Here is a 106435-nt window from a genome sequence, read left to right on the forward strand (position 1 = left end):
CGCCTGCTCGACGGGCGCTCGTCGCGCGAGGAGATCCTCGCCCGCACCGCGCGGGCGGGGCTGCCGGGCGCCGCCGTCACCGCCCTGCTCGACGAGCTGACCGCCCTCGGTGCGGTCCGTGATCCCGGCGTAGCCGCGCTGCAGGTCCCCCGGGTGCGGGTGCACGGGCGCGGGCCGCTGGCAGACGCGCTGGTCGCCCAACTGACGGTGTCGGGCACGCGGCTGCGCCGGTCCGCCGTCTACACCGGCGACAGCGACGTCGCCCGCTGGGACGCGCAGTGCGTGCTGCTCACCGACGCGCTGGTGCCCGACCCCGGTCTCGTCCGCGAGCTGATGCGGCACCGTGTGCCGCATCTGCCCGTACTGCTGCGCGACGGCCGCGGCATCGTCGGCCCCTTCGTCGTCCCGGGCCGCACGAGCTGCCTGCGCTGCGCCGATCTGACCCGCACGGATCTCGATCCGCACTGGCCGCAGCTGGCCGCCCAGCTGTGCGACCGCGTCGGGTGTGCGGAGCCCGCAGCGGTGCTGGCGACCGCGGCCCTCGCCCTCGGACAGCTCGACGCGATTCTCGCCGCCTCGCCGTCCACGCCGCCCGCGACGTTGGACCGGACCCTCGAGGTGGATCTGCGCAGCCATCGACTCACGTCGCGGCGCTGGTTCCGGCACCCGGACTGCGGGTGCGGAGGCACACCCGCGTGAAGCGGCGCACCGCGCCGGTCACGCAGCGGCGCACCGCGCCGGTCGCGCAGCGGCGCACCGCGCCGGTCTGACGCCGTCAGGCATGATGGTGGGCGTGGCCGAAATCCCCCGCAGAAGCAGTTCCCGCACCGCCAAGCTCGCCAGCATCCCCCTCGGGATCGCCGGTCGCGCCGCGGTGGGATTCGGCCGGCGTCTGGCCGGCGGGGACCGCGAGGAGATCGATGCCGAGCTCGCGGCGAAGGCGGCCGAGCAGCTGTTCACGGTGCTCGGCGAGCTCAAGGGCGGAGCCATGAAGGTGGGCCAGGCGCTGAGCGTGATGGAAGCCGCGGTGCCGGAGGAGTTCGCCGAGCCGTACCGGGAGGCGCTGACGAAGCTGCAGTCGGCGGCGCCGCCGCTACCGGCCAAGGCGGTCCATCGCGTCCTCGATCAGCAGCTCGGCGCCCGCTGGCGGGAGCGCTTCGCCTCGTTCGACGACATTCCCACCGCCTCGGCGAGCATCGGCCAGGTCCACCGCGCGGTGTGGGCGGACGGCCGCGAGGTCGCGGTGAAGGTTCAGTACCCGGGCGCCGACGAGGCGCTGCGCGCCGATCTGCGCACCCTGTCGCGGTTCGCGGGACTGTTCGCGACGGTAATGCCGGGCACCGACGTGCGGGCCGTGCTCGACGAGCTGACCGCGCGCACCGAGGAGGAGCTCGACTACCGGATCGAGGCCGACAACCAGCGGACGTTCGCCAGGGTGTTCGCCGACGATCCCCGGTTCGTCGTGCCGCGGGTCGTCGCCAGCTCCCCGAAGGTCTTTGTCACCGAATGGCTCACGGCGACACCGCTTTCCATGATCATCGCCGAGGGAACCCGCGAGCAGCGCAACCGGGCCGGGGCGCTGCTGGCAGAGTTCCACTTCGCGTCCCCGGCACAGGTGGGGCTGCTGCACTGCGATCCGCACCCGGGCAACTTCATGCTGCTCGACGACGGCCGGCTCGGCGTCATCGACTTCGGTGCCACGGCCGCGATGCCGAACGGGTTGCCGCCGGTGCTGGGCCGGATGGTGCGGCTGGCCCTCGAGGAGCGCTTCGACGAGCTGACCACGCTGCTCTACGAGAACCGGTTCGTCCTGCCGGGCCGGGAGGTCACCGAGCAGGAGATCGCGGACTACCTGCGCCCGTTCACGGATCCGATCCACACGGAGTCGTTCCACTTCACCCGGGCCTGGCTGCAGAAGGCGGCGGGCACCGCCACCGACTTCTCCGGATCCAACTTCCGCACTGCGCGGGCACTGAACCTGCCGCCGGAGTACGCGAACATCGTCCGCGTACTCCTCGGCTCCGTCGGTATCTGCGCGCAACTGGACGCGCACGCGCCGTACATGCGGATCCTGTCGGCGTGGCTGCCGGGATTCACCGATCCGGTGGACTGACCTCCCGGCAGCCGGTCCGGCCTAGGCGCACACCAGTTCCTTGCGAGGGCGTCCCCGCGGACGCTTGCGGGCGACGACGACACCCCGTTCGAAGATCTCGCCGCCCCACACGCCCCACGGCTCGGCACGGTCGAGTGCCGCGGCGAGGCAGTGGGCGCGGATCGGGCACCGGCCGCACAGCGCCTTGGCTCGCTCCAGTTCGGTCGGTGATTCGGCGAACCACAGGTCCGGATCGCCGTCGCGGCAAGGCAACTCGCGCACGCGCGTCGTATGGTCGACGTCGAGCGTTGCGGTCTGCACGATGGATGTCTCCTCTGTCTGGTTCGGATGCGATGCGCGAACCGGGCAGAAGACGAAGAAGGCCACGGTCCGCTGGGCGGTGTCCGTGGCCGGAAGGCGAATGAAGATTACCGGGGTGAACCTCGGTGGCTTCGGGGCACGGACGAAGGGGCGGCTGCTCGCACGCGGGCGACGCGCGGAGTGCACGCGCCGGCGGCGACGGGGGCGCCGGCGACGGGGGCGGCGACCACCACTGCAGCTGCATCGAAGCCGAGCATCGGGGCCACCTCCTTCGTCGTCCGCGCACGGGCCTTTCCCGTGACATCGACCTCCAGCCTAGGAACTCGGCCGTCGATCGCACAACCCATTTTCTACCTGCGGTTTTACCGCAGCTTTGCGAACCGCTACAGATCGAGGGTATCGGGCGCGCGTTCACCGCGCACGACGGCGAGCACGTCCGCGCCGAACTGCTCGAGTTTCTTCGCCCCGATGCCGGGGATGGCGACGAGGGCACGGTCGTCGCCCGGCCGCTGCTCAGCGATCGCGATGAGCGTGTTGTCGCTGAACACCACGTAGGCGGGGACCTTCATCTCCTTGGAACGTTCCCGGCGCCAGTCCTTCAGCGCCATCAGCAGCGATTCGTCCAGGTCCGACGGGCAGCCCTCGCAGCGCCCGAGCATGGTCGCGGACGACCCCATCAGGGGCTTTCCGCACACGCGGCACTGCGGCCGCTTACGTTTCGGCGACGCGGGGGCCGCGATCCGGGAGGCCGGCGAGTCGTCGGGGATCAGACCGTGCAGGAACCGGGACCGCCGCCGCGACCGGCGGCCGCCCTCGGTGCGCGAGAGCGCCCAGGACAGTTGCAGGTGCACGCGGGCGCGGGTGACCCCGACGTACAGCAGGCGGCGCTCCTCCTCGATGCCGGCCTCGTCGGGCGGCGTGGAGCTGTCGCCGACGACGTGCACGATGGGCAGGGTCCCGTCGGTGAGGCCGACGAGGAAGACCGCGTCCCATTCCAGGCCCTTGGCCGCGTGCAGCGACGCGAGCGTCACGCCCTGCACCGTCGGCGGGTGCCGCGCCTCGGCCCGCGCCGCCAGGTCACGCAGCAGACCGTCGAGATCGAGGTCGGGCTCGTGCCCGAGAAGCTCCTCGGTCAGCTGCACGAGCGCCCGCAGCGATTCCCACCGTTCACGGGCCTGCGCACCGGCAGGCTCGGCCTCGGTCAGGCCGAGCGGGGCGAGCACCGCCCGCACCAGCGTGACGAGGGCGGCGCCGCGATCGGCGCCCTCGGGCAGGTCGTCGCGGCCGTGGGCCTGCCGCAGCGCGCCGACCGCCTGGCGCACCTCGGCGCGGGTGAAGAAGCCCTCGCCGCCGCGGACCTGATACGGGATACCGGCCTCGGTGAACGCCTGCTCGTAGGCCTCCGACTGGGCATTGATGCGGTAGAGCACCGCGATCTCGGCGGCGGACACCCCCGATCCCAGCAGCTTCGCGATCGACTTGGCCACGGCCTGCGCCTCGGCGGGCTCGTCGTCGTACTCGGCGAACGCCGGCTCGGGTCCGGGCGGGCGCTGGCCGACGAGCTGGAGCCGGGTCCCGGCGATGCGGCCGCGTGCCGCACCGATGACCCGGTTGGCGAGGGACACCACCTGCGGCGTGGAACGGTAGTCGCGTTCGAGCCGGACCACGGTGGCGTCCGGGAATCGGCGGGAGAAGTCGAGCAGATACTGCGGGGTGGCACCGGTGAACGAGTAGATCGTCTGATTCGCGTCGCCGACGACGGTGAGGTCGTCGCGGTCGCCGAGCCACGCGTCGAGCACGCGCTGCTGCAGGGGCGTGACGTCCTGGTACTCGTCGACGACGAAGCAGCGGTAACGGTCGCGGAACTCCTCGGCGACGGCGGTGTGCTCCTCGAGCGCGGCGGCCGTGTGCAGCAGCAGGTCGTCGAAGTCGAGGAAGATACCGTCGTCGCGCACCTTGAGGGACTCGTAGCCGGCGTAGACGGCAGCCACCCGTCCGGCGTCGGCGGGGGGCTCACGCCGGGCCCGGGCCACCGCGGCCGGGTAGTCCTCCGGCGCAACGAGCGAACCCTTGGCCCACTCGATCTCCGAGAGCAGGTCGCGCACGGTGTCGGTGTCGGTGGCGAACCCGGCACGGTGCGCGGCCTGGGAGACGACGGCGAACTTGCGGTCGAGCAGCTGCCACGGCGTGTCGCCGACCACTCGCGGCCAGAAGTAGCGCAGCTGCCGCAGCGCGGCGGCGTGGAAGGTACGCGCCTGCACCTGCGGCCCCGAGCCGCCCACCCCGAGTTCGCGCAGCCGGCTGCGCATCTCCCCGGCGGCGCGGGCGGTGAACGTGACGGCGAGGACCTGGCCGGCCGCGACGTGTCCGTGGGACACCAGGTGCGCGATGCGGCGGGTGATGGTCCGGGTCTTTCCCGTCCCGGCACCGGCGAGCACACACACCGGGCCCCGCGGCGCGAGGACCGCCGCCGCCTGCTGGGGATCCAGGCCCTCCACCGATGCATCTGCTCGCATGGGCTCCATCATGGCAGGACGCGGTGACAGGCCTCCGGCCCACACCGACTGTGGTGGAGAACACATTTCACCGTCGCGCGGAACAGCGGGTGCCCCGGAGTTGTTGTGCGCACCGTGACTACGACCGATGCTCCCGCCCTGACGCTCTACACCACCGACTGGTGCGGCTACTGCCGCCGCCTCAAGAGCCAGCTCGACGAGCACGGCATCGGCTACGCCGAGATCGACATCGAGGCCGACCCGTCCGCCGCCGAGTTCGTCGGCAGCGTCAACGACGGAAACCACGTCGTTCCCACCGTGCAGTACGCCGACGGCAGCACCGCGACCAATCCCCCGCTGTCCGCGGTCAAGCAGGCGCTCGGTCTCTAGCCGACGGCACCGCATCCGCCGGGAGCACCGAGGAGCTCAGGTGGTGTATCCCGGCGGGGCCGGCACGGCGTGTTCGGCCGCCCGGCTGACCTGCTCCCATGCCGCCCAGTCCCGGATGCGCTCCTGCGCGAGTCCGACCGCGGCGTCGTAGACGACGCTGCCGAGGATCAACCGTCGCGGCGGGGCGTCGCTGTCCACGGCTGCCCGGACCGCGGCCGCGGCGAGCGCCGGCTCGCTGTCGACGCCGCCGGCGGCCGACGTCGCTGCCATCTCGGCGCGCAGCGCCGCATAGTCGTCGAGCGGCGCGGTGGCGGGCATGTCCTTGTACAGGTCCGTCCAGTATCCGCCGGGTTCGACGATCGTCACGGCGACCCCGAAGTGTGCAGCCTCGGCAACGACCGCCTCGCTCAGTCCTTCCAGTGCGAACTTGCTGGCGCTGTACAACCCGGTGGTGGGAAATGCCGCGATCCCCGCAACACTGGAGATCTGCAGCAGGCGGCCCGGGCGCCGACGCAGCGCCGGCAACACCGCCTGCGTGACCCACAGCGCTCCGAAGAAGTTGGTCTCCATCTGAGCGCGTGCCTGCTCCTCGGTGAACTCCTCGACGAAGCCCGTCCACATCGTCCCAGCGTTGTTGACGACGACATCGAGGCGCCCGAAGTGGTCGACAACCCGATCGACCGCCGCGAACACCGCCGACCGGTCGGTCACGTCGACGTCGACGGTGAGCACCCGCTCGTCGTCCCGGAACTCGGGCACGGCGGTTGCGGTGCGGGCAAGAGCGGCCACCCGGTCTCCTGCGGTGAGCGCCTCCCGGGTGAACGCTCGGCCTAGCCCTCGGCTTGCCCCCGTGACCAGCCATATCCGCTGCTCGACCATACCGGCGCCTCCTCGGATCTAGACGAGACGGATCGTCTCGCCATGCGAGTATGCGACCCTCGTTCCCTTCTGTCAAGACGGTCCGTCTCGTCTCGGTTTGGCTATGCTGGGTTCCATGCCGCCGAGAACCACCCGCCGCAGCGACGCCGCCCGGACAGCGATCCTGACCGCCGCGGTGGAGTTGGTCGGTGAAGTGGGCTACAGCAAGTCGAGCATCGAGGCGATCGCTGCCCGAGCCGGCGTCGGGAAACAGACCATCTACCGGTGGTGGTCGTCGAAGGGATCGGTGCTGCTCGACGCCTACCTCAACGCAAACGTGGGCGGCGAACCGGAGGACCCGCAGGGCCTACCGAACACGGGCGATCTCGTCGCCGACATGAGGGCGGTGCTGCGCGCCACCGTCGACGAACTGAACGATCCCCGGTTCGAACGGCCGTTGCGCGCGCTGACCGTCGCCGTACTCGAGGACGAGTCCCTGGCCGCCGAATACTCCCGTCGTCTCGACGAGCCGATGCGGCAGATGAAGAAGGAGCGGCTGCGCGCGGCGCAGCGACAGGGTCAGCTGTCCCCCGATGTGGATCTCGACGCCGTCGTCGACACCCTCTTCGCCCCCGTCGCCCAGCGCTGGCTGCTGCGCTCCGGTTCGCTGACCTACGAATACACCGATCACCTCGTCGAGACCGTGCTCACCGGTCTGCCGAGGCCAGGGTCCTGACCGGTTCAGTTCCCCCGGACCCAGCCCTCCAGCATGCCCCGGGCGATCGAGATCGATCCCGGCAGCAACAACGGGGCGTCGGCCGGGGAGGCCCAGTCGCCGAGCGCCAGCGCGGCCCGCACCTCGTCGCGGGTGAACCAACGGGCCTCGGCGATCTCCCCGTCGAGGAAGGCCAGCGGATGCTCCGGATCGGCGACGGCGGAGAACCCGATCATCACCGACCGCGGGAACGGCCACGGCTGGCTGCCGAGGTACCGCACGTCTCGCACGTCGACGCCGACCTCCTCGCGGATCTCCCGCACGACGCAGGACTCGAGCGACTCCCCCGCCTCGACGAACCCGGCGAGCACGGAGAACCGTCGCTCCGGCCACACCGGCTGTCGCGCCAGCAGGACCCGGTCCGCGCCGTCGTGCACGAGACAGATGATCGCCGGGTCGGTACGCGGGAACTCCTCGTGACCGGTGCTGGTGCTGATCCTCGACCAGCCGGACAGGGTCGGCTCGGTCGGCGCTCCGTCCAGTGAACTGAAGCCCGCGTTGTCGTGCCAGTTGAGCAGGGCCACCGCGGTCACCATCAGACCCGCGTCGGCGTCGTCGAGCCGCTCCCCGACCCGGCGCAGGTCGGCGACCGTTCCGGTCTGCGCGAGCACCCGGATCGCCCACACGTGCCGGTCGCCGCGCACACCGAGGAACACCGCGCCGGGAACCGGCTCGGGTCCCAGCTCCACCGCCGCGGCGAACACCAGGGCGTCGCCGTCCACCGGCACCTGCCCGCGACGATCGACCCGCAGCAGATGGGCCCGGGACCAACCGTCGTGCAGGGCCGCGGCGTCGCCCCGCAGCTCCTCGGCGCGGTCGACGACCGCACGGGAGAGCAGGGGGGTGTCGGACAGCTGGAAACGGCTCACGACTGCACCCTAGCGGCGGCGCGGGCTCAGCCCGACACCCGCCGGATGTAGAGCAGCTTGTCGTCCGCCTCCACGGCGTCGACCTCGGGGGACCCCACGCGCAGCAGGCGGCCGTCGCGCACGACTCCGAGCACGATGTCGGACAGGTGCCGGGGCGATCCACCCACTTCGTTCGGTTCGACGTCGCGTTCGGCGATCGCGAATCCCGCCTCGGGGGTGAGCAGGTCCTCGATCATCTCCACGACGCTCGGTGTGGTGGTGGCGATGCCGAGCAACCGGCCCGCCGTCTCGGACGAGATGACCACCGAGTCCGCGCCCGATTGACGCAGCAGGTGCGTGTTTTCCGATTCGCGGATGGCCGCGACGATCTTCGCCCTCGGGGCGATCTCGCGGGCGCTGAGCGTGACGAGCACCGCGGTGTCGTCGCGGTTGGCGGCGACGATGATCGCGGCGGCGTGCTGAACGCCCGCCAGGCGCAGCACATCCGACTTCGTCGCCGAGCCCTGTACCGTCACCAGCCCCTGCCCGGCGGCGGTCTCGAGTACCACCGGATCGGTGTCGACGACGACGATGTCCGACGGCGGAACCCCGTCGCCCAGCATCGCATCCACCGCGGTACGGCCCTTGGTGCCGTATCCGACGACGACGGTGTGATTACGCACGCGGCGCCTCCAACGCTGAATCTTGAACGCCTGGCGCGAACTCTCGGTCAGTGCCGAGAGCGTCGTACCGACCAGGACGATGAGGAAGAAAATCCGCAACGGCGTGACGACCAGGACGTTGATCAGTCTCGCCTCGGGTGTGAACGGGGTGATGTCGCCGTAGCCGGTGGTCGACAGCGAGACGGTCGCGTAGTAGATGCAGTCCAGCAGCGACAGTGCGTCGCCCTGGGCGTCGCGGTAGCCGTCCCGGTCGAGGTAGACCACCAGCACGGCGAATGTCAACGCCACCACCGCATATCCGACGCGGCGAGTGATGGCCCGGCTCGGGCTCGTCTGCAGCTGCGGCACCCGCAGGATGCCCACCAGCGCGAAGTCCGGGCGCTCGGTGAGCACGTCGGAACGGCTGAAGCGGGCACGCAACCTACCCGGCATGGCGGCGCTCCCGCGGCGTTCTCGGCTCCGGTGACGCGGTCACCGACGTTCTCGTTGCTGACATCGGCTCGCAGCCTACGCGTCGGCCGCTAGTGTGGCGCGCATGTCCACACTCCCGTCCCAGCGCGCGGCGCTGCGGCTGTCCGCGCTCCTCCTCGGAGCGGGCGCGGCGCACTTCGCCTCCCCCCGGCCGTTCGACCGGATCGTGCCGACGGCGCTGCCGGGTTCGCCACGCACCTATACCTACGTCTCCGGGGTGGCCGAGCTGACCGCCGGGACGGCGCTTGCGATTCCGCGGACCCGGCGGCTCGGCGGGACGCTGGCCGCGGCCCTGCTGATCGCGGTGTTCCCCGCCAACGTGCAGATGGCCGTGACATGGCTGCGCAGCGAGCGGCTCTCCCCGGCCGCGAAGGCGGTCGCGGTGGCCCGGCTGCCGCTGCAGGTGCCCCTGATCGCCCAGGCTCTCACGGCGCGGCGCAACGCCCCGCGCCGCTGACCGCCGCTATCGCTCGCCGGCCGACGGGCGGTCCGCGCCGGCGCTGCGCACCAACCGGTCCAGCCGCTCGGCGCCGGGCAGGTCCTCCGGCGCGATGGTCCGCCCGGTGCGCACGTAGTGGAATGCGGCCCGCACCTTGTCGAGAGGCGGCACGGCCGGTCGGCCCGTCGCGCGGAACGTGCGGGCGGCCATCAGCTGCGCCCAGGCCAGTCGGTACGCGGCCAGCTGCATCGCCACCGCCTCGAGCCGGTCCTCGTCGGGCTCGGCGCCGGTCTTCCAGTCGATGACCGTCCAGCCGCCGTCCGAGTCCTCGAACACCGCGTCGATCCGGCCACGGATCACCACCCCGGCCAGCGACGTCTCGAACGGAACCTCCACCTCCACCGGGCTGCGCTGCGCCCACCGCGAGCGCAGGAACGCCTCCTGGAGCCGGTCGAGTTCGGTCTCGTCGCCGCCGGCGTCGTCCGCGCCGGGCAGTTCGTCGAGGTCGAGCAGCCGCGTGGCGCCGTATCGCCGTTCGAGCCACGCGTGGAAGGCGGTGCCGCGGCGCGCCAGCGGATTCGGCCGGAACGGCAACGGACGGCGCAGCCGCGCCGCCAGCGCGGCCGGGTCCGCGGCCAGATCCACCAGCTGGCTGACCGACATCTGGGCGGGCAGCATCACCTCGGCACGCTGCTCGGCGCGCCGGGCCCGCTCGGCGAGCAGCGCGTCGACGTCCGCGGCCCAGTCGTCGGGGTCGTCGTCCGGGGTCGCCGGGGGCTCGGGTTCGGGCTCCTCGAGCATCGCGAGGACCAGGGCCGCGCCCTGCTCGACGAAGGGACGCCGCACCCCGAGGGGATCGCGCGGCCACACGGCGGTGTGCGGATCCGCGGTCATCGGGTTCTCGGTGCCCGGCTCCGGCGCCGGGGCCCAGGTCTCGATGCGGCCGAGCCCGGGTCGCGCCGCCACCAGCTCGTGCAGTTCGGACAGGAACGGGGACGGTCCCTTCGGGTCCGTTCCGGACTCGGCCCAGTGGTGCCCGGAGACGAACAGGGCCCGCTCCGTGCGGGTGAGCGCGACGTAGAACAGGCGCCGGTCCTCGTCCAGTTTCCGGCGCTTGAGGGCGTCCTTGTGCGTGTCGATGCAGTTCTCGAGCGATTTGCGGTCGTAGACCTCGTCGAGATCGAGGACGGGGACGCCGTCGCTGTTCTCGCCCGGCAGCGCCCGGTCGCCGCGCAGCGACGGCGGCAGTTCCCCGAGGGCGCCGAGCCATGTGCTGCCGGCCGTCGACGAGGGGAACACCCCGGCGGTCAGGTGCGGGACCGCCACCACCTCCCATTCGAGGCCCTTGGCCGAGTGCACGGTCAGCACCTGCACCCGTTCGGTGGCGACCTGCACCTCGCCCGGAGCGAGTCCGCCCTCGATCGCCTCGGCGGCGGAGAGGTAGGCGAGCAGGCCGGTCAGCGTCGCCGAACCGCGGCTCGCGTACCCGGCGACCACGTCCGCGAAGGCGTCGAGGTTCTCCCGGCCGACACCGCCGTCGCTGCCCGCGCGGGCCTGCGCCTCGATGCCGATGCCGAGAACCCGCTCCACCTCGGCGACGAGCTCCGTCAGCGGCTGGCCCAGCCGCTCCCGCAGGGACGCCAGCTCCTTGCCCAGCGCGACGATGCGCGCGTAACCGAACTCCGAATACCGATGCGGCGGACCGGGATCGGAGAGTGCGTCGGCGATCCCGGCCTGTTCGGACTGCTCGCCCGGCAGGGCGCTGTCGAGCGCCTCGGCGAGGGCGGCCGAGTCGGTGACCGTGCCGGCGACGCCGAAGCGGCCGCCGATGGCGAGTTCGCCGGCCCGGCGCCACAGCGCCTTCAGGTCGGCGGCGCCGAGCTGCCAGCGGGCACCGGTCAGCACCCGCACGGCCGCGCTGCCGGCCGTGGGGTCCGCGGCCAGCCGCAGCATCGCGATCACGTCCGCCACCTCGGGGGTGTGCAGCAGGCCGCCGAGACCGACCACCTCGACGGGCAGGCCGTGGGCTCGCAGCGCCTCCGCGATCGGCGCGGCGTCGGCGTTGCGGCGCACCAGCACCGCCGCTGTCGGCGGCGACGCCTCGGCGGCCCGGGCGGCCGCGTACTCGGCGGCGATCCGCCCGGCCACCCATTCCCGTTCGGCCTCCACGTCCGGATGCAGGGCGAGCCGGACGTCGCCGGGGGTCGGCTCCGGCTTCGCCCGCAGCGTGCTGACCTGGACACCCTTGTGCCGCAACGGTTCCGATGCCAGATTTGCCAGCTCCAGCGCCTCTGGGGGGTTGCGCCAGCTGGTGAGCAACTCGAGCCGGGGCGCGGGGCTGCCGTCCGGCAGCGGGAAGTCCGTCGAGAACCGGGGCAGGTTTGCCGCGGACGCGCCACGCCATCCGTAGATCGACTGCATCGGATCCCCCACCGCGGTCACCGCGGGCATCCGCTCCGAGGCGCCGCCGGACAGGGGACCGCCGAACAGCGACGACAGGAGGACACGCTGCGCGTGGCCGGTGTCCTGGTACTCGTCGAGCAGCACCACCCGGAAGCGGGCCCGCTCGGCGCGGCCGACCTCCGGGTGGTCGCGGGCCATCCGGGCGGCGAGCGACATCTGGCTGCCGAAATCCAGCGCGCCCTCGCGGCGCAGCGTCTGCGCCAAGCGCTCGACCAGGGGCAGCAACTCGATCCGGGCCTGCTGCGCGTCGAGGATGTTCAGCAGGGTCTTCGACGGTCCCCCACGCTGATTCGGGCCGGCGGGCAGCGTGTGCACGAGCTTGTCCAGCTCGGTGTGCGCCACGCGCAGGTCCTCCGGCTCGACGAGGTGCTCGGCGAGCTGCCCCGACAGGGCCAGCACGCACTCGGTGACCGACGCGGGATTGCGGTCGGTGTCGAGGTCGCCGTCCCAGGCGCTGACCACGCGGTACGCGAGCTGCCACAGCTCGGTCTCGGACAGCAGGGTCGCCGACGGTTCGATGGGCAGCAGCAGCCCGTGCTCACCGAGCAGGCGCCCGGCGTACGCGTGATAGGTGCCCACCTCCGGCTCGCCGGCGAGGATGCGGGCGCGAAGCCCGCCGGTCGGGTCGAGGTCGCGCACCAGCGCCGATCCGGCGAGCTTCGCCAGCCGCCGGCGGATCCGGGTGGTGAGCTGCTGGGCGGCCTTGCGGGTGAACGTCAGGCCCAGCACCTGTTCCGGGTCGACGAAGCCGTTCGCGACGAGCCAGACCACGCGCGCCGCCATCGTCTCGGTCTTGCCGGCGCCGGCGCCGGCGACGACGAGCGTGGGCTGCAGCGGCGCCTCGATCACCGCGGCCTGCTCGCCGGTCGGCGGGAACTGCCCGAGCGCGGCGGCCAGCTCGACCGCACTCACCGTCGGTGGTGCCACTATCCCGTCACCTGCCTGCCCTCGTCGTGCGCCGGGCAGCTCGACAGGACCGGGCAGTGCCGGCACCCGTCGTTGACCCGGGCCAGGAACTGCGGTCCGCGGGTGGCCGCGGCTGCTTCGTGGATCACGTCGCGCCAACGGTCGAGCGCCTCGGCGTCCAGCGGGGGCTGTACCCGCTGGGTGGCGCCCTCCTTGTTGTGCGGTTTGGCGACGAACACCAACCGTGCCCCGCCGGGTTCGCCGGCGGGCTGCCCGTCGATCGCGCCGGCCGCGGCGGCGACCTGGTAGGCGGCCAGCTGCGCGTGCTGCTGCGCCGCCTCCTTGGTGACCGGATGGCGCGCGGTCTTGACGTCGATGATCACGGGCCGCCCGTCGGGGTCGCGCTCGAGCCGGTCGATCCGGCCGCGCAGCCGCACCCGAGGCTCGTCCTCGGTCCGGGGTTCGAGGATGCCGTCGACGGCGATCTCGACCCCGACCTCGGTGAGCTCGCCACGGGTGCCGCGCAGCCACGCCGAGAACGTGTCGAGCATGGCGCGGGTGCGTTCGAGCTCGCGACGGGCGTACCACTGGGAGCCGAGATCGACCGAGTCCCATGCCCGTTCGAGCGCCCGCTCCACCTGGTCGGGCGGGATCCGCCCGGCGAGCGCCTGCACCAGCGTGTGCACCAGGCTGCCCGCGACGGCGTGGGTGTTGTCGCCGTCGGAGCCGCCGTGCCGCTCGAACATCCACCGCAGCGGGCACGTGGTGAGCTGTTCGACCGTCGACGGCGACAACGGCACCGCGTCGGCCCCGGGGTCCCACAGTTCCTGTTGCGTGCTGGGCTCGGCGGTGCCGTACCACTGGTCCGGATGCGCGCCCCGCACACGGGCCCGGGCGAGCCGCGCGAGCTGTGCGGCCGCCCGGCGCTGCCGCTGCGGATCGTCCCGGGCCACCACGGGATCGCACACCACGCTGCGCAGCTCGGCGACGAGGGTGGGTAGGGCGAGCACCCGGGTGCGGGTCTCCTCGGGCAGCACCGAGACGTCCTCACCCGCCTCGTCGACGACGTCGTCGGAGTCCGCGCCCACCAGCTCGTCGACGAACCGGGACCGCACCATGTCGGTGTCGCCGCCCACCGATTCGACGGCGGTGACGAGCAGGGTGCGCCGCGCCCGGCTGCACGCGACGAGGAACAGGCGGCGCTCGTCGGCCAGTAGCGGCGCGGTGCGTGAGAGCCGCGTCGAGCCGTCGCCGCCGCCGTCGGCCCCGGACACCGCGTCGATCAGCGTCTCGATGCCCAGCAGGGTGCCGCGGGCGCGCAGGCTCGGCCACAGGCCCTCCTGCACGCCGGCGACCGCCACGACATCCCACTCCCGGCCGGCCGCCGAGTGGGCACTGACGACGGTGACCGCCTCCGCCGGCGCGACCAGGCGGGTGCGGACGGTGCCCGGGATCTCCTGCTCGGTGAGGTAGTCGACGAATCCGGCGAGCTGGGCGCGCGGCAGCCGGTCGACGTAGTCGGCGGCGGCGTCGAACAGCGCCACGATGCCGTCGAGGTCGCGGTCGGCCTGCGCGCCGACCGGACCGCCGCGTTCGGACGCCGCGGCCCACTTGCGCTCGAGTCCGGTGGCCTGCCACGCCTCCCACAGCACGTCCTCGATGCCGCCGCCGCGGCGCGCGGCCTCCCGGGCCTTGCGCAGCACGGCCTGGGCCTTCTTCAGCGGCGCCGCCTCGACGTCGGTGAGTCCGCGCTCGAGCCGTTCGGCGTTTTCGCCCTCGTCGTCGACGAGCAGCAGTCGCAGCAGTTCGGCGGAGTCGCGGTCGCCCCCGGCGGCGAGCTCGACACGGCGCAGGCCGCGGCGCAGGCGGCGCAGGGCGACCGGTTCGGCTCCGCCGACGGGCCCGGACAGCAGGGCGAGCGCCTCCTCGCCGCCGAACGGCAGCCCGGACAGTGCCCGCAGTACGAGCAGCAGCCCGGCGACGCCGTGCTGGCGGGCCAGCGGCAGCTCGGAGGCGGCCGTGGTCACCGGCACGCCGGCCGCCAGCAGGGCGCGCCGCAGCGGGGCGAGCGAGCGCGGCACCGACCGCACCACGACGGCCATCCGGGACCACGGCACCCCGTCGACGAGGTGGGCGCGGCGCAGCGTGTCGGCGACGAGCGCGGCTTCCTTCGCCGGCGTCGGCAGCACCCGGACCCGCACGGTGCCCGGGTCGTCCGACGGGACGGCGGGTGCGCCGCGGTGCGGCGGGAGGCCGGACAGCCGGCGGGTGATACGGCCGACGAGTTCGGCCACCTCGGGGGCGGCGCGGTGGTTGGTGCCGAGCACCACGCGGCGGCTCGGGTCGTCGTCGACCAACGCGGCGAGGAAGGCCGGGTCGGCGCCACGGAAGGTGAACACCGCCTGGTCCGGATCGCCGGCGACGGTGGTGGTGCGGGTGCCGAGCCCGACGACGCGCACCAGTTGCGCCGCCTGCGGGTCGAGATGCTGGGCGTCGTCGACGAGCAGGTGCCGGATCCGGGACCGTTCCCGTGCGAGCAGGTCGGGGTCGGTGACGAACGCGGCGAGGGCCGCCCCGACGAGTTCGGCGGCGTCGAGGGCGGGCGCGGTGGCCTCGGGCGCCTCGATGCCGACCGCGCCGCGCAGCAGCATGATCTGCTCGTACCGGGCGGCGAATTCGCCGACGGCGACCCACTCCGGCCGCGACCGCCGCTGCCCGAGCTCGATCAGGTCCTCGGGACCGAGGCCGCGTTCGTTGGCGCGCAGCATCAGGTCCCGCAGCTCCACCGCGAAGCCGGTCATGCCGAGCGCGGGCCGCAGCCGCTCGGGCCACATGCCCGCGCCGTCGTCGAGATCGCCGCGCAACAGCTCGCGCAGGACGGCGTCCTGCTCGGCGCCGGTGATCAGGCGGGGGGGCGGGTTGCCGTGCGTGGACGCCTGCAGCCGCAGCACCGCGAACGCGTACGAGTGGACGGTCCGCACCAGCGGTTCCCGCGTGGCCCGGGGACCACCGGGAACCGCCCCCACGCGGAGCAACCCGGCGGTGATCGCCTCTCGCACCTCGGTCGCGGCGCGCCGGGAATGGGTGAGCACCAGCACCGACTCCGGGTCGGCGCCGGCGGCGATCCGGGACACGGCCAGGTCCACGAGCAGCGCGGTCTTACCCGTCCCGGGGCCGCCCAGCACCTGCCACGGCCGCCACTGCGGCATGGGCGGCGAATCGGCGAACACCCGCTGCACGTCCTCGGGCCACTGTCGCTGCGGCGGCGCCTCGTCCGGCCTCGGCACCAGCCGCACCTCGGCCTGCCGGGGCCGGGCGTCGGGGCGGATGTCGGCGTCGGTCATGGGGCCATTCCAGCAGACGGGACCGACACCGCCGCGGAGCGGCGAATCCCGCACCGCCGCGGAGCGGCGAATCCCGCACCGCCGCGGAGCGGCGAATCCGACAAGGCCGCGGAGCGGCGAGTCAGCCGGGCAACGGAACGTTCTGCAGCCGGACCTGACCGCGCGCCAGGGTCCTGCCGCTCTCGGTGCCGGTGACGGTGACGAGCCACAGCTGCTGGACGCGGCCCTGCTGAAGCGGTTCGGCGACGACGTCGACGCGCTCCCCCGTGCTCGAGCGCAGGAAGTCGGTGCTGTTGTGCACCCCGACCGCGAACTGGCCGCGGTCCTGGACAGCGGCGCTGGCCCCGACGCTGGCCGCGGATTCGACGGCGGTGGTGTAGACACCGCCGTGCACGACGCCCCACGGAGTGTGATGGTCCCGGCTCAGATCGATGTGTCCGGTGACCCGGGTGCCGGAGACCTCGTCGAGCACGAGGCCCGCCGCCTGCAGGAAGGCGCTGCCGGCGGGGAGATCGGTAGAGGTGGTGTCCATGGCGTCACGCTAACTTCTGAAATTACAGTTAGCAAGGGTCTAGCCTCGATGCATGCGCTGGTTGGAGACGGACACGGCGAACTGTTCCGTGCAGCGGACACTGGACGTGATCGGCGAGAAGTGGACCCTGCTCGTCCTGCGGGAGGCGTTCAACGGCGTGCGCCGGTTCGACGACATGCGGCGGCACGTCGGGATGTCCGAGCCGATCCTGGCCGACCGCCTGCGCAAACTGGTGGCCGCGGGAATCCTGCGCCCGGTGCCGTACCGGCAGGCCGGACACCGCACCCGCAACGAGTACCGGCTCACCGACAAGGGTCTGGACCTCTTCCCCGTCCTCGTCGCCCTGCTCCAGTGGGGCGACCGCTACTGCGCCGACGAGGACGGGCCCCCCGTGGTGGTTCGCGACCGGGTGAGCGGCCGGCCCGTCGCCGCGGTGGTCGTTCCCGCCGGCACGGCCGGACTGACCGCCCGCGAGACCGAATCGACCCCGGGTCCGGGAGCCCGGCCCGTCCCCGCCGACCGGCCGCACCGGTCCCGCGCGAGCGCATCGGCTGCCACCGGAACCGGCCGCGGCCCTGACACAATCGACGGGTGAACGAACTGCACACCCATCTGTTCGGCCCCGCCGACGGTCCGCAGCTGCTCGCCCTGCACGGCCTCACCGGTCACGGCCGGCGCTGGGAGCACCTCGCGTCGGAGCACCTGCCCCAGGCCCGGGTCATCGCGCCGGACCTGCGCGGGCACGGCCGCTCCCCGTGGACGCCGCCGTGGAACTTCGAGACGCACGTGCGGGACCTGCTCGCCGTCCTCGACGCCCACGCCTCGGGTCCGGTGCTGGTGGTCGGGCATTCGTTCGGCGGCGCCCTCGCCGTGCATCTGGCGGCGACCGCCCCCGAGCGGGTGCGCGGGCTGGTGCTACTGGATCCGGCGATCGGGCTGCCGCCGGAACGCATGCTCGAGATCGCGGAGCTGACCGTGCAGCACCCCGACTACACCGACGCGGCCGAGGCCCGCGCCGACAAGACGAACGGCGCGTGGGGCGAGGTCGATCCCGCGCTGCTCGACGCCGAACTCGCCGAGCACCTGATCACCCTCGACTCGGGCCGGGTCAACTGGCGCCTGTGCGTTCCCGCCCTGGTGACGTCGTGGAGCGAGCTGGCGCGTGAGTTCGTCCTGCCACCGGCGCACCTGCCCACGATCGTCGCGCGGGCCGCGAAGGTGCAGCCGCCGTACGTGACCGACGAGTTCCGGGCCGCCCTCGCCGACCGCCTCGGCACGAACCTCACGGCGCTCGACATCGACTGCGACCACATGATCGATCAGGCACGACCGGAGGAGACCGCGGCCCTCGTCCGGAAGCTGCTGTAGATGCCGGCAACGAGCGAGGCGGACGTCGAACGCGTCCGGGAGCTGGTGGCCTCCGTCCCCGAGGGCCGCGTGACCACCTACGGCGACGTCGCCGCGGCGGCCGGCCTGTCCAGCCCGCGCACCGTGGGCTGGATCATGCGGACCGACAGCGCGGACCTGCCGTGGCACCGGGTGGTCCCGGCCTCCGGAAGGCCCGCCGCGCACCTGGCCCACCGGCAACTCGCCCGGCTCGAGCTCGAAGGGGTGCCGATCCGCGACGGCCGGGTCGATCTCGCGGCGGCGCGGCACCGCTTCTGAGCCGGCTCACACCAGCGGTGGTGCCGCTCGCCGGGGCTCGAGGACGGCCGCGCCGAGCCCGGCCAGCACGTCGACCGCGGCGAGCAGTTCCGCGACCGGCCGGGTGAACGGCAGGCGCTGATGGTCGTCGAACGCGTGGCCGGTGCCGAATCGGGTGCCCGGCAGCAGGACGAGTCCCTGCCGTTCCGCCGCGGCGACGAGGCGGGTGGAACCGATGCCGTCCGGCAGCCGGCACCACAGCGACAACCCGCCCGCGGGCGGGACGAACCGCCACCCGGGCAGGCGTGCGGCGACGGCCGCGGCGAGCGCCTCCTGACGGGCGCGCAGCCCGGCGCGACGCTCGTCGAGGATCCGCTGCCACTGCGCGAACAACTCCACGGCGGCGAGCTGGTCGAGGATCGAGACGCCGAGCTGGCGCCGCAGCAGCACCTCCCGCACGCGCGCGACGGTCGCCCGGTCGCCGCGCACCCAGCCGATCCGGATGCCGCCCCAGACCACCTTGCTCAACGAACCGACGTGCACGGTGGCCGCGTCCGGGACCGCCGCCCCGAACGGCTCGATGTCGTCGCCGGCGAACGACAGCTCCGCGGCGACCTCGTCGACGACGGTCAGGACGCGGTGCCGCCACAGGGTCGCGGCGAGGGACCGCCGCGCGGCCACGCTCAGGCTCGCACCGGTCGGATTGGCGTGGTCGGGCATCAGGTACGCGACGGTCGGGGCGTGCTGCCGCGCGGCGCGATCGGCCTCGTCGACGATCACATCCGGATCGTCGACGTCGACGGGCACGGCGACGGACTGGGCTCCGGTCGCCGCGATCGTCTCGAGCGCGCCGGGATGGCTCGGATGCTGGTGCAGCACCCGTCGTCCCGCCCCGACGACGGTGTGCAGGACGGCGTCGAGTCCGTCCGCCGCGGCGGCGGTGATCAGCACCTGCTCGGGGTCGGTCGGCAGTCCGCGGGCGGTGTACCGCGCCGCGACGGCGGCACGCAGCTCGGGCAGGCCGCTCGGCGCGTACCCGTGACCGGCCAGCAGGTCGGGCAGCCGGGTCTGCGCGACCGCGTAGGCGGCGGTCAGCAGGGACGACGCCTCCGGGGCGGCGTTGCCCAGGTCCAGCACGCCGGGCACGGGGGCGCCGAGCGCGGTGCCCCACGGCTGCCGGCCGTCGGGAGCGGCAACGAACGTGCCCGCCCCGTGCCGGGTGAGCGCCCAGCCGTCGTCGCGCAGGTCGCCGTAGGCGGCGGCCACCGTGACGCGGCTGACGCCGAGCGCGTCGGCCAGCGCCCGCTCGGCGGGCAGGCGCGCGCCGACCGGGAGCCGGCCGTCGGCGATGCGGCGGCGCAGCGCGGCGGCGACGGCCCGGTACAGCGGACCGCGGTCGGCTCCGACGTCGCCGAGCAGCGCCGCGAGCCGGGCAGCGGACGGGGTGGCGGACACGTCCTTCATACAGTCCACTTTCGCACGGTGGACCGGAATCTCCGGTCCACCGGCCCGAGAGAATAGGACCATGATCTTCCTGGTCGTTCTCCTCACCGCGCTCAGCCTGGCGGCGGCCACCTGGACAGTGCTGGACACCGCGCAGGGCGGCCGGTGCGGTATCGGCGGGCCGCCGCGCAGTCACCACACGCCCGACTGACCGCCCCGGCACACCGCGCCGGCCCGCGTCGGGCAGCATGAGCTCATGAGTTCGCTGACCGACGTCGAGGCCGTCATCGTCGCGGGCGGACGCGCGACCCGCATGGGCGGCGTCGACAAGCCCGCACTCGTCGTCGGGGGCCGGCGCATGCTCGACATCGCGCTGGCCGCGGTGGCCGGGTGCCGCCGGATCACCGTCGTCGGACCACGGCGCGACGATCTCGACCCGGCGGTGGTCCAGGTCCAGGAGCAGCCCGCCGGGGCCGGGCCCGTCGCCGCCCTCGCCGCCGCGGGTCTTCACGCACCGGTGGTGCTGGCCCTCGCCGCCGACCTGCCGTTCCTCACCGCGGACACGGTCACCGCACTGGTGGAGACCCTGCGCGGCGCCCCCGGAGCCGACGCGGCGTTCGCTGTCGACGACTCGGGCCGGATCCAGTTCCTGCTCGCCGCGTGGCGTGGTCCCGCGCTCGCCGGCCGCCTCGCCGCGCTGGGGACGGATCCGGCCAATCAGCCGATGAAGGCCCTGCTGCCGGAGCGCTACGTCACGGTCCCGGTGGCGGGGACCGCGGACTGCGACACCCCGCAGGAGCTCGCGCAGGCCCGCGCCGCGCGTCCCGGGCTCGTCGCGGCCGACCCCGCCGCCGCCCGCGCGGAGATCCGGCGGTCGTTGCCGCGGTTGCCGGTCCGCACCGTGGCGCCCCAGGCGGCGGAGGGTGCCACCCTCGCCGCGCCACTCGTCGCCGCCGAGGCCCTGCCGCGGGCCGCGGTGTCGGCGATGGACGGGTACGCCGTCGCCGGCGACGGTCCGTGGCTGCTGCGCGCCGAGGTCCACCGGGCCGGCGCGACCGAGCCGTTCACCCTGCACGACGGCCAGGCCGCGCGGATCGCCACCGGTGCCTACCTGCCGCCCGGCGCAACGACGGTGGTGCGCGACGAACACGTCGAGGTGACCGACGGCACCGTGACCCGGATGCCCGGCGCCCCGGTGCGCGACGACGCGCGCCGTCGCGGGGAGGACTGGGCGCCCGGTCACGTGCTCGCCGAGGCGGGCACTGCCCTGGGCCCGGCGGTGGTCTCCGCTGCGCTGAGCGGCGAGGTGACCGCGGTGCCGGTCCGCGGGCCCGTCCGGGTCCACGTGGTCGTCACCGGCGACGAGATCCGCCGCGACGGGCCGCTGCGCGACGGCCAGACCCGCGATTCTCTCGGCCCCGTCCTGCCGCGGTTCGTGCAGTGGTGCGGCGCCGCCGTCGCCGGCGAGGCGCACCTGCGCGACACCGTCGACGGGTTCGACCGGCTGCTCCGCGAAGCCACCGACGTCGACACGATCGTCGTCACCGGGGCGACCGGCGGCGGGGCCGCCGACCAGCTGCGGGCGGCGCTGGCCCGCGCCGGCGCGGCGATCGTCGTCGATCGGGTCCGGTGCAAGCCGGGCGGTTCCCAGGTGACAGCGGTGCTGCCGGACGGTCGTGTGGTGCTCGGCCTGCCCGGCAACCCGGTCGCGGCCGTCGCGACGCTGCTGGTGATGCTGCCCGCCGTCGTCGACGGGCTGACCGGACGACGGCCGGAGCCACCGTGGACCGCGCCGCTCGCCAACGCCTCGCAGGTGAGCGGCGACGTCACCCGGCTGCTGCCGGCGACACAGACCGACGACGGGCTGTGGGTGTGCGACAACGCGATCCGCACCGCACACCTGGCGGGGCTGATCGGGCGACGGGCGATCGCGCTCGTGCCGCGCGGCGCGGCGGACGGCGATCCGGTGGAACTGGTGCCGCTGCCACACTGACCGGCGCGCCGGTCAGGCCGGGTGCGCGAGGACCCGGTATCCGGTCTCGTGGAGCCGCCGGTGCTCCGGCCACCGGTCGCGGGTCCAGCCGGGTTCGGTGTGGGCCGCGACGATCGCGGCGGTCGTCGCGGCGTGCAGGTCGAACTCGAGGTCGCGGCGCAGTTCCGGCAGGACGGTCCGCTCCCCCGCCGTGCGCGCCTGCACGATGGTGGCGACCGTCTCCGCGACCCGCGCGTCGGCGCAGCGCAGCACGCGACGATGCGCGAACGGCAGCACGACCCACAGCACCGCGACGGCGACGAGCACGCCGATCACCGTCTCGAGCAGGCGGTCGCGGGCCACCACGGCGAAGTCGTGCGGCACCCCGGCGCCGCCGAGCAGCAGCGCGAGCGGAGTGATGAACACCATCGCCACGCCGTAGTTCCGGACCAGGTACTCCTCGGTTCCGGCGAGCAACACCGCGACCACCACGACGAGCGCGACGGCCGTCGGGGCGGCCCACACGACCGCGGCCAGCACGCCCAGACCCACGACGGTGCCGGCGAACCGGTGCAGGCCCCGGTAGCTGCCCAGCACCCGGTCGGGTCCCTGATGCAGCACCATCGCCGCCGTGATCACCGCCCAGTCCGGCCGCCCGACACCGCACGCGAGCGCCAGTGCGCCCGCGACGGGACCGGCCACGACGAGGCGAAGGACGATGGTCCAGGATCGACTGCCGGGCCGGGCGGCCCGCGCCAGCCGGTATCGCGCCGACGGGCGCGGCAGCGGTGGTTGCGGCCGCAGATCGTCGGTCTCGGAGGCGGCACCCTCGTCGGTTCCTGCGACGACCGTCGCGAGCCGCAGGTGCGCCGCTCGGAGCGTCCGGGTCAGCGGATGCGCGCCCCCGCCCAGCCGCCCGTCGTGCAGGCACATCCACGCGACGTGCAGCGCCCGGACCGCCTCGTGCCGCGGCCCGGTCTCCGCCGGGGCGCGCAGGCAGGCGTCGACGGCCTCCACGGCCGCCGCCACCGCGGCACGCTCGGGTGCGCGGGGCCGAGCCAGCGCGCCCGACATCGACACCACCACTGCCGTGCCCGCGCCGGCCGCGGTCCACGACACGACCGCACCGACCGGCACGCCGGCGCTCGGCAGTGCCGCCGCGATCTCCAGGGTGAGCAGCGGCAGGAACGCACCGGGTGCACCGAAGCGCAGCGCGTCGACCAGGAAGGCGCCCACGGCGACGACCGCCGTCATCACCGCCACGAGCAGGAGCCACGTCCATTCCGAGCCCGAATGCACGAGCGTGCCGACACCGGCGCCCAGACCGGCCAGCGCGACGAGCACCGCCGCGACGACCATCACCACCTGCCACCGCGCCCGGTAGGCGCGGCCCTCGCCGTAGACGACGGCGAACGCCCCGAGGGCGGCCGTCGCGGCGACGGGCCCGTGACCGAGCGCGAGGCCTGCCAGGCCGGGCAGCGCCACCGCGGCGGCCGCGCGCAGGGCACCGGGCCAGCGCCGGCCCCGCCGGGGCACTCCGAGCAGGAGCGTCCGCGCAGGCCCCGGCGCCGGGATCGGCGGGCTCGCCGCGTCACTCCGGGACCCGGCTCCCGGATCTGTCACCGCTTCGGACACGAGGATCGACGATACGGCGCGCACCCGCGGTCGGCGGCGCCGTGTCGGCAAGGTCACCCGCGCAGCGGGCCTCCGGCGAGCAGCGCCGTCGCCGCCGACCGGTACCGCTCGGCCACCAGGCGCACGATCGAGTCGTGCACCCCGAGCGGGGCCGCCACCCCGTCGGCGCCCGCATCGGCGAGACGCGCGTGGAACAGCCCGTCGGCGAGCAGGTACGAGGCGACGAACACCCGGCGCGCACCCGCGGCGCGCAGTCCGGCGACGACGTCCGGCACGCGCGGGGCACCCGTGGCGACGTACCCGACGCGCACGGCGACGCGCGCGAGGGCCGACAACATGTCCGCGGCCCGTCGCACGTCGCCGAGGGCGCGGGGGTCGGAGGAGCCCGCCGCGGCGAGCACCACCGCGTCACCGGGTTTCCAGCCGGCCGCGGAGAGCCGGTGCAGCAGCACCCGTGCGAGCACCGGGTCGGGTCCGAGCGCGCGGGTGACCGCCACGGCGGGATGCCCACTGTCGGCGACCTCGCGTGGCACGTCGGCGTGCACGTGGTAGCCGGAGGCGAGGAAGGCGGGCACCAGCACGGTGGGCCGGCTGGAATCGCGCAGCACCTCCGCCGGCGAGGGTCCGAGGACATCGACGAACGCGACGCGGGTGGCGCCCACGTCGCGGGAGACGGCGTCGGCGAGGGACGCGATCATCTCGACGCCGCGCGGATTGCGCGTGCCGTGAGCGACGAGCAGCAGGGCCGGGTCGATCATGGTCACAACTCCTGATCCGGAACGGGGTCGGCCGGAGAGATGCCCCTAGCCGAGCGGGTATTCCTTGTCGGCGCAGCCCACCGGGTCGACCGCGAGCCGGTAGCCACGCTTGACGACGGTCTGCACGATCGTGGGGGCGCCGAGCGCGGACCGCAGCCGCGCCACGGCGGTCTCCACGGCGTGGGTGTCGCCGCCGCCGCCGGGCAGCGCGGCGAGCAGTTCCTCACGCGAGACGACCCGGCCGGGCCGGGCGGCGAGGGTGCGCATCAGCGCCATCGCGGCGGGCGCCAGGCAGCGGATCTCGCCGTCGACCACGACGCAGCGGCCGCGGACGCTGAGGACGTGCCCCCCGGCCTCGATGCGATGGGCGCGCCGCGGCAGCTCTTCGGCCAGGTGCCGGGCGAGGGATCCGAGCCGGGCCCGGGCCGGTGCCGAGACCGGCACCTCCAGCTCGACCAGCGGCGCGGCCGTCACGGGCCCCACGCACACCGCGGTGACCCCGGTGCGCAGCGCGCGCAGCATCAACTCGAGCATGCCGGTGGCCTTGGAACGCATCAGCAGCGACGCGACGGCCGGCGCGCTGGTGAAGCTCACCGCGTCGATGCTGTGGTCGGCGATCTGCTCGATGAGCCGGTCCAGCGCGGTGGGGTCGTCGGGCGGGGTCCACCGGTACACCGGGACCGCCACCACGTCGGCACCGGCGTCGCGCAGCACCTCGCACAGGTCCGCGCCGGGTTCCCACTCGGTGCGGGCGCCGTGCAGCTGCACCGCGATCCGCACCCCCTCCACACCCTCGGCCAGCAGGTGCTCGAGCACCTCCGCGGACGACTCCGACGCCGGCGACCACTCCTCCCGCAGGTCGGCGGCCCGGATCGCGCCGGTGACCTTCGGCCCGCGGGCCAGGATGCGGCTGCCGCCCAGGGCCTCGCCGAGCTGCTCGGCGAGGCCCCAGCCGTCCGCGGCCCCCATCCAGCCGCGGAAGCCGATCGCCGTGGTGGCCACGGTGATGTCCGGCGGGGTGTCGAGGATGTCGCGCGTCACGCGCTCGAGCTCGGCGTCGTCCGCGAGCGGGATGATGCGGATGGCGGGTGCGTGGACAACCTCCGCGCCGCGCCGGGTGAGCAGGGTGGCGAACTCGTCGGCGCGGCGTGCGGCGGTGATGCCGATCGTGAAGCCGTGCAGCGGCGCGTTGTCCTCGCTCACGAACGCTCGCCGTAACCGCGGTGCACGGGCACGAGGCTGTGGATCTGGACGACACCGGCCCACACCCGCACGTCGTACACGGGCAGGCGGACCGACGGATCGTCGAGGCAGCGTCCGTCGTCCAGCGAGAAGACCTGCTTGAGCAGCGGCGAGGCGACGGTGGGCTCGCCGCTGCGGTCGCCGACGATCCCACGCGACATCACCGCGGCGCGGCCGAACGGATCGAAGTTGCCCACCGCCCGCAGACTGCCGTCGTCGAGCCGGAACAGCGCGGCCTGCTCGCCGCCGCGCAACAGCACGGCGACGCCGCGGCCGGGGATGAGGTGACTGAGCGGGCACGCCGACGTCCACTCCAGACGCCCGTCGTACACGCTGGCACGCGACGCGCGCTCGGGGGTGTGCGTCTCGATGACGGTCATGAATGTCCTCCTTGGAACTACGGACGGAATTCTCCGGGGCCGGTGTTTCTCGGGCGTTAACCCGAGATTCCCTCACGGTAAGAGGGCATTCCGACCAGCACCGGCACCTTCCGCTTGCCCGAGTCGTCGAACCGCACGGTCGGGTCGGCCACCTCGGGCGCGTTGACGAACGACACGAACCGGGACAGCTTCTCGGGGTCCTCGAGCACTCCCTTCCACTCGTCCCGGTACCCGGCGACGTGCTTGGCCATCGCCGCCTCGAGCTCGTCGCCGATGCCGAGGCTGTCCTCGCACACCACCGCCCGGAGGTGCTCGAGCCCACCCTCGAGGGACTCGAGCCAGGGCGCGGTGCGCTGCAGGCGATCGGCGGTGCGCACGTAGAACATCAGGAACCGGTCGATGTACTTGACGAGCGTCTCGTCGTCGAGACCACCGGCGAGCAGCTGCGCATGCTTGGGCGACTGGCCGCCGTTGCCGCACACGTACAGGTTCCAGCCGTTCTCCGTGGCGATCACCCCGACGTCCTTGCCGCGCGCCTCGGCGCACTCGCGGGCGCAGCCGGAAACGCCGAACTTGAGCTTGTGCGGTGAGCGCAGCCCGCGGTAGCGCAGCTCGAGGTCGACCGCCATGCCGACCGAGTCCTGCACGCCGTACCGGCACCACGTCGAGCCCACGCAGCTCTTCACGGTGCGCAGGGACTTGCCGTACGCCTGGCCGGATTCCATGCCGGCGTCGACGAGCCGCTGCCAGATGAGCGGCAGCTGCTCGACCCGCGCACCGAACAGGTCGATGCGCTGGCCGCCGGTCATCTTGACGTACAAGCCGAAGTCGCGGGCGATCTCGCCGATGACGATGAGCTGCTCGGGGGTGCACTCCCCGCCGGGCATCCGCGGCACCACCGAGTAGGTGCCGTTCTTCTGGATGTTGGCCAGGAAGTGGTCGTTGGTGTCCTGCAGCGCCGCCTGCTGCCGGCCCAGGATGTGGTCCGAGTCGGTCGAGGCGAGGATCGAGGCGACGACGGGCTTGCAGATGTCGCAGCCGGTCCCCTGGCCGTACTTGGAGATCAGTGCCGAGAACGTGCGGGTGTTCGTGGCCTGCACGATCTGGAACAGCTCGGCCCGGGACTGCTCGAAGTGCTCGCACAAGGACTTCGACATGACCACACCGGACGCCGCGAGGAGCTGCTTGACGGTGGGCAGGCAGCCGCCGCACGTGGTGCCGGCGCCGGTGCAGGCCTTGACCTGGGCGATGTCGCACGCGCCGTCCGCGATGGCACCGCAGATCGTCCCCTTGGTGACTCCGTTGCAGGAGCACACCTCGGCGTCGTCGGGCAGCGACCCGGCGCCCGGCTTCTCTCCCGCCGGGGAGATCAGCGCCGCGGGGTCGCCGGGCAGCTCCCGGCCGACGAGCGGCCGCAGCGACCCGTACGCGGAGGCGTCGCCGACGAGGATGCCGCCGAGCAGTGTCTTCGCGTCGTCCGAGACGACCAGCTTGGCGTAGGTGCCCTTCGCGGCGTCCGACAGCACGACCTCGAGGGCGCCGGGAGTGGTGGCGTGCGCGTCGCCGAAGCTCGCGACGTCGACGCCGAGCAGCTTGAGCTTCGTGGACAGGTCGGCGCCCGGGAACTCGGCGGCGCCGCCGAGGAGCCGGTCGGCCACCACCTCGGCCGTGCTGTAGCCGGGGGCGACGAGGCCGTAGCAGGTGCCCTCGACGGCCGCGCACTCGCCGATCGCGTAGACCGCGTCGTCGGTCGTGCTGCGGCAGCCGAGGTCGGTGCGGACACCGCCGCGCGGGCCCAGCTCGAGCCCCGCGTCGCGGGCCAGCCCGTCCTGGGGACGGACGCCTGCGGAGAACACGAGCAGCGCGGCGTCGATCACCGACCCGTCGGACAGTTCCACCCTCAACCCGCCGGGACCCTCGGTGATGCCGGCGGTGCCGACGCCCGTGTGCACCGTCAGCCCGAGATCGGTGACGAGCCGGGCGAGGAGCGCACCACCGCCCTCGTCGACCTGCAGCGGCATGAGCCGGGGGGCGAACTCGACGACGTGCGGCGTCATGCCCAGCATCCGCAGCGCGTTGGCCGCCTCGAGGCCGAGGAGCCCGCCGCCGACGACGACGCCGACCGCTCCCGGAGCGGCCCGCTCCGCGCCGGCCCGGATGCCGTCCAGGTCGTCGAGGGTCCGGTAGACGAAGCACCCGGCCAGATCCTTGCCGGGAATCGGCGGGACGAAGGGGTACGAGCCGGTGGCCAGGACGAGCGCGTCGTACCCGATCACCTCACCGGCGTCGGTGGTGACGGTGCGCCCGGCACGGTCGATCGCCGCGGCCCGGGTGCCGATCCTCAGCTCGACCAGGTCGTCGCCCTCGTACTCGTTGCCGGCGAGGGCGAGTTCCTTCGAATCCCACGAGCCGACATAGGAGGACAGTCCCACGCGGTCGTAGGCGGGCAGCGGTTCCTCGCACAGCACCGTCACCGACCAGAGGTTCTTCTCGTCGCGGGCGCGCAGCGCCTCGACGAAGCGGTGGCCCACCATGCCGTGTCCGACGACGACAACAGACTTGTGGCTCATACCGTTTCCTTCTTCCTTGCGTACGTGATGGGGGCCGGCCGCGGTCAGACGCGGGTGGCCACCGTGTCGGCGGTGACGTCGCGCGGTGCGGGCGTCTCCGCGGGCGGGGCGGTGGGTCGGCGCAGGAACACGGCCCAGGTGACGACGATGCAGACCAGGTAGAAGGCGAGGAACACCCAGAACGCCATGGTCGCCGACTTGGCTTCGCTGCTGTAGGACGCGCGCAGCACCAGGTTGATCCCGACGCCGCCGAGTCCGCCGATGGCGCCGGCGAATCCGATCAGGGCGCCGGACATGCTGCGCGCCCATGCGGCCTTCCCGGCCCGGTCGAGCGAGTCGAGGCTCTGCGCCTTGGCCTCGAAGATGGACGGGATCATCTTGTAGACGGAGCCGTTGCCGATGCCCGAGAGCAGGAACAGGGCGATGAACCCGAGGACGAAGGTCACCATGATGCCGCCGGTGGCGGCGCCGGCGGTGGCGTCGTCGAGGGTGCCGGCGGTGACGAGCAGTCCCGCCGCGAGGGCCATTGCCGCGAACGTGTACAGCGTGATCCGGCCGCCCCCGATCCGGTCGGCCAGCTTGCCGCCGAGGGGCCGGGCGATCGAGCCGAGCAGCGGGCCGATGAACGCGATCTGCGCGGCGTGCAGGGAGGCCTCGGCGGCGGTCGCGCCCCCGGCCAGGAAGTTGATCTGCAGCACCTGCCCGAACGCGAAGCTGAAGCCGATGAAGGAGCCGAAGGTGCCGATGTAGAGGAAGCTGAGGATCCACGAGTCGCGGTACCTCAGGGATTCGCCCATCGCCCGCAGGTCGGCGCGCTGGTCACCGAGGTTGTCCATGAACAGGGCCGCGCCGAGCGCGGCGAAGGCACACAGCACCAGGTAGACGGCACACACGATCCACGGCTCGGTGTTGCCGACGGTGGCGATGACGAGCAGGCCGACGAGCTGGACCACCGGCACGCCGATGTTGCCGCCGCCCGCGTTCAGGCCCAGCGCCCAGCCCTTGAGCCGCTGCGGGTAGAAGGCGTTGATGTTGGTCATCGACGAGGCGAAGTTGCCGCCGCCGAGTCCGGCGACCGCGGCCACCACCAGGAAGGTGGTGTACGAGAAGCCGGGGTTGAGCATCAGGTACAGGGCCGCGAGGGTGGGGATCAGCAGCACCAGCGCGCTGAACACCGTCCAGTTCCGACCGCCGAACCGGGCCGTGGCGACGGTGTAGGGAATGCGCAGCAGCGAGCCCACGAGGGTGGGCACCGCGACGAGGAAGAACTTGCCGGCGGGATCGATGCCGTAGACGTCGGCCGGCATGAACAGCACCATCACGGACCAGATGGACCAGACGGAGAAGCCGACGTGCTCGGCCAGGACGGACCAGATCAGGTTCCGCTTCGCGATCTCCTTGCCGCCGGCTTCCCATGCCGCCGTGTCCTCGGCGTCCCAGTGTTCGATGCGGTGCTTGCGCGCGAACTTCGCACGCAGGCCTTCGGTCGGTGATACTCCGGTCGTTGCGGCCACCCCATGCCCCTTCCTCGGGTCGGTATCGATGGACCCAAGGTAGGAAACGGGTGTTGCCGCGGTGCTGCCCTCGGTGACTGCCGCGTCAAGAGATGCTCACCTGCGGCAGGAGGCCTCCGTGAGGTCGGCGCCGCGGGTGCTCGCGGGCTGTGGACCGGCACCGGAACCGCCCCAGGTGTCCTCGACGTACCGGGGCCGGCAGGCGACCCGGCCGGCGACGAGCACCACGAGCGCCGCACACCCGAGGAACGCGAACGGCGCCGTCCAGCCGCCGGTGGCCTCGCGCAGCACACCGACCAGCACCGGGCCGAGACACGCGACGGTGTAGCCGAGACCCTGGGTGAAGCCGGACAGGGCGGCGGACGCTGCGTGGGTGCGGGTGCGCAGATTGATCAGGGTGAGCGCCATGGGGAACGTGGTCGGCCCGACGCCGATCGCCAGCACCCACAGCGCCGTGGCCGTCAGCGGCGCGAGCAGCAGACCGGTGAACCCCACCGCGTAGCACGCCACGCACACGACGACGAGCGGGAACGGATCCCGCATGCGGGCGCACGCGGCGGGAGCGACGAACGAGGCGGTCAGGCCGACGAACGAGAACAGGGCGATCATGGCGCCGCCGAGCGCCTCGCTGCCGCCGGCGTCGAGCAGCACCGCGGGGATCCAGGTGAACATCGAGTAGGTGATCAGCGAGGTCATGCCGAACATGCCGGCCATGCCCCACGCGACGGGCGAGCGCCACACCCGGCCGGGCGTGGGCTGGGAGTGCGGCGCGTCGCCGGCAGCCGGACGCGTGCCGCGGGCCCGGTACAGGACGCCGATCCACGGGATCGCCGCGGCGAACGCCCACGCCGCCCACAGCCCGATGGACCAGCGCCACCCGGCGGCCTCGGCGACGGGGACCGCCGCGAGGGCCGGCAGCACCGTCCCGATCTGGACACCGACGATGTACACGGTGCTCACGACCGCGAGCCGGTCGGAGAAGTACCTCTTGACCAGTGGCGGGATCACCACGTTGCCGACCCCCATCCCGGCGAGCGCGAGCGCGGAGAACGCGAGCAGTGTCCACGTCTCGTGGGTCAGCGCGCGCGCTGCCATGCCGAATCCGGCGGCCAGCATCGCGACGAGGGCCGTGGCCTCGAGCCCGGCCCGGCGCGCGATGACGGGGGTGAGCAGCCCGAACACCGCGAACATCGCGGTCGGCACCATGCCGAACACGCCCACCACGGCGGGCGCGAAACCGAGCTCGGCGCGGATCTGCTCGGCGAGCGGGCTGAACGAGGTCACGGCGAGGCGCAACGTGAGCGCGGACATCACGATCGCAACGAAGACCAGGAGCCGTCCCCGCAGGAGGGACGGGGACGAGGATCCGGCACCGGTGACAGCCACGAGCGAAATCATAGGATGACCCGACGTCTATCGTCGAAGGTGTTTTCCGGATGCAGGAAGGATCCCCATGCGCACCGTGCGACGCACCAGCCTCATCGCCCAGGTCACCGAGCAGTTGCGCGACCAGATCCGCACCGGCGCCTGGGCGGTGGGCACCCGCATCCCTCCCGAACCCGCCCTGGCCGAGCTGACCGGGACGGGCCGCAACACCGTGCGCGAAGCCGTGCAGGCGCTCGTGCACTCGGGGCTGCTGGAGCGGCGGCAGGGCTCGGGCACCTACGTCGTCGCCACCTCGGAGGTGGGCAGCGCTCTCGGCACCTACTTCGCCGACGCCCACGAGCAGGACGTGCTCGAACTGCGGCAGGCGCTGGACGTCACCGCCGCAGCGCTCGCCGCCCGGCGCCGCACCGACGCGGACGCCGCGCACCTGACCGAACTGTTCGACGCGCGGATGCGCGCGTGGGCCGACCCGCGTTCGGCCGCCGCCCTCGCCGCCGACGTCGCCCTGCACCGCGCGATCGTCGAGGCCAGCCACAACGCCGTGTACCTCGAGTTCTACGACTCGCTGCTGCCCGTCATCGAGGAGACGATCCGGCGCCGCGTCGACGAGACGGGGGCGGGGTTCCACGACGAGCACCGCGAGCTGGTGCTCGCCGTCGTCGCGGGAGAGCCCGGCCGCGCCACCGCCGCCGCGCTCGCGATGTTCGGGGAGCTGCGCGGCGGCGAAGGCTAGAGGAGCAGCCGCACCAGATCCGAGGTGTGTGCCAGCCCCGGGAACGCCTCCTCCGTGGAGCGCGGATGCAGGGCGTGCACGGCGAGCCGGAACATCACCGCGCGCAACAGCATCTGCGGCCATTCCGGCAGGTCCTCCCACCGGCCGATGAGCTCGTCGTCGGCCCCGCCCCACGACAGCGCGTCGACGACGGCGACACCGGCCGCCCACGACGCGGGCCGCCAGTAGGGGGTGATGTCGGTCAGGCCCGGCGCGGCGCTGCCGGCGAAGAGCACGGTGCCGAACAGGTCACCGTGCACGAGCTGATCGGGCAGGTGGACCGGCTTGCGCAGCGTCGCGAGCTGGTTGATCAGGTCGATGCTCTTGCGTCCGTCGGGAGTGACGGTTTCCGGGGCGCCGGCGGCGCGGGCGGTGCGCAGGGGCACCGCCTCCCACGCCGCGCGGTCGGCGGCGACGAACACGTCGACGTCCTCCCACGGCGCCACGGGCGGCTGCATGAGGAAGCGCGGCCGCTCCAGCTGGGCGGTGGCCGCGTGCAGCCGCAGCGACAGGGCCACCACCTCGTCGTGCCGCGGTTCGGAGGTGCCCACGATGTAGGTGTCGGCGCGCCAACCGGAGACGACGTAGCGGCCGTCGGTGGAGCGGACGGGCCGCGCCAGTCGCACCCCGTCGACCCCGAGGGTCTCGCGCACCTTCGCCGACCACGCTGCGCGGGCATGGTCGGCGACCGGCGAGAGCACGACGTCGCCGCACCGCCAGCCACCGTCCCAGTCCGCCCCGAGCGGGACCGGTTCGACGTCGCGGAGGCCGAAGGTCGAGCGCACGTGCTGCGGGGGTTCGAGGGGACTCACGGGGCACACCGTACAGTCGGCGCCGCCCCGTTGAGGGGAAGGCACTCCGTTACCCGGGGACACCATTCCCGCATCGTTATCTTCCCCGTATTCCCTCAGTACACGGGCAGCGAAGGGTCCACCTGCTGCGCCCACGCGAGCACCCCGCCCTGCAGATGCGTGGCGTCCGCGAACCCGGCCTCCTTCAGCACCGCGAGGGCCTCGGCCGAGCGGATCCCCGTCTTGCAGTGCAGCACGATCGGCCTGTGCTGCGGCAGCTCCGCCAGCGCCTCGCCGGAGAGGATGCGGTCCTTCGGGATCAGCCGCGCCCCCTCGATGTGGACGATGTCCCACTCGACCGGCTCGCGCACGTCGATCAGCTCGATCTCCCGGTCCGACTCGAGCAGCCGGCGCAGCTCGGTCGGGGTGATGGTGGACTCGGCGAGGGCGGCTGCGCCGTCGTCCGGCACCACACCGCAGAAGGACTCGTAGTCGACCAGCTCGGTCACCGGCACCCGGCCCGGGTCGCGGCGCAACGTCACCGTCCGGTAGCTCATCGCGAGAGCGTCGTAGATCATCAGGCGTCCGAGCAGCGACTCGCCGATGCCGGTGATCAGCTTGACCGCCTCGGTGGCCATGATCGACCCGACGGACGCGCAGAGCACCCCGAGCACGCCGCCCTCGGCGCAGGACGGGACCATCCCGGGCGGCGGCGCCTCCGGGTACAGGTCCCGGTAGTTCAGCCCCCGCCCGTCCGGTGCGGCCTCCCAGAACACCGACACCTGTCCCTCGAACCGGAAGATCGACCCCCATACGTACGGCTTGCCGGCGAGGACCGCGGCGTCGTTGACGAGGTAGCGGGTGGCGAAGTTGTCGGTGCCGTCGAGGATCAGGTCGTACTGCTCGAACAGTGCGACGGCGTTGCCGGGGTCCAGGCGCACCGGGTGCAGCCGCACCTCCACGTTGTCGTTGATCCCGCGGATCGTGTCGCGGGCGCTCTCCCCCTTGGGGCGGCCCACGTCGGCGATCCCGTGGATCACCTGCCGTTGCAGGTTGGACGATTCGACATCGTCGAACTCGACGATGCCGAGGGTGCCGACACCCGCCGCGGCGAGGTAGAGCAGCACCGGCGAACCGAGGCCGCCGGCGCCGATGCACAGCACCCGCGCGTTCTTCAGCCGCCGCTGCCCCACCACCCCCACCCCGGGGATGATCAGGTGCCGGCTGTAGCGGGCCACCTCCTCGCGCGTCAGGTCCGCAGCGGGTTCCACCAGAGGTGGTAATGGGCTCACGACAGCTCCTCGGCCGGCTCGATCGGGCGGTTACCCGATTGTCCCATCCTCACGCCCGCGGATACGGCCACGGGTTGAACCTGCAGGTGAGTCCGTCGCGGGGGACGAGGCCCTCGGGATCGAGGCCGGCGATGTCGTCGTTGGCGGTGCCGAAGGACTGCTGCATCATGATCGGCGCGAGGCCCCCGTCGCTGCCGCACCCCTCGTGGGCGGCGAAGCCGATGGCGTGCCCGACCTCGTGGTTGATCTGATACTGACGGTAGGAGCCGATGTCACCCTGGAATGCGACGGCGCCACGCACCCACCGCGGCTCGTTGAGCAGGACCCGGCCCAGGCCCGGGTTGTAGCACGACACCTCCAGCTCGATGTCGTACCCGCAGCCCTGCCGGATCGTCATCTGGGACGTCAGCGACACCCGGAAGTCGGGCACGCCCTGATCGACGCGACGGAATGCGAACGCCGGGTCCTGTGTCCAGCTCTTCGGGTTGGCCAGGGTCTCGTCGACCATCCGGGCGAACGCCGCGTCGCCGCCGTAGCCGGTGGCGTCGACCCCGTCCTCGATCTCCACGGTGTAGGTGTAGACGCGGCCGGTGCCGACCTGACCGCTGGTCCCGGGCACCACCCGCCAGGTGCCGGCGCCGGCCACCGTGAACGGCCCGCCGTCCGGGAGCGCGCCGGACGGCAGATCGGCGGGGAACGTGCCGTCCGCGACCGGCGCGGGCACGCCCACCACGTCGCCGGATGCGGCCGCCGCGTCCCCGGCCGCCGTGGCCTCGGGCGTGCTGCCACCGGTGCGCAGCGCATCCACCAGGACGATCACCGTGAGGACCGCGAGGACGGGGATGGCGTAGGCCCGCCATCCGTAGGTCGCGACGAACCGGCCGAGCCGGGTCTGCCTGCGCACCCCGCGGTCCGGGCGCGGCGGGCGAGGAACCTTCTCCCCGCCCGAGACGGGATCCCACTGAGCTCGCAGAGGCTGGTGGGAAGGGGCGCGGCTGCGTCGCCGGTCGGACGTCCGGTCCTCGGGTGTCCGGTGCGGACTGCGCACCGGGCGGCGCGGTGTGTCCGTCACGCCGGCTCCTGCTCGGTCGGTCACGGTTGCCAGACTCTCATACGGCCGTCGCCGGCCGTGCCGGGTCGCCGAGCGCGGGCGCCGACCGCCGCCACGCCGATGTGGCGCCGCGCACAGTGGGCCTTCGGCTGGGATACTCGTGGGTAGGGGTGCACGGCACCTCGAGGCCCCCCGGCCTGTAACGTGCAGAGACGATTGCACGTCGTAGTGGTAGGCATCACTTCGACGAATTTTTCGGATTGGGAGCGACATGACCGAACTCGCAGCCCGGACATCGTCCGGCCGCGCCACCAGCTCGGGCAACGGCACCGGCACTCGACGCGGCGCCCGGATGCCGCGGGACGAGCGCCGGGTCCAGCTCCTCGCTGCAGCCAGCGAAGTCTTCGTCACCCGCGGATACCACGCGGCCGGCATGGACGAGATCGCCGAGTGCGCCGGGGTCAGCAAGCCGGTGCTGTACCAGCACTTTCCCGGCAAGCTCGAACTGTACTGCGCTGTGCTGCAGAGCTACGTCGACAGCCTGATCGCCGGAGTCCGCCAGGCCCTGCGGTCGACGACCGACAACAGGCAGCGCGTCCGCGCCGCGGTGCAGGCGTTCTTCGACTTCGTCGACAACGACTCGCAGGGTTTCCGTCTGGTGTTCGAATCGGACCTGATGGGCGAGCCGCAGGTGGCCCACCGCGTGGAGCAGGCCACCGAGGCATGCGTCGACGCGGTGTTCGACCTGGTGAGCCACGACTCCGGTCTGGACCCCTACCGGGCGCGCATCCTGGCGGTCGGCCTCGTCGGCACCAGCCAGTTCACCGCCCGCTACTGGCTCGAGGCCGCCCGGCCGATTCCGAAGGAGGACGCCGTCGACACCACGGTCGCTCTCGCCTGGGGTGGACTCTCGCACGTGCCGCTGCAGCCGGAGCTGCGCAGGCGGTAACCGGAAGGCGCCGACCAGACGGCGCCGACCCCAGGGCCGGGGCCGCGCCCGCGACGACAGAAGGGCCGGGGCAGCAGCCCCGGCCCTTCGTCGTGATGCCGTCGTTCTAGGTCGCCGCGAACCCGACCTTGCGAATGTCGGCGGGGCCGATCTCGACGTAGGTGACCCGCGCCGCCTGCACGATGAGCTTGCGGCCCTTCTCGTCGACGAGTGTCAGCACGCCGTCCTTCTCGCCGGCCAGGGCTTGCGCCACGAGCGACTCGACCTCGTCGGGCGTCTGCTCGCTGATCACGGTGAGCTCGCGGGGACTGTCCGCAACACCGATCTTGACCTCCACGGTCGACCTCCGAACTCTCAGGGCTCTACAGCTGTCCCCGCCCAGGCTAGTGCAGTCCCAGCACCGCCATCCGCTCGGCGTGCTCGAGCTGCATCCGGTCGAACAACGCGGCAATGTCGGTGAGATCACCGGACGCGGCGATCACCAGATCGGTGAGGTCCTCACGCTGGGCCATCACGTACTGCGCCTGGGTGATGGCCTCGCCGAGCAGCCGCCGTCCCCACAGCATCAGCCGGTCCTTGTCGGCCGCGCTGCGCCGCACCGCCTCGCGCACCTCGTGCACCACGAACTCCGAGTGCCCGGTCTCGGCGAGGACCTCCCGCACGACCTCCGCCACCTCGGGGGCGAGGGTGCCGGCGATCTCGCGGTAGAAGTCGGCGGCGATGCCGTCGCCGACATACGCCTTGACCAGCGACTCGTGCCAGTTCGAGGGGTTCGTGGAAGCGTGGTACGCGTCGAGGGCGCGCCGGTAGGGCTCCATCGCCGTGTAGATCTCCACGCCGCGCGCGGTGAGCGCGGCGTGCAGCGTCTCGAAGTGGCTCATCTCCGCGGCGGCCATGCTCGCGAACGCCACCCGCCCCTGCAGGCTCGGCGACATCCGTGCATCGTCGGCGAGGCGGTAGAAGGCCGAGATCTCACCGTAGGCGAGCACCGCGAACAACTCGGCGACGCCGGGATGATCGGCCGGGACGCGCGCCGGAGCGGCGGGTGGACGAGACTCTGCGGCGGACGGCGACGTTTCGGCTCCCATGACGACACAGCGTAGTACCCAGCCGGTGACCGCGCGGCTCACGGTACAATGGTCCTGGAAGGCCGCGCCTCGAGGCGCCGACCACCGGCCCCGCGGACTTCACCGATGATGTGCGCGCACCCGATCGCAGATCGCTGCCGCGCCTCGCAGAGCCCGTTCCGGTCGCTCTCGCTGAGGCGCAGGCCGGTCGCCTCTCCACTCGTGCGTGCGTGCCGAGACCAGGAAGGCCAGACCCCTGAGCAAGATCACTGTCGACCACGAAGACGACGCCACCGAAACCACGGTGTCGGCCCAACTCGACTCCACCCACACCCCGCCCACGTTCGGCGAGCTGGGCGTGCGGGACGAGATCGTCCGCGCTCTCGCCGAGATGGGCATCGAGCGCACCTTCGCCATCCAGGAGCTGACGCTCCCCCTCGCCCTCGCCGGCGACGACCTGATCGGACAGGCGCGCACCGGCATGGGCAAGACCTTCGGGTTCGGTGTCCCGCTGCTGCACCGCCTCACCACCACCGCGTCCGGCACCACCGCCCTCGACGGAACGCCCCGCGCCCTGGTGATCGTGCCGACGCGCGAGCTGTGCCTGCAGGTCACGCAGGACCTCGAGAACGCCGCCAAGTATCTCCGCGGCGCCGACGGACCGCTGAAGGTTCTGTCCGTCTACGGCGGGCGCCCGTACGAGACACAGGTCGACGTGCTGAAGAAGGGCGTCGACGTCGTTGTCGGGACCCCGGGCCGCCTGCTGGATCTCGCCAACCAGGGTCACCTGATCCTCGGCAAGATCGGCATCCTGGTGATGGACGAGGCGGACGAGATGCTCGACCTCGGCTTCCTCCCGGACATCGAGCGCATTCTCGGCATGGTGCCCGACCGCCGCCAGACGATGCTGTTCTCGGCGACGATGCCCGGCCCGATCATCACGCTCGCCCGCACCTTCCTCACGCGCCCGACGCACATCCGGGCCGAGGAGCCGGAGTCCTCCGCGGTGCACGAGCGCACCAACCAGCTCGTCTACCGCGCGCACGCACTGGACAAGGCGGAGCTGGTGGCGCGGGTGCTGCAGGCCGAGGGCCGGGGCGCCACGATGATCTTCACCCGCACCAAGCGCACCGCGCAGAAGGTCGCCGACGAGCTCGCCGAGCGCGGCTTCGCCGTCGGAGCCGTGCACGGCGACCTGGGGCAGATCGCCCGGGAGAAGGCCCTCGACAGGTTCCGCAAGGGCAAGATTGACGTGCTCGTCGCCACCGACGTGGCCGCCCGCGGCATCGACATCGACGACGTCACCCACGTCGTGAACTACCAGTGCCCCGAGGACGAGAAGACCTACGTCCACCGCATCGGCCGCACCGGCCGGGCGGGGCGCACCGGCATCGCCGTCACCCTGGTCGACTGGGACGACATCCCGCGCTGGCAGCTCATCGACAAGGCCCTCGACCTCGGCCTGTCCGACCCTGTCGAGACGTACTCGAGTTCGCCGCACCTGTTCGAGGAGCTGGGCATCCCCGAAGGCACGACCGGCACGGTCCGCAAGGCGCCGGCGGAGCGGCCCGCCCGCGAGGAGGCCGCCGAGGCCGCCGAGGACGCGGCACGACCCAAGCGCACCCGGGTCCGCCGGCGCACCCGCGGTGGCCGGCCCGACTCCGGAAGTGCCGAGAACACCGGACCCGAGAACACGAGCGCCGCGTCGGAGCAGGCCGAGGACTCCGGGGACGGGACGGCGGCGCCCGCACGCCGGCGCCGGCGCCGGCGCCGCGGCGGTTCCTCCGCGACGGCGAAGAGCGACACGGTCACGGCCTCGGCTGCCCAGTAGTCGGCCGCGATGCTCGCACCGGAGCGCAGAACCCGGGCGGACCTGATCGCAGCCCTCCTGCTCGCCGTCGCGGTCGTCGCGGCGGCGAGCGTCGTCTGGCTGCGGTCGGACGCACGCGGCACCGTGTCCGTCACGACCGACGCGGCACCCGAGGCGCCGGCGTCCGCGACGGCGGTGCCGTCGACGCTGACGGAGGCGTGGCGGGCCCCCAGCGGTGCGACGTCCCGTCCGATCGCGGTCGGAGGTGTCGTGGTCACCGGCGACGGCGGCACGGTCACCGGCCGCGCCCTCGACTCGGGCGCCGAGCTGTGGCGCTACGGCCGCGACATGCCGCTGTGCGGGGTCGTGGAGGACTGGCGCACCGCCGTGGCGGTGTACCGCGACCAGCGGGGATGCAGCCAGGTGACCCAGCTGGTCCCCGATTCGGGGATGCGCGGGGCGCAGCGTTCCAGCGACGCCGACGACGCAGTGACCCTCACTGCCGCCGACACCCACGTGATCTCGCGGGGCGACACCCGCCTCGAACTGTGGCGGTCGGATCTCGTGCGCACGCTCGAGTACGGGCGCGTGGACGCGCCCGTCGTGCCGGGGGCGCAACCCCGCAACGGGTGCACGCTGCGCTCGGCCGCGGCCAGCAGCACCCGGCTGGCGGTCGTCGAACGCTGCCCGGGCGAAGAGGCGGACCGGTTGACGCTGCTCGAGACGACCCCGGAGGCAGACTCCCAGCCGAAGGAGATCGCCTCGTCGGTGCTGCCGGAACTGGGGCCGGACGACATGGGTACGCGCGTCGTCGCGGTGAGCGGTGAGCGCACGGTGCTGTACCTGCCGCCCACCGCCTCCTCCGGGCCCGTTCTCGCCGGATACGACGCCGCCGGCACGCTGACCGCCCGGCACCCGCTGTCGGCCGCGGCGACGCCGGACGCGGTGTTCCCCGCCGCGGTGCAGGGTTCGTTCCTCACGTGGTGGTCGGGCACGGAGACCGTCGCCCTCGGCGGCGACGACCTGGTGCCGCGGTGGACGCTGCCCGGGACGACGGGCACCGGCGCGGCCATGGCCGGGGCCCTGCTGCTGCCGGTGCGCGACGCCCTCGCGGTGGTCGAGCCTGCCACCGGGGCGGTGCAGGGCCGGATTCCGGTCGTGCGCGACGAGGCGGGAGTGGTGAACGTGGCGGTCGCCGGGACTTCGGTGCTCGAGCAGCGCGGGCCGCAGGTCGTAGTGCTGCGATGAGCCCCCGAGGAACTCACCGCGCACCTCACGACGTGAAGGTGACCAGCTTCTTGCCGTCGCGCCAGTGGGCGAGCAGGTTCTCGGCCAGCTCGCGATAGGCCTCGGCGCCCTTGTTCTTCCGGCCGGCGAGCACCGACGCCCCCGACGCCGACGCCTCCGCGAAGCGCACGGTGCGCGGGATCGGCGGCGCGAGCACCGGCATGTCGTACCGGTCGGCGACGTCGGCGAGCACGTCGCGGCTGTGCGTCGTGCGGGCGTCGTAGAGCGTCGGCAGGGCACCGAGGAGCTCGAGGTCGGGGTTGGTGATCTGCTTGACCTCGGCGACGGTACGCAGCAGCTGCCCGACGCCGCGGTGCGCGAGGGTCTCGCACTGCAGGGGCACGAGCACGGACTGCGCGGCGGTCAGGCCGTTGAGCGTGAGCACGCCCAGCGACGGCGGGCAGTCGATCACGACGACGTCGAAACTGTCGAGCAGCGGGGCCAGCGCCCGCCGGAGGGTGAACTCCCGCCCCGGCCGCATCAGCAGCAGCGCCTCGGCCCCGGCGAGGTCGATCGTCGCGGGCAGCAACGTGAAGCCCTCGTCCGTGTCGAGCAGAACCTCCTTGGCCTCCGCCGCCCCGACCAGCACGTCGTGCACCGAGCGTTCGAGCCGGTCGGGGTTGTGCCCGAGCGAGAATGTCAGGCATCCCTGCGGGTCCAGGTCGACGACGAGCACCCGCTGCCCCAACCCGGCCAGGGCGGCCGCCAGAGACGCGACGGTGGTCGTCTTCGCGACGCCACCCTTCTGATTTGCCACCGCAAGTACCGTTGTCACGGAACGATCCTCGCCTAAAAGTCGTCCGAACGCGAGAATCGACCGCGACTTCCGCCGTCCGGCGGGTCGCCGATCCCCACGAAAGGCCCCCGATCGTGATCCGCCGCGCCCGTCCCGCCGACGTCGACGCCCTCACCGCCCTCGTCTACGAGCTGGCCGAGTACGAGAAGGCCCGCGCCGAGTGCACCGTCGTGCCCGAGCAGCTGCACACGGCGTTGTTCGGCAGGGACGCCGCCGCGTTCGCCCACGTCGCAGAGGACGCGCAGGGAACGGTGGTGGGCATGGCGCTGTGGTTCCGCAACTTCTCCACCTGGGACGGGGTGCACGGCATCTACCTCGAGGACCTGTACGTCCGGCCCGAGCACCGGGGCCACGGCCACGGCCGCGCTCTGCTCGCGGCACTGGCCCGCGAATGCGTCGACCGCGGCTACAGCCGCCTGAGCTGGTCGGTGCTGGACTGGAACACGCCGTCGATCGGGTTCTACCGCTCGCTCGGCGCCGTCCCGCAGGACGAGTGGACCACCTTCCGCCTCAGCGGGCAGGCACTCGCCGCGCTCGGCGGAGATCAGGCCACGTCGTCGGCGTCCGGGGCGTAGTCCTGCGCCAGCCAGCGCGTCGTCGGCGGGCTGAACAGCAGCACCAGCGCCGGCACCACGATCAGGGCGAGCAGGATGCCGAGCACGACCTGGTGGGAGTCCGTCAGCAGCGACCAGGCCACCGGCAGCAGCAACAGCTGGGCGACGATCGCCACGGCCCGCCCCCACCGCTTGCCCCGCAGCAGCGCGATCCCGGCCGCGAGCACGCCGCCGAACAGGATCCCCAGCCACAGTGCGAGGCCGTAGCCGTTGCCGACCGTCTGGTCGTGCCCGCCCGTGAGGGCCCGGACCACGGAGACCACAGCGAAGCCGATGGCGATCACGCCTTCGAGGACGACGAGACCACCCGCGGCTCGAACGGTCGACGGAACGGTGCTGCGTGGCGACTCGGTGGACACCCGGCCAGCGTAGTGGACCCGTGCGAGACCACTTAGGCTGATGCTCCGTGCGCGCACTGCTGATCGTGAACCCCAACGCGACGACCACCACTCCGGCCGGTCGCGACCGGCTGGCCCGTGCGCTCGCCGACCGGGTCTCCCTCACCGTCGCCCACACCACCCATCGGGGGCACGCCGCCGAACTGGCCCGCTCGGCGCACGCCGACGGGATGGACGTCGTCGTCGCGCACGGCGGCGACGGCACCGTCAACGAGATCGTCAACGGCCTGCTCGGCACCCCGTCGGAACGGGTGGCCGACCCCACTCTCCCCCTGCTCGCGGTGGTCCCCGGCGGCTCGGCCAATGTCTTCGCCCGGTCGCTGGGCGTGGACGCCGATCCGGTGACGGCGACCGAGCAGTTGCTCGACCTGCTGGCCCAGCGCACCACCCGCCGGATCGGCCTCGGCCACTGCGACGGCCGGTGGTTCGTCTTCAATGCGGGCCTCGGGCTCGACGCGCAGGTGTGCGAGGCCATCGACCTGAGCCGGCTGGGCGGGCGGAAGGTCACCACCGCGCGTTACGTCGCGCATTCGATCACGCAGTTCTTCAAGTCGAAGGGCGCCGAACCCGCGTTGACGTTGACGCTGCCCGGCCGGCCACCGATCCCGGGCGTGTACTACGCGTTCGTCTCCAATTCCAGCCCGTGGACCTACCTCGACAAGCGCCCGGTGCACACCAACCCGGGCACCTCGTTCGAGACCGGGCTCGGAGTCTTCGCGATGACGACGACGGCGGTGTTCGCGAGCCTGCGGGTGGTCCGCCAGCTGCTCGCGCGGCGCGGCGATCCGAACTCCCGTCGCCTGGTGCGCGTCGACGACGTCGCGCGGGTGCAGGCGGTGTCGTCCCGGCCGATCGGCCTGCAGGTCGACGGCGACTACCTGGGCCTTCGCACCGAAGTAGAGTTCGTGTCGGTGCCCGCCGTGCTCGACGTCGTGGCCCCGTGTCCCGCGCGCGCCGACGCCCGTACGTGATCCGGGTTACATTTTCGTTTCCCGAGGTGTACAAAGGAAGTTCGAACCCAAATACCCGGGACACCGTCGGCGTGAGCTTCCCCACGGTCGTGACGTTTTCTATTGACTTCACGCTGGTTCGTGAAAGCATTCACAAGTAACCGCGCGGAAACACTTGCCGACGCGCACATGAACTTGCCACCACGATCAGCCGGTGCGACGAGCACTATCGAAGGAGAGTAGAAGCATGGACTGGCGCCACAAGGCCATCTGCCGCGACGAGGATCCCGAGCTGTTCTTCCCCGTCGGCAACAGCGGTCCGGCCCTCGCGCAGATCGCCGACGCCAAGCTCGTGTGCAACCGCTGCCCCGTCACCGCCGAGTGCCTCTCGTGGGCCCTCGAGTCCGGCCAGGACGCGGGCGTCTGGGGCGGCATGAGCGAGGACGAGCGTCGCGCCCTCAAGCGCCGCAACGCCCGTACCCGGGCACGCACCGCGGTCTGACGCGACCTACGCCACAGAGTTCCGGGAAGGCCCGGCACCGTTTCGGTGCCGGGCCTTCCCGCGTCCGGAGGTCGATCCCCCGTCCCGGCAGGGACACGGCAACACCGTCCCGGCAGGGACACGGCGACACCGTCCCAGCAGGGACACGGCGAGACCGTCTCAGCCGAGTGTCACCCGGCCCAGCGGGACCCGCAGCCGCGCGTCGGTGCCGGTCGGCGCAGCCCGTTCGAGCCGCAACGTCCCGCCGAGTTCCGCGGCGACGAGCGTGCGCACGATCTGCAGGCCCAGGCGGTCCGAGCTGCCGAGGTCGAACCCCTCCGGCAGACCCTTGCCCTCGTCGTGGACCACCACGTCGAGCCAGCGGGCCGACCGCTCGGCGCGCAGCGTCACGGTGCCGGAGGCACCCGGGTCGAAGGCGTGTTCCACGGAGTTCTGCACGAGTTCGGTGAGCACCATCACCAGCGGTGTCGCCCGCTCGGCGGGGAAGACCCCGAGGCTGCCCTCCCGGCGCACCCGGACCTGGCTGCCCACGGCCGCGACGTCGACGACGATGGGGATCAGCCGGTCGACGACGTCGTCGAGATCGACCTCCTCGTCCACCGACATCGACAGCGCTTCGTGCACGAGCGCGATCGACGTCACCCGGCGTACCGCCTCGGCGAGGGCCTGCCGGGCCTCGGTGTTGCCGGTGCGCCGTGCCTGCAGCCGCAGCAGGGCCGCGACCGTCTGCAGGTTGTTCTTCACCCGGTGGTGGATCTCCCGGATGGTGGCGTCCTTGCTCAGCAACGCCCGGTCGCGCCGCTTGACCTCGGTGACGTCGCGGATGACCACCGCAGCGCCCTCGAGCCGGCCGCCGGGCGCGAGCACCAGCGCGCGCAGCAGCACGGTGGCGCCGCGGGCCTCGATCTCCATGGGCCGTCCCAGCTTGCCGTGCACCGCTCCGCGCAGATAGGTCTCGACGTCCTCGCTCTCGAACGGATCGGTCACCAGCGCGCGCGTCGTCTCGATCAGGTTCTGGCCGAGCAGGTCGGAGTTCAGGCCCATCCGGTGGTAGGCGGACAGGGCGTTCGGGCTCGCGTACACCACCCGGCCGGACCGGTCGAGGCGGATGAAGCCGTCCCCGGCCCGCGGACTGGACTTGGTGTCGGATCGGGATTCCGGATTCGGGAAGGTGCCTTCGCAGATCATCGTGAACAAGGCGTCGGCGCATTCGAGGTAGGCGGTCTCGAGGGCGCTCTTGGTGCGCCGCGCCACGGTCGCCGCGTCGCGGCTCAGGACCGCGATGACCTGCCCGTCCCAGCGGACCGGCACGGCCTGACGGCGCAGGGGCGCGACGTGGCTGGGCCGTGAGTCCGCGGAGACGACCACTCCGGTCTCGAGGGCCCGCAGCACGTGTGGGTGCTCCCGTTCGGAGACCACCGAACCCACCATGTCCTCGGGCAGCACGGTCGAGGCGGTGGTGGGCCGGCACTGCGCCACGCACACCACCCCACCCGGCTCCGCGCTCACCCACAACAGGACGTCCGCGAAGGACAGGTCCGCGAGCAACTGCCATTCGCCGACGACCCGCTGGAGGTGATCGACCGCACTGCCCGGCAGGTCGGTGTGCTCGGCGAGGAGGGCACTGAGGGTGGACACGGGTGGCACGTGCGGACTCAGGAGATGACCGCGATGAGATCGCCCTGCTGGACGACGTCGCCGACGACCACGTCCAGCGATGTCACGGTGCCCGACGTCTCGGCGAGCACCGGGATCTCCATCTTCATGGACTCCAGGATCACCAGTGTGTCGCCTTCGGCGACGACGTCCCCCTCCTGCACGACCACCTCGAACACGGTGGAGACCATCTCGGCGCGCACGTCCTCGGCCATCGGGCACCTCATTCCACGAAGAAGACGGTGGCCCTGCTTTCAGGGCCACCGGACCACACGTGAAACACTGTAATGAACCAGAAAGGAGATCGGACCATGGGTAAGCGAGGCCGCAAGAAGCGCAGCCGCAAGGGCAACGCCGCCAACCACGGCAAGCGTCCCAACGCCTGAGGCGCGCGCACACGAGTGAGGGGGCCGGAAGCAGCTGCTTCCGGCCCCCTCACTCGTTGGTGGCTCAATCCCGGACGTCGGTGCGGGTCGTCACGACGACGGTCCGCCGGATCTCTATCAGCAGCCGCTCCCGGAGGCCCTCCGGAGCGTGCTCGCCGCCACATTTGCGGCTCAGCAGGGACTTGAGCTGGGACTCGAGCCCGTACGCCTCGAGGCAGGACCCGCAGTCGTCGAGATGGCGCTGCAGGCGCTCACGCGACCGATCGTCGCACTCGCTGTCGAGCAGCAGGTAGACGTCCGCGATCACCGCGGAACAGTCGAGCTGATCGAAGTCGGCCGACTCGCTCACCTCGAGACCTCCTTCTTGTCCGCACCGTCTCCGACGGCCGCATCGACGGCTCCGCTCCGGTTGAATCCCCGCTCCCGCGCGACATCGGCCAGCAGGCCGCGCAGCTGCTTGCGGCCGCGGTGCAGCCGCGACATCACCGTGCCGATGGGGGTCCCCATGATCTCCGCGATCTCCTTGTACGGGAAGCCCTCGACGTCGGCGTAGTACACCGCCATCCGGAACTCCTCGGGCAGCTCCTGCAGCGCAGCCTTGACGTCGTCGTCGGGAAGCGCGTCGAGCGCCTCGACCTCGGCCGACCGCAGACCGGTGGAGCTGTGCTCGGCGGTCGCCGCGAGCTGCCAGTCGGTGATCTCCTCCGTCGGGTACTGCGCGGGCTGGCGCTGCTTCTTGCGGTAGGAGTTGATGTAGGTGTTCGTCAGGATGCGGTACAACCACGCCTTGAGGTTGGTGCCCTCCTTGAACGAGGAGAAGGCGGAGAACGCCTTGATATACGTCTCCTGAACCAGATCCTCCGCGTCCGCAGGGTTGCGGGTCATCCGCAGGGCCGCGCCGTAGAGCTGATCGAGCAGGGGCAGTGCATCCCGCTCGAACCGTTCGGCCAGTTCCGCACCAGACTCCTCGACCACACCGATCCCTTCACTTGCCGTATCCGTGAAGGCTACCGGTCGGGGCGGGCACAGCACAGGCACGCGGTACTCCCTCGCTCTCGGTCACCGGCCGCGCCCGATCGGGGCGGCCACCCGGAATCAACACGACAGGTCCGGCCCTTGTTCCCTACATTGGCGCGCATGGCCTCGACCTCCACTCCCGCGACGAAGCTGCTGCTGCGCGAGAACGTCACCCACCGCGTCCACGAGTACCCGCACGACCCGCGGGCCGGCTCCTTCGGCTCCGAGGCCGTCGAGATGCTCGGGCAGCGGCTCGGGGTGGTCCCCGCGCAGATCTTCAAGACCCTGGTGATCAAGCTCTCCGACGGCAAGCTCGCGGTGGCCGTGATCCCGGTCCCGGCGACCCTCTCGCTCAAGGCGGCGGCGGCCGTCCTCGGTGGCGGTAAGGCGGTCATGGCCGAGCGCAGCGACGCCGAGCGCGCCACCGGCTACGTCCTCGGGGGGATTTCACCGCTGGGCCAGCGCAGCCGGCTGCGCACCGCCGTCGACGCCTCCGCGCAACAGTGGGATCGGGTCCTGTGCAGCGCGGGACGCCGCGGCCTCGAGATCGAACTCGCGCCGGCGGACCTGGTGCGGCTCGCGGGCGCGGTGGTGGCGCCGATCACCACCGGGGCCTGATTCGGCGCCGGGCGTCAGAGCAGGGTGAGCTGCTCGGCGGCGGGCGAGGCCGGGGCGAGCAGTCCGAGACCGTGGTTGCGGACGCTGCCGACCACGGCCGACACACGCCGGATCGTGATCGAGGCCACCGCCTCGCGGCTCGACTTCGGATCGGACCACTGCGACCACAGCCCGGCCGTGCAGAGGCGCGAGCCGTCCCGCGGGGACATGCAGTACGGATCCGCCCGGCCCTGCCAGCCTTGCCGGCAGGGCCGGCCCTGCCGTCGGCCGACGACGGGTCGTGCTGCCACTCGTACCAGCCGTCCGTCGGCACCAGGCACCGCCGGTGCCGCACCGGCCGCGCGAAAGCGGGCTCGAGCTCGGCCGATTCGGAGCGGGCGTTGAAAAGCGTTGCGCTCCGGTCGATCTCGGCGGCGAACGACGGGACGGTCCCCCAGCGCATCCGCCGGATCCGCCGTCACCGCATGCCGGCCGCACACGGCTTCGAAGTGTGGCAGGTGTGGCCCTCGCGCGCGGATGGGCGAAGATGGACGGGTGAATCCGTGGAGTGCGCCCCGAGCCGAGTCACCCGTCGACAGTTCCGTCACGCTGCCCGGGTCCAAGTCGATCACCAACCGCGCCCTGATCCTCGCCGCCCTCGCGGACGGCCCGTCGACCGTGACCGGCGCGCTGCGCAGCCGCGACACCGACCTGATGATCGGCGCCCTGCGCGGACTCGGCGCGACGATCGACGAACGCGACGACGGCACCACCCTGCACGTCACCCCCGGCCGGCTGCACGGCGCCCGGGTGGACTGCGGCCTGGCCGGCACGGTGATGCGATTCGTGCCGCCCGTCGCGGCACTGGCCGACGGCGACGTCTTCTTCGACGGCGACGAGCAGGCGCGCACGCGGCCGATGGGCACGGTCCTCGAGGCCCTGCGCTCGCTCGGCGCCGACGTCGACGGCGACACCCTGCCCTTCACCGTGCACGGGCGCGGCCGCCTGCGCGGCGGTGTCGTCACCATCGACGCGTCCGGCTCGTCGCAGTTCGTCTCGGGGCTGCTGCTGTCCGCCGCGGCGTTCGATGAGGGCGTCACGGTCCGGCACGCCGGGGCGGCCGTGCCGTCCATGCCGCACATCGACATGACCGTCGACATGCTGCGCGAGTCCGCGGTGACGGTGGACACCACCGTGCCCGACACCTGGCGGGTCGCGCCGGGCCCGATCCGCGCGGTGGACCGCGTGGTCGAGCCGGATCTGTCCAATGCGACCCCGTTCCTGGCGGCCGCGGCCGTCACGGGCGGCACGGTGTCGGTGCCGCGGTGGCCGCAGCGCACCACCCAGGCCGGCGACGCGATCCGCGGCATCCTCCAGCAGATGGGCGCCGACGTCGCCCTGTCCGGCGGCACGCTCACCGTGCGCGGCCCGGAGCGCCTGCGCGGCCTCGACATCGACCTGCACGACGTGGGTGAGCTCGCCCCCACCGTCGCAGCGCTCGCGGCGCTGGCGACGACCCCGTCCACGCTGCGGGGCATCGCGCACCTGCGCGGGCACGAGACGGACCGCCTGGCCGCCCTGGCCACGGAGCTCGGCAAGCTCGGCGGCGCCGCGACCGAGACCGCCGACGGCCTGCACATCGTGCCCGCGCCGCTGCACGGCGGGCGCTGGCATTCGTACGCGGATCACCGGATGGCCACGGCGGGCGCGATCGTGGGCCTCGTGGTCGACGGCGTCGAGGTCGAGGACATCGGCACGACCGCCAAGACCCTGCCGAACTTCCCCGAGCTGTGGGCCGGGATGCTGACGGGAGCACGCTCCTGAGCCGGCGCACCTACGACGAGTCCGATGTCCGGATCCGTCCGGGCAAGGGCTCGCGTCCGCGCACGAAGGACCGGCCGGCTCATCTCGACGCCGCCGAGGCGATGGTGGTCTCGGTCGACCGCGGTCGGTGGGGCTGCGTGCTGGGCGGCGATCCGGCACGGCCGGTGGTGGCGATGCGGGCCCGTGAGCTCGGCCGCACCCCCGTCGTGGTCGGCGACCGGGTCGCCGTGGTCGGGGACCTGTCGGGACGGCCCGACACCCTGGCGCGGATCGTGCGGGTAGAGGAGCGCACCACGGTGCTGCGCCGCACCGCCGACGACACCGACCCGTTCGAGCGGATCGTCGTGGCCAACGCGGAGCAACTGCTGATCGTCGTCGCGCTGGCCGATCCGCCGCCGCGGACCGGGCTGGTCGAACGGTCCATGGTCGCCGCGTACGCGGGCGGTCTCGACCCGGTGCTGTGCCTGACCAAGAGCGATCTCGCCGATCCGGCCGAGTTCACCGCGCAGTTCGCCGACCTGGACGTCCGCGTGATGCTGGCCGGACAGGATCGGGACCTGACGGAACTCCGGGAGATGCTCACCGGCAAGGTGACGGCCCTGATCGGCCACTCCGGCGTCGGGAAGTCGACCCTGGTCAACAGACTCGTCCCGGATGCCGACCGGGCCATCGGGGCGGTCTCGGGCGTCGGGAAGGGCCGGCACACCTCCACGCAGTCGGTGGCGTTGCCGCTGCCGGGCGGTGGTTGGGTGATCGACACGCCCGGTATCAGGTCGTTCGGACTCGCGCACATCGGCGCCGACAACGTGATCGCCGCCTTCTCGGATCTTGCCGAGGCGGTGGAGGCCTGCCCCCGCGGCTGCACCCACCTGGGCCCGCCTGCGGATCCCGAGTGCGCGCTCGACGAACTCGAGGGCAAGTCCCGGCGCCGCGCGATGGCGGTGCGGGCTCTGTTGACCGCGATCGCCGCGAACGAGACCTGGTGACCGAGAGCCGGTGATACGGGCCCGCGACGCCGAGCGCCCGGCGTCACGGGGACGCCGGGCGCTCGATGCGGGCTCGGGATCAGCGCATGCCCAGGAGGCGGCGCACACCGCGGACCCGGCGGTTCTCGCGGATCGCGGTCGCCAGACCGCGTCGCCGGCCGGTCGCGGGGTCCACCACGGCGGTGCCGCCGAAGCCGCGTTCGGACGCGGTTTCGGGTGCGGCGTCCGGGGTGTCGGCGAGGTACTTGTTCGGCAGCGACAGCTTGGCGATGGTGCGCCACGACTTGAAGTACTGCACCGCGAGCGGGCCGGTGGTGTACGGCAGGTCGTACTTGTCGCACAGCTGCCGGACCTTCACCGCGATCTCGGCGTACCGGTTGGACGGCAGGTCCGGGAACAGGTGGTGCTCGATCTGGTAGCTCAGGTTGCCGGTCATGAAGTCCATGACGGGGCCGCCGGAGATGTTGGCGCTGCCGAGCATCTGCCGCAGGTACCACTGCGCCTGCGACTCGTTGTCGACGTCGGCCTTGGTGAACTTCTCGGCGCCGTCGGGGAAGTGCCCGCAGAAGATGACCGCGTTGGTCCACAGGTTCCGGATGACGTTCGCCGTCATGTTCGCGGTCAGCGTGGACTTCCAGGCCTTGCCCGTCAGCGCCGGGTAGACCACGTAGTCCTTGACGATCTGGCGACCGATCTTGTCCCCGACCTCGCGCAGCTTGCGCTTGGTCTCGGCGCGGTCGTCGCGGCCCTTGGCCACCTTGCCGAGCTCGAGATGCTGGACCGCGACGCCGTACTGGAACAGCAGGGCGAGCAGCGCGTTGTAGACGATGTTGCCGTAGTTGAACGGCGACCAGCGCTGGTCCCGCGTGACCCGCAGCAGGCCGTATCCCACGTCGTCGTCCATGCCGAGGATGTTGGTGTACTTGTGGTGCAGGTAGTTGTGGGTCTGCTTCCAGTGCGCGGACGGGTCGGCGTTGTCCCACTCCCAGCTGGCGGAGTGGACCTCGGGATCGTTCATCCAGTCCCACTGCCCGTGCATCACGTTGTGCCCGAGCTCCATGTTCTCGATGATCTTCGAGACGCCGAGCAGGCCCGCACCGAGCAGCCACAGCGGACGCCGGCGGCTGCCGAACAGCGCCGCGCGCCCGCCGAGTTCCAGGCCGCGCTGCAGCCGGATCGTGTTGCGGATGTAGCGGGCGTCGCGTTCGCCGCGGGAGTCCTCGATGTCTCGCCGGATGGCGTCGAGTTCTCGGCCGAGGGCCTCGACGTCCGCCTCCGTGAGGTGCGCGTACTCCTTGATGTCCGAAATGGCCATGCGCCTACCGTACCGTAGGTTACGAGTCCGTAGGTTACGGAGATGTAGCTTGTGCGGCAGATCACTTCCGCCGGGCGGCGCGTTTGGCGGCGCGCAATGTCTGCAGCGCGGTCGCCAGCCCCTCGCGACGCTCCCCCACCGACCGCACCCGCGGCAGATCGGGACGCCGGAACTTGCGCTCGGAGGAGGTCTCCGGGGCGTCGTCCGACGTCGCCCGCAACCACGCGTCCGGCAACGCCAGCTTGTGGATCGTGCGCAGCGCCAGCAGGTACTGCTTGCCGAGCGGACCGCTCGTGTACGGCAGGTCGTACTTCGCACACAGCGTGCGCACCCGCTCCGCGATCTCCGGGTAGCGGTTGCTGGGCAGGTCCGGGAACAGGTGGTGCTCGATCTGGTAGCTCAGGTTGCCGGTCATGAAGGCCATCACCGGACCGGCATCGATGTTGGCGCTACCGAGCAGCTGCCGCAGGTACCACTGGCCCTGCGTCTCGTTCTCGTACTGCGCCACGGTGAACTTCTCGGCGCCGTCGGGGAAGTGACCGCAGAAGATCACCACGTACGCCCACAGGTTCCGCACCAGGTTGGCCGTGAGGTTCGCGGTGATCGTGCTGCGCCACGCCCGGCCCGTCATGGCCGGGAACAGCACCAGGTCCTTGCCCAGCTGCCGCGCGATCTTCCGGGCAAAGTCCTTGGTGGGCTGGGAGTTCCGCTGCCCCGGCGGCACACCGCACGCCTTCTTCTCGGCTCCGAGGTCGTGCAGGGCGATGCCCCACTCGAAGGTGGCCGCCAAGATCAGGTTGGCCACGGGCTGCAGCAGGTTGATCGGCCGCCACTTCTCGTCGCGCGTCATCCGCAGGATGCCGAATCCCACGTCGTCGTCCATGCCGACGATGTTCGTATAGGTGTGGTGCGCGTAGTTGTGGGCGCGCTTCCAGTGCTGCGACGGACCCGTCTGGTCCCACTCCCACGACGTCGAGTGGATCTCCGGGTCGTTCATCCAGTCCCACTGCCCGTGCATCACGTTGTGCCCGAGCTCCATGTTCTCGATGATCTTCGACAGGGAGAGCAGGCCCGTGCCGAGCAGCCACAGCGGACGCCGGCGGCTGCCGAACAGCGCCGCCCGGCCGCCGATCTCGAGCACGCGTTGCAGCCGGATGGTGTTGCGGATGTAGCGGGCGTCGCGCAGCCCCCGGGTGTCCTCGATGTCGCGACGGATCGCGTCGAACTCGCGGCCGAGTTCCTCGATGTCCGCGTCGGTGAGGTGCGCGAACTCGGTGATGTCGGTGATTGCCACCGGGGTCCTTCCCCCTGGTCCGGGTCGGTAGTGCGTCAGGCGCCGAGCGTGCAGTCTCCGGCAGCCGCGGAGATGCAGGTCTGAACCCGCTCCCCCTCGGCGTGTTCCTTGCCGGACCGGAGATCGACGACGTGCCCCTTCTCCAGGGGCACCACACAAGTCTGACAGATTCCCATCCGGCAGCCGAACGGCATCAGGGCGCCGGCGCTCTCACCCGCCTCGAGCAGGGTCGTCGCACCGTCGACGGTGACGGTCTTGCCCGACTTGGCGAAGGTCACCGTGCCGCCGGCGCCGGAGGTGTCCGCCCGGGTGACGGCGAAGCGTTCCAGATGGAGCTGCTCCGGCAGGCCCGCGGCATCCCAGAACCGCTCCATGTCGTCGAGCATCGCCTGCGGGCCACACGCCCACACCTGGCGCTCCCGCCAGTCCGGGCACACCGTGTCCAGCTCGGCGAGGGTGAACTTGCCTTGCTCCCGCGTCAGCCGCACGTACGGGCGGTACTGCTCGTGGTCCGCACCGAAGCGGGCGATCTCGTCGGCGAACATCACCTCGGGGGCGGTGGGCGCCGAGTGCACGTGCACGACGTCGGGCAGCTCGGCATGCGCCTGCAGCGACCGGCGGTCGAGGGTGCGCAGCATCGACATGATCGGGGTGATGCCGCTGCCCGCGGTGAGGAAGAGGATCTTCGGCGGCGGGGGGTCGGACAGGACGAACTCGCCCTTGGGCGCGGCGAGCCGCACGATCGTGCCCGCGGGCACGCCGCTCACGAGGTGACTCGACAGGAAACCGTCGGTCATGGCCTTGACGGTGATCGAGATGAGCTTGCGGTCCCAGGTGGGCGACGAGGTCAGCGAGTACGAACGCCAGTGCCAGCGGCCGTCGACGTGCAGCCCGATGCCGATGTACTGGCCCGGCGCGTACCCGAAGTCGAAGCCCCAGCCGGGCTTGATGACGAGCGTCGCGGAGTCGGCGGTCTCGCGGCGGACCTCGACGATGCGGCCGCGCAGCTCGCGCGCCGACCACAGCGGGTTGGCGAGGTGCAGGTAGTCGTCGGGCAGGAGCGGTGTCGTCAACCGCGCGGCCGCGCCGCGCAGGAGATTCGACACGGATCGGTCCCTCGTCGCGACATGCGCCGCCGGCCGCTCGATCCAGTCCTTCAGACCCATCCGATCACTTCTCCTCGTCCAGGGGCTACGCCTCCGTAGGTTACCAGCTCCCTACGGAGGCGTAGGTTGCGGCGAGACAGCCGTCACACTCGGGGCCGGGAGCGGCTCAGAGCAACTCGAGCAGGAACTGCAGTTCCTGGGCGGCGTACCAGGCGAGTTCGTGGTCCTCGGCGTCGCCCAGCACGAACTCCGCCTCCTCGTCGCCGAGGTCGGCCGCGTCCACGACCGGGAGGGCACGGGCGATGTCCTGCTCCGCGGCGGCGAGGTCCACATGCACCGACGCGACCGCGGACAGCGGCACCGGTCCGGGCAGCCGGACCACCGCATCGTCGAGATCCGGGCGCAAAGTCACCCCGTCGACGTCCGCGGCCACGACCACCCGGCGCAGGCCGAACTCGGGAGCCGGGTCGTCGTCGGCCCGGCCGGCGAGCAACCGCAACGAGGCGCGGGCCGCCTCGGCCATCGCGACCTCGGCGAGTTCCTCGTCGTCGCCGGAGGTGTACGCCTCGCGCAACGCGGGGGTGACCGCGAACGCGGTGCGGCTCACCGCCTCGAACTCGCCGTCGGCGACCAACCGCTTCAACGTCTCGATCGTGGCCGGCACGTACACCCGTGTCACAACTCACCTACTGGCATCCAACAACTCCTCGAGCGACTCGTGCAGCAGCGACGTCAGCACCTCCACATCGGGCATGGCGTCGCGGTCCGCATTCAGACCGTAGTAGACGTTGCCGTCGTACGACGTCAACGCGACGCTCAGTGCCTGGTTCTTCAGCAGGGGCGAGATCGGGTACATCTCGAGCACCCGCGCCCCGGCGAGGTAGAGGGGATGCTGCGGACCCGGTGCGTTCGTGATCATCAGGTTGAACATGCGCTGGGAGAAACCACTCGCGACACGCGCCCCGACCGCGTGCATGGTCGCGGGCGCGAACCCGGACAGCCGCATCATCGACCGCGCGGGCACCCGCCGGCCCTGCCGCGAGTAGGCCTCCCCGGCGTGCGAGATGTGGGACAGGCGGACGACCGCGTTCGGTTCACCGACCGGAAGGTCCACCAGGAAGGTCGAGACCTCCCCGCGCGGCCCCGCCGCGGACACGTCCCCACCCTCGTCGGGCGCATCCGGGTCCTGCGTGTACACCGACATCGGCACCATCGCCCGCACCACCGTCGCCTCCGTCAGCGGCTCCCCGCGTGAGAGCAGCCAGTACCGCAGCGCCCCCGCGATCACCGCCAGCACGACGTCGTTGATGGTGCAGCCGTAGCGGGCCCGGATCTTCCGGTACAGCTCGAGATCGGCCTTGACCACCGCGAACCGGCGGTTGCGGGAGATCGAGGCATTCAGCGGGCTGCCGGGCGCGGACTGGGCGGCGGTGCGCGCCAACCGGCCCACCACATCCAGCGCCTCGCCGGCGGTGGCGGCCAGATCGCCGACGGCCGCCCGCAACCCCGACACGGCCTCGCCGGGGCGGGCCACCAGCTCCGCGAGCGCGCCGAACACCAGCGCCGAGTCGCTCGGCTCCGGTTCCGGCATCCACAGCTCCTCCGGATCAACCCGGGGAGTCTCGGTGGGCTCGAAGAGCACCTGCCCGATCTCGAGTGCCTCCTCGCCGTCCACCAGGGCCGAGTGGGTCTTGGTGAACAGGGCGCACCGGTCGCCGGCCAGGCCCTCGACGAGATACATCTCCCACAGCGGGCGCGAACGGTCGAGAGGACGGGAGATCAGCCGGGCCAACAGGTCGTGCAGCTGCGCTTCGGAGCCGGGCCGCGGCAATGCCGAGCGCCGCACGTGGTAGGTGATGTCGAAGTCGCGGTCGTCGACCCACACGGGCCGCGCCAGGCCGAGCGCGACCTCGCGGGCCTTCTGCCGGTACCGCGGCACCGCCGCGAGACGTCGCTCCACCAGCCGCAGCACGTCCTCGTAGTCGAGCCCACCGCGCGGCTGCTCCAGGATGGCGAGCGAGCCGATGTGCATCGGCGTATTGCTCGTCTCCAGAAAGTAGAACGACGCGTCCTGAGCCGACATCCGCTTGGTCATCGCCCGACATCCCCCTCGTCCCGCGGCGCCCCGGCCCGCGACGACTCGCCGAGGCCGAACAGCACCGTCAATTCCGCCACCACCTCGGCGGCATCGGCATGATGCACGCCGACCATCCCCGCCGCGACCGCGCCGTCCACGTTCACCCGCAGGTCGTCGACGAACACGCACGCCGACGGTTCGAGCCCGAGACGCCGGGCCACCAGCAGGTAGCTGCGCGGGTCCGGTTTGGCGGTGCCCACGTCTCCGGACAGCACCACCTCGTCCACCAGCCGGCCGCGCCCGAGATCGCGCAGCGGGCCGGCCGCGGGACCACCCGGATCGTTGCTGAGGATCGCGGTGCGCACGCCGCGCCGGCGCACCTCGGCGAGCACCCCACCGAGCGCGGCCGCGTCCGTGCCGGGGCCCGCGAGCACCCCACCGAAATCGAGCACCAGTCCACGCATCGCCTCACCCTAGTTCGCGAGCACCGGTTCGGCGATGCAACAGCCCGAACGACGCGGCGACACCGGACCCGCCATGCTCGCGCCTCCTCGGCGCGGATGTGGCACCATGACCGGCGACTCCGTCCTCTCCCGGGGTCCGCACACCGGGCGTCGGCCGTTCCGCGCCGACGTCGCCCCCCTGGATCCGGGAGAACCGATGACATCTCCGCACGGCGACGCCCACTACGTCCGGCGCATCGTTCCGTTCGAGCCGCCGGTGCAGCGCTGTTGCCCGGCCGGACCGCATCGCCGGCACGCGCGGCGCCGCCTCACCCCGCACGACGGCCGCTCGGTGCGCGCCTCGGCGCCGCCGGCCGGCCGGCCGCTGCCGGAGGTGGATCCGGCGGCGCGACGGTTCGCCGACCTCGCGGCCCGGTTGATCCTCGAGGTGGCCGACCGGCGCCGCCCGGAGACCCAACTCGCCGCGGTGCTGCATTCGTCGCTGCACGCGACCGTCGCCGCCGTGGCGAAGTCGGGCGACACGGGGACCGCGGTGCTCCTGCGGACCCGGCTGCGCGCGGTCGACGCCGACACCGCCGAGTTGTTCGGCTCCTACGGCCGCGGCCACCGCGTATTCGCGCTGGCCGGCCGGGTCTCGCGCCATCCCACGACACGCCGGACGCCGCACGGCTGGCTGATCACCACCGTGTGGCTGGGCTGACCGGACGACGCGGCCGGGCCGGCGCTCCGGCCGGGTCGTCAGCGGCGGCGCTGCGCCTTGGTCTGCTTGCGTGCCGCCTCCCGGCGCTGCCGGCGGGTGCCCGTCGTCCCGGGCGCGGACGCGGCCGGCGACGATGTCGCGGGGCTGCGCCGCACCTGGGCACTGCCGTCCTCGGCCGGCCCGGTGTAGGTGAGGTTGCGCTCCTCGTCCTCGTCGAGCCCCTTCGCGCGCAGCGCGGCCGGAGCGGGCGCGGGAGCAGGAGGTGCCGGGGCGGGAGCAGGCTTCGCCAGGGTGGGGGCGGCCTGCGCCGTGACGGCCGCGGACGCGGCGGTGACGCTGACGCCCGGGGCCGGCTGCGGCTGCGCCGCCTCGACCTGCAGGTTGAACAGGAATCCGACGGACTCCTCCTTCAGGCCCTCGAGCATGCCGATGAACATGTCGTAGCCCTCGCGCTGGTACTCGACGAGCGGGTCGCGCTGCGCCATCGCCCGCAGGCCGATGCCCTCCTTGAGGTAGTCCATCTCGTAGAGGTGCTCCCGCCACTTGCGGTCGAGCACCGACAGCAGGACGCGGCGCTCGAGCTCGCGCATGCCGCCCTCGCCGGCGACGGCGTCGATCTCCGCCTCGCGACGGGCGTACGCGGCGCGCGCGTCCTCCAGCAGGGCCTCGCGCAGTTCCTCGCGGCTGAGGTCCGCGGGCTCGCCGTTCGTGGAGACGGTGAGTTCCTTGTGGTCGATGCCCACCGGGTAGAGGGTCTTCAGCGCCGTCCACAGCTGCTCGAGGTCCCAGTCCTCGACGTAGCCCTCGGCGGTGGCGCCGTCGACGTACGCGGTGACCACATCCGCGATCATGTGCTCGACCTGGCCCTCGAGGTCCTCCCCGCGGAGGATGCGGCGGCGCTCGTCGTAGATGACGGTGCGCTGCTGGTTCATCACCTCGTCGTACTTCAGGACGTTCTTGCGGATCTCGAAGTTCTGCTGCTCGACCTGCGTCTGCGCGCTCTTGATGGCCTTCGAGACCATCTTCGCCTCGATCGGCACGTCGTCGGGCAGGTTCAGGCGGGTCATGATCGACTCGAGTGCCGCGCCGTTGAAGCGGCGCATCAGCTCGTCGCCGAGCGAGAGGTAGAAGCGCGACTCACCCGGATCGCCCTGCCGGCCGGAACGGCCGCGCAGCTGGTTGTCGATACGGCGGGACTCGTGCCGCTCGGTGCCGAGGACGTACAGGCCGCCCGCCGCCCGGACCTTGTCGGCGTCGGCCTTGACCTCGGCGTTGATCCGCTCGATCACCTCGTCCCAGGCCGCCTCGTACTCCTCGGGCGTGTGGACCGGGTCGAGACCCCGCTTGCGCAGCTCCACGTCGGCCAGGATGTCCGGGTTGCCCCCGAGCACGATGTCGGTACCGCGACCGGCCATGTTGGTGGCGACGGTCACCGCGCCGGACCGGCCGGCCTCGGCGATGATCGTCGCCTCCTGCTCGTGGAACTTGGCGTTGAGCACGTTGTGCGGGATGCCGCGCTTGGTGAACTGCTTGGACAGGTATTCGGAGCGTTCGACGCTGGTGGTGCCGATCAGGACCGGCTGGCCCTTGGCGTGGCGCTCGGCGACGTCGTCGACGACGGCCGCGAACTTCGCCTCCTCCGTCTTGTAGATCAGGTCGCCCTGGTCCGCGCGGACCATCGGCTTGTTCGTCGGGATCGGGATCACGCCGAGCTCGTAGATCTGGTGCAGCTCCGCGGCCTCGGTCTCGGCGGTGCCCGTCATGCCGGAGAGCTTGTCGTAGAGGCGGAAGTAGTTCTGCAGCGTGATCGTGGCGAGCGTCTGGTTCTCCGCCTTGATCTCGACGCCTTCCTTGGCCTCGATGGCCTGGTGCATGCCCTCGTTGTAGCGCCGTCCGACGAGGATGCGGCCGGTGAACTCGTCGACGATGATCACCTCGCCGTTGCGGACGATGTAGTCCTTGTCGCGCTGGTACAGCTCCTTGGCCTTGATGGCGTTGTTGAGGTAGCTCACCAGCGGCGAGTTCGCCGCCTCGTACAGGTTGTCGATGCCGAGCTGGTCCTCGACGAGCTCCACCCCCGCCTCGTGCACGCCGATGGTGCGCTTCTTGATGTCCACCTCGTAGTGGACGTCCTTCTTCAGCAGCGGCGCGATCCGCGCGAACTCGGCGTACCACTTGCTCGACGCGTCGGCCGGGCCCGAGATGATCAGCGGCGTGCGGGCCTCGTCGATGAGGATCGAGTCGACCTCGTCGACGATCGCGAAGTTGTGGCCGCGCTGCACGAGATCGTCGAGCGAGTGCGTCATGTTGTCGCGCAGATAGTCGAAGCCGAACTCGTTGTTGGTGCCGTAGGTGATGTCCGCGGCGTACGCGGCGCGCCGCTCGGCGGGCGGGAGGCCGGACAGGATCACCGCGGTCTCGAGCCCGAGGGACCGGTGCACCCGGCCCATCCACTCGGAGTCGCGCTTGGCGAGGTAGTCGTTGACCGTCACCACGTGCACGCCCTCGTCGGCGATGGCGTTGAGGTAGGCGGGCAGCACACAGGTCAGGGTCTTGCCCTCACCGGTCTTCATCTCGGCGATGTTGCCGAAGTGCAGCGCCGCGCCGCCCATGATCTGAACCGGGTAGTGCTTCTGGCCCAGCACCCGCCACGACGCCTCGCGGGCCGTCGCGAACGCCTCGGGCAGCAGCTCGTCGAGGGTCTCGCCGTCCTGGTAACGCCGGCGGAACTCGTCCGTCTTGGCCCGCAACTGCTCGTCGGTGAGCGTCTCGAACTCGGGTGAGAGGGAATCGACGTGGTCGGCGATGTGCTTGAGCCGCTTGACCATGCGACCTTCACCGACTCGGAGCAGCTTCGACAGCGACAGCACGGGCGTGTTCGTCCTCAATCTCGGGTACAGCACGGGCAACGAAAATCCGGCCGAGGCCTGTATCGACCCCGGCCGGATTCCATGGTAGGCGGTCTTTCAGCGAGGTGACGACGGGCGACCGCTCGGCAGGGTGGCGCGCGAGGCGCCGCCGCTCCGCGGTGCGGTCGTCACACCAGCCGGATCAATCCGTAGTCGAACGCGTGCCGGCGGTAGACGACCGAGGGACTGTCGGTCTCCTTGTCGTGGAACAGGTAGAAGTCGTGCCCCACCAGCTCCATCTCGTACAGCGCGTCGTCGACGGTCATCGGCTCGGCCGTGTGCTCCTTCGTGCGCACGATCCGGCCCGGACCTGTGGGCTCGGGCTCGTGCTGTTCCAGCGAGATCTCCGGTGAGATGCCGAGGGAGTCGTCCTTGGCGAGTTGCGCGGTGGCCTCGGCGACCGAGACGGGGGTCTTCTCCCCGTGGTGCACCTTGCGGCGGTCCTTCGTGCGACGCAACCGCGACTCCAGCTTGTCCGTCACGGACTCGAAGGCGGCGTAGAAACTGTCCGCGGACGCCTCCGCGCGCACCACCGGTCCCTTGGCCCGAGCGGTGATCTCGACTCTCTGACAACTCTTCAGCTGCCGGCGATTGCGCTCGTGCTGCAACTCCACATCGAACAGGAAGATCGTCGGGTCGAAACGTTCGAGCCGAGCGAGCTTCTCGGACACGTAGACCCGGAAGTGATCCGGGACCTCGACGTTGCGCCCCTTGACGACGATGTCGGCGCGGGGACCGTTGGACTCCGCAGTACCGGCTTCGGCCTCTGCAGCGGGAACCTTGGACTTCGAAGGGATCGTCACTCGTACCTCCCGAGTACGGCCGGCGCAGCTCGCGCGCCGGCATGATCGACGAGCGCGAAACGCGCTCCGCCCGACACGACGGTCAGGGGCGTTTTGCGCCCGCTACCTGTGTTTTCGGGTCTGAGGGCGACGGTAGTACGGAACGGCGGGGAGTGCCACCGTTCCGTCGAATTTCACGCCGTGGTCACCTCGTGGCAGGACCGATGTCCCCCTTCTCGCGGACCCACGTCCCGCGGCGCAGGGCCCTCCGGCTCGCTACGCGGCGGCGATCACCAGCACCCCGCACGGGCGATGGCCCGCGGCCCGCAGGACCCGCACCGACTCCGCCGCGGTGGCGCCGGTGGTGACGACGTCGTCGACGAGCAGCACCGCCGCCCCGGGCGGCGGACCCGCCGCCGTCCGGATCCGCACCCGGCCGGCCAGGTTGCGCTGCCGCTGGGCGGCCGACAGCCCCACCGAATCCCGGACGCCGCGCCCGGTGCCGAGGAGGCCGCAGACCTCGAGCCGCCGGTCGTGGCCGGCGGCCACGCGCGCCGCGCGCGTCACCGGGTCGCCGCCGCGTGACCGCGCCGCCCGCGCCCTCGTCGGGGCGGGCACCACGACGACGGGTCCGGCGGGCAGCTCGCCCCAGCGCCGCAACCGCGACACGGCGGTCGCCAGCGCGAGGCCGAGCGGGCCGGCCAGATCGCGCCGGCCGTGTTCCTTGGCCGCGATCACCGCGCGACGGCGGGCGCCGCGGTACGGCCCCAGCGCCCACACCGGCACGTCGGGATCGACCCGGGGCCGGACCCGTGCGGGCACGTCCGCCAGTTCCCGGGCACAGCGCCGGCACCAGCCGACGCCGGCGAGTCCGCAACCGCCGCACTCGACGGGCAGCACCAGATCCAGCAGCGAGGTCAGCACCGCGCCAGTGTGGCCGCCGGCCCCGACATCCCGCGCCGGACCGTCAGCCCGGCAGGACGGGGACCGCCTGCAGCCCGGTCAGGCCGGGTACCTCGCGCCAGTACCGGTCGCCGGCCGGATCGGCGTTGTTCAGCTGGAACACCGCCCGCGAGTCGGCCACGAACTCCGAGGTCGTCGACGCCTCGACGGCGACCACGGGCGGGGTGAGGTTCCGGCTCGGCAGGGCGTCCATGCGGGAGCCGTCCACCGCGACCTGCACGACGGGCACGTCGGAGGCGGACCGTGCCACCACCACGGTGTCCGGGGTGCTCCAGTCCAGCGACAACGCCGGGCTGCCGAGGCCGATGGCGATCTCCCGCGGCGTCGTGAGCGAGAACTCGCCGTTCGACTTCTGCACGACCACCGCGACGTACACGCGGCCGTCCACGATCATCGCCGCGCGCACGCCGTCGCGGGAAAGCCGCAGATCGCTGATCACGTTGCCCACGGCCCGCACGGAGCCGGCGTCGACGGGGAGGACGGTGACCCGGCCGGTGCCCGGCTCGCGCACCACGCGCACCACGTTCGTGCCGTTGACCACGGCCCACACGGAGTTGTCGTCGAGCGCCCACGTCGGCCGCGTGATCGATTCGCCCTGCAGGGCACGTGCCGCCGTCCCGTCGCGGTAGGGGCCGATCAGCAGCTCGGCGGTGGCTTCGGGGGCGGGACGCCCGGTGTCGGCGACGGCGGCCGCGAGCTCGCCGTCGTGCGACAGCGCGACCGAGCGCAGGTTCGTCGCGGCGCCGAAGGCCCCGGGCACCGGAGTCACCCCGGTCTCGGCGACACTGACCAGCCCGCCGCCCCGCAGGGCGTGGAGGCCGATGGTGGCGCTCGAGGTGGCCAGCGGGTTCATCGACGCCACGTCCGCGGTGGTCCAGCCGTTCGGGAACCGCTCGTCCAGCGGCTGACCGTCCGCGAGCAGCACGTAGGGCCCGGTGATCTCGGCGTTGGCGAGGGTCCAGATCACCTGTGCCGCCAGCATCTCGCGGCTCTCCTTGCCCAGGGGCTTCAACCCCAGGAAGTCGATCCGGACGCCCCCGAGACCGACACCGACCTGGGTCGTGCGGCCGTCGGCCTTGGTGATCGGCCCCCGCACGGACACCCCGGAGCCGAGTTCCGTGCGCACGGCCGGTGCCAGGGCCGCCTTCGGGCCCTCGATGAGCAGGTCGATCAGCTGTGCCGCGGTCTGGTCCTGGGTCGCGGCGATCCAGCGGGGGTCGGGCACGACCGTGCGCCCGGACGGGTCGACGAAGTACAGCGAGCGTCGCTGGTAGCCGTTGAGGAACTGCGGGCGGTCCATGACGACGCCCGGTCCCATCTCGTCGATGCGCCACTCGCCGCCCGTGAGCACGAGCGTGATCCTGGTTTCGAACGGTCCCTCGTCGGCGCGGTAGACCCCGCCCTCCTCCAGGTGCCCGACCCGGTTGGCGCGGATGACGTACGTCGCGCGCTCGGCGCTGCGCGACTCCGGCAGCACGTCGACCTTGTCCACGATCGTCGCGCTGGCGGCGTCGTCCCACCCGGCCGACATGTCGGCGGTGAGGAACTGCCGGGCCGCGAGGTGGCGGTTCGCCGGGTCGGTGCTGGCGCGCAGGAAGTCGCGCAGGAGCAGGTCCGGTTCCCGGCCCGGTGCCGGCGGGGGGACCGAGGTGGTGGTGGGCTCACGGGCGATGGTGCCGACCGCCTGCGGCGACGACGAGTCCGGCAGGCTGGCACACCCCGACACGGCGACGGTCAGGCCGAGCATCGCCGTGAGGATCGTCTTCGTGCCCCTCATGTGGCGGCTCCCTCGGGCGGGACCGGCACGTGCGCCGAATCCGCGGCCGTCCCGGCGTCGTCGCCGGTCCCGGCATCCGCCGACTCCGCCTCGGCCGGCGCGGCCGCTCCCGGCAGCGGGCGGCCCTGGACCGCACGGACCGTGCTGGGAACGAGCGGCAGCGGACTGCGGCCGACCTTGCGTCCCCGTTCCCGCGGGAGGGTCAGCCGGAAGCAGGACCCCTGGCCGGGCTCGCCCCACGCCTCGAGCTTGCCGTTGTGGAGGTTGGCGTCCTCGACGCTGATCGCCAGGCCGAGACCGGTTCCGCCGGACCGCCGGACCCGCGACGGGTCCGAGCGCCAGAACCGGTTGAAGACGAGTTTCTCCTCGCCCGGACGCAGGCCGACGCCCTGGTCCCGGACGATGAAGGCGGCGGCGTTGTCGTCGGCGCGCAGGCGCAACAGGATGGGTTTTCCCTCCCCGTGGTCGATGGCGTTGGCGAGCAGGTTCCGCAGGATGCGCTCGACGCGGCGCGGATCCACCTCGGCGGTAACGGGTTCGCCGGGCAGGTCGACGATCAGCTCGGTCCCGCTCTCGCGGGCGAGGTGCCGGACGGTGGACACCGCGGCACGGGCGCACATCCGCAGGTCGAGCTGCTCGGCCGCGAGCTCGGCGACGCCGGCGTCGTGACGGCTGATCTCGAGCAGATCACCCAGCAGGCTCTCGAACCGGTCGAGCTCGGTGACGAGCAGCTCCGAGGCCCGCTTCAGGGACGGGTCGAGTTCGTCGCTGCCGTCGTGGATCAGGTCGGCGGCCATCCGCACCGTCGTCAGCGGAGTCCGCAGCTCGTGACTGACGTCCGAGGTGAACCGCTTCTGCAGGTTGCCGAACTCCTCGAGCTGCGTGATCTGCCGCGACAGGCTTTCGGCCATCTCGTTGAAGGACATGGCCAGGCGCGCCATGTCGTCCTCACCGCGCACCGGCATGCGTTCCTTGAGCCGGCCGTCGGCGAACCGGACCGCGATGCGCGACGCCGAGCGGATCGGCAGCACGACCTGGCGCGCGACGATCATCGAGATCGCGGCGAGCAGCACGCCGGCGCCGACGAGCAGCGTGCCCCGCACCAGCGACAGCGTGTTCTCCTCGCCCGCCAGCGGGAACACCAGGTACAGCTCGAGGGTGGAGATGTCCGACGCCGTCGGGGTGCCCACGATCAGGGCCGGGCCGGAGTAACCGTCCGGATCCGACACGGTCGCGAACTGGTAGGAGATCTGGCCCTTCTGCACGAAGGCGCGCAGGTTCTCGGGGATCTGGTCGGCAGGACCGCTCGACGTCGGGGCGCGCGGTCCGTCGCCCGGCACGATCAGCACCGGGTCGAAGGTGCCCGCGACGCCGGTGTCCTGGCCGGCGTCGCTGCCGCGGTTGGTCAATGCCGCGGCGGCCCCGTCGAGCCGTACCTGCAGCGAACCGGAGTCGTCGGCGCCGGCGAGCTGGCCCTCGACGAGTGCGCGGGAGCGCTCGACCTCCTCGGTGGCGGCGTTGATCTTCACCTCGAGCAGCCGCTCGGTGATCTGGCTGGTGAGCACGACACCGAGGACGAGCATCACGATCAGCGACAGCGACAGGGTCGAGACCACGACCCGGAGCTGCAACGATCGCCGCCACGTGTGGGCGAGCCGGTTGCTCACCGCACGTGACCACCTCAGCAGCGGCAGGGTCCTCCTCGTGATCCGCCGCCGCAGTCGGTACCCACCGATCACGGCGGTCCGGCCTTGTAGCCGACGCCACGCACCGTCAGCACCACCTCGGGATTCTCGGGATCCTTCTCGACCTTCGCGCGCAACCGCTGCACATGGACGTTCACCAAGCGGGTGTCGGCCGCGTGCCGGTAGCCCCAGACCTGCTCGAGCAGCACCTCACGGGTGAACACCTGCCGCGGCTTGCGCGCGAGCGCCACCAGCAGATCGAACTCGAGCGGCGTGAGAGAGATCAGTTCGTCCCCACGGCTGACCTTGTGGGCGGGAACGTCGATGGCGATGTCGCCGATGGAGAGCACCTCGGCCGGTTCCTGCTCGGTGCGACGCAGCCGCGCCCGGACCCGGGCCACGAGTTCCTTGGGCTTGAACGGCTTGACGATGTAGTCGTCGGCGCCGGATTCGAGCCCGAGCACCACGTCCACAGTGTCCGACTTGGCGGTGAGCATCACGATGGGCACGCCCGAGTCGGCCCGCAGCACCCGGCACACGTCGATGCCGTTCATGCCCGGGAGCATGAGGTCGAGCAGGACGAGGTCGGGCCGAATCTCTCGGACCGCGTTCAGCGCCTGCGAACCGTCACCCACCACGTACGGCTCGAATCCCTCGCCCCGCAGGACGATCGTGAGCATCTCGGCGAGCGCGGTGTCGTCGTCGACAACCAGAATCCTCGGCTTCATGGCTTCTATCGTGTCACTCCTCGACCGTGGTGAAGCTGATTTGAGATCTCGGCGGCGAGTTGTCGCGGATCGGCGTCGGGTCCGGCAACCCGCCACGGCGACATCCACTGTCGGCGTGCGAGGTCGTCGTACACCTGCCCGGTCCGGGCCTGCAGACCCGAGTCCCGTTCGTACGCGTCCCGATCGCGGGCCGTGTCGGCAGCGGCGCGACTGCGGGCCCGCTGCGCAGCCAGTTCCACGGGCACCCGCAGCAGCAACTGCAGATCCGGTACGGGCAGCGCGAACCGATCGAACTCGAGCTCGCGGACCCATTCCACCGACGGCCCCGAGCCGTCCTCGTGGTGCCGCGCGGCGGTGTAGGCGGCGTTGGACGCGACATACCGGTCGAGCAGCACGATGTCGTTGTCCGCCAGGAGCTTCCGCAACTCGTCGGCGGCGTCGCGCCGATCGAGGGCCCACAGCAGGGCCATCGCCTCGATGCTCGAGGCCGCGTCACCGTGCCGGCCCCGCAGGGCCTCGGCACCGAGGTCGGCGTGCACCGACACGCCGTAGCGCGGAAACGCGAGCGTCGCGACGACGAATCCCGCAGCGCGCCAAGCCTCGACGAGGCCCGCGGACAGTGTCCGCTTGCCGGCCCCGTCGAGCCCCTCCACGACGATCAACGCGCCCATCGGCGGTGTCCTGCGATCCTCGCTACCGTGCTCAGTACCGGTAGTGCTCGGGCTTGTACGGGCCCTCCACGTCGACCCCGATGTACTCGGCCTGGTCCTTGGACAGCTTGGTGAGCTCGCCGCCGAGGGCCTCGACGTGGATGCGGGCGACCTTCTCGTCCAGGTGCTTGGGCAGGCGGTAGACCTCGTTGTCGTACTCGTCCGGCTTGGTCCACAGCTCGATCTGGGCGATCACCTGGTTGGCGAACGAATTGCTCATCACGAACGACGGATGGCCCGTGGCGTTGCCGAGGTTGAGCAACCGGCCCTCGGACAGCACGAGGATGGAATGCCCGTCGGCGAAACGGAACTCGTCGACCTGCGGCTTGATGTTGATGCGGGTGACGTCCGCCGCCCGCTCGAGGCCGGCCATGTCGATCTCGTTGTCGAAGTGGCCGATGTTGCCCAGGATCGCCTGGTGCTTCATGCGGCGCATGTGGTCGAAGGTGATGATGTCCTTGTTGCCGGTCGCGGTGATCACGATGTCGGCCTGCTCGATGAAGCCCTCGACCGTGACGACATCGAAGCCGTCCATCAGCGCCTGCAGCGCGTTGATCGGGTCGATCTCGGTGACGGACACGCGCGCACCCTGCCCGCGCAGCGCCTCCGCGCAGCCCTTGCCGACGTCCCCGTAGCCGCACACCAGGGCGGCCTTGCCGCCGATGAGCACGTCGGTACCGCGGTTGATGCCGTCGAGCAGCGAGTGCCGGGTGCCGTACTTGTTGTCGAACTTGCTCTTGGTGACCGAGTCGTTGACGTTGATCGCGGGGAACGCCAGGTCGCCGCCGGCCGAGAGCTGGTACAGCCGCAGCACACCGGTGGTGGTCTCCTCGGTGACGCCGCGCACCGACTCGGCGATCGCCGTCCACTTCTTCGCGTCCTGCGCGAGGGACTCGCGCAGCAGCGCCAGGAACACCCGGTACTCGGCGGAGTCGTGCTCCTCGTCCACCGGCGGCACCACACCCGCCTTCTCGAACTGCGCGCCCTTGAGCACCAGCATGGTGGCGTCACCGCCGTCGTCGAGGATCATGTTGGCCGGCCGCGGTGTCCCGTCGGCGGCGGCGGGCCAGGTGAGCATCTGCTCGGCAGCCCACCAGTACTCCTCGAGGGTCTCGCCCTTCCACGCGAACACCGGCACACCGCGCGGGGCCTCCACGGTGCCGTGCGGGCCGACGACGACCGCAGCGGCGGCATGGTCCTGGGTCGAGAAGATGTTGCACGAGGCCCAGCGCACCTCGGCGCCGAGCGCGACGAGCGTCTCGATCAGCACGGCCGTCTGGACGGTCATGTGCAGCGAGCCGGAGATCCGCGCGCCCTTCAGCGGCAGCACCTCCGCGTACTCGCGGCGCAGCGCCATCAGGCCGGGCATCTCGTGCTCGGCCAGCCGGATCTCCTTGCGGCCGAATTCGGCGAGGGACAGATCGGCGACCTTGAAGTCGATCCCATTCAGCTGGTCGGCCACGAGCTTGGTGTCGGACACGTGAGAATGCCTCTCCTGTTGTCAGTCGGTTCTGCCAACAGGCTATACAACTCGCTGCTCAGTCGTGCCGGGCGGAGCGATCGATGAACGGCCCGAGCAGCTCCGCCAGGTCCGCGGCGACGTCCCGGTCGGACTCGGGCGGCATGGAGATGTAGCTCATCGCGATGCGCACGATCGCGCGGCCGAGGATGCCCGCATCCGACGCGGACGCCTGGACCCAGCTGCGCTGGAAGGTTTCCGACAGCCGGGCGGAGGCCCGCTCGATGAGCGGCGCCGAATCGGTGGTGATCAACCGCAACAGGTCGGGCTTGGCCTCGCCGCGCAGCAGCGACTGGATCAGCGGGTCGGCGCTGCTCTCGACGAAGAACGACGTGAATCCCTCGACGAGGGCGTCGCGCGCCTGCCCCACATGGCTGTAGATCGCGTCGTCGACGGCGTCGACGAACTGATCGACCAGGCGCAGGGCATACGCCTGGGCCAGGCCCTGCCGCGAGGCGAACTCGTTGTAGAGCGTCTGCCGGCTCACACCGGCGCCCCGGGCGACGTCCGTCATGGTGACGGCGGACCAGTCGCGGGCGGTGAGCAGGTCCCGCATGGCATCGAGCACCGAGTTGCGCAGCAGCATCCGGCTGGCCTCGTGGAACGGTACGCGTTGCCGGTCCTCGGGTTCCCCGGCTCGCGGGGGCTCCCCGGCGGGGGACGATTCGTGCACGATCGACATGCCGCGACGTTTTCACGCGGCGCGGGTCCCGTCAACACGAATGGAGCTAGCGGCGCGGCGCCGCCGGTTCCGCCAGTACCGAGTGCCGGCGACTGTAGGTGAAGTAGACGACCACGCCGATCACCATCCACACCACGAACCGCAACCACGTCTCCACCGACAGGTTGGCCATCAGCCACACGCACGCGAGTACCGCGAGAATCGGCACGAGCGGCACCGCGGGCACCCGGAATCCGCGCTCGAGATCCGGACGGGTCCGGCGCAGCACGATCACCCCGATCGAAACCAGGACGAACGCGAAGAGCGTCCCGATGTTGACCATCTCCTCGAGGGTGCCGAGCGGAATGAGGCCGGCGAGGACGGCAACCACGACCGTCACCAGCACGGTCGTCCGCACCGGGGTACCGTGCCGGCCGGTGTGCGACAACCGTCGCGGGACGAGGCCGTCGCGTGCCATCGCGAACAGCACCCGGGTCTGGCCCAGCATCAGGACCATCACGACGGTGGTCAGGCCGGCGAGGGCACCGACCGAGATGAGGTTCTTGGCCCAGTCCATCCCGTTCAGCGCGAACGCCGTCGCGAGCGTCGACTCGTCTCCGGCCAGTTCCTTGTAGTTCACCATCCCGGTGAGGACGAGGCTCACCGCCACGTACAGCACGGTGACGATCGCGAGGGAGCCCAGGATCCCGATGGGCACGGCCCGCTGGGGATGCCGCGTCTCCTCCGCGGTGGTGGCGACCACGTCGAACCCGATGAATGCGAAGAACACCAGGCTCGCCGCGGCGAGCAGGCCGTACCACCCGAACGTGCTGCCCCCGGCCCCGGTGAGGAACGAGAACAGCGACTGCCGCAGGCCCTCACCGGTCGAGGCAGATTCCGACGGCGGGACGTACGGGGTGTAGTTGTCGGTGTCGATGTAGAAGACGCCGAGCGCGACAACGAACAGGACGACGGCGATCTTGATCGAGGTGATCACCAGCGACACGCGCGAGGAGAGCTTCGTGCCTGTGGCTACGAGTACGCCGATCACCACGACGATCAGGATCGCACCCCAGTCCACCTTCACGGGCCCGAGAGAAGCCACCGGCGACAGGCCGCCGAGCACCTCGCCGAGATACAGCGACCAGCCCTTGCCGACCACGGCGGCGGCGAGAGCGAACTCGAGGATGAGGTCCCAGCCGATGATCCATGCGACGAACTCGCCGAACGTCGCGAAGGAGAAGGTGTAGGCGCTCCCGGCGACGGGCACGGTCGACGCGAACTCGGCGTAGCACAGCGCCGCGAGCGCGCAGGCCACAGCCGCGAGCACGAACGCGAGGGACACGGACGGGCCGGCGACGTTCCCGGCCGTCCGGGCCGTGAGGGTGAAGATGCCGGCGCCGATGACGACGGCCACGCCGAACACGATCAGGTCCCACGCTGTGAGGTCCTTGCGCAGACGGGAATCCGGTTCGTCGGTGTCGAGGATGGATCGCTCCACCGACTTGGTCCGGAACAGTCCGCTGCGGGATACGCCGCCGGTCTCGGTCATCGGGCACTCCCCTTTCTCCGGAGCGGAAGTACCCGGAGTGGCGCCCTCCCAAGCCTAAGCCACAGGGGTACGGAACAGGTCGGGCTCGAGGTGGATCAGCCGAACGGCGGGGACGACGGCCCCGACCCGGGCATCGGGTCGTCGATCGCGGACAACGAGCCGAGGGAGAACAGCACCCCCTCATCGATCGGAAACGAGCGTGTTTCTGCTAGTCGACGGGAGCGCCGGTGTCCGCCAACCGCGCGCGGAACAGTTGCGCCGGCTCGCCGGCCGCCCGCACCGTGACGGCCGGGTCGGAGGCCGACAGCCACACCGCCTGGCCGGCCGACAGCTGCAGGCTCCGCCCACCGCATTCCACCCCGGCCACCCCGGCGGTGCACAACAGGATCTGCGGGCCGCACGGCGGCAGGGTGACGGCGTCCGGTGCGGCACCGGAGCCGGCGGCGACGTCGACGCGTGACAGCGCGAACTCCGGGGCCGGAGTCCGGTAGCGCACCTCGCCCGGCCCGGACGGCTCCGGTTCGAGGATCGGCACATCCACGGGACGGAAATCGAGCACCCGCAGCAACTCCGGCACGTCGACGTGTTTCGGCGTGAGGCCGCCGCGCAGCACGTTGTCCGAGTTGGCCATGATCTCCACGGCCATGCCGTGCAGGTACGCGTGCAGGTTCCCGGCGGCGAGGAACAGGCCCTGTCCCGGCTCGAGGGTGATCCGGTTGAGCAGTACCGCAGCGAGCACCCCCGCGTCGCCCGGGTAGAACTCGGCCAGCTGCAGCACGGTCCGCACCTCCTCGGCGAACGAGGCCGTGCCGTTGCCGTTGTGCGTCGCCAGGTACGTCACGCAGCCGTCGAGCACCCGCGGCAGCAACGCCGACAGCACCGACTGCGGCAGGGTGATCCAGATGGTGAACAGCGCCCGCAGGCCGTCCGAGTCGGGCTGCCCGGCGAGCAACCCGATGTACGGGTCGAGCTCGGGAACCTCGAGGGCGCCGAGCAGCTCGACGGTGCGGTGCGGATCCCGGAAACCGGCGAGCGCCTCGAAGCGGGTGAGCGCGACGACGAGTTCGGGCTTGTGGCTCGCATCGCGGTAGTTCCGCACCGGCGACTCGAGGGGCAGGCCCGCGGCCTCCTCCCGGGCGAAGCCCTCGGCGGCCTGTTCGGCGCTCGGATGGGCCTGCAACGACAGTGGCTCCTCGGCGGCGAGCAACTTGAGCAGGAACGGCAGCCGGGGTCCGAACCGGCTCAGTGTCGCCGGCCCCAGATGCCCGCCCGGATCGGCCTCGAGCACGTCGAGCAGCGATGCGCTCCCGCCCGGGCTGTCGCCGTTGGCGCTCACCACGCGCGCCGGGTCCGCGGGATGCGCACCGAGCCACAGTTCCGCCTCCGGATGTGCGGACGGCACGGTACGGCCGCACAGCGCCGCGATCGCGGTGCGCGAACCCCAGGCATACGAACGCAGCGCACCTTCGAGTCGGAGCACTAGCAACCACCGACCAACCGCAGATAGGCCGCGGCCATCTCGAATCGCACGGCCAGCACCGCCACCTGCTCCGGCACCGGCGGCACCGCCTTCGCCTCGAACTCCCCCACCACCGATACCAACTCCATGTCCGGCAGCGCTGCCGCGCGCCGCTCCGCCTGCCGCCGATCCTCCTCCACGCTCAGCACGAACACCCGCGCCGGGGGTGCGGGCACCGGCCCGTCGAGCTGTTCGTCGTGGAAGAACGGATCGTAGGGTTCCCCGCTCGCCGACGGCCTCGCGATGAGCCGGTCCCGGGCGGCGAGGACGTCCGACAACGCCGACGCCGACGCGATCACCCCGGCCACCTGCAACAGGGACTCCCCGGCGTGCCGGGCCAGCGCGGCCGTCACCGCGGAGTCGCCGGCCAGCGCCACCCGACGCGACTGGATGCGGGCCGCGAGCGCCTTCGCCGGGTTGTGGAACACCTCGCTGCCCGGCTGGTCGCGACCGGCCTCCGCGTCCGCCGAATCGGCGAGGTCGGCCAGCGGGGGAACCGCGCCCGCCGTGCGGGTGGCCTCCATCGCGACCACCACCGCGAGGAACACGGCGAGGTGCCGCAGGAGTGAGTACGCCACCGGCACCCGGATCCGCGGGGGCAGCAGCGTCGCACGGCCGGCGGTCGCCGCCCGGATCGGCCCCTCGTCCGGGGCGTCGACGACCACCTCGGCCCCGCGCCGCAGGGCCGCGGCGACCGACTCGGCGAGCTGCGGGTCGCCCGCGTCGTCGCCCGCGACGACGACGACGTCGAGCGGGCCGACCCACGGCGGCGTGACGGGGGCCGTGACCAGCGGCACAGCCGAGCGGGCCGCAAGCATCGCGACGACCAGCTCGCCCGCGCGCGCGGCGCGCGCGTCGCCGCACACGAGCACCACGCTGCGGGGGTGCAGGCCGTGCAGGCGGTCGAGGATCTGCTCGTCGACGGCCGCGGCGGTGGCCCGGATCTGGGCCCCACCGAGCGCGGCGAACCGCAGGATCCCGTCGACGTCCGCGTCGATCAGGGCGTCCGTGTCGTCCAAGTCGAGGAACGAAGAGGGAGCCGTCATGGCTGCGCCACCATCCTTCCGACTCGAACCGTCCCGGCGCCGGGCCCCGGGAACTCGATTATCCCCGCCACGGATACTTCCGTCACGCGCGCACGATTGCCAGGATTTCCCTCACCAGCGCGTCGACCTGTTCGGCGGTGCGGGCCTCGACGTTGAGCCGCAGCAGCGGCTCGGTGTTGGAGGCGCGCAGGTTGAACCAGGCGCCGTCGGCGAGGTCGACGGTGACGCCGTCGAGCCGGTCGACCGATTCGGCACGATCGCCGAATGCCTCGAGCACGGCGGCGGTGCGCTCCGCGGCGTCGGCGACGGTGGAGTTGATCTCCCCGGACGCCGCGTACCGGTCGTAGCCGGCCATCAGCTCGGACAGCGGCCGGTCCTGCCCGGCGAGCGCGGCGAGCACGTGCAGCGCGGCGAGCATGCCCGAGTCCGCGCCCCAGAAGTCGCGGAAGTAGTAGTGCGCGGAGTGCTCCCCCCCGAACACGGCCCCGGTCTCGGCCATCTGCTGCTTGATGAACGAGTGCCCGACGCGGGTGCGGACGGGCTTGCCGCCGAGTTCGGCGACCAGTTCCGGCACGGCGCGCGAGGTGATGAGGTTGTGGATGATCGTCGACCCGGGTTCCTTGGCGAGTTCCCGCGCGGCCACCAGCGCGGTGACCGCCGACGGAGTGACCGGCTCGCCGCGCTCGTCGACGACGAAGCAGCGGTCGGCGTCGCCGTCGAAGGCGAGTCCGAGGTCGGCACCGGATTCGCGCACGAGCTTCTGCAGGTCCACCAGGTTGGCGGGATCGAGCGGGTTGGCCTCGTGGTTGGGGAAGGTGCCGTCGAGTTCGAAGTACAGCGGCACGAGGTCGATCGGGAGCGCGCCGAACACCGCCGGCACCGTGTGCCCGCCCATGCCGTTGCCGGCGTCGACGGCGACCTTCAGCGGGCGCATCGCCGACAGTTCCACCCGCGAGCGGACGAACGCGGCGTAGTCGGCGAGCACGTCCCGTTCGGAGACGGTGCCGGGGGCGCCGTCGAAGTCCGGGACGCCGGCGACGAGTTCGGCGGCGATGGTGGCGAGGCCGGTCTCCTGCCCGACCGGCTTCGCCCCGGCCCGGCACAGCTTGATGCCGTTGTAGCGCGCCGGGTTGTGGCTCGCGGTGAACATGGCGCCGGGGGCCTTGAGGATGCCGGAGGCGAAGTACAGCTGGTCGGTGGAGGCGAGTCCGATGTGCACGACGTCGAGTCCCTGGGCGGTGACGCCGGCGGCGAAGGCCTGCGACAGCTGCGGGGACGATTCGCGCATGTCGTGGCCGATCACGATGCGGGTGGCGCCGCCGTCGCGCATCAGGCGAGCGAAGGAGGCTCCGACATCACGGACGAACCCCGCATCGAGCTGTTCTCCCACCACGCCACGCACGTCGTATGCCTTGACCACGGCGGACACGGACTCGGCAGATCTCGCCACTGTTGCTGCTCCTGATCGTCGACTGGCACCGCCGCCTCCGCGGCGGGGCACGGTCAGCCTAGTGGGCGACGATCAGGACGTGGGATCGGGCAACACGCGCAGGTGGCCACGGCGGCCGGTGCGGGCCGTGGGCGGCGCGGCCAGCGCCGTGGGGACACCGGAATCGGTGTCGTCGGAGTCGGTTCGGGCACGCTCGCCGAGACCGGCCTCACGCACCGCCTCGGCCAGGGCGGTCAGGTCGTCCTCGTCCGGAGTGCCGGTGGTGAAGGCACCCTCGTACCGGACCAGCTCCCACCCCTTCGGCGCGGTGATCCGCGAGCCGTGCGATTCGCACAGATCCCACGAGTGCGGCTCGGCGACCGTCGCCAGCGGACCGACGACCGCGGTGGAGTCCGAGTACACGTAGGTCAGCGTCGCAACAGCAGGGTTCTTGCACCCAGGCCGGCAGCATCGACGCAGTGATCTCACAGTCGGAGAGTAGCGCGCCGTCCGCCCGGGGACTATCCGGACACACCGGAGAACCCGGTACGGATTTTCGTGTCGTACTGTCCAGAGCATGCACCGATCGCGCCGTTCCCGCCCCGTGACGTCCCGCTCGGTCGCGCGACGCGGCCGCGGCGTGCGCGGGCCGTTGTTCCCGCACGAGTTGCCGGCGTGGCGCTCACGGGCGGAGAAGTTCGACCTGCTCGTGCTGGGGGCGTTCGCCCCGATCGACGCGCAGTGGCACGACCGGCTGACCAAGCTCGATATCGCCGTCGACGAGGTGCCCAAGATCCGCGCCCTCGACCCCGACTCGGTGAACTGGCCGTCGGAGGTGGTCGCGGACGGTCCGGTGCCGCTGTCGCGACTCGTGCCCGCGGGGATCGACCGCCGCGGCGCCGCGACGCGGGCCCGGATCGTGCTCTTCCGCCGCCCGCTCGAACTGCGGGCGAAGGATCCCGAGGATCTCACCGATCTGGTCCACGACGTGCTCGTGCACCAGGTCGCCACCTACCTCGGCGTGGAACCCGAGGTCATCGACCCCGAGCTCGGCGGCTTCGACGAGGACTGACGTCCTCAGACGATGCCGCGCTTGAGGCGCCGGCGCTCCCGCTCCGACAGACCGCCCCAGATGCCGAAGCGCTCGTCGTTGGCCAGCGCGTATTCGAGACACTCGTCCCGGACCTCGCAGCCCAAGCAGATCCGCTTCGCCTCCCGGGTCGATCCGCCCTTCTCGGGGAAGAACGCCTCGGGATCCGTCTGCGCGCACAGCGCGCGTTCCTGCCACTGTTCGTCGCCACCGTCGGACGGGTCGCCGAAACCATCGATCAGGCTGAGCACGGGTCGCGCGGGCGCGTCCCCCCCGATGCCGTCGATATCGTCCCGAACGTCCTCGCCTGCAGTGTCGATGCCTGCAGTGTCGATCCGAGAGCTCTCGAACCATTCGCGCTCGTCGGCCATCGTTCGCCTCCTCACCTGCAGCGCTGCAACTCTCGTCGAAACCGGCCCACTCCGCGCCATCCCCGGTCGAACATGCGTTCGAATGCAGTTCACCACAACCGATCTCGGCCCCGGTTCACTGGAAATGACACTTATGTGATTAGACACGTGGGGCGTGTCGCGGTCAAGCCGAGCGGCGCCGCTGCCTTACCATCCGGGGTTCTCCACCGTGCCGGTGCGCACCCGCCGCCCGGGCGCGCAGGCACCCCGGCAGCCCACCCGGCGCACCGCCTAGGCTTGCCCTGTGAACGTGACTGTATTGGTCGGCGGCGTCGGAGGTGCGCGTTTTCTCACCGGCGTGCGCCGGCTCCTCGGCATCGAACCCGGCCGCGACCTCGACCCCGACGCCGCACACCGGGTCACCGCGATCGTCAACATCGGCGACGACGTCTGGATGCACGGGCTGCGGATCTGCCCCGACCTGGACACGTGCATGTACACCCTCGGCGGCGGGATCGACACCGAACGCGGATGGGGCCGGGCCGACGAGACCTGGCACGCGAAGGAGGAGCTGGCGGCCTACGGCGCCACACCCGACTGGTTCGGTCTCGGCGACCGCGACATCGCGACCCACCTGCTGCGCACCCAGTTGCTGAGCGCCGGATACCCGCTCTCGGCCGTGACCGAGGCCCTGTGCGACCGGTGGAAGCCCGGCGTCACCCTGCTCCCGGTCTCCGACGACCGCAGCGAGACCCACGTGGTCATCACCGATCCGGCCGACGGCGAGCAGCGCGCCGTGCACTTCGAGGAATGGTGGGTCCGGCACCGCGCGCAGGTCCCCACGCACAGCTTCGCGCACATCGGCGCCGAGAAGGCCGCCCCCGCTCCCGGAGTGCTCGCGGCGATCGAATCGGCGGACGTGGTGATCCTCGCCCCGTCGAACCCGGTGGTGAGCATCGGCGCGCTCCTCGCGATCCCCGGCCTGCGCGGCGCGCTGCGCACCACGTCCGCGAAGATCGTCGGCCTCTCGCCGGTGATCGACGGAAAGCCGTTGCGCGGCATGGCCGATGCCTGCCTCGACGTGATCGGCGTCGAGTCGACCGCCCAGGGCGTCGGGCGGCACTACGGCGCCCGCAGCGGCGCGGGCCTGCTCGACGGGTGGCTGATCCATTCCACCGACACCGCCGATGTGCCCGGCGTCGAGGTGCGCAGCGTGCCGCTGCTCATGACCGATCCGGACGCGACAGCCGAGATGGCTCGCGCCGCATTAGAACTGGCAGGAGTGACCCCGTGACCATGCCCACCGACACGGCCACCGGGACCGCCGCCGGAGTGCGCGACCACTCCCCCGGGCGGCCGATCGAGATCCTCCCGGTGCCGGGCCTGCCCGAGTTCCGGCCCGGCGACGACCTCGCCGCCGCAGTGGCCACCGCCGCACCCTGGCTCGCCGACGGGGACGTCCTCGTCGTCACCAGCAAGGTCTTCTCCAAGGTCGAGGGCCGCATCGTCGACGCCCCCACCGATCCCGAGGCCCGCGACACGCTCCGGCGCCGCCTCGTCGACCAGGAGGCCGTACGCGTGCTCGCCCGCAAGGGCCGCACCCTCATCACCGAGAACCGGCTCGGGATCGTGCAGGCAGCCTCCGGGATCGACGGCTCCAACGTCGCCGCGTCCGAGCTCGCCCTGCTGCCCGAGGACCCGGACGCGAGCGCCGCGGCGCTGCGGGAGCGCCTGGGGACCCTGCTCGGCGTGACGGTCGCGGTGGTCGTCACCGACACGATGGGCCGGGCCTGGCGCGTCGGCCAGACCGACGCCGCGATCGGTGCGGCCGGGATCCCGGTCCTGCACGAATATGCCGGATCCCGGGACGCGCAGGGCAACGAGCTGTTCGTCACCTCCGTCGCCGTCGCCGACGAGATCGCCGCCGCGGGCGACCTCGTCAAGGGCAAGCTGGGCGGGGTACCGGTCGCGGTGGTCCGCGGTCTCGACCTGCCCGACAACGGTTCCACCGCACAGGAACTGATCCGCGGCGGGGAGGACGACCTGTTCTGGCTCGGCACCGCCGAGGCACTCGAGCAGGGCCGCCGTGAGGCGCTGCTGTTGCGCCGGTCGGTGCGCGAATTCTCCTCGGAACCGGTCGATCCCGAGGATCTGCGGGACGCGGTCGCCGAGGCGCTCACCGCTCCGGCGCCGCACCACACCCACCCGGTGCGGTTCGTCTGGGTCCGCACCGAGCAGGTCCGCCGGCGGCTGCTCGACCGCATGCGCGAACGCTGGGCCGCCGACCTCGCCGGCGACGGGCTCGACCCGGCGGCGATCGACCGCCGGGTCGGCCGCGGCGCCATCCTCTACGGCGCCCCCGAAATGGTGATCCCGTTCTGGGTTCCCGACGGCGCACACAGCTACCCCGACGCCCGCCGCACCGCTGCCGAGGCCACGATGTTCACCGTCGCCGCCGGCGCTGCCGTGCAGGGGTTGCTGGTCTCGCTCGCCGTGCGCGGGCTCGGCAGCTGCTGGATCGGGTCGACGATCTTCGCCCCGGACGTCGTGCGGCGTGAACTCGGCCTGCCCGGGGACTGGTCGCCGCTCGGCGCGATCGCGGTCGGGCACCCCCTCGAGCCGGCGACACCGCGCGTCGCCCCCGCGGCCGGCGACCTGCTGCTGGAGCTTTGAGGTGACCGCGTCCACGCTGCACGCCTCGGCCGTCGACCGGCTGCAGACCTGGCGGACCGACTCGGCGGACGCGGAGTCGCTGCGGCACACCATGCTCGCGTTCCTCGACGCCGCGCCCGAGGGGTGCCTCCGCAGGCACGTGCCCGGACACGTCACGGCGTCGTCGCTCGTGCTCGACGCCGACCGCCGGCACGTGCTGCTCACCCTGCATCCCCGGGTGGGGCGGTGGATCCAGCTCGGCGGGCACTGCGAGGAATCCGACGAGACGGTCGTCGGGGCGGCGCTGCGGGAGGCGACCGAGGAGTCCGGCATCGAGAACCTGGTCATCGATCCGGAACTGCTCTCGGCGCACACCCATCCGATCACCTGCTCGCTGGGCCGCCCGACCCGGCACCTGGACCTGCGGTTCCTCGTCGTCGCGCCGCCCGGGGCCGTGCCCGTCCGCAGCGCGGAATCGACCGACCTGCGCTGGTGGCCGGTCGACGCGCTGCCGCCGGAGGCCGAGCACGACACCCTCGGGCACCTGCTCGGCCTCGCCGCCGTACGCACCGGGGCGGGCCCCGCCGTACGCACCGGGGCGGGCCCCGCCGTACGCACCGGGGCGGGCCCCGCCGTACGCACCGGGGCGGGCCGTTAGACCGGTTGCAGCGTGGGGCGTTTCGGTTCGATGCCGTCGCCCGAGGAGGTGCCGCGCAGGCGCCGCCCGACCCAGGGAATCAGGAATTCGCGTGCCCACCGGCGGTCCTCGGCTTGCTTCGCCGCCGAGACCACCGGCGCGGCATCGAATTCGGCCGGGGTGAGCGTGTGCGACACACCGAGGAGATCGAGCACGCGGATCGCCATGTTCCGGTGCCCGGCCGGCGACATGTGGAGCCGGTCGAAATCCCACATCCGCAGGTCGCGGTACTCGTCGAACCGCCAGAAGTCGACGATCGCCGCACCGTGGCGGTCGGCGATCGCCCGGACCAGCTCGTTGTAGACGGCCCAGCGGCCGCGCAGCACCCCGAACACCGGCGCCCAGCTGCCGTCGTAGGCCGTCCACACGAGCACTCGCGCACCCGTGGCGGCAAGCTTGCCGATCGCGTCGTCGTACTCGGCCGCCAACGCGTCGAGGTCAAGCTTCGGGCGCATGAGGTTGTTGCCACCGGCGTAGATCGTCACCAGGTCGGGTCGCATCGCGATCGCCGCGTCGAGCTGCTCGTCGAGGATCGGGCGCAGCAGCCGTCCGCGCACGGCGAGGTTCGCATACCCGAACCCGGGGTTGTCGCGGGCGAGCTCCTCGGCGACGAGGTCCGCCCAGCCGCGCAACCCGTTGGGCCGGGCCGGATCCGGGTCCCCGACGCCTTCGGTGAACGAATCACCCAGCGCCACATACCGTTCGAACTTCATTCGTGGACCCCCCGTGCTCACACGTCGGTGCTGAAACGGATCCCCCCGTCGGGGATCTGCACACCGGGCCAGACCCGGGCGCCGCGCAGCAGCTCGCAGCGCGCCCCGATGTCGGCGCCGTCGCCGATCACCCCGTCGCGGATCAGGGCGCGGGGACCGACCCGGACCCCGAATCCGATGATGGACCGCTCGATCACCGCACCGGCCTCCACCCTCGCGCCGTCGAAGATCACCGCGCCGTCCAGGCGTGCGCCGGCGCCGATCTCGGCGCCGCGGCCGACGACGGTGCCGCCGATCAGCAGGGCACCGGGCGCGACGGAGGCACCGGGATGGACGAGGGATTCGCCGCGCTGCCCACCGAGCGCGGGCGACGGTGCGATGCCGCGCACCAGGTCTGCCGAGCCGCGCACGAAGTCCTCCGGCGTGCCCATGTCCCGCCAGTAGGCGGCGTCGACGTGCCCGTACACGCGCTTGCCCTCCGCCAGCAGGGACGGAAAGACCTCACGTTCCACGGAGACCGGACGACCCTCGGGGATCGACTCGATGATCTCGCGCTTGAAGACGTAACAGCCGGCGTTGATCTGGTCCGTCGGCGGATCCTGCGTCTTCTCCAGGAACGCGGTGACCCGGCCCTCCTCGTCGGTGGGCACGCACCCGAACGCGCGGGGGTCGCCCACGCGCACCAGGTGCAGCGTCACGTCGGCGTCGGTGCGCAGGTGCGTGTCGAGCACCGCACCGAGATCCGTGCCGCCGAGGACGTCACCGTTGAAGACCATGACGTTGTCGGCGCGCAGCCTGGGCAGCACGTTGCGGATGCCGCCGCCGGTGCCCAGCGGCTCCGCCTCGGTGACGTACTCGATCTCGAGACCCAGTTCCGAGCCGTCACCGAAGTAGTCCTCGAACACCTCCGCCTTGAAGGATGTTCCGAGCACCACGTGCTTGATGCCGGCCGCACGGATACGCGTGAGCAGGTGCGTAAGGAACGGCACGCCGGCGGTGGGCAGCATCGGCTTCGGCGCGGACAGGGTCAGCGGCCGCAGCCGGGTCCCCTGCCCGCCCACCAGGATCACCGCATCGGTGTGCGGCGCAGCATCGTTCGTCATCGTGTCCCCTGTTCCGTGGTGTTGCCCGCCTCGGCCGCCCGCGCCCGTTCGCGTGCCGCCGCGGCCACCGACATCCTCGACCGGGCGGCGAGCCCGGCCCGCAGCGCCCACCGCAGCGGCGCCTGCCACGGATGCGGGTGCCGGTCCGCCTGGAACCGGTACGCGCTGTCGTGGTGGGCCGGCAGCATGAGTTCGGGATGCCGTCCTGCGGCGTGCCCCTTCGCGTGGGTGACCTCTGCCGAGGGCACGTACACGTTGAGCCAGCCCGCCCGGCCGAACCGGTCGCCGAGATCGACGTCCTCCATGTACATGAAGTAGCGCGAGTCGAAGCCGTCGACCGCGTCGAACGCCGCCCGCCGCACCAGCAGGCACGACCCGGACAGCCAGCCCACCGGGCGTTCGGACACGGTCTCGTTCTCCTGCCGGTACCGCTGCGTCCACGGGTTCTTCGGCCACACCGTGCCGAGCAGCGCGTGCCCGGCGCCGGAGACCAGCCCGGGCACCGAGCGCGCCGACGGATAGACGGTGCCGTCGGGTTCGTAGATCAGCGGGCCGAGGGACGCCGCGTGCGGCCAGCGACGCGCCGCCTCGAGCAGCCGGTCCAGCGACCCGGGTCCCCAGCGCACATCGGGATTGGCGACGACGACGAACTCCTCCGCCGGATCGACCTCCGCGACGGCCCGGTTGACGGCCCCGCCGTAGCCGATGTTGCCGCCGGTGTGCAGCAGCCGCACGTTCGGGTGCCGGGCCGCGGCGTCTTCGGGGGCGCCGTCGGTGGACCCGTTGTCCGCCAGGATCACCTGGGTGGGCAGGTTCGTCGCGCCGGTCAGAGAGGTCAGGAAGTGCTCCAGATGCTCACCGGGCGAGTAGGTCACCGTCACCACGGTCAGCTTCGAACTCACGCCGTCACCTTAGCCGCCGGGCGCGGTCCCGCCGAATCACGCCCTGGCCCGCAGGGCGCCGATCGCGGCGTGCAGCGCGGGCCGCCACGGCCGGAGCGGCGTCAGCCCGGCCGCGGCCCACGCGCTGCCGTCGAGGACGGAGTACGCCGGGCGGGGCGCGGGCCGCACGAACTCGTCGCTGCCGCAGGGCTGCACGCGGCCCGGGTCGGCACCCGCCTCGGCGAACACCGCACGGGCGAGGTCGAACCAGCTGGCCTGCCCGGAGTTCGTCGCGTGCAGGACCCCGCCGGGCACCGCACCGGCGCGGGTGGCGAGTTCGAGGAGGCCGTCGGCGAGATCGGCGGCGTAGGTGGGGCAGCCGACCTGATCGTCGACGACGCGCACGGTGTCGCGTTCGCGTTCGAGCCGCAGCATCGTCGCGACGAAGTCGTTGCCCTCGCCGGTGTAGAGCCACGCGGTGCGCACCACGTGGGCGGTCGGCAACCGGTCGAGCACCGCGCGCTCCCCCGCGAGCTTGGTACGGCCGTAGACGGTCCGGGGCCCGGTCGGATCGCCGACCCGGTACGGGCGGTCCCCGTCGCCGGCGAACACGTAGTCGGTGGACACGTGGATCAGGTGCGCTCCGGCGGCGGCGCACGCGGCGGCCAGATGGGCCGGTCCCCACTCGTTGACCGCGGTGGCGTCCTCCACATGGGTCTCGGCCGCGTCGACGGCGGTGTAGCCGGCGCAGTTGAGCACGACGGCGCCCGGTTCGACGAGCGCGGCGACGGCATCCGGATCGGTGATGTCCGCCTCCTCCGCGCCGACGCCCCGGATCGGGAGGCCGGCCGCGGCGCCGCGGGTGAGCAGGTGACGGCCCAGCTGTCCGCGGGCTCCGGTGACGAGAACGGTCTGCACGGGCACGAGTCTGGCACGCCGGGGCGGCTGTCACCCGGTAGCCGGCGCGGCTGTCACCCGGTAGCCGTCGCGGCTGTCACCCGGTAGCCGTCGCGGCTGTCACCCGGTACGAGCCGGGCACGCCGCGGCGGGTGCCACAAGGGCCGCGGTCTCGGCAGTAGCCTGGGTGCGACCGCCGACGCCCGACGAGAGGACCGCCAGGTGCCGCCAGAGCCGCCCACACGCCGAGTGCCGGCGCGCGACGCGGGGGGAGGATCGGGGGTCTTCCGCGGCCGCCCGCTGCGGATCGCCGTCAGCGTCGCCGCGGCGCTCACCCTGGTCGTCACCGGCGTCGCATGGCGCGGCATCGATTCGCTGCGCTCGTCGCTCGCCACGGTGGGCGGGCTCACCCTGGGCGACGGCCGGGACGGCGCCCTCGACATCCTCCTGGTGGGCACCGACAGCCGCACCGACGCGCACGGCAATCCGCTGTCCCAGCGCGAACTCGACGCGCTGCGGGCCGGCGAGGAAGTGGCCAACAACACCGACACGATCATCCTGGTCCGGGTGCCGCTCGACGGCACCTCGGCCACCGCCATCTCCATCCCGCGCGACACCTACGTCGAGGTGCCCGACATCGGGATGTCGAAGATCAACGCCGCGTTCGGCGCCACCAAGGAGACCGAGCGGCTGCGGCTCGTCGAGGCCGGCGAGTCCGATGCGGCCGCCGAGAAGGCGGCCACGCAGGCGGGCCGGGAGGCACTGGTCGAGTCGGTCGTCGACCTGACCGGCGTCACCGTCGACCACTACGCCGAGGTCGGCCTGCTCGGGTTCGTGCTGCTCACCGATGCCGTCGGCGGCGTCGACGTGTGCCTGAACAACCCCGTCGACGAGCCGCTGTCCGGGGCGAACTTCCCCGCCGGCGAGCAGACCCTCGACGGCGCGGACGCCCTGAGCTTCGTCCGGCAGCGCCACGACCTGCCGCGCGGCGACCTGGACCGAATCGTGCGCCAGCAGGTGTTCATGGCCTCACTCGTACAGAAGGTGCTCAGCGCGAAGACGCTGAGCAACCCGTCCAAGCTGAACCAGCTCAGCGCGGCCGTGCAGAGGTCGGTGGTCCTGGACTCCGACTGGGACATCCTCGACCTGGCGACCCGGATGCAGGACCTCGCCGGCGGCGCCGTGCAGTTCTCCACGATCCCCGTCCAGGACCTCAACGCGATGACCGACTACGGCGAATCCGTGGTGCAGGTGGATCCGGAGGAGGTGCGCCGCTTCGTCGCCGACCTCGTCGATCCCGGCTCCGGCGACGACGGGTCGCAGCCGACGACGAGCGCGGCACCGGAGGTCGATGCCGGCACGATCACGGTGGATGTCGCCAACGCCGGTGGTGTCGGCGGCCTGGCCTCCCGCGTCGCGGCCGTGCTCGTCGGCGACGGCTTCGTCGAGGGCGGCGTCGGCAACCACACCGGCCGCGCGGTGGACGAGTCGACGGTCTTCGCCGCCGACCCCGAGTCCGACCAGGCGCGTGCCGTCGCGGAGGCGCTCGGCGGCCTGGCCACCGCCGCCGACCCGTCGCTCGACGCCGACACGGTGCGGGTGGTGCTCACCGCGGACTACGCGGGGCCGGGCACGGATGCGAACGTCACCTCCGTGGCCTCCGGATCGGATCTCGTGAGCGCCGGGGCCACCCCGACGTCCGTCCCGGCCGCCCCGCCGATCGACGCCGGCTCCGCCGGCCCCCGCTGCGTGAACTGAGGAACGAGGAAGCTGTGACCACCCTGACCGACACCCTGCTCGATCCGATCCTGGCCGCCGACCCGGCCGGCCCCCGCATCACGTGGTACGACGACGCGTCCGGCGCCCGGATCGAGCTGTCCGCGGTCACCCTGGCGAACTGGGCCGCCAAGACGGCGAACATGGTGCGCGACGAGTTCGGTCTGCTGCCCGGCGGCCGGGTGGCCGTCCTGCTCCCGGCTCACTGGCAGAGTGCCGCGGTCCTGCTCGGCGCATGGTGGGCCGGCGCCGAGGTGGTGCTCGAACCCGACGACGCGGACCTCGCGCTGGTCAGCGCGGACCGTCTCGACGATGTCGCGGACGTCGCCGAGGTCGCCGTCCTCTCGCTCGACGCGTTCGGCCGGCCCGTGCCGGACCTGCCGGTGGGGGTCACCGACTACGCGACGCACGTGCGGGTGCACGGTGACCAGTTCCGCTCCGCCGGGGACGGCGGACCGGTGCTCGACGGACGGACGGCCGGCGAGGTGATCGCGGCGGCCCGGGACGCGGCCGCGGCCGCCGGCATCACCGGCGCGGACCGGGTGCTGTCGAGCCGCGACTGGGGCACCCCGCAGGCGCTGATCGACGGCCTGCTCGCCGTCCTCGCCGTCGGCGCGTCGCTGGTGCAGGTGAGCAACCCGGATCCCGCCGCCACCGACCGACGGGTCGAGAGCGAGAAGGTCACCGCCCGGCTGAACGGCTGACGCGCGGCAGGCTCAGGCGACGTAGCCGCCGTCGGCGAGGCCGGCCTCGATCTCGAACCGGTTGCGGGCACCCGGGTGGCGCAGCTCCTCCCACACGTAGCGGACGGCGAATCCCGCCCCGTACCGCGCCCACTGATCGGCGTGGACCGCCTCGTGCCGCAGGATCCGGCGCGACGGTGGCCGGCCGGTGAGGAACACCCCGCCGATCGTCGTGCCCGAGCGGGCGTAGCCGCCGCGCATCCCGGTGCACACGTAGAGTCCGAACTCGTCGTCGAAGCCGACGCGGCCGCCCCACACCCGGGCCCACAGCAGGGCCAGGGCCGTCACCGCCCGGGCCTGCGCGTCGCCCCGCGACGCGCGCGACCGTTGCAGGTCGGCACGCGCGTCGCGGGGGCTCACGGGCCCGAGCCTATCCGGCCGACAGTGCCTCCACCGGCGACACCGCCGCCGCGCGCCGCGCCGGAAGCAGCGCCGCGACCACACCGGCCACGCCGCCGGCGACGACGATCCCCAGCAGCTGCAGCCACGGCACCGACGGCAGGACGAGCTTGTCCACGCCGAACACCGACGCGGTCCCGGCGACACCGAGGATCAGTCCGAGCGCGACGCCGAGGCCCGAGGCCACCCCTGCCACGAGCAGCGCCTCCTGCACGAGCAGCGACCGGATGCCGCCGCGGCCGAGCCCGACGGCCCGCAGCAGTCCCGTTTCCCGGCGCCGCTCGAGCACCGACAGGGCCATGGTGTTGCCGACGCCGATCAGGGCGATGAGCACGGCGACCGACAGGAGGCCGCCCACCACGAGCAGCATCGTGTCGAGCACCTGCTCGATGGTGCGGCGCATCGCGACGGCGCCGCCGACCTCGCTGCCCGGGGCGGCCTCGGCCGCGGCGCTCGTGACGGCGCGCTGCGCGGCGGCGATCGCCGCGTCGTCGTCGATGTCGGCCAGCCGCAGCCACACCGCCTCGGTGCGCGTCGCCCCGGTCAGCGCGGGCAGGTCGGCGTCGTCGACGAGGGCCGGGGCGCCCTCGGTGCCGTCGACCACGGTGAGGGTCCGACGCCCCCGCTCTCCGGCGACGTCGAGCCGGGAACCCGCGGACACGCCGCGTCCGGCACGCTCGTCGGGCGACAGGGCGATCTCCCCCGGTCCCGGCAGCGTGATGTCGGTGCGCAGGGTGCGGCCGACGTCGACCCGATCCACGCCGAGCACGCGCAGGTCCACTCCGCCGACGGCGAGGGTGACCGCCTGCAGGTCCGCGGTCTCCGCGACCCCGTCGATCGTGTGCAGGCGTTCGCCGAGGCCCGCCGGAAGGCCCTCGTCGCCGGCGGCCGTGACGGTCACGTCGACGGGGAACTGGCCGTCGATGGCCGCGGGCGCGCTCGCCTTCACCGTGGCCACGCCCACGACGATCGTCGCGGTGAGGGTGACGCCGAGGATCAGCGCGGTTGCCGTGGCGGCGGTGCGGCGCGGATTGCGGCCCGCGTTGCCGGCGGCGAGCTCGCCCACGGGCCCGCCGATCCGCGCCAGGGCACGCCCCGCACCCTGCACGACCGCCGGGACGATGCGCCGGGTCGCGGCGAGGAATCCGACGAATGCGAGCAGCCCGCCCGCACACGCGACGAGGACGTTGACTCCCAGGACGCCCGCGGTCAGCAGCACGGCCCCGGCGACGAGGCCGACCGTCGCGACGATGCGGCGCAACCAGGACGACCGTGCCGGCTCCGGCGTGCTCTCCATCGGATGGAGCGCGGCCAGCGGCGCGACGCGGGTGGCGGCCCGTCCGGGGCCGGTGGCGGCCAGGACCGTCACGACGATGCCGACGAGCAGGCCGACGAGGACGGTGAGGGGCCCGACGGCGAGCGATCCGATGGGCAGCGGTGCGTCCCACGCCCGGGCCGCCGCGACCACCGCCGCGGCGAGCCCGATTCCGGCGAGGACGCCCGCAACCGAGGCCACGGCGCCGACGAGCAGCGCCTCGAGCAGGACACTGCGCCGTACCTGTGCGGCGGTGACCCCGACGCAGCGCATGAGGGCCAGTTCCCGGGTGCGGGCGGCGAGCACGACCGCGAAGGTGTTGGCGATCACGAGCGCGGACACCACGACGGCGATCGCACCGAACGCGAGCAGCACGTTGCGCAGCAGGTCGGCGTCGCCGAAGTAGCGCGCGGCCACTGCGGCGGACCGTTCGGCGCCGGTCCGGACGGTCCATCCGGGCAGCGCCTCGGACACCCGGTCGACGAGGTCGGCGGCGGTGACGGTGCCGTCCCCCGCCAGGCGCAGTTCCCACCCCGGTGCGCCGCCGGCCCATCGGTCGACCTGCGCTCCGGTCCCGAACACCGCCGCGTCCGCGGCCTGCGGGGTTCCGGCCAGATCGACCTGCCCGACCACCGTCACGGTCGCGGGCTCGCCGCCCTCGGCATCCGTCACGGTCAGGACCGTGCCGAGCGGCACACCGGTGGTCGAACCGACCGCGATCTCGGAATCGGCGGCGGGCCATCGGCCGTCGGCCAGCCGCTGCCAGCGCAGGGCCTCGTCGCCCCCGACGGAGGTGACGTCGGCGTACGAGGGCACACCCTCGGGACCGGTGTAGCGCACCGGCGCGGTCAGGTCCACCGCGACGGCGCTCACGCCGGGCACCGCGGCCACCCGGGCCGCGAGCTCCTGCGGCCGCTCGACGGGCGCCGGCGGCGACTCGGGCGCGGTGACGACGGCGTCGGTGCCGCGGTACTGGGCCGAGAGCGAATCGGTCACCCCGGCGCGCACCGTGTCTCCGAGGACGAGAGTGGTCACGACGTAGGCGACCGCGACGAGGACGGCGAGGACCGAGGAGAGGTACCGGCCGGCGTGTGCCCGGGCCTGGGCGAGCGCCAGCCGTCGCATCAGCGCACCTCCTGGAGCGCGGCGGTGCCGAGGCGGCGCATCGTGTCGAGGACGGTGTCGGGCGTGGGCGCGGCGATCTCGCCGGCGGGCCGGCCGTCCGCGAGCAGCACGACGCGGTCGGCGTAGGACGCGGCCACCGGGTCGTGGGTGACCATGACGACGGTCTGACCGGTCTCGCGCACGCTCGCCCGCAGCAGGCCGAGCACCTCCGCCCCGGAGCGGGAGTCGAGGTTCCCGGCCGGTTCGTCGGCGAAGACCACATCGGGTTGGGGCAGCAGGGCCCGCGCGACGGCGACCCGCTGCTGCTGGCCGCCGGACAGTTCGTGCGGCAGGTGCCGCAGCCGCCCGTCGAGGCCGAGGCGGGTGACGACGTGGTCGCGCCATTCGTCGCTCGGTCGCCGCCCGGCCAGCCGCATCGGCAGCAGCATGTTCTCCTCGGCCGTGAGCACGGGCAGCAGGTTGAACGCCTGGAAGACGAATCCGATGCGGTCGCGCCGTAGTTCGGTCAGCCGCCGGTCCCCTGCCCCGCTGATCTCGTCGTCCCCCAGGAAGATCCGCCCCGAGGTCGCGGTGTCCAACCCGGCGAGACAGTGCATGAGGGTGGACTTCCCGGATCCCGACGGCCCCATGATCGCCGTGAAGGCTCCCTTCTCGAAGGCCACGCTCACCCCGTCGAGCGCACGCACCTCGGCGTCGCCCCGGCCGTACACCTTCACCAGCTCTTCCGCACGCACGGCGGCGGTTCCCACATCGTTGTCGTCCATGCCGTCGACGCTAGGAACCGCGCCGCACCGGCACATCGGAGCGCGGGCGGATCTTCCGGCCGCCGCGGGTCCTACCGTGGTATGACCGGCCGCGACCACGACGGGCGGACGGCCGGAGCCGCGCAGCCGTGCGCCCGCAGGTTCACGGTCCGTCCGCCGCGCCGAGCAGATCCTCCGGCCGGACCAGTCCCGCACGGAACGCGAACAGCACCGCCTGCACGCGGTCCCGCGACGCTGTCTTCGAAAGCACCCTCCCCACATGCGTTTTCACGGTGGCTTCCGACAGCACGAAGCGTTCGGCGAGTTCGGCGTTGGTGAGGCCGTGCGCCATCGCGACGAGCACCTCGAGCTCACGCGGGGTCAACTCCGGCGGAACCCGCACGGCCGGACGACGATCGGGCGCGCCGTCGCCCCCGAGCAGCGGACCGACGTGCCGCAGCAGACGGCGGGTGGCGCGGGGCGCGATCACCGCGTCGCCGCGGTGCACCGTGCGGACCGCGGCGAGCAGATCCTCCGGCGGCGCGTCCTTGAGCAGGAACCCGCTCGCGCCCGCGCCGAGCGCGGAGACGACGTACTCCTCGGTGTCGAAGGTGGTGAGCATCACCACCTTCGGCGCGTGCGGGCGGGTGAGCAGCCGGCGGGTGGTCTCGATCCCGTCCAGGCCGGGCATCTGCACGTCCATCAGCACCACGTCCGTCTCGGCCCGTGCGAGCGCGTCGAGGGCGGCGTGCCCGTCCGCCGCCTCGGCGACCACCGTCAGGTCCGGTTGCGAGTCGAGCACCATCCGGAAGCCGGCCCGCACGAGGTGCTGATCGTCGACGAGACCGACCCGGACGGGTCTCGGCTCCGGGCCCGAGTCCGGCACGGTCTCTCTCCTGTCAGTGGTACGGAAGCAGCGCATGGACACGGTAGCCGCCGCCCGGCGCCGGACCGGCGGACACGGCGCCGCCGTGCAGCCGGGCGCGTTCCGCCATGCCGATCAGTCCCTGCCCGCCCGGGCGGGGCTCGACGAGGGCCGCCGCGCCGCGACCGTTGTCGACGATCTCCACCTCCACGCGTTCGGGCAGCCATGCGAGGCGGACACGGACGTGGGCGCGGGGGCCGGCGTGCCGCAGCACGTTGGTCAGCGCCTCCTGCACGATGCGGTACACGGTCAGGCCCGTGCCCGCGGGCAGGTCGCGCCGCGGACCGGTGACCGTGAACTCGACGTCGAGCCCGCCGCCCCGCAGATCGGCGATCAGCTCGTCGAGGTCGTCCGGCCCGGGTGCGACGCGGAACTCGCGGGGTCCGTCCTCGCGCAGCACCGCCAGCAGCGAGCGCATGTCGCTCAACGCGCGCCGGCCGGTGTCGGCGATGGCCGTCAGCGCGGACACGGCCCCCTCGGGGTGCTGCGGGGCGGCGTACCGGCCACCGTCGGCCTGGGCGATCACGACGGTCAGCGAATGCGCGACGATGTCGTGCATCTCCCGGGCGATGCGGGTGCGCTCGCCGAGCGCGGCGAGCTCGGTCTCCTTCTCCCGTTCGAGTTCGAGAAGGCGGTTGCGCTCGCTGAGGTTCGCCATCTCCTCCAGGCGCAGATTCCGGATACGCCCGAACGCCCATGCCCCGGCGAGGAATACGACCACGAACACCGCGGACACGGCCATGCCGAGGGCGGAGCGGTCTTCGATGTTCCCGAGGTAGCGGATGCCCGCGAGGGCACCGCCGGCGACCGCCGCGGCGAGGCCGAGGGTGCTCGCCCACCGCGGGCCGTAGGCGGCGAGGGCGTAGACCGCCGCCGGGACGGCCACCGGGGCGACGGGGCTGACCGTCGGCACGGTCGCCAGGTGCACGAACGCGGCGGCGGCGACCACGGCCGTGGCCGGCACCACCCGGGTGCGCCGCCACGCCAGCGGCACGCTCAGGACGAGCACGAGGACCGCGTCCCACCAGCCGGGCTCGGAGGTGGCGACGACGAGCAACCCGAAGGCGGTCAGCAGAGCGGCCAGGACCGCGTCGATGGTGCCGGTGTGGGTGCCGCTCCACCGGTACCACCGCTCGAGGCGAGTGGGGGCGGGCACGGCGCGGCCGTCAGCCCAGCAGCTTCCGCCGCAACGCGTCGTCCTTCTCGAGCACCATCTGCTCGAGGCCCGCCTGGAACTGCTCCATCCGGCCCCGCAGCGCGGGGTCGGCCGCGCCGAGGATACGGGCGGCGAGCAGGCCGGCGTTGCGGGCGCCGCCGATGGAGACGGTCGCGACAGGCACCCCGGCAGGCATCTGCACGATCGACAGCAGCGAGTCCATGCCGTCGAGGTACTTCAGCGGGACGGGCACGCCGATCACCGGGAGCGGGGTCGCGGAGGCGACCATGCCCGGAAGGTGGGCGGCACCACCGGCGCCGGCGATGATCACCTTGATGCCGCGTCCGGCGGCGTCGCGGGCGTAGTCGAGCATGCGCTGCGGGGTGCGGTGGGCCGAGACGACCCCCACCTCGAAGCGGATGCCGAACTCGACGAGCGCCTCGGCGGCGGCCTCCATCGTCGGCCAGTCCGAGTCGCTGCCCATGATCAGGCCGACCTGTGCTCCGTCAGTCACCGTGAGAATCCCATCCGTCGGTCCACACTCCGTGCGAGAGCCAGTGCGCCGCGCGTTCCGCGCGTTCGCGCACCGCCGCCACGTACTGCGGGTCGTCGATCGACCCGGACGCGTCCCCGAGCACGTTGACGTGCCCGATCTTGCGGTCCTTGCGCTCGCCCTTGCCGTAGAGGTGCACACGCACGTCGGGCATCCGGGCGAACAGGTGGTGCAGCCGCTCGTCCATGCTCATCGCGGGCGCCTCGGGGGCGCCGAGGACGTTCGCCATCACCGTCACCGGGGCGATCGGTGACGTGTCGCCGAGCGGGTAGTCCAGCACCGCGCGCAGGTGCTGCTCGAACTGCCCGGTGCGGGCGCCGTCCATGCCCCAGTGCCCGGAGTTGTGCGGCCGCATCGCGAGCTCGTTGACGATCAGCTCGCCGGTCTCGGTCTCGAACAGTTCGACCGCCATGACTCCGACCACACCGAGCTCGGCGGCGATGCGCAGGGCCAGCTGCTCGGCGCCGGCCTCGATGTCGGCCCGCAGGTTCGGGGCGGGCGCGATGACGACGGCGCACTGCCCGTTCAACTGCACGGTCTCGACCACGGGCCAGCTCGCGCCCTGCCCGAACGGCGAGCGCGCGACCATCGCGGACAGCTCCCGCCGCCACGAGACCTTCTCCTCGGCGATGAGCGGCACCCCGGCCGCGAGCTGCTCGGCGACGATCCGCTGCGCCTCGTCCACGTCGTCGGTGATCCACACACCGCGACCGTCGTAGCCGCCGCGCGCCGACTTGATCACGACGGGCCACCCGTGCTCGTCGCCGAACGCGGTGAGGTCGTCGACCGAGGTGAGCTCGGTGAACGGCGGCACCGGGGCACCGAGCTCCGCGAGGCGCCGGCGCATCGCGAGCTTGTCCTGCGCGTAGATCAGGGCCTGCGGCGGCGGCTGCACGCTGACGCCCTCACGCTGGAGCACCTCGAGATGCTCGGTGGGCACGTGCTCGTGGTCGAAGGTCAAGGCGTGGACGCCGGTCGCGGCACTGCGCAACGCGTCGAGATCGGTGTGGCTGCCGAGCACCACGTCGGGGCTGACCCGCGCGGCCGGATCGTCCGGGCTCGCGGCCAGCACCCGCAGGGTCTGGCCGAGCGCGATCGCGGCCTGGTGGGTCATCCGGGCGAGCTGGCCGCCGCCGACCATCGCGACGACCGGCATACCGGTGGGCAGCGTGCGGGGAGGGTGCGAAGGGGCGTCGCCGGCCGCGGAGGCGGGAGTCGCGGCGGCCGAGTCCGGGGGTGTAGCGGTCACGGCTCACCATGGTGTCACAGCGGGCGGCGGGCGCGGCGCCGCGCTCCCGCGCGACACCCCGTCGTTCCTGTGGTAAAGCTGATAAACCGCCCGCGGGTTCGTGTGTTCGGATCCCGGTTTCGTAGACTCGTCCGGGTGTCTTTCGTCGATGCTGCCGTGAACCGAGTCCCCGAGCCTCTGCGGGGCCTGTTGCTGCGGCACCACGAGTTGATCAAGTTCGCGATCGTCGGCGGCACCACCTTCGTCGTCGACTCGGTCATCTTCTACACCCTCAAGCTCACGGTGCTCGAGGAGAAGCCGGTGACCGCCAAGGTCATCGCCGGGGTGATCGCCGTGATCTGCTCGTACGTCCTCAACCGGGAGTGGTCGTTCAAGAACCGGGGCGGCCGGGAGCGGCACCACGAGGCGCTGCTGTTCTTCGCCGTCAGCGGCATCGGCGTGGTCCTCAGCTTCATCCCGTTGTGGATCTCGAGCTACGTGTTCGACCTGCGGGTGCCGAACGTCAGCCTCACCATGGAGAACATCGCCGACTTCGTCAGCGCCTATCTCATCGGCAATCTGCTGCAGATGATCTTCCGGTTCTGGTGCTTCCGCCGTTTCGTGTTCCCGGAGGAGATGAACCCCGGCGGAGACGACATTCCCGAGCACGAGGAACTCGCCGAGGAAGGCCTGGGACACTCCTGAGTCCGGTCCCCGCCGCCGCGGGTCAGCCGAATCCGGTCCCCGCCGCCGCGGGTCAGCCGAATCCGGTCCCCGCCGCCGCGGGTCAGCGTGGTTCCCGGATCCCCGCGGGGGCGGACTCGTCGCGGGTCGAGCCGAGGAACAGGGCGAACAGGGCGGGCCGCCGGCGTTGCAGTTCCAGGCGCCCGCCGTCGGCCTCGGTCAGGGCACGGGCGAGCGCGAGGCCCACCCCGGTCGAGCCGGTACCCGAGAAGCCGCGGTCGAAGATGTGCGGGGCCAGCTCGTCGCTGACGCCGTCACCCTCGTCGGTCACCTCCACGCACACGGTCGATCCGCCGCCGTGGGTCGATACCCGCCGCACGGACACCGTGCACGTTCCACCGCCGTGCATGAGGGCGTTGTCGACCAGCACCGCGACGGCCTCGCGCAGCCGGGATCCGGTCACGCGGCTGCGCAGCGACGGATCCCCGCTCAGCAGCAGTTCCCGGCCCGCCTCCTTGTAGGGCCCCCGCCAGTCCGCGATCACCCCCGCCAGCTCCCCCACGACGGACACCTCGGTGCGCAGCTCGGAGCCGCTGTTACGGGACGCGCGGACCAGCTCGTCGATGGCGGTGGTGAGCCGGTCCACCTGGCGCATCGCCTCCTCCGCCTCCTCGACGACGGCCGGGTCGGCGTGGGTGGACAGCTCGTCGAGGCGCAGCCGCACCGCGGTCAGCCGGGACCGCAACTGGTGCGAGACGTCGCCGACGAGGGCGTGCTCCCGCTGCAGGCGCCCGGCGATCTCCACGGTCGCGGCGTCGAGGACGTCCGAGACGCGGTCGAGTTCCGGGATGCCGTGCCGGCGTGGATCGGGCCGGAAGTCGCCCTCGGCCAGCCGGCGGGCCCGCGCCGCGACGTCGCGCAGAGGGTCGGCCAGCCGCCGCGCGGTGACGACGGCGACGACGGCGCCGACGGCCATGGACAGCAGCACCAGCAGCGTCACCCCGACCAGGACCTGCCGCTGCAGCAGGCGCATGTCCTCGGACGGCGCCTCGAGCCGCAGGGATCCCGACGTTCCCATCGACAGGGACTCGACCAGGGGGTTCGGGACTGCGGCGGCGCCGATGTCGAGGCGGGCCGCGGCGTCCTCGGGGGTCGGGTAGACGACGAGGAGGCGGCCGCCGTCGGGAACGACGAGCCGCAGCGAACTGGTGTCGAGGCCGCCGACGACCAGGCCGTCGGCGCCCTCCTGGGCGATGATCTCCGCGGACATGCGGTCGAGCCGGTCCTGCAGGTCCCTGCGCGCGGTGTCCTCGACGAACAGCCAGGCGGTGTAGGCGAGCGGGACTCCGAGCAGCAGGGCCACGAGCAGCGAGCCCGCGAGGACCGCGAACAGGATTCGGCGGCGCACTCCGGTCCCGTCAGTCGGTGTTCAGGCGGAAGCCGACGCCGCGGACGGTGGCGATGCGCCGCTCCCCGGCCGGGCCCTCGTCACCGATCTTGCGGCGCAGCCAGGACATGTGCATGTCGAGAGTCTTGGACCCGCGCAGGTCGGCGTCGCCCCACACCTCCTGCAGGATCACGTCCCGCGAGACCACCTGGCCGGCGTGCTCGAGCAGCACCCGCAACAGTTCGTACTCCTTGTTGGCGAGGGTGACCTCGGAGCCGTCGACGAGCACGCGCCGGGCCGCCCGCTCGAGCCGGATCCCCGCGACCTCGACGATGTCCTCGGGCTCGCCGCCGCCACGGCGGCGCAGCAGCGCCCGGACCCGGGCCATGAGTTCGGCGAGCCGGAAGGGCTTGCCGACGTAGTCGTCGGCGCCGGCATCGAGGCCGACGACGAAGTCGACCTCGTCGGTACGGGCGGTGAGCATCAGGACGGCGAGGTCGGAGCGGTGGGCCCGGATCTGCCGGCACACCTCGAGGCCGTCGATGCCGGGCAGCCCGAGGTCGAGGATGAGCAGTTCGTAGTCACCGGACAGGGCCCGTTCGAGCGCGGCGGGACCGGTCTGTTCGACGGTGACGTCGTATCCCTCCCGGCCCAGCGCCCGGGACAGGGGCGCGGCGATGGCTTCGTCGTCTTCGGCGAGCAGGACTGCGGTCACGGATCCAGCGTACGGATCGGCACCGGCCGTCCGGCGCGTTACCAGGCTTTGCGACTCGGCCCGTCGGGTCGGGGTTCCCGGTCCCGCGCCGGGTCGGCGTGGAACGCCTGCTGGTACAGCAGGGCATGCACGCGCTGCACGTCGGGGATGTCGTCGAACTCGAGCGGATCGTCGGCCGCGGAGACGATGACGAGGGTGCCGGTGCGCAGGATCCGGTCCAGCAGGCCGTGCCGGAACTGCACGTTGCTGATGCGGCCCATCGGGATGTCGATGCCGGAGTGGGTGAGCACGCCCTGCCGGACGAGCACCCGCCGGTCGGTGACGATGAAGTGGGTCGACAGCCAGCTCACGAGCGGCGCCAGGCACTGCCACGCGAGGATCGCCGCCCACAGCACCGCGAGCACGATCGTCAGCGTGCTCGCGGTGGAGCCGTCGAGCCGGGCCTGGCTCAGGCCGAGCAGGAATCCCGCGAGCGCGGTGGCGACCAGGAAGATCGCCGCCGGCACGATGAGCATCTTCCAGTGCGGGTGCCGGTGCAGCAGCAGCCGTTCCTCGGGGGCGAGGGCGTCCTCCGGGTATCCCATGCCGGACACGATGGCACAGCCGCGGCGCCGGGCGCCCGCGCCGGGTCAGGACACCGGGCGCAGGTGGGTGATGTCCCCGGCCGACACCGCGATCGGCTCGCCACCGTCGTCCGGGGTGATGACGATGCGGCCCTGCTCGTCGATGTCGACCGCGACGCCGTGCAGTTCCGTGTCGCCCGGCAGGACCGCCCGCACCCGGCGGCCGAGCGTGCCGCACCGGTCGCGGTAGGCAGCGGCCAGCCCGGCGACGTCCCAGCCCGCGACGTACCACTGCTCCCACCGGCGGCCGAGTTCGCGCAGCAGGGCCTCGGCGAGTGCGGTGCGATCGAGTTCGGTCGCCCCGGCGAGCGCGAGCGACGTCGCGGTGGGAACCGGCAGCTCGTCCTCGGTGAGCGAGACGTTGAGGCCGATGCCCACCACCACGACGGGCTCGGGGTGGGTGCCGGCGACCTCGGCGAGGATGCCGGCCACCTTGCGGCCCTCGACGAGCACGTCGTTGGGCCACTTCAGTTCGGCGTCCACTCCGGTGACCGAGCGGATCGCGTCGACGGTGGCGATGCCGGCCAGCAGCGGCAGCCAGCCCAGGTCGGCGAGGTCGATGCCGGGCATGCGCAGCAGCACCGAGACGATCACCTGGGCGCGGGGAACACCGGTCCATCCACGCGAGTGCCGGCCCCGGCCGCCGTGCTGGAACTCGGCGAGCAGGACGCGGCGGTCGGCTCCGGGTTCGCGGGCGGCCGCGAGCAGGTCGGCGTTGGTCGAGGCGGTCTCGGTGACGACGTCGAGGCGCCGGTAGAACGCGTCGGGGTCGGCGCCACGCACGAGCGCGGCGCGCAGCCGGGCGGCATCCAGCTCGCGCCGCACGGGCGCGGGGTCGACGGGCGGGCGCTGCGGTTCGGGTTCGGTGGGCATCCGCACAGCCTAGGATGGGCAGCGAAACGTACTCGCCGGTAGCTTCAGTTCAATGATTCAACACAAGCGGGGCCTCGGTGCGCGATCGCTGACTGACGCTCGCTAAGCTAATGGGCCATGACCACTGTCCAGGAGCCGTCCGCGCCCGAGGCGGCGAGTACGCCCGATATCCACACGACTGCCGGCAAGCTGGCGGACCTGCGCAATCGCCAGGCTCAGGCTCAGGCCCCGAGCGGTGAGGCCGCCGTCGAGAAGGTGCACGCGAAGGGCAAGCTGACCGCCCGCGAGCGCATCGAAGCGCTGCTCGACGAGGGCTCGTTCGTCGAGCTCGACCAGCTCGCCCGGCACCGCAGCACCAACTTCGGCCTGGCCGAGAACCGCCCGGTCGGCGACGGCGTCGTGACCGGCTACGGCACCATCGACGGCCGCGACGTGTGCGTGTTCTCGCAGGACGCGACCGTCTTCGGCGGCAGCCTCGGCGAGGTCTACGGCGAGAAGATCGTCAAGGTCATGGACCTGGCGCTCAAGACCGGCCGCCCGCTGATCGGCATCAACGAGGGGGCGGGCGCGCGCATCCAGGAGGGTGTCGTCTCGCTCGGCCTCTACGGTGAGATCTTCCACCGCAACGTGCAGGCCTCCGGGGTGATCCCGCAGATCTCGCTGATCATGGGCCCGGCCGCCGGTGGACACGTCTACTCCCCCGCCCTGACCGACTTCGTGGTGATGGTCGACCAGACCAGCCAGATGTTCGTCACCGGTCCCGACGTCATCAAGACCGTCACCGGTGAGGACGTCACCATGGAGGATCTCGGCGGCGCGCACACCCACATGGTCAAGTCCGGTGTCGCGCACTACGTCGCCGACGGCGAGCAGGACGCCCTGGACTACGTCAAGGACCTGCTGTCCTACCTGCCGAGCAACAACCAGGCCGCCGCGCCGCGCACCGAGCCGACCGACCCGATCCTCGGGTCGATCGAGGAGTCGCTGACCGAGGAGGACATCGAGCTCGACACGCTGATTCCCGACTCGGCGAACCAGCCGTACGACATGCACGAGGTGATCCGTCGCCTCCTCGACGACGACGAGTTCCTCGAGGTCCAGGCCGAGCGCGCCCAGAACATCATCGTCGGCTTCGGCCGCGTCGACGGCCGGTCCGTCGGCATCGTCGCCAACCAGCCGACCCAGTTCGCCGGCTGCCTGGACATCGACGCGTCGGAGAAGGCCGCGCGCTTCGTGCGCACCTGTGACGCGTTCAACGTCCCGATCGTCACGCTCGTCGACGTGCCGGGCTTCCTGCCGGGCACCGAGCAGGAGTACAACGGCATCATCCGCCGCGGCGCCAAGCTGCTGTACGCGTACGGCGAGGCCACTGTCGGCAAGATCACCGTCATCACCCGCAAGGCCTACGGCGGCGCGTACGACGTGATGGGCTCGAAGCACATGGGCGCGGACGTCAACCTGGCCTGGCCGACCGCGCAGATCGCCGTCATGGGCGCCTCCGGTGCCGTCGGCTTCGTCTACCGCAAGCGCCTGCTCGAGGCGGCCAAGAACGGCGAGGACGTCGACGCGCTGCGCCTCGAGCTGCAGAACGAGTACGAGGACACCCTGGTGAACCCGTACGTCGCCGCCGAGCGGGGCTACGTCGACGCGGTCATCCCGCCGTCGCACACCCGCGGGCAGATCGTGGCGGCCCTGCGGCTGCTCGAGCGCAAGATGGTCACGCTTCCGCCGAAGAAGCACGGGAACATCCCCCTCTGACGGCCGCACGGCCGAGACCATCCCGGCCGGCTCGGGTCCTTCCGAGCCGGCCGGGCCACGACCCCACGAGAGGGACGACATGACTTCGAACGCGCAGCGATCCCGCTCCCGCGTCCTGCCCACCGGCTCCGGTAGCCTCCCGGGAGGTGTGTTGTGACTGCGGTAGCTGAGGAGAAGACCATCATCGACACCGAGGTGACCGAGGTCGCGGCGGCCGAGGAGGCCCCGGCGGCGGCGCCGGCGGCCGAGACCGCCGCTCCCGAGGCGGCCGCGGCGATCCGGATCGTCAAGGGCCGGCCCTCGGACGTCGAGATCGCCGCGCTGGTGGCGGTGCTCGCCGCGGCCTCCGGGTCCGCCGCCCCGGCAGCGGACGACCGCCCGCGCGAGACGTGGGGCGACCCCACCCGGATGCACCGCCGGACGGCGCCGTTCTCGCCGTACTCGTACCCGAACCTGGGCTGATCATGGCGAGGCTGGTGCTCGCGTCGGCGTCCCCGGCCCGGTTGTCAGTGCTGCGGTCGGCCGGCGTCGCGCCCATCGTGCGGGTGTCCGCGGTGGACGAGGATGCGCTCGCCGCCGCACTCGGTCCCGGGGCACCGCCCGCGGTGGTGGTCACCGAATTGGCTCGCGCGAAGGCGGCGGACGTGGTGCCCGGCCTGGTCCGGGACAGCCTCGGCGACGACACCCTCGTCGTGGGCTGCGACTCGATGCTGCTCGTCGACGGGCAGTTGCAGGGCAAACCGGGGACGGTCGAGGTGGCGCGCGAGCGCTGGCGGGCGATGGCGGGACGCAGCGCCGACCTGCTCACCGGGCACAGCGTCCTGCGCCTGCGGGACGGCGAGGTCGTCGCCCAGGCCGCCGACCACAGCAGCACCACCGTCCACTTCGGCCGCCCCACCGCGGACGACCTCGAGGCGTACCTGGCCAGCGGCGAGCCGCTGCAGGTGGCGGGGGCGTTCACGCTCGACAGCCTCGGCGGCTGGTTCGTGGAGCGCATCGAGGGCGATCCCTCCTCGGTGATCGGGATCGGCCTGCCGCTGGTGCGTCGGCTCCTGGCCGACGTGGGGGTGTCGGTGGCGCGGCTGTGGGCCGCGAACACGGCCGAAAGCCCTTCAGTTTAGGCTTGCCTTGCCTTAGCATCGGGGCATGAGCGATTCCCGTGCCCTGCCCATGTCCGAGCGCGACTCCGCACACCTGCCCGGCCACTGGCTGCTCGCCCGGCTCGGCAAGCGCGTGCTGCGCCCCGGAGGCGCGGGGATGACCACCCGCCTGCTCGTGGATGCGGACATCGAGGGCAGCGACGTCGTCGAACTCGCGCCCGGCCTCGGCCGCACCGCGCGGGAGATCCTGGACCTGGCGCCGCTGTCGTACACCGGCGTCGAACACGACGAGGCCGCGGCCGAGCTGACCCGCGCCGCGATCGGCGACCGCGGCCGCTGCGTCGTCGCGGACGCCGCTGCCACCGGCCTCCCCGACGCCGGCGCCGACGTCGTCGTCGGGGAGGCCATGCTCACCATGCAGACCGACGCGGCCAAGGCGCGCATCGTCGCCGAGGCCGTGCGGACGCTGCGCCCGGGCGGCCGGTACGCGATCCACGAACTCGCCCTCGTCCCCGACGAGCTCGGCGATGCGGTGAAGACGGAGATCCGGCAGGGCCTGGCCCGTTCCATCAAGGTCAATGCCCGGCCGCTCACCGTCGCCGAGTGGCGAACCCTGCTCACCGAGGCGGGCCTGAGCGTCGACGTCGTGCGGCTCGCCCCGATGGCGCTGCTGCAGCCCGCCCGGTTCGTCGCCGACGAGGGCGTCGTCGGCACCCTGCGCTTCGTGCGCAACGTGCTGCGCGACGGCGACGCCCGCACGCGGGTGCTGGGCATGCGCGCGACGTTCACGACGTACCGCAGGTCGATCGCGGCCGTGGCGATCGTCGCGACGAAGCCGCGGTAGCCTGCGGTCGTGAGCCCCGCCGCCGCGCCGCAGCCCGAACCCGCGACCCCCGCCCTGTCGTATCTCGCCGACGTCCGCGACGCCGTCGAGCCCTACCCCGACCGGCCGCGCCCACAGCGCGTCCTCGTGGCCGAGGGCGCCCGCGTGGTGATCTTCGCGTTCGACGCCGGGCAGGAACTGCGCGAGCACACGGCCGCGTTCCCGGTGTTGCTGCAGGCCCTCACGGGCCACCTGCAGGTCACCGCCGACGGGCGCACCGTGGATCTCGAGCCCGGCGGGGTGGTGCACATGACCACCCGCCTGCCGCACGCGGTGCGGGCCGTCGAGCCGTCCCGGCTCATGCTGACGATGCTCGATCCAGCTGCGCGCTGAGCGCCGCCGCGATCGCGGCCGCCTTCGCCTTGGCCCGGTCCGCGTTCGCGCCGGCGAACAGCGCGTCGACGCTGTCCGTCCACAACCGCACCCAGCGGTCGAAGCGCGCCGCGCCGAGACCGTGCTGCCGGTGCAGGGCCGTGTGCACCGGAACCAGCCGGCCCCGATAACGGCCGGTGCCGAACAGGACCTGCTCCCAGAAGTCCCCGACGACCGGCAGGTGCTCGTCGAGACCCACGACGGCCAGCGTCGCGAACGCCGCCTCGAGGTCCGGATCCGTCAGCGCCCGGTCGTAGAACCGGCGCAGGAGCCGATCGATGTCGGCGCGCGTCGCGAGGTCGGTCGGGGCGGACGGGGAGCGCAGCACGTGTCCCGACGGTACCGCCTAGAATCGACGGCGCACCTCGTCGTCACCGGATTGCCGATCACCGAACTGTCACCACTGCCTCAGGAGCCACCTGTGCCCGTCGCGCCCGACGCCAACCCGTCCTTCGCCGCCTACGCCGATCCGACCCGCCTGGTGTCGACGGAGTGGCTGTCCGCCCATCTGGGTGCGCCCGAGGTGAAGGTCGTCGAATCGGACGAGGACGTGTTGCTCTACGACGTCGGCCACATCCCCGGCGCCGTGAAGATCGACTGGCATCTCGACCTCAACGACCCGGTCACCCGCGACTACATCGACGGCACGCGGTTCGCCGCCCTCATGGACCGCAAGGGCATCCGCCGCACCGACACGGTCGTCGTCTACGGCGACAAGTCCAACTGGTGGGCCGCGTACGCGATGTGGGTGTTCACCCTGTTCGGCCACGAGGACGTGCGCCTGCTCGACGGCGGCCGCGACGCCTGGATCGCCGAGAACCGCGACACCACCCTCGACATCCCGGTGAGCACCACCACCGGCTACCCGGTGGTCGAGCGGGACGACGCCGCGATCCGGGCGTTCAAGGACGACGTGCTGGACCATCTCGGCAAGGGCCCGCTCGTGGACGTGCGTTCCCCGCAGGAGTACACCGGCGAGCGCACCCACATGCCGGACTACCCCGAGGAGGGCGCCCTGCGCGGCGGCCACATCCCCACGGCCGTGTCCATCCCGTGGGCCCGCGCGGCGGCGCCGGACGGCCGGTTCCGGTCGCGCCCCGAGCTCGAGGAGATCTACGCCGACATCGCGCCGGACTCCGACGTCATCGCCTACTGCCGCATCGGGGAACGGTCCAGCCACACCTGGTTCGTGCTGACCTACCTGCTCGGCTACCAGCACGTGCGCAACTACGACGGGTCGTGGACCGAGTGGGGCAACGCGGTGCGGGTGCCGATCGTCAAGGGCGAGGAGCCCGGAGAGGTGCCGGCCCGGTGACCCTGCCCGCTCCCCTCGCCGAGATCGTCGACGATTTCGCTGCCGTCGAGGGCCAGGACAAGCTGCAGCTGCTGCTCGAGTTCAGCCGGGAACTCCCGCCGATCCCGGCCGAGCTCGAGGAAGCGGCGATGGAGCCGGTCCCCGAATGTCAGTCGCCGCTGTTCCTGTCGGTCGATACGGCCGACCGGGAGCACGTGCGGCTGCACTTCAGCGCGCCCCCCGAGGCCCCGACCACCCGCGGATTCGCATCGATCCTGCATCAGGGGCTCGACGGTCTCAGCGCCGAGCAGATCCTCGAGGTGCCCGACGACTTCTACTCGGCCCTCGGGCTGGCCGACGCGGTCAGCCCGCTGCGCCTGCGGGGAATGAGCGCGATGCTGGCGCGCATCAAGCGGCATCTGCGTTCCTGAGATGCCATGGAGTTCACCGAACTCGAGGACTACCCCATCCCGGCGGGTGTACTGACCGAATGGCTGCCGTGCGTCGCAGCGGATGCCTGGAGCACCGATCCGCGACCGGTGTCGTACGTGCACGAGGCACATCTGCGGCGCACCGCGGGCAGCCGGTACGGCGACGTCCCGGACGCGTGGCTGGGCACCGCCTTCGAGGTCGCGGGACGCCTCGAGGAGGAGCCGTTCCGGCGCGCCCTGGAGCGGTGGATCGACCGGCACGAACCGCTGCGCAGCCAGGTCGTCCTGAGCGGTGACGGCGCCGTCGGCTCCGGCGGCGTGACCCGGCGGACCGCGCCGCCGGGCGCGGTGTCGGTCCGATACGTCCGGCACCTGCCGTCCGCCCCGGACGACATCCGCGAGCACCTCGAGCAACTGCTGGCCGACTGCACCGAGCCGCACACGTGGCCGGCGTATGTCTTCGCCACCCTCGAGCCCGAGGACGGGGACGCGTCCGCGGCGTCGTTCACGGTGTTCTTCGCCGCCGACCACGCCGTCGCCGACGCCTACTCGGTCGTGCTGGTCGCCCACGAGATCACGGCCCTGTACGAGCAGGAACGGTCCGGCCGGCCGGCCGGACTGTTCCCCGTGGGCAGCTACATCGACTTCGGTGCCGCGGAGCGGGCGGACGCCGCCGATCTGGCCGGCGAGCACGAGGCCGTGCGGATCTGGCGGGAGGCCCTGACCGCCGGCGGCGGCGCGATGCCCGAGTTCCCGTTGCCCCTCGGCCCCCGGCCGGCCGGTGCGGTGCCGCAGCGCCGTCTGTCGACGCGGATGCTCGACGACGACCGGGCCAACCGCTTCGCCGCCCGCTGCCGGGAGGCCGGGCACGGCTTCTTCGCCGGCACGCTCGCGTGCCTCGCCCGCGCCACGGTCGAGCTCGCCGGGGTCGACCGGTTCCGGACGATCGCGCCGTCCCACACCCGCAGCGGTCCGATGTGGGCCGGGGCCCTCGGCTGGTTCGTGGGGCTGCGCCCGGTCGACATCGATGCGGCCGGGGCCACGGACTTCGCGACGCTCACGGCGCGCGCGGGCGCCGAGCTGCGCCGCACGCGGGCGAGCGCCCGGGTGCCGTTCGACCTGGTCGGCGAACTGCTCGAGGTACCCATGCGACCGCGATTCCTGGTGTCCTACATGGACGTTCGCTTCGTCCCCATGGCCGCGCAGTGGCCGCAGTGGAACGCCCGGACGCTGCGCAGCCGCAGCTACACGCACGACGTGTTCCTGTGGTTCAACCGCAGCCCGAAGGGAGTGAACCTGGCGGGCCGGTTTCCCGACACGCCGACCGCCGCGGCCAACGTGCCGTCGTTCGTCGAGCGGGTCCGGGAATTGATGCACGAGGCGAGCGAGGGCCGCGAGTGGGACACGCCGGAACACGGGAACGAGGGCGCTTCCGCTACCGGCCGGTAATGTTGCCGGGTTCCGGGCGACCCGTAGGGTGTAGGGGCTATCCGGTTACATCGTCTATCGGATTGGCGCCTACACTCCCAGAGACGGCAATAACCTAACGATCGATCAACAGGAGGCTCCGTGCCCAGTCATGCCAGCGCGCACATCACGAAGGTGCTCGTCGCCAACCGCGGCGAGATCGCTGTGCGGGTCATCCGAGCCGCCAAGGATGCCGGTTACGGGAGCGTGGCCGTCTACGCAGAACCCGACGCCGACGCCCAGTTCGTGAAGCTCGCCGACGAGGCATTCGCGCTCGGTGGCCAAACCTCCGCCGAGTCCTACCTGGTGTTCGACAAGATCCTCGACGCCGCCCGCAAGTCCGGTGCCGACGCGATCCACCCCGGCTACGGCTTCCTGTCCGAGAACGCCGACTTCGCGCAGGCCGTGATCGACGCCGGTCTGATCTGGATCGGCCCCTCCCCGCAGGCCATCCGCGACCTCGGCGACAAGGTCACCGCGCGGCACATCGCCGAGCGCGCCAAGGCACCCATGGCCGCCGGCACCAAGGATCCCGTCAAGAACGCCGACGAGGTCGTCGAGTTCGCGAAGCAGTACGGCGTGCCGGTCGCGATCAAGGCGGCCTTCGGTGGTGGCGGCCGCGGCATGAAGGTCGCGCACACCATCGAGGAGATCCCCGAGCTGTTCGAGTCCGCGACCCGCGAGGCCATCGCCGCCTTCGGCCGGGGCGAGTGCTTCGTCGAGCAGTACCTCGACAAGGCGCGCCACGTGGAGGCGCAGGTCATCGCCGACCAGCACGGCAACGTCATCGTCGCCGGCACCCGCGACTGCTCGCTGCAGCGCCGCTTCCAGAAGCTCGTCGAGGAGGCCCCCGCGCCGTTCCTGACCGACGAGCAGCGCCGCCGCATCCACGAGTCCGCCAAGGCCATCTGCCGCGAGGCCGGCTACTACGGCGCCGGCACGGTCGAGTACCTGGTCCAGGGCGACACGGTGTCCTTCCTCGAGGTCAACACCCGCCTGCAGGTCGAGCACCCGGTCACCGAGGAGACCGCCGGCATCGACCTGGTGCGCCAGCAGTTCCGCATCGCCAACGGCGAGAAGCTCGAGCTCACCGAGGACCCGGCCCCGCGCGGGCATGCGTTCGAGTTCCGCATCAACGGTGAGGACGCCGGCCGCGGCTTCCTGCCGGCCCCCGGTCCGATCAGCGTGTACCGCGAGCCCTCGGGCCCGGGCGTGCGCGTCGACTCCGGTGTGGTGCAGGGCGACGTCATCGGCGGCCAGTTCGACTCGATGCTCGCCAAGCTGATCGTCACGGGCGAGACCCGCACCCAGGCCCTCGAGCGTGCTCGCCGCGCCCTCGCCGAGTTCGAGGTCGACGGCCTGGCCACCGTGATCCCGTTCCACCGGCACATCGTCGAGCACCCCGCCTTCGTCGGGGACGGCGAGAAGTTCGACGTCTACACCAAGTGGATCGAGACCGAGTGGGAGAACACCGTCGAGCCGTACACCGGCGGTGGGGTCGCCCCCGAGGACGAGGACGAGGCGCTGCCGCGGCAGAACGTCGTCGTCGAGGTCGGCGGCCGCCGCGTCGAGGTGTCGCTGCCCGGCCAGTTCACCCTCGGCGCCGGTGGCGGTGCCGCCGGTGGGGCGCTCCGCAAGAAGCCGAAGCCGCGCAAGCGGGGCGGCGCCCACGGCGGCAAGGCCTCCGGTGACGCGGTGACCGCGCCGATGCAGGGCACCGTCGTCAAGGTCGCGGTCTCCGAGGGTCAGGAGGTCGCCGAGGGTGACCTGATCGTGGTGCTCGAGGCCATGAAGATGGAGAACCCGGTCAACGCGCACAAGGCCGGCGTCGTCACCGGCCTGTCGGTCGAGCCCGGCGCCGCCATCACCCAGGGCACGGTGCTCGCCGAGCTCAAGTAGCAGTTCCGCCTGCGACGGCGCGCCCCGCGAATCCTCGGATTCACGGGGCGCGCCGTCGTTCGTTCCGGGACTAGGGTGGTGATATGGCCGATTCACCGGAGGTCCGTATCGGCACGGCCGAGCGCGAACAGGCCCAGCGCCTGCTCGGCGAGCACTTCGGTGCCGGTCGCCTCACCCTCACCGAGTTCGAGGACCGCAGCGGCCGCATCGCCGCCGCCGTCACCCGCCGCGATCTCGCGGTCCTGTTCACCGACCTGCCCACCGTGACCGGCCGGGCCGACGGGCACCGGCGCGGGTGGTGGCTTCTGGTCCCGGTGGTGGTCCTCGGACTGGTCGCGTTCTACCAACTCCTGGAACCGAACGTGTGGATCATGACGGGCGCGACGGTCGCCGCCACCGTCGCCGTCCTCGCCGTCCGAGCCCGCGGCGGACGACCGCGCACGGCCGAGCCGGCCTTTCTC

104 protein-coding genes and 1 pseudogene (1 of these 105 running past the window's edge) are annotated in these 106435 nt (G+C 72.3%); 39 read left to right on the top strand and 66 right to left on the bottom strand.

The window, feature by feature from the left end:
- Positions 1-699 carry the 3' portion of a TOMM precursor leader peptide-binding protein gene (locus tag G6039_RS01990; RefSeq protein WP_029544547.1) on the top strand. The gene continues 162 nt to the left of window position 1, outside the view, so only the last 699 of its 861 coding nucleotides appear in the window; its start codon lies beyond the left edge, outside the window; the stop codon is at positions 697-699.
- An 82-nt stretch (positions 700-781) separates the two neighbouring features.
- Positions 782-2113 carry an ABC1 kinase family protein gene (locus G6039_RS01995; RefSeq protein ID WP_029544549.1) on the top strand — a complete coding sequence of 444 codons (1332 nt, stop codon included), beginning with the start codon at positions 782-784 and terminating at the stop codon, positions 2111-2113.
- A 21-nt stretch (positions 2114-2134) separates the two neighbouring features.
- On the opposite strand, the gene G6039_RS02000 is transcribed toward G6039_RS01995, so the two are convergent.
- Both G6039_RS02000 and G6039_RS02005 read right to left on the bottom strand, forming a co-directional pair.
- Positions 2135-2413, bottom strand: coding sequence for a WhiB family transcriptional regulator (locus tag G6039_RS02000; RefSeq protein WP_043797088.1), 279 nt, complete (start codon positions 2411-2413; stop codon positions 2135-2137).
- Positions 2414-2796: 383 nt separating this feature from the next.
- Positions 2797-4929, bottom strand: a complete 2133-nt coding sequence (locus tag G6039_RS02005; protein WP_006942780.1) for an ATP-dependent DNA helicase UvrD2 — start codon at positions 4927-4929, stop codon at positions 2797-2799.
- A 114-nt stretch (positions 4930-5043) separates the two neighbouring features.
- Here G6039_RS02005 and G6039_RS02010 point away from each other — a divergent pair, with 114 nt between their 5' ends.
- Positions 5044-5298, top strand: coding sequence for a mycoredoxin (locus tag G6039_RS02010; RefSeq protein WP_043797086.1), 255 nt, complete (start codon positions 5044-5046; stop codon positions 5296-5298).
- 36 nt (positions 5299-5334) lie between these two features.
- Here the strand turns inward: G6039_RS02010 and G6039_RS02015 are convergent, their stop codons facing one another.
- Positions 5335-6177, bottom strand: a complete 843-nt coding sequence (locus tag G6039_RS02015; RefSeq protein ID WP_080688434.1) for an SDR family NAD(P)-dependent oxidoreductase — start codon at positions 6175-6177, stop codon at positions 5335-5337.
- 103 nt (positions 6178-6280) lie between these two features.
- Here G6039_RS02015 and G6039_RS02020 point away from each other — a divergent pair, with 103 nt between their 5' ends.
- Positions 6281-6892 (top strand): TetR/AcrR family transcriptional regulator, encoded by a 612-nt coding sequence (locus tag G6039_RS02020; RefSeq protein WP_080688433.1) that lies wholly within the window; start codon positions 6281-6283, stop codon positions 6890-6892.
- Positions 6893-6897: 5 nt separating this feature from the next.
- Here G6039_RS02020 and nudC read toward each other — a convergent pair whose 3' ends face one another.
- Complete coding sequence (nudC, locus tag G6039_RS02025; protein ID WP_006942772.1) at positions 6898-7800, bottom strand: NAD(+) diphosphatase; 903 nt, start codon at positions 7798-7800, stop codon at positions 6898-6900.
- Positions 7801-7826: 26 nt separating this feature from the next.
- Positions 7827-8894 (bottom strand): potassium channel family protein, encoded by a 1068-nt coding sequence (locus tag G6039_RS02030; protein WP_006942770.1) that lies wholly within the window; start codon positions 8892-8894, stop codon positions 7827-7829.
- A gap of 103 nt (positions 8895-8997) precedes the next feature.
- Here G6039_RS02030 and G6039_RS02035 point away from each other — a divergent pair, with 103 nt between their 5' ends.
- A complete protein-coding gene (locus G6039_RS02035; protein ID WP_029544562.1) occupies positions 8998-9390 on the top strand; it encodes a DoxX family protein in 393 nt (130 codons plus the stop codon).
- Between the two features lie 6 nt (positions 9391-9396).
- Here the strand turns inward: G6039_RS02035 and G6039_RS02040 are convergent, their stop codons facing one another.
- The 3 genes from G6039_RS02040 to G6039_RS02050 all read right to left on the bottom strand — a co-directional run bounded on the left by G6039_RS02040 (position 9397) and on the right by G6039_RS02050 (position 16617).
- Positions 9397-12747, bottom strand: a complete 3351-nt coding sequence (locus G6039_RS02040; RefSeq protein WP_043797081.1) for an ATP-dependent helicase — start codon at positions 12745-12747, stop codon at positions 9397-9399.
- Positions 12748-12761: 14 nt separating this feature from the next.
- Complete coding sequence (locus G6039_RS02045) at positions 12762-16085, bottom strand: ATP-dependent helicase (RefSeq protein WP_029544567.1); 3324 nt, start codon at positions 16083-16085, stop codon at positions 12762-12764.
- Positions 16086-16206: 121 nt separating this feature from the next.
- Complete coding sequence (locus tag G6039_RS02050; protein WP_029544569.1) at positions 16207-16617, bottom strand: PaaI family thioesterase; 411 nt, start codon at positions 16615-16617, stop codon at positions 16207-16209.
- A 52-nt stretch (positions 16618-16669) separates the two neighbouring features.
- Between G6039_RS02050 and G6039_RS02055 the strand changes: the two genes are divergently transcribed.
- The 3 genes from G6039_RS02055 to G6039_RS02065 are packed head-to-tail and all read left to right on the top strand — an operon-like array spanning position 16670 to position 18282.
- Entirely contained in the window at positions 16670-17212 is a 543-nt protein-coding gene (locus G6039_RS02055) for a winged helix-turn-helix transcriptional regulator (RefSeq protein ID WP_029544571.1), read from the top strand.
- Positions 17209-17985, top strand: coding sequence for an alpha/beta fold hydrolase (locus tag G6039_RS02060; RefSeq protein WP_029544573.1), 777 nt, complete (start codon positions 17209-17211; stop codon positions 17983-17985). Before G6039_RS02055 ends, G6039_RS02060 begins: the two co-directional genes overlap by 4 nt.
- On the top strand, positions 17986-18282 hold the full coding sequence (locus tag G6039_RS02065) for an MGMT family protein (RefSeq protein WP_006942757.1): 297 nt from the start codon (positions 17986-17988) through the stop codon (positions 18280-18282).
- 6 nt (positions 18283-18288) lie between these two features.
- Here G6039_RS02065 and G6039_RS02070 read toward each other — a convergent pair whose 3' ends face one another.
- A complete protein-coding gene (locus G6039_RS02070; RefSeq protein ID WP_029544575.1) occupies positions 18289-19725 on the bottom strand; it encodes an aminotransferase-like domain-containing protein in 1437 nt (478 codons plus the stop codon).
- 61 nt (positions 19726-19786) lie between these two features.
- Here G6039_RS02070 and G6039_RS30950 point away from each other — a divergent pair, with 61 nt between their 5' ends.
- Together G6039_RS30950 and G6039_RS02075 are read left to right on the top strand one after the other, a co-directional pair.
- Positions 19787-19915: a hypothetical protein gene (locus G6039_RS30950; protein ID WP_006942753.1), complete on the top strand. Its 129-nt coding sequence runs from the start codon at positions 19787-19789 to the stop codon at positions 19913-19915.
- A 45-nt stretch (positions 19916-19960) separates the two neighbouring features.
- Positions 19961-21697, top strand: a complete 1737-nt coding sequence (locus G6039_RS02075; RefSeq protein WP_043797068.1) for an NTP transferase domain-containing protein — start codon at positions 19961-19963, stop codon at positions 21695-21697.
- A gap of 12 nt (positions 21698-21709) precedes the next feature.
- Here the strand turns inward: G6039_RS02075 and G6039_RS02080 are convergent, their stop codons facing one another.
- From G6039_RS02080 to G6039_RS02110, 7 genes are all read right to left on the bottom strand, one after another.
- Positions 21710-23212, bottom strand: a complete 1503-nt coding sequence (locus G6039_RS02080) for an FUSC family protein (RefSeq protein ID WP_174824781.1) — start codon at positions 23210-23212, stop codon at positions 21710-21712.
- A 152-nt stretch (positions 23213-23364) separates the two neighbouring features.
- Positions 23365-24069 (bottom strand): sirohydrochlorin chelatase, encoded by a 705-nt coding sequence (locus G6039_RS02085; RefSeq protein WP_043797078.1) that lies wholly within the window; start codon positions 24067-24069, stop codon positions 23365-23367.
- 45 nt (positions 24070-24114) lie between these two features.
- Positions 24115-25272, bottom strand: coding sequence for a uroporphyrinogen-III synthase (locus G6039_RS02090; RefSeq protein ID WP_006942745.1), 1158 nt, complete (start codon positions 25270-25272; stop codon positions 24115-24117).
- Positions 25269-25691 carry a nitrite reductase small subunit NirD gene (nirD, locus tag G6039_RS02095; protein WP_006942743.1) on the bottom strand — a complete coding sequence of 141 codons (423 nt, stop codon included), beginning with the start codon at positions 25689-25691 and terminating at the stop codon, positions 25269-25271. Before nirD ends, G6039_RS02090 begins: the two co-directional genes overlap by 4 nt.
- A 56-nt stretch (positions 25692-25747) precedes the next feature.
- A complete protein-coding gene (gene nirB / locus G6039_RS02100) occupies positions 25748-28261 on the bottom strand; it encodes a nitrite reductase large subunit NirB (RefSeq protein ID WP_006942741.1) in 2514 nt (837 codons plus the stop codon).
- 44 nt (positions 28262-28305) lie between these two features.
- Positions 28306-29775: a nitrate/nitrite transporter gene (locus G6039_RS02105; RefSeq protein WP_006942740.1), complete on the bottom strand. Its 1470-nt coding sequence runs from the start codon at positions 29773-29775 to the stop codon at positions 28306-28308.
- A 96-nt stretch (positions 29776-29871) separates the two neighbouring features.
- Positions 29872-31173 (bottom strand): MFS transporter, encoded by a 1302-nt coding sequence (locus G6039_RS02110; protein WP_043797064.1) that lies wholly within the window; start codon positions 31171-31173, stop codon positions 29872-29874.
- A 55-nt stretch (positions 31174-31228) separates the two neighbouring features.
- Between G6039_RS02110 and G6039_RS02115 the strand changes: the two genes are divergently transcribed.
- Entirely contained in the window at positions 31229-31894 is a 666-nt protein-coding gene (locus G6039_RS02115) for a FadR/GntR family transcriptional regulator (protein ID WP_006942737.1), read from the top strand.
- Here G6039_RS02115 and G6039_RS02120 read toward each other — a convergent pair.
- From G6039_RS02120 to G6039_RS02130, 3 genes are all read right to left on the bottom strand, one after another.
- Positions 31891-32745: a TIGR02569 family protein gene (locus tag G6039_RS02120; protein ID WP_006942736.1), complete on the bottom strand. Its 855-nt coding sequence runs from the start codon at positions 32743-32745 to the stop codon at positions 31891-31893. The genes G6039_RS02115 and G6039_RS02120 overlap by 4 nt on opposite strands.
- A 95-nt stretch (positions 32746-32840) precedes the next feature.
- On the bottom strand, positions 32841-34016 hold the full coding sequence (moeZ, locus tag G6039_RS02125; RefSeq protein WP_037200995.1) for an adenylyltransferase/sulfurtransferase MoeZ: 1176 nt from the start codon (positions 34014-34016) through the stop codon (positions 32841-32843).
- 49 nt (positions 34017-34065) lie between these two features.
- Positions 34066-35112 (bottom strand): DUF3152 domain-containing protein, encoded by a 1047-nt coding sequence (locus G6039_RS02130; RefSeq protein WP_373566439.1) that lies wholly within the window; start codon positions 35110-35112, stop codon positions 34066-34068.
- A 226-nt stretch (positions 35113-35338) separates the two neighbouring features.
- On the opposite strand from G6039_RS02130, the gene G6039_RS02135 reads away from it, so the two are divergent.
- On the top strand, positions 35339-36016 hold the full coding sequence (locus tag G6039_RS02135) for an HTH-type transcriptional activator FasR (protein ID WP_006942732.1): 678 nt from the start codon (positions 35339-35341) through the stop codon (positions 36014-36016).
- A gap of 106 nt (positions 36017-36122) precedes the next feature.
- On the opposite strand, the gene G6039_RS02140 is transcribed toward G6039_RS02135, so the two are convergent.
- Both G6039_RS02140 and G6039_RS02145 read right to left on the bottom strand, forming a co-directional pair.
- Complete coding sequence (locus tag G6039_RS02140; RefSeq protein WP_006942731.1) at positions 36123-36353, bottom strand: DUF3107 domain-containing protein; 231 nt, start codon at positions 36351-36353, stop codon at positions 36123-36125.
- 46 nt (positions 36354-36399) lie between these two features.
- Positions 36400-37104, bottom strand: coding sequence for a ferritin-like fold-containing protein (locus G6039_RS02145; protein ID WP_029544591.1), 705 nt, complete (start codon positions 37102-37104; stop codon positions 36400-36402).
- Positions 37105-37309: 205 nt separating this feature from the next.
- Here G6039_RS02145 and G6039_RS02150 point away from each other — a divergent pair, with 205 nt between their 5' ends.
- Positions 37310-38914, top strand: coding sequence for a DEAD/DEAH box helicase (locus G6039_RS02150; RefSeq protein WP_006942724.1), 1605 nt, complete (start codon positions 37310-37312; stop codon positions 38912-38914).
- A gap of 9 nt (positions 38915-38923) precedes the next feature.
- On the top strand, positions 38924-40141 hold the full coding sequence (locus G6039_RS02155) for an Rv3212 family protein (protein ID WP_006942723.1): 1218 nt from the start codon (positions 38924-38926) through the stop codon (positions 40139-40141).
- A gap of 25 nt (positions 40142-40166) precedes the next feature.
- Here the strand turns inward: G6039_RS02155 and G6039_RS02160 are convergent, their stop codons facing one another.
- Positions 40167-40955, bottom strand: a complete 789-nt coding sequence (locus G6039_RS02160; protein ID WP_006942721.1) for a ParA family protein — start codon at positions 40953-40955, stop codon at positions 40167-40169.
- A gap of 95 nt (positions 40956-41050) precedes the next feature.
- On the opposite strand from G6039_RS02160, the gene G6039_RS02165 reads away from it, so the two are divergent.
- The gene (locus G6039_RS02165; protein WP_006942720.1) at positions 41051-41551 is read left to right on the top strand and encodes a GNAT family N-acetyltransferase; all 501 of its coding nucleotides are present in this window, start codon (positions 41051-41053) and stop codon (positions 41549-41551) included.
- Here G6039_RS02165 and G6039_RS02170 read toward each other — a convergent pair.
- A complete protein-coding gene (locus G6039_RS02170; RefSeq protein WP_006942719.1) occupies positions 41521-41949 on the bottom strand; it encodes a hypothetical protein in 429 nt (142 codons plus the stop codon). The genes G6039_RS02165 and G6039_RS02170 overlap by 31 nt on opposite strands.
- A 47-nt stretch (positions 41950-41996) precedes the next feature.
- On the opposite strand from G6039_RS02170, the gene G6039_RS02175 reads away from it, so the two are divergent.
- Positions 41997-42959: a diacylglycerol/lipid kinase family protein gene (locus tag G6039_RS02175; protein ID WP_043797063.1), complete on the top strand. Its 963-nt coding sequence runs from the start codon at positions 41997-41999 to the stop codon at positions 42957-42959.
- Positions 42960-43185: 226 nt separating this feature from the next.
- On the top strand, positions 43186-43440 hold the full coding sequence (locus G6039_RS02180; protein WP_006550236.1) for a WhiB family transcriptional regulator: 255 nt from the start codon (positions 43186-43188) through the stop codon (positions 43438-43440).
- A gap of 159 nt (positions 43441-43599) precedes the next feature.
- Here G6039_RS02180 and G6039_RS02185 read toward each other — a convergent pair whose 3' ends face one another.
- Entirely contained in the window at positions 43600-45078 is a 1479-nt protein-coding gene (locus G6039_RS02185) for a sensor histidine kinase (RefSeq protein ID WP_029544595.1), read from the bottom strand.
- Positions 45079-45095: 17 nt separating this feature from the next.
- Positions 45096-45311, bottom strand: coding sequence for a biotin/lipoyl-binding carrier protein (locus tag G6039_RS02190; RefSeq protein WP_003939128.1), 216 nt, complete (start codon positions 45309-45311; stop codon positions 45096-45098).
- 96 nt (positions 45312-45407) lie between these two features.
- Between G6039_RS02190 and G6039_RS31365 the strand changes: the two genes are divergently transcribed.
- Entirely contained in the window at positions 45408-45482 is a 75-nt protein-coding gene (locus G6039_RS31365) for a 50S ribosomal protein bL37 (RefSeq protein WP_022597109.1), read from the top strand.
- Positions 45483-45546: 64 nt separating this feature from the next.
- On the opposite strand, the gene rsrA is transcribed toward G6039_RS31365, so the two are convergent.
- Together rsrA and G6039_RS02200 are read right to left on the bottom strand one after the other, a co-directional pair.
- Positions 45547-45831 (bottom strand): mycothiol system anti-sigma-R factor, encoded by a 285-nt coding sequence (rsrA, locus tag G6039_RS02195; protein WP_006942706.1) that lies wholly within the window; start codon positions 45829-45831, stop codon positions 45547-45549.
- Positions 45828-46457, bottom strand: a complete 630-nt coding sequence (locus tag G6039_RS02200; protein ID WP_037200997.1) for a sigma-70 family RNA polymerase sigma factor — start codon at positions 46455-46457, stop codon at positions 45828-45830. The genes rsrA and G6039_RS02200 overlap by 4 nt, the downstream gene beginning before the upstream one ends.
- A 162-nt stretch (positions 46458-46619) precedes the next feature.
- On the opposite strand from G6039_RS02200, the gene ybaK reads away from it, so the two are divergent.
- Positions 46620-47117: a Cys-tRNA(Pro) deacylase gene (gene ybaK / locus G6039_RS02205; RefSeq protein WP_006942704.1), complete on the top strand. Its 498-nt coding sequence runs from the start codon at positions 46620-46622 to the stop codon at positions 47115-47117.
- A 14-nt stretch (positions 47118-47131) separates the two neighbouring features.
- On the opposite strand, the gene G6039_RS30425 is transcribed toward ybaK, so the two are convergent.
- Both G6039_RS30425 and G6039_RS31370 read right to left on the bottom strand, forming a co-directional pair.
- Entirely contained in the window at positions 47132-47407 is a 276-nt protein-coding gene (locus G6039_RS30425) for an SOS response-associated peptidase (RefSeq protein WP_231385917.1), read from the bottom strand.
- Between the two features lie 44 nt (positions 47408-47451).
- Positions 47452-47559 (bottom strand): annotated as a pseudogene (locus tag G6039_RS31370) (SOS response-associated peptidase); the annotation flags it as partial.
- Between the two features lie 74 nt (positions 47560-47633).
- Here G6039_RS31370 and aroA point away from each other — a divergent pair.
- Together aroA and rsgA are read left to right on the top strand one after the other, a co-directional pair.
- On the top strand, positions 47634-48920 hold the full coding sequence (aroA, locus tag G6039_RS02215; protein ID WP_037200999.1) for a 3-phosphoshikimate 1-carboxyvinyltransferase: 1287 nt from the start codon (positions 47634-47636) through the stop codon (positions 48918-48920).
- Positions 48887-49906: a ribosome small subunit-dependent GTPase A gene (gene rsgA / locus G6039_RS02220; protein ID WP_006942701.1), complete on the top strand. Its 1020-nt coding sequence runs from the start codon at positions 48887-48889 to the stop codon at positions 49904-49906. The genes aroA and rsgA overlap by 34 nt, the downstream gene beginning before the upstream one ends.
- Before the next feature lie 79 nt (positions 49907-49985).
- On the opposite strand, the gene G6039_RS02225 is transcribed toward rsgA, so the two are convergent.
- The 6 genes from G6039_RS02225 to G6039_RS02250 all read right to left on the bottom strand — a co-directional run bounded on the left by G6039_RS02225 (position 49986) and on the right by G6039_RS02250 (position 56162).
- Entirely contained in the window at positions 49986-51221 is a 1236-nt protein-coding gene (locus G6039_RS02225; RefSeq protein ID WP_006942700.1) for a fatty acid desaturase family protein, read from the bottom strand.
- Positions 51222-51282: 61 nt separating this feature from the next.
- Positions 51283-52515: a fatty acid desaturase family protein gene (locus G6039_RS02230; RefSeq protein ID WP_006942699.1), complete on the bottom strand. Its 1233-nt coding sequence runs from the start codon at positions 52513-52515 to the stop codon at positions 51283-51285.
- Positions 52516-52550: 35 nt separating this feature from the next.
- On the bottom strand, positions 52551-53681 hold the full coding sequence (locus G6039_RS02235) for a ferredoxin reductase (RefSeq protein ID WP_029544604.1): 1131 nt from the start codon (positions 53679-53681) through the stop codon (positions 52551-52553).
- 106 nt (positions 53682-53787) lie between these two features.
- Entirely contained in the window at positions 53788-54300 is a 513-nt protein-coding gene (locus G6039_RS02240; RefSeq protein ID WP_029544606.1) for a DUF6912 family protein, read from the bottom strand.
- Between the two features lie 3 nt (positions 54301-54303).
- The gene (locus G6039_RS02245; RefSeq protein ID WP_043797060.1) at positions 54304-55716 is read right to left on the bottom strand and encodes a WS/DGAT/MGAT family O-acyltransferase; all 1413 of its coding nucleotides are present in this window, start codon (positions 55714-55716) and stop codon (positions 54304-54306) included.
- The gene (locus G6039_RS02250; protein ID WP_006942692.1) at positions 55713-56162 is read right to left on the bottom strand and encodes an HAD-IA family hydrolase; all 450 of its coding nucleotides are present in this window, start codon (positions 56160-56162) and stop codon (positions 55713-55715) included. The genes G6039_RS02245 and G6039_RS02250 overlap by 4 nt, the downstream gene beginning before the upstream one ends.
- A 196-nt stretch (positions 56163-56358) precedes the next feature.
- Between G6039_RS02250 and G6039_RS02255 the strand changes: the two genes are divergently transcribed.
- Positions 56359-56862: an Rv3235 family protein gene (locus G6039_RS02255; protein ID WP_037201793.1), complete on the top strand. Its 504-nt coding sequence runs from the start codon at positions 56359-56361 to the stop codon at positions 56860-56862.
- 38 nt (positions 56863-56900) lie between these two features.
- Here the strand turns inward: G6039_RS02255 and secA are convergent, their stop codons facing one another.
- The 14 genes from secA to G6039_RS02325 all read right to left on the bottom strand — a co-directional run bounded on the left by secA (position 56901) and on the right by G6039_RS02325 (position 74631).
- Positions 56901-59732, bottom strand: a complete 2832-nt coding sequence (secA, locus tag G6039_RS02260; RefSeq protein WP_029544610.1) for a preprotein translocase subunit SecA — start codon at positions 59730-59732, stop codon at positions 56901-56903.
- A 167-nt stretch (positions 59733-59899) separates the two neighbouring features.
- A complete protein-coding gene (hpf, locus tag G6039_RS02265; protein WP_006942687.1) occupies positions 59900-60574 on the bottom strand; it encodes a ribosome hibernation-promoting factor, HPF/YfiA family in 675 nt (224 codons plus the stop codon).
- 255 nt (positions 60575-60829) lie between these two features.
- Complete coding sequence (locus tag G6039_RS02270) at positions 60830-61477, bottom strand: ComF family protein (RefSeq protein WP_152103905.1); 648 nt, start codon at positions 61475-61477, stop codon at positions 60830-60832.
- 43 nt (positions 61478-61520) lie between these two features.
- Complete coding sequence (gene lpqB / locus G6039_RS02275) at positions 61521-63293, bottom strand: MtrAB system accessory lipoprotein LpqB (RefSeq protein ID WP_006942676.1); 1773 nt, start codon at positions 63291-63293, stop codon at positions 61521-61523.
- On the bottom strand, positions 63290-65032 hold the full coding sequence (gene mtrB, locus G6039_RS02280; RefSeq protein WP_255326733.1) for an MtrAB system histidine kinase MtrB: 1743 nt from the start codon (positions 65030-65032) through the stop codon (positions 63290-63292). Before mtrB ends, lpqB begins: the two co-directional genes overlap by 4 nt.
- The gene (gene mtrA, locus G6039_RS02285; protein WP_006942670.1) at positions 65029-65706 is read right to left on the bottom strand and encodes an MtrAB system response regulator MtrA; all 678 of its coding nucleotides are present in this window, start codon (positions 65704-65706) and stop codon (positions 65029-65031) included. The genes mtrB and mtrA overlap by 4 nt, the downstream gene beginning before the upstream one ends.
- Positions 65707-65711: 5 nt before the next feature.
- Complete coding sequence (locus G6039_RS02290; protein ID WP_029544615.1) at positions 65712-66377, bottom strand: dTMP kinase; 666 nt, start codon at positions 66375-66377, stop codon at positions 65712-65714.
- A gap of 31 nt (positions 66378-66408) precedes the next feature.
- Positions 66409-67896 carry an adenosylhomocysteinase gene (gene ahcY, locus G6039_RS02295; RefSeq protein WP_006942661.1) on the bottom strand — a complete coding sequence of 496 codons (1488 nt, stop codon included), beginning with the start codon at positions 67894-67896 and terminating at the stop codon, positions 66409-66411.
- A gap of 58 nt (positions 67897-67954) precedes the next feature.
- Entirely contained in the window at positions 67955-68617 is a 663-nt protein-coding gene (locus G6039_RS02300; RefSeq protein WP_029544617.1) for a TetR/AcrR family transcriptional regulator, read from the bottom strand.
- 46 nt (positions 68618-68663) lie between these two features.
- Positions 68664-70148: an amino acid permease gene (locus tag G6039_RS02305; protein WP_006942659.1), complete on the bottom strand. Its 1485-nt coding sequence runs from the start codon at positions 70146-70148 to the stop codon at positions 68664-68666.
- Positions 70149-70356: 208 nt separating this feature from the next.
- A complete protein-coding gene (gene manA / locus G6039_RS02310; protein WP_006942657.1) occupies positions 70357-71628 on the bottom strand; it encodes a mannose-6-phosphate isomerase, class I in 1272 nt (423 codons plus the stop codon).
- Positions 71628-72713: a hypothetical protein gene (locus G6039_RS02315; protein ID WP_043802402.1), complete on the bottom strand. Its 1086-nt coding sequence runs from the start codon at positions 72711-72713 to the stop codon at positions 71628-71630. Before G6039_RS02315 ends, manA begins: the two co-directional genes overlap by 1 nt.
- An 82-nt stretch (positions 72714-72795) precedes the next feature.
- A complete protein-coding gene (locus G6039_RS02320) occupies positions 72796-74163 on the bottom strand; it encodes a phosphomannomutase/phosphoglucomutase (protein WP_043802398.1) in 1368 nt (455 codons plus the stop codon).
- A gap of 72 nt (positions 74164-74235) precedes the next feature.
- A complete protein-coding gene (locus G6039_RS02325) occupies positions 74236-74631 on the bottom strand; it encodes a DUF3499 domain-containing protein (RefSeq protein WP_170914101.1) in 396 nt (131 codons plus the stop codon).
- Between the two features lie 88 nt (positions 74632-74719).
- On the opposite strand from G6039_RS02325, the gene G6039_RS02330 reads away from it, so the two are divergent.
- A complete protein-coding gene (locus tag G6039_RS02330) occupies positions 74720-75214 on the top strand; it encodes a metallopeptidase family protein (protein ID WP_037201001.1) in 495 nt (164 codons plus the stop codon).
- A 5-nt stretch (positions 75215-75219) separates the two neighbouring features.
- On the opposite strand, the gene G6039_RS02335 is transcribed toward G6039_RS02330, so the two are convergent.
- Positions 75220-75483, bottom strand: coding sequence for a WhiB family transcriptional regulator (locus G6039_RS02335; protein ID WP_170914112.1), 264 nt, complete (start codon positions 75481-75483; stop codon positions 75220-75222).
- A 403-nt stretch (positions 75484-75886) separates the two neighbouring features.
- Here G6039_RS02335 and cofD point away from each other — a divergent pair, with 403 nt between their 5' ends.
- From cofD to G6039_RS02350, 3 genes are read left to right on the top strand one after another with little or no spacing between them, the layout of a single operon-like run.
- A complete protein-coding gene (gene cofD, locus G6039_RS02340; RefSeq protein ID WP_029544620.1) occupies positions 75887-76876 on the top strand; it encodes a 2-phospho-L-lactate transferase in 990 nt (329 codons plus the stop codon).
- Positions 76877-76878: 2 nt separating this feature from the next.
- The gene (locus tag G6039_RS02345; RefSeq protein WP_037201795.1) at positions 76879-78255 is read left to right on the top strand and encodes a coenzyme F420-0:L-glutamate ligase; all 1377 of its coding nucleotides are present in this window, start codon (positions 76879-76881) and stop codon (positions 78253-78255) included.
- A gap of 1 nt (position 78256) precedes the next feature.
- Complete coding sequence (locus tag G6039_RS02350; protein WP_164528055.1) at positions 78257-78892, top strand: NUDIX domain-containing protein; 636 nt, start codon at positions 78257-78259, stop codon at positions 78890-78892.
- Here G6039_RS02350 and G6039_RS02355 read toward each other — a convergent pair.
- Genes G6039_RS02355 through rfbD form a run of 4 tightly spaced genes read right to left on the bottom strand, consistent with a single transcriptional unit; the run spans position 78889 to position 82546 of the window.
- Positions 78889-79644: an SGNH/GDSL hydrolase family protein gene (locus G6039_RS02355; RefSeq protein WP_043801456.1), complete on the bottom strand. Its 756-nt coding sequence runs from the start codon at positions 79642-79644 to the stop codon at positions 78889-78891. The genes G6039_RS02350 and G6039_RS02355 overlap by 4 nt on opposite strands.
- Positions 79645-79661: 17 nt before the next feature.
- Positions 79662-80747 carry a mannose-1-phosphate guanylyltransferase gene (manB, locus tag G6039_RS02360; RefSeq protein ID WP_006942634.1) on the bottom strand — a complete coding sequence of 362 codons (1086 nt, stop codon included), beginning with the start codon at positions 80745-80747 and terminating at the stop codon, positions 79662-79664.
- Complete coding sequence (locus tag G6039_RS02365) at positions 80744-81649, bottom strand: glycosyltransferase family 2 protein (RefSeq protein WP_043801453.1); 906 nt, start codon at positions 81647-81649, stop codon at positions 80744-80746. The genes manB and G6039_RS02365 overlap by 4 nt, the downstream gene beginning before the upstream one ends.
- Positions 81650-81685: 36 nt before the next feature.
- A complete protein-coding gene (rfbD, locus tag G6039_RS02370) occupies positions 81686-82546 on the bottom strand; it encodes a dTDP-4-dehydrorhamnose reductase (protein ID WP_043801472.1) in 861 nt (286 codons plus the stop codon).
- Between the two features lie 201 nt (positions 82547-82747).
- On the opposite strand from rfbD, the gene G6039_RS02375 reads away from it, so the two are divergent.
- A complete protein-coding gene (locus tag G6039_RS02375; RefSeq protein ID WP_080688602.1) occupies positions 82748-84283 on the top strand; it encodes an LCP family protein in 1536 nt (511 codons plus the stop codon).
- Positions 84284-84297: 14 nt separating this feature from the next.
- Positions 84298-85005, top strand: a complete 708-nt coding sequence (locus tag G6039_RS02380) for a TIGR03089 family protein (RefSeq protein ID WP_043801451.1) — start codon at positions 84298-84300, stop codon at positions 85003-85005.
- Between the two features lie 12 nt (positions 85006-85017).
- On the opposite strand, the gene G6039_RS02385 is transcribed toward G6039_RS02380, so the two are convergent.
- The 7 genes from G6039_RS02385 to G6039_RS02415 all read right to left on the bottom strand — a co-directional run bounded on the left by G6039_RS02385 (position 85018) and on the right by G6039_RS02415 (position 92416).
- The gene (locus tag G6039_RS02385; RefSeq protein WP_373867499.1) at positions 85018-85404 is read right to left on the bottom strand and encodes a hypothetical protein; all 387 of its coding nucleotides are present in this window, start codon (positions 85402-85404) and stop codon (positions 85018-85020) included.
- A 10-nt stretch (positions 85405-85414) separates the two neighbouring features.
- Complete coding sequence (locus G6039_RS02390; protein WP_043801449.1) at positions 85415-87883, bottom strand: FtsX-like permease family protein; 2469 nt, start codon at positions 87881-87883, stop codon at positions 85415-85417.
- Positions 87883-88647: an ABC transporter ATP-binding protein gene (locus G6039_RS02395; protein WP_043801445.1), complete on the bottom strand. Its 765-nt coding sequence runs from the start codon at positions 88645-88647 to the stop codon at positions 87883-87885. The genes G6039_RS02390 and G6039_RS02395 overlap by 1 nt, the downstream gene beginning before the upstream one ends.
- Before the next feature lie 142 nt (positions 88648-88789).
- Complete coding sequence (locus G6039_RS02400) at positions 88790-89512, bottom strand: response regulator (protein WP_029544636.1); 723 nt, start codon at positions 89510-89512, stop codon at positions 88790-88792.
- Between the two features lie 13 nt (positions 89513-89525).
- Positions 89526-90707, bottom strand: coding sequence for a sensor histidine kinase (locus G6039_RS31180; protein ID WP_043801443.1), 1182 nt, complete (start codon positions 90705-90707; stop codon positions 89526-89528).
- Between the two features lie 10 nt (positions 90708-90717).
- The gene (gene purE / locus G6039_RS02410) at positions 90718-91221 is read right to left on the bottom strand and encodes a 5-(carboxyamino)imidazole ribonucleotide mutase (protein ID WP_006939559.1); all 504 of its coding nucleotides are present in this window, start codon (positions 91219-91221) and stop codon (positions 90718-90720) included.
- Complete coding sequence (locus tag G6039_RS02415) at positions 91214-92416, bottom strand: 5-(carboxyamino)imidazole ribonucleotide synthase (protein ID WP_202917709.1); 1203 nt, start codon at positions 92414-92416, stop codon at positions 91214-91216. The genes purE and G6039_RS02415 overlap by 8 nt, the downstream gene beginning before the upstream one ends.
- A gap of 228 nt (positions 92417-92644) precedes the next feature.
- Between G6039_RS02415 and G6039_RS02420 the strand changes: the two genes are divergently transcribed.
- Positions 92645-93193 (top strand): GtrA family protein, encoded by a 549-nt coding sequence (locus tag G6039_RS02420; protein ID WP_043801440.1) that lies wholly within the window; start codon positions 92645-92647, stop codon positions 93191-93193.
- Between the two features lie 82 nt (positions 93194-93275).
- Here the strand turns inward: G6039_RS02420 and G6039_RS02425 are convergent, their stop codons facing one another.
- From G6039_RS02425 to G6039_RS02440, 4 genes are read right to left on the bottom strand one after another with little or no spacing between them, the layout of a single operon-like run.
- Positions 93276-94580, bottom strand: a complete 1305-nt coding sequence (locus tag G6039_RS02425) for a sensor histidine kinase (RefSeq protein WP_006939562.1) — start codon at positions 94578-94580, stop codon at positions 93276-93278.
- Positions 94581-94590: 10 nt separating this feature from the next.
- A complete protein-coding gene (locus G6039_RS02430; protein WP_006939563.1) occupies positions 94591-95274 on the bottom strand; it encodes a response regulator transcription factor in 684 nt (227 codons plus the stop codon).
- A 38-nt stretch (positions 95275-95312) separates the two neighbouring features.
- On the bottom strand, positions 95313-95858 hold the full coding sequence (locus tag G6039_RS02435) for a PH domain-containing protein (RefSeq protein ID WP_043801438.1): 546 nt from the start codon (positions 95856-95858) through the stop codon (positions 95313-95315).
- A gap of 45 nt (positions 95859-95903) precedes the next feature.
- Entirely contained in the window at positions 95904-96770 is an 867-nt protein-coding gene (locus tag G6039_RS02440; protein ID WP_043801435.1) for a biotin--[acetyl-CoA-carboxylase] ligase, read from the bottom strand.
- Between the two features lie 117 nt (positions 96771-96887).
- Here G6039_RS02440 and G6039_RS02445 point away from each other — a divergent pair, with 117 nt between their 5' ends.
- The 5 genes from G6039_RS02445 to G6039_RS02465 all read left to right on the top strand — a co-directional run bounded on the left by G6039_RS02445 (position 96888) and on the right by G6039_RS02465 (position 100844).
- The gene (locus G6039_RS02445; RefSeq protein ID WP_006939566.1) at positions 96888-98528 is read left to right on the top strand and encodes an acyl-CoA carboxylase subunit beta; all 1641 of its coding nucleotides are present in this window, start codon (positions 96888-96890) and stop codon (positions 98526-98528) included.
- 153 nt (positions 98529-98681) lie between these two features.
- Positions 98682-98990: an acyl-CoA carboxylase subunit epsilon gene (locus tag G6039_RS02450; protein ID WP_006939567.1), complete on the top strand. Its 309-nt coding sequence runs from the start codon at positions 98682-98684 to the stop codon at positions 98988-98990.
- 2 nt (positions 98991-98992) lie between these two features.
- Positions 98993-99649, top strand: a complete 657-nt coding sequence (locus G6039_RS02455; protein ID WP_029544651.1) for a Maf family protein — start codon at positions 98993-98995, stop codon at positions 99647-99649.
- Between the two features lie 25 nt (positions 99650-99674).
- On the top strand, positions 99675-100472 hold the full coding sequence (locus G6039_RS02460) for a class I SAM-dependent methyltransferase (RefSeq protein ID WP_029544653.1): 798 nt from the start codon (positions 99675-99677) through the stop codon (positions 100470-100472).
- Positions 100473-100481: 9 nt separating this feature from the next.
- The gene (locus G6039_RS02465) at positions 100482-100844 is read left to right on the top strand and encodes a cupin domain-containing protein (protein ID WP_006939570.1); all 363 of its coding nucleotides are present in this window, start codon (positions 100482-100484) and stop codon (positions 100842-100844) included.
- Here the strand turns inward: G6039_RS02465 and G6039_RS02470 are convergent.
- Complete coding sequence (locus G6039_RS02470; protein ID WP_029544655.1) at positions 100810-101211, bottom strand: group III truncated hemoglobin; 402 nt, start codon at positions 101209-101211, stop codon at positions 100810-100812. The two genes, G6039_RS02465 and G6039_RS02470, sit on opposite strands and share 35 nt — an antisense overlap.
- A 93-nt stretch (positions 101212-101304) precedes the next feature.
- Between G6039_RS02470 and G6039_RS02475 the strand changes: the two genes are divergently transcribed.
- The 5 genes from G6039_RS02475 to G6039_RS30235 form a co-directional block, all read left to right on the top strand.
- Positions 101305-102198, top strand: a complete 894-nt coding sequence (locus G6039_RS02475; RefSeq protein WP_029544657.1) for a sulfurtransferase — start codon at positions 101305-101307, stop codon at positions 102196-102198.
- Positions 102195-102608 (top strand): SufE family protein, encoded by a 414-nt coding sequence (locus G6039_RS02480; RefSeq protein WP_006939577.1) that lies wholly within the window; start codon positions 102195-102197, stop codon positions 102606-102608. The genes G6039_RS02475 and G6039_RS02480 overlap by 4 nt, the downstream gene beginning before the upstream one ends.
- A gap of 6 nt (positions 102609-102614) precedes the next feature.
- A complete protein-coding gene (locus G6039_RS02485; protein WP_043801431.1) occupies positions 102615-104057 on the top strand; it encodes a condensation domain-containing protein in 1443 nt (480 codons plus the stop codon).
- 120 nt (positions 104058-104177) lie between these two features.
- Positions 104178-105974: an acetyl/propionyl/methylcrotonyl-CoA carboxylase subunit alpha gene (locus G6039_RS02490; protein ID WP_006939582.1), complete on the top strand. Its 1797-nt coding sequence runs from the start codon at positions 104178-104180 to the stop codon at positions 105972-105974.
- Between the two features lie 83 nt (positions 105975-106057).
- Positions 106058-106435, top strand: a 378-nt coding sequence (locus G6039_RS30235) for a DUF1707 SHOCT-like domain-containing protein (RefSeq protein WP_206530651.1), incomplete at its 3' end; no start/stop codon positions are given.

The organism is Rhodococcus aetherivorans (assembly GCF_011058165.1).
Lineage (GTDB): Bacteria > Actinomycetota > Actinomycetes > Mycobacteriales > Mycobacteriaceae > Rhodococcus > Rhodococcus aetherivorans.

Excerpts from the sequence above, each read along its gene's own strand:
- G6039_RS02085 (WP_043797078.1), bottom strand. The coding sequence starts at position 24,069 with ATGATCGACCCGGCCCTGCTGCTCGTCGCTCACGGCACGCGCAATCCG.
- G6039_RS02315 (WP_043802402.1), bottom strand. The coding sequence starts at position 72,713 with ATGACGGCTCCCTCTTCGTTCCTCGACTTGGACGACACGGACGCCCTG.
- lpqB (WP_006942676.1), bottom strand. The coding sequence starts at position 63,293 with ATGAGGGGCACGAAGACGATCCTCACGGCGATGCTCGGCCTGACCGTC.
- nirB (WP_006942741.1), bottom strand. The coding sequence starts at position 28,261 with ATGAGCCACAAGTCTGTTGTCGTCGTCGGACACGGCATGGTGGGCCAC.
- G6039_RS02300 (WP_029544617.1), bottom strand. The coding sequence starts at position 68,617 with ATGTCGATCGTGCACGAATCGTCCCCCGCCGGGGAGCCCCCGCGAGCC.
- G6039_RS02030 (WP_006942770.1), bottom strand. The coding sequence starts at position 8,894 with ATGCCGGGTAGGTTGCGTGCCCGCTTCAGCCGTTCCGACGTGCTCACC.
- G6039_RS02135 (WP_006942732.1), top strand. The coding sequence starts at position 35,339 with ATGACCGAACTCGCAGCCCGGACATCGTCCGGCCGCGCCACCAGCTCG.
- G6039_RS02180 (WP_006550236.1), top strand. The coding sequence starts at position 43,186 with ATGGACTGGCGCCACAAGGCCATCTGCCGCGACGAGGATCCCGAGCTG.
- G6039_RS02345 (WP_037201795.1), top strand. The coding sequence starts at position 76,879 with ATGCCCACCGACACGGCCACCGGGACCGCCGCCGGAGTGCGCGACCAC.
- G6039_RS30950 (WP_006942753.1), top strand. The coding sequence starts at position 19,787 with ATGATCTTCCTGGTCGTTCTCCTCACCGCGCTCAGCCTGGCGGCGGCC.
- mtrA (WP_006942670.1), bottom strand. The coding sequence starts at position 65,706 with ATGAAGCCGAGGATTCTGGTTGTCGACGACGACACCGCGCTCGCCGAG.
- G6039_RS02225 (WP_006942700.1), bottom strand. The coding sequence starts at position 51,221 with ATGGCCATTTCGGACATCAAGGAGTACGCGCACCTCACGGAGGCGGAC.
- G6039_RS02305 (WP_006942659.1), bottom strand. The coding sequence starts at position 70,148 with ATGACCGAGACCGGCGGCGTATCCCGCAGCGGACTGTTCCGGACCAAG.
- G6039_RS02065 (WP_006942757.1), top strand. The coding sequence starts at position 17,986 with ATGCCGGCAACGAGCGAGGCGGACGTCGAACGCGTCCGGGAGCTGGTG.
- G6039_RS02395 (WP_043801445.1), bottom strand. The coding sequence starts at position 88,647 with ATGGACGACAACGATGTGGGAACCGCCGCCGTGCGTGCGGAAGAGCTG.
- G6039_RS02250 (WP_006942692.1), bottom strand. The coding sequence starts at position 56,162 with ATGCGTGGACTGGTGCTCGATTTCGGTGGGGTGCTCGCGGGCCCCGGC.
- G6039_RS02020 (WP_080688433.1), top strand. The coding sequence starts at position 6,281 with ATGCTGGGTTCCATGCCGCCGAGAACCACCCGCCGCAGCGACGCCGCC.
- G6039_RS02190 (WP_003939128.1), bottom strand. The coding sequence starts at position 45,311 with ATGGCCGAGGACGTGCGCGCCGAGATGGTCTCCACCGTGTTCGAGGTG.
- G6039_RS02390 (WP_043801449.1), bottom strand. The coding sequence starts at position 87,883 with ATGCGACGGCTGGCGCTCGCCCAGGCCCGGGCACACGCCGGCCGGTAC.
- G6039_RS02455 (WP_029544651.1), top strand. The coding sequence starts at position 98,993 with ATGGCGAGGCTGGTGCTCGCGTCGGCGTCCCCGGCCCGGTTGTCAGTG.
- G6039_RS02415 (WP_202917709.1), bottom strand. The coding sequence starts at position 92,416 with ATGCCGGTCGTCGCGATGGTCGGCGGCGGCCAGCTCGCCCGGATGACC.
- G6039_RS02255 (WP_037201793.1), top strand. The coding sequence starts at position 56,359 with ATGACATCTCCGCACGGCGACGCCCACTACGTCCGGCGCATCGTTCCG.
- G6039_RS02435 (WP_043801438.1), bottom strand. The coding sequence starts at position 95,858 with ATGGGATACCCGGAGGACGCCCTCGCCCCCGAGGAACGGCTGCTGCTG.
- G6039_RS02460 (WP_029544653.1), top strand. The coding sequence starts at position 99,675 with ATGAGCGATTCCCGTGCCCTGCCCATGTCCGAGCGCGACTCCGCACAC.
- G6039_RS02290 (WP_029544615.1), bottom strand. The coding sequence starts at position 66,377 with ATGGGCGCGTTGATCGTCGTGGAGGGGCTCGACGGGGCCGGCAAGCGG.
- G6039_RS02440 (WP_043801435.1), bottom strand. The coding sequence starts at position 96,770 with ATGCCCACCGAACCCGAACCGCAGCGCCCGCCCGTCGACCCCGCGCCC.
- G6039_RS02485 (WP_043801431.1), top strand. The coding sequence starts at position 102,615 with ATGGAGTTCACCGAACTCGAGGACTACCCCATCCCGGCGGGTGTACTG.
- G6039_RS02070 (WP_029544575.1), bottom strand. The coding sequence starts at position 19,725 with ATGAAGGACGTGTCCGCCACCCCGTCCGCTGCCCGGCTCGCGGCGCTG.
- G6039_RS02330 (WP_037201001.1), top strand. The coding sequence starts at position 74,720 with ATGCACCGATCGCGCCGTTCCCGCCCCGTGACGTCCCGCTCGGTCGCG.
- G6039_RS02055 (WP_029544571.1), top strand. The coding sequence starts at position 16,670 with ATGCGCTGGTTGGAGACGGACACGGCGAACTGTTCCGTGCAGCGGACA.
- G6039_RS02015 (WP_080688434.1), bottom strand. The coding sequence starts at position 6,177 with ATGGTCGAGCAGCGGATATGGCTGGTCACGGGGGCAAGCCGAGGGCTA.
- G6039_RS02110 (WP_043797064.1), bottom strand. The coding sequence starts at position 31,173 with ATGATTTCGCTCGTGGCTGTCACCGGTGCCGGATCCTCGTCCCCGTCC.
- G6039_RS02035 (WP_029544562.1), top strand. The coding sequence starts at position 8,998 with ATGTCCACACTCCCGTCCCAGCGCGCGGCGCTGCGGCTGTCCGCGCTC.
- G6039_RS02145 (WP_029544591.1), bottom strand. The coding sequence starts at position 37,104 with ATGGGAGCCGAAACGTCGCCGTCCGCCGCAGAGTCTCGTCCACCCGCC.
- G6039_RS02445 (WP_006939566.1), top strand. The coding sequence starts at position 96,888 with ATGACCACTGTCCAGGAGCCGTCCGCGCCCGAGGCGGCGAGTACGCCC.
- G6039_RS02005 (WP_006942780.1), bottom strand. The coding sequence starts at position 4,929 with ATGCGAGCAGATGCATCGGTGGAGGGCCTGGATCCCCAGCAGGCGGCG.
- ybaK (WP_006942704.1), top strand. The coding sequence starts at position 46,620 with ATGGCCTCGACCTCCACTCCCGCGACGAAGCTGCTGCTGCGCGAGAAC.
- G6039_RS02355 (WP_043801456.1), bottom strand. The coding sequence starts at position 79,644 with ATGAAGTTCGAACGGTATGTGGCGCTGGGTGATTCGTTCACCGAAGGC.
- G6039_RS02050 (WP_029544569.1), bottom strand. The coding sequence starts at position 16,617 with ATGGACACCACCTCTACCGATCTCCCCGCCGGCAGCGCCTTCCTGCAG.
- G6039_RS02155 (WP_006942723.1), top strand. The coding sequence starts at position 38,924 with ATGCTCGCACCGGAGCGCAGAACCCGGGCGGACCTGATCGCAGCCCTC.
- G6039_RS02245 (WP_043797060.1), bottom strand. The coding sequence starts at position 55,716 with ATGACCAAGCGGATGTCGGCTCAGGACGCGTCGTTCTACTTTCTGGAG.
- G6039_RS02235 (WP_029544604.1), bottom strand. The coding sequence starts at position 53,681 with ATGGGTCTGAAGGACTGGATCGAGCGGCCGGCGGCGCATGTCGCGACG.
- G6039_RS01995 (WP_029544549.1), top strand. The coding sequence starts at position 782 with ATGATGGTGGGCGTGGCCGAAATCCCCCGCAGAAGCAGTTCCCGCACC.
- manB (WP_006942634.1), bottom strand. The coding sequence starts at position 80,747 with ATGACGAACGATGCTGCGCCGCACACCGATGCGGTGATCCTGGTGGGC.
- aroA (WP_037200999.1), top strand. The coding sequence starts at position 47,634 with ATGGGCGAAGATGGACGGGTGAATCCGTGGAGTGCGCCCCGAGCCGAG.
- G6039_RS02045 (WP_029544567.1), bottom strand. The coding sequence starts at position 16,085 with ATGACCGACGCCGACATCCGCCCCGACGCCCGGCCCCGGCAGGCCGAG.
- G6039_RS02115 (WP_006942737.1), top strand. The coding sequence starts at position 31,229 with ATGCGCACCGTGCGACGCACCAGCCTCATCGCCCAGGTCACCGAGCAG.
- G6039_RS02075 (WP_043797068.1), top strand. The coding sequence starts at position 19,961 with ATGAGTTCGCTGACCGACGTCGAGGCCGTCATCGTCGCGGGCGGACGC.
- nirD (WP_006942743.1), bottom strand. The coding sequence starts at position 25,691 with ATGACCGTCATCGAGACGCACACCCCCGAGCGCGCGTCGCGTGCCAGC.